The 115,343-nt window shown below is 54.8% G+C and carries 95 protein-coding genes, 1 tRNA gene and 1 pseudogene (2 of these 97 only partly in view); 41 read left to right on the top strand and 56 right to left on the bottom strand.

Going from position 1 to position 115,343, the window contains the following annotated elements:
* Positions 1–229, bottom strand: the beginning of a protein-coding gene (locus tag J2X14_RS11425; protein WP_352411335.1) for an SGNH/GDSL hydrolase family protein. Its footprint begins 1,118 nt before the window's first position; only the first 229 of its 1,347 coding nucleotides appear in the window; its start codon is at positions 227–229; its stop codon lies beyond the left edge, outside the window.
* Positions 230–928: 699 nt separating this feature from the next.
* Between J2X14_RS11425 and J2X14_RS11420 the strand changes: the two genes are divergently transcribed.
* A complete protein-coding gene (locus J2X14_RS11420; RefSeq protein ID WP_085068825.1) occupies positions 929–1,093 on the top strand; it encodes a con-10 family general stress protein in 165 nt (54 codons plus the stop codon).
* A gap of 334 nt (positions 1,094–1,427) precedes the next feature.
* Positions 1,428–1,904, top strand: a complete 477-nt coding sequence (locus J2X14_RS11415) for a YciE/YciF ferroxidase family protein (RefSeq protein WP_352411334.1) — start codon at positions 1,428–1,430, stop codon at positions 1,902–1,904.
* A 52-nt stretch (positions 1,905–1,956) separates the two neighbouring features.
* Here J2X14_RS11415 and J2X14_RS11410 read toward each other — a convergent pair whose 3' ends face one another.
* The 3 genes from J2X14_RS11410 to azuC form a co-directional block, all read right to left on the bottom strand.
* Positions 1,957–3,348, bottom strand: coding sequence for a hypothetical protein (locus tag J2X14_RS11410; RefSeq protein WP_352411333.1), 1,392 nt, complete (start codon positions 3,346–3,348; stop codon positions 1,957–1,959).
* Positions 3,341–4,267: an alpha/beta fold hydrolase gene (locus tag J2X14_RS11405; RefSeq protein ID WP_502889994.1), complete on the bottom strand. Its 927-nt coding sequence runs from the start codon at positions 4,265–4,267 to the stop codon at positions 3,341–3,343. Before J2X14_RS11405 ends, J2X14_RS11410 begins: the two co-directional genes overlap by 8 nt.
* 365 nt (positions 4,268–4,632) lie before the next feature.
* Complete coding sequence (gene azuC, locus J2X14_RS11400) at positions 4,633–4,710, bottom strand: stress response protein AzuC (RefSeq protein ID WP_352411550.1); 78 nt, start codon at positions 4,708–4,710, stop codon at positions 4,633–4,635.
* Between the two features lie 307 nt (positions 4,711–5,017).
* Between azuC and J2X14_RS11395 the strand changes: the two genes are divergently transcribed.
* The 4 genes from J2X14_RS11395 (at position 5,018) to J2X14_RS11380 (ending at position 8,213) form a co-directional block, all read left to right on the top strand.
* Entirely contained in the window at positions 5,018–5,260 is a 243-nt protein-coding gene (locus tag J2X14_RS11395; RefSeq protein WP_352411332.1) for a DUF1158 family protein, read from the top strand.
* A gap of 153 nt (positions 5,261–5,413) precedes the next feature.
* Positions 5,414–5,809 (top strand): YgiW/YdeI family stress tolerance OB fold protein, encoded by a 396-nt coding sequence (locus tag J2X14_RS11390; protein WP_352411331.1) that lies wholly within the window; start codon positions 5,414–5,416, stop codon positions 5,807–5,809.
* 36 nt (positions 5,810–5,845) lie between these two features.
* Positions 5,846–6,241, top strand: coding sequence for a YgiW/YdeI family stress tolerance OB fold protein (locus J2X14_RS11385; protein WP_352411330.1), 396 nt, complete (start codon positions 5,846–5,848; stop codon positions 6,239–6,241).
* Positions 6,242–6,593: 352 nt separating this feature from the next.
* Positions 6,594–8,213, top strand: coding sequence for a malate:quinone oxidoreductase (locus J2X14_RS11380; protein WP_352411329.1), 1,620 nt, complete (start codon positions 6,594–6,596; stop codon positions 8,211–8,213).
* Positions 8,214–8,278: 65 nt separating this feature from the next.
* Here the strand turns inward: J2X14_RS11380 and J2X14_RS11375 are convergent, their stop codons facing one another.
* Positions 8,279–9,580 carry an SLC13 family permease gene (locus J2X14_RS11375; protein WP_352411328.1) on the bottom strand — a complete coding sequence of 434 codons (1,302 nt, stop codon included), beginning with the start codon at positions 9,578–9,580 and terminating at the stop codon, positions 8,279–8,281.
* Between the two features lie 148 nt (positions 9,581–9,728).
* Between J2X14_RS11375 and J2X14_RS11370 the strand changes: the two genes are divergently transcribed.
* The gene (locus J2X14_RS11370; protein WP_352411327.1) at positions 9,729–12,119 is read left to right on the top strand and encodes a phosphoketolase family protein; all 2,391 of its coding nucleotides are present in this window, start codon (positions 9,729–9,731) and stop codon (positions 12,117–12,119) included.
* 35 nt (positions 12,120–12,154) lie between these two features.
* Here the strand turns inward: J2X14_RS11370 and J2X14_RS11365 are convergent, their stop codons facing one another.
* On the bottom strand, positions 12,155–12,736 hold the full coding sequence (locus tag J2X14_RS11365) for a LysE family translocator (protein ID WP_352411326.1): 582 nt from the start codon (positions 12,734–12,736) through the stop codon (positions 12,155–12,157).
* A 133-nt stretch (positions 12,737–12,869) separates the two neighbouring features.
* Here J2X14_RS11365 and J2X14_RS11360 point away from each other — a divergent pair, with 133 nt between their 5' ends.
* Positions 12,870–14,339: an aminotransferase-like domain-containing protein gene (locus J2X14_RS11360; RefSeq protein ID WP_352411325.1), complete on the top strand. Its 1,470-nt coding sequence runs from the start codon at positions 12,870–12,872 to the stop codon at positions 14,337–14,339.
* 9 nt (positions 14,340–14,348) lie between these two features.
* On the opposite strand, the gene J2X14_RS11355 is transcribed toward J2X14_RS11360, so the two are convergent.
* Positions 14,349–14,972 carry a glutathione S-transferase family protein gene (locus J2X14_RS11355; protein WP_352411324.1) on the bottom strand — a complete coding sequence of 208 codons (624 nt, stop codon included), beginning with the start codon at positions 14,970–14,972 and terminating at the stop codon, positions 14,349–14,351.
* A gap of 578 nt (positions 14,973–15,550) precedes the next feature.
* Here J2X14_RS11355 and J2X14_RS21015 point away from each other — a divergent pair.
* Together J2X14_RS21015 and J2X14_RS11350 are read left to right on the top strand one after the other, a co-directional pair.
* The gene (locus tag J2X14_RS21015) at positions 15,551–15,709 is read left to right on the top strand and encodes a hypothetical protein (RefSeq protein ID WP_502889993.1); all 159 of its coding nucleotides are present in this window, start codon (positions 15,551–15,553) and stop codon (positions 15,707–15,709) included.
* 243 nt (positions 15,710–15,952) lie between these two features.
* Entirely contained in the window at positions 15,953–16,804 is an 852-nt protein-coding gene (locus J2X14_RS11350; RefSeq protein ID WP_352411323.1) for a PhzF family phenazine biosynthesis protein, read from the top strand.
* Between the two features lie 75 nt (positions 16,805–16,879).
* Here J2X14_RS11350 and J2X14_RS11345 read toward each other — a convergent pair whose 3' ends face one another.
* Complete coding sequence (locus J2X14_RS11345; protein ID WP_352411322.1) at positions 16,880–17,638, bottom strand: SDR family NAD(P)-dependent oxidoreductase; 759 nt, start codon at positions 17,636–17,638, stop codon at positions 16,880–16,882.
* Positions 17,639–17,753: 115 nt separating this feature from the next.
* On the opposite strand from J2X14_RS11345, the gene J2X14_RS11340 reads away from it, so the two are divergent.
* The 3 genes from J2X14_RS11340 to J2X14_RS11330 all read left to right on the top strand — a co-directional run bounded on the left by J2X14_RS11340 (position 17,754) and on the right by J2X14_RS11330 (position 21,326).
* Entirely contained in the window at positions 17,754–18,653 is a 900-nt protein-coding gene (locus J2X14_RS11340) for a LysR family transcriptional regulator (RefSeq protein WP_352411321.1), read from the top strand.
* A gap of 54 nt (positions 18,654–18,707) precedes the next feature.
* Entirely contained in the window at positions 18,708–19,712 is a 1,005-nt protein-coding gene (gene yhjD / locus J2X14_RS11335; protein ID WP_352411320.1) for an inner membrane protein YhjD, read from the top strand.
* A gap of 282 nt (positions 19,713–19,994) precedes the next feature.
* Positions 19,995–21,326: an MFS transporter gene (locus J2X14_RS11330; RefSeq protein ID WP_352411319.1), complete on the top strand. Its 1,332-nt coding sequence runs from the start codon at positions 19,995–19,997 to the stop codon at positions 21,324–21,326.
* A 136-nt stretch (positions 21,327–21,462) separates the two neighbouring features.
* On the opposite strand, the gene J2X14_RS11325 is transcribed toward J2X14_RS11330, so the two are convergent.
* Both J2X14_RS11325 and pdeH read right to left on the bottom strand, forming a co-directional pair.
* Positions 21,463–23,523: an AsmA family protein gene (locus J2X14_RS11325; protein WP_352411318.1), complete on the bottom strand. Its 2,061-nt coding sequence runs from the start codon at positions 23,521–23,523 to the stop codon at positions 21,463–21,465.
* Positions 23,524–23,576: 53 nt separating this feature from the next.
* The gene (gene pdeH, locus J2X14_RS11320; RefSeq protein WP_352411317.1) at positions 23,577–24,356 is read right to left on the bottom strand and encodes a cyclic-guanylate-specific phosphodiesterase; all 780 of its coding nucleotides are present in this window, start codon (positions 24,354–24,356) and stop codon (positions 23,577–23,579) included.
* A gap of 265 nt (positions 24,357–24,621) precedes the next feature.
* Here pdeH and kdgK point away from each other — a divergent pair, with 265 nt between their 5' ends.
* Positions 24,622–25,554: a 2-dehydro-3-deoxygluconokinase gene (gene kdgK / locus J2X14_RS11315; protein WP_352411549.1), complete on the top strand. Its 933-nt coding sequence runs from the start codon at positions 24,622–24,624 to the stop codon at positions 25,552–25,554.
* A 48-nt stretch (positions 25,555–25,602) separates the two neighbouring features.
* Positions 25,603–26,244, top strand: a complete 642-nt coding sequence (locus J2X14_RS11310) for a glutathione S-transferase family protein (protein WP_352411316.1) — start codon at positions 25,603–25,605, stop codon at positions 26,242–26,244.
* A 105-nt stretch (positions 26,245–26,349) separates the two neighbouring features.
* Here the strand turns inward: J2X14_RS11310 and J2X14_RS11305 are convergent, their stop codons facing one another.
* Together J2X14_RS11305 and J2X14_RS11300 are read right to left on the bottom strand one after the other, a co-directional pair.
* Entirely contained in the window at positions 26,350–26,592 is a 243-nt protein-coding gene (locus J2X14_RS11305; protein WP_352411315.1) for a hypothetical protein, read from the bottom strand.
* Entirely contained in the window at positions 26,592–27,074 is a 483-nt protein-coding gene (locus J2X14_RS11300) for a DUF2778 domain-containing protein (protein ID WP_352411314.1), read from the bottom strand. The genes J2X14_RS11305 and J2X14_RS11300 overlap by 1 nt, the downstream gene beginning before the upstream one ends.
* A 365-nt stretch (positions 27,075–27,439) precedes the next feature.
* Here J2X14_RS11300 and J2X14_RS11295 point away from each other — a divergent pair, with 365 nt between their 5' ends.
* Positions 27,440–28,330, top strand: coding sequence for an alpha/beta hydrolase (locus J2X14_RS11295; protein WP_352411313.1), 891 nt, complete (start codon positions 27,440–27,442; stop codon positions 28,328–28,330).
* 44 nt (positions 28,331–28,374) lie between these two features.
* Here J2X14_RS11295 and J2X14_RS11290 read toward each other — a convergent pair whose 3' ends face one another.
* The 9 genes from J2X14_RS11290 to bcsR form a co-directional block, all read right to left on the bottom strand.
* Entirely contained in the window at positions 28,375–29,868 is a 1,494-nt protein-coding gene (locus tag J2X14_RS11290; RefSeq protein WP_352411312.1) for a M16 family metallopeptidase, read from the bottom strand.
* A 421-nt stretch (positions 29,869–30,289) separates the two neighbouring features.
* Positions 30,290–31,576 carry a dicarboxylate/amino acid:cation symporter gene (locus tag J2X14_RS11285; RefSeq protein WP_352411311.1) on the bottom strand — a complete coding sequence of 429 codons (1,287 nt, stop codon included), beginning with the start codon at positions 31,574–31,576 and terminating at the stop codon, positions 30,290–30,292.
* Positions 31,577–31,875: 299 nt separating this feature from the next.
* Positions 31,876–33,885 (bottom strand): biofilm formation regulator HmsP, encoded by a 2,010-nt coding sequence (gene hmsP / locus J2X14_RS11280; protein WP_352411310.1) that lies wholly within the window; start codon positions 33,883–33,885, stop codon positions 31,876–31,878.
* Between the two features lie 130 nt (positions 33,886–34,015).
* A complete protein-coding gene (gene bcsC, locus J2X14_RS11275; RefSeq protein WP_352411309.1) occupies positions 34,016–37,510 on the bottom strand; it encodes a cellulose synthase complex outer membrane protein BcsC in 3,495 nt (1,164 codons plus the stop codon).
* On the bottom strand, positions 37,492–38,583 hold the full coding sequence (bcsZ, locus tag J2X14_RS11270) for a cellulose synthase complex periplasmic endoglucanase BcsZ (protein ID WP_502890002.1): 1,092 nt from the start codon (positions 38,581–38,583) through the stop codon (positions 37,492–37,494). Before bcsZ ends, bcsC begins: the two co-directional genes overlap by 19 nt.
* A 23-nt stretch (positions 38,584–38,606) precedes the next feature.
* On the bottom strand, positions 38,607–40,973 hold the full coding sequence (gene bcsB, locus J2X14_RS11265) for a cellulose biosynthesis cyclic di-GMP-binding regulatory protein BcsB (protein WP_352411307.1): 2,367 nt from the start codon (positions 40,971–40,973) through the stop codon (positions 38,607–38,609).
* Positions 40,974–40,992: 19 nt separating this feature from the next.
* The gene (gene bcsA / locus J2X14_RS11260; RefSeq protein WP_352411306.1) at positions 40,993–43,599 is read right to left on the bottom strand and encodes a UDP-forming cellulose synthase catalytic subunit; all 2,607 of its coding nucleotides are present in this window, start codon (positions 43,597–43,599) and stop codon (positions 40,993–40,995) included.
* Positions 43,596–44,327, bottom strand: a complete 732-nt coding sequence (gene bcsQ, locus J2X14_RS11255; RefSeq protein WP_352411305.1) for a cellulose biosynthesis protein BcsQ — start codon at positions 44,325–44,327, stop codon at positions 43,596–43,598. Before bcsQ ends, bcsA begins: the two co-directional genes overlap by 4 nt.
* Positions 44,315–44,491 carry a cellulose biosynthesis protein BcsR gene (gene bcsR, locus J2X14_RS11250; RefSeq protein WP_502890001.1) on the bottom strand — a complete coding sequence of 59 codons (177 nt, stop codon included), beginning with the start codon at positions 44,489–44,491 and terminating at the stop codon, positions 44,315–44,317. The genes bcsQ and bcsR overlap by 13 nt, the downstream gene beginning before the upstream one ends.
* 200 nt (positions 44,492–44,691) lie before the next feature.
* Between bcsR and bcsE the strand changes: the two genes are divergently transcribed.
* Genes bcsE through bcsG form a run of 3 tightly spaced genes read left to right on the top strand, consistent with a single transcriptional unit; the run spans position 44,692 to position 48,088 of the window.
* Complete coding sequence (bcsE, locus tag J2X14_RS11245) at positions 44,692–46,242, top strand: cellulose biosynthesis protein BcsE (RefSeq protein WP_352411303.1); 1,551 nt, start codon at positions 44,692–44,694, stop codon at positions 46,240–46,242.
* Positions 46,239–46,427 carry a cellulose biosynthesis protein BcsF gene (gene bcsF, locus J2X14_RS11240; protein ID WP_352411302.1) on the top strand — a complete coding sequence of 63 codons (189 nt, stop codon included), beginning with the start codon at positions 46,239–46,241 and terminating at the stop codon, positions 46,425–46,427. The genes bcsE and bcsF overlap by 4 nt, the downstream gene beginning before the upstream one ends.
* On the top strand, positions 46,427–48,088 hold the full coding sequence (gene bcsG, locus J2X14_RS11235; protein WP_352411301.1) for a cellulose biosynthesis protein BcsG: 1,662 nt from the start codon (positions 46,427–46,429) through the stop codon (positions 48,086–48,088). Before bcsF ends, bcsG begins: the two co-directional genes overlap by 1 nt.
* A gap of 152 nt (positions 48,089–48,240) precedes the next feature.
* Here the strand turns inward: bcsG and J2X14_RS11230 are convergent, their stop codons facing one another.
* The 12 genes from J2X14_RS11230 to J2X14_RS11175 all read right to left on the bottom strand — a co-directional run bounded on the left by J2X14_RS11230 (position 48,241) and on the right by J2X14_RS11175 (position 60,971).
* Positions 48,241–49,284 (bottom strand): methyl-accepting chemotaxis protein, encoded by a 1,044-nt coding sequence (locus J2X14_RS11230; RefSeq protein WP_352411300.1) that lies wholly within the window; start codon positions 49,282–49,284, stop codon positions 48,241–48,243.
* Positions 49,285–49,657: 373 nt separating this feature from the next.
* A complete protein-coding gene (dppF, locus tag J2X14_RS11225; protein WP_352411299.1) occupies positions 49,658–50,662 on the bottom strand; it encodes a dipeptide ABC transporter ATP-binding subunit DppF in 1,005 nt (334 codons plus the stop codon).
* Positions 50,652–51,638: a dipeptide ABC transporter ATP-binding protein gene (gene dppD / locus J2X14_RS11220; protein ID WP_352411298.1), complete on the bottom strand. Its 987-nt coding sequence runs from the start codon at positions 51,636–51,638 to the stop codon at positions 50,652–50,654. Before dppD ends, dppF begins: the two co-directional genes overlap by 11 nt.
* A 12-nt stretch (positions 51,639–51,650) precedes the next feature.
* A complete protein-coding gene (gene dppC / locus J2X14_RS11215; RefSeq protein WP_352411297.1) occupies positions 51,651–52,553 on the bottom strand; it encodes a dipeptide ABC transporter permease DppC in 903 nt (300 codons plus the stop codon).
* Between the two features lie 9 nt (positions 52,554–52,562).
* The gene (gene dppB / locus J2X14_RS11210; protein WP_352411296.1) at positions 52,563–53,582 is read right to left on the bottom strand and encodes a dipeptide ABC transporter permease DppB; all 1,020 of its coding nucleotides are present in this window, start codon (positions 53,580–53,582) and stop codon (positions 52,563–52,565) included.
* A 233-nt stretch (positions 53,583–53,815) separates the two neighbouring features.
* Positions 53,816–55,426 carry a dipeptide ABC transporter periplasmic-binding protein DppA gene (dppA, locus tag J2X14_RS11205; protein ID WP_352411295.1) on the bottom strand — a complete coding sequence of 537 codons (1,611 nt, stop codon included), beginning with the start codon at positions 55,424–55,426 and terminating at the stop codon, positions 53,816–53,818.
* Between the two features lie 797 nt (positions 55,427–56,223).
* Positions 56,224–56,685, bottom strand: a complete 462-nt coding sequence (locus tag J2X14_RS11200; RefSeq protein ID WP_352411294.1) for a lysozyme inhibitor LprI family protein — start codon at positions 56,683–56,685, stop codon at positions 56,224–56,226.
* A complete protein-coding gene (locus J2X14_RS11195; RefSeq protein ID WP_352411293.1) occupies positions 56,682–57,611 on the bottom strand; it encodes a DUF8812 domain-containing protein in 930 nt (309 codons plus the stop codon). Before J2X14_RS11195 ends, J2X14_RS11200 begins: the two co-directional genes overlap by 4 nt.
* Positions 57,612–57,805: 194 nt before the next feature.
* A tRNA-Pro gene (locus J2X14_RS11190) sits at positions 57,806–57,882 on the bottom strand.
* Between the two features lie 106 nt (positions 57,883–57,988).
* Positions 57,989–59,680, bottom strand: coding sequence for a kdo(2)-lipid A phosphoethanolamine 7''-transferase (gene eptB / locus J2X14_RS11185; protein ID WP_352411292.1), 1,692 nt, complete (start codon positions 59,678–59,680; stop codon positions 57,989–57,991).
* A gap of 289 nt (positions 59,681–59,969) precedes the next feature.
* Positions 59,970–60,398 (bottom strand): organic hydroperoxide resistance protein, encoded by a 429-nt coding sequence (locus tag J2X14_RS11180; protein ID WP_352411291.1) that lies wholly within the window; start codon positions 60,396–60,398, stop codon positions 59,970–59,972.
* Between the two features lie 114 nt (positions 60,399–60,512).
* The gene (locus J2X14_RS11175; RefSeq protein ID WP_352411290.1) at positions 60,513–60,971 is read right to left on the bottom strand and encodes a MarR family winged helix-turn-helix transcriptional regulator; all 459 of its coding nucleotides are present in this window, start codon (positions 60,969–60,971) and stop codon (positions 60,513–60,515) included.
* 67 nt (positions 60,972–61,038) lie between these two features.
* Between J2X14_RS11175 and J2X14_RS11170 the strand changes: the two genes are divergently transcribed.
* Both J2X14_RS11170 and J2X14_RS11165 read left to right on the top strand, forming a co-directional pair.
* On the top strand, positions 61,039–61,623 hold the full coding sequence (locus J2X14_RS11170; RefSeq protein WP_352411289.1) for an HD domain-containing protein: 585 nt from the start codon (positions 61,039–61,041) through the stop codon (positions 61,621–61,623).
* A gap of 276 nt (positions 61,624–61,899) precedes the next feature.
* On the top strand, positions 61,900–65,055 hold the full coding sequence (locus J2X14_RS11165; RefSeq protein ID WP_352411288.1) for a hypothetical protein: 3,156 nt from the start codon (positions 61,900–61,902) through the stop codon (positions 65,053–65,055).
* A 54-nt stretch (positions 65,056–65,109) separates the two neighbouring features.
* Here the strand turns inward: J2X14_RS11165 and J2X14_RS11160 are convergent, their stop codons facing one another.
* A complete protein-coding gene (locus tag J2X14_RS11160) occupies positions 65,110–65,406 on the bottom strand; it encodes an HTH-type transcriptional regulator (protein ID WP_352411287.1) in 297 nt (98 codons plus the stop codon).
* A 414-nt stretch (positions 65,407–65,820) separates the two neighbouring features.
* Between J2X14_RS11160 and J2X14_RS11155 the strand changes: the two genes are divergently transcribed.
* The 5 genes from J2X14_RS11155 (at position 65,821) to J2X14_RS11135 (ending at position 71,122) form a co-directional block, all read left to right on the top strand.
* Complete coding sequence (locus J2X14_RS11155; protein WP_352411286.1) at positions 65,821–66,537, top strand: DUF3053 domain-containing protein; 717 nt, start codon at positions 65,821–65,823, stop codon at positions 66,535–66,537.
* A 408-nt stretch (positions 66,538–66,945) separates the two neighbouring features.
* Positions 66,946–68,865, top strand: a complete 1,920-nt coding sequence (locus tag J2X14_RS11150) for a PTS mannitol transporter subunit IICBA (RefSeq protein WP_352411285.1) — start codon at positions 66,946–66,948, stop codon at positions 68,863–68,865.
* Between the two features lie 70 nt (positions 68,866–68,935).
* The gene (mtlD, locus tag J2X14_RS11145) at positions 68,936–70,084 is read left to right on the top strand and encodes a mannitol-1-phosphate 5-dehydrogenase (RefSeq protein ID WP_352411284.1); all 1,149 of its coding nucleotides are present in this window, start codon (positions 68,936–68,938) and stop codon (positions 70,082–70,084) included.
* A gap of 68 nt (positions 70,085–70,152) precedes the next feature.
* The gene (mtlR, locus tag J2X14_RS11140) at positions 70,153–70,698 is read left to right on the top strand and encodes a mannitol operon repressor MtlR (RefSeq protein ID WP_502890000.1); all 546 of its coding nucleotides are present in this window, start codon (positions 70,153–70,155) and stop codon (positions 70,696–70,698) included.
* Positions 70,699–70,759: 61 nt separating this feature from the next.
* Entirely contained in the window at positions 70,760–71,122 is a 363-nt protein-coding gene (locus J2X14_RS11135) for a YibL family ribosome-associated protein (protein WP_352411283.1), read from the top strand.
* A gap of 18 nt (positions 71,123–71,140) precedes the next feature.
* On the opposite strand, the gene J2X14_RS11130 is transcribed toward J2X14_RS11135, so the two are convergent.
* The 5 genes from J2X14_RS11130 to fdhD form a co-directional block, all read right to left on the bottom strand.
* Positions 71,141–72,094 carry a VirK/YbjX family protein gene (locus J2X14_RS11130; RefSeq protein WP_352411282.1) on the bottom strand — a complete coding sequence of 318 codons (954 nt, stop codon included), beginning with the start codon at positions 72,092–72,094 and terminating at the stop codon, positions 71,141–71,143.
* Between the two features lie 236 nt (positions 72,095–72,330).
* Positions 72,331–72,948: a superoxide dismutase [Mn] gene (gene sodA, locus J2X14_RS11125; RefSeq protein ID WP_352411281.1), complete on the bottom strand. Its 618-nt coding sequence runs from the start codon at positions 72,946–72,948 to the stop codon at positions 72,331–72,333.
* A gap of 400 nt (positions 72,949–73,348) precedes the next feature.
* Entirely contained in the window at positions 73,349–73,732 is a 384-nt protein-coding gene (locus J2X14_RS11120) for a hypothetical protein (protein WP_352411280.1), read from the bottom strand.
* A gap of 1 nt (position 73,733) precedes the next feature.
* Complete coding sequence (locus tag J2X14_RS11115; protein WP_352411279.1) at positions 73,734–74,738, bottom strand: hypothetical protein; 1,005 nt, start codon at positions 74,736–74,738, stop codon at positions 73,734–73,736.
* A 272-nt stretch (positions 74,739–75,010) separates the two neighbouring features.
* On the bottom strand, positions 75,011–75,814 hold the full coding sequence (fdhD, locus tag J2X14_RS11110) for a formate dehydrogenase accessory sulfurtransferase FdhD (protein ID WP_502889999.1): 804 nt from the start codon (positions 75,812–75,814) through the stop codon (positions 75,011–75,013).
* A 416-nt stretch (positions 75,815–76,230) separates the two neighbouring features.
* On the opposite strand from fdhD, the gene fdnG reads away from it, so the two are divergent.
* From fdnG to J2X14_RS11085, 5 genes are all read left to right on the top strand, one after another.
* Positions 76,231–79,281: a formate dehydrogenase-N subunit alpha gene (gene fdnG / locus J2X14_RS11105; protein WP_352411277.1), complete on the top strand. Its 3,051-nt coding sequence runs from the start codon at positions 76,231–76,233 to the stop codon at positions 79,279–79,281.
* A gap of 12 nt (positions 79,282–79,293) precedes the next feature.
* Positions 79,294–80,196: a formate dehydrogenase subunit beta gene (fdxH, locus tag J2X14_RS11100; RefSeq protein ID WP_352411276.1), complete on the top strand. Its 903-nt coding sequence runs from the start codon at positions 79,294–79,296 to the stop codon at positions 80,194–80,196.
* A complete protein-coding gene (gene fdoI, locus J2X14_RS11095; protein ID WP_352411275.1) occupies positions 80,193–80,843 on the top strand; it encodes a formate dehydrogenase cytochrome b556 subunit in 651 nt (216 codons plus the stop codon). The genes fdxH and fdoI overlap by 4 nt, the downstream gene beginning before the upstream one ends.
* Positions 80,843–81,772, top strand: a complete 930-nt coding sequence (gene fdhE, locus J2X14_RS11090) for a formate dehydrogenase accessory protein FdhE (protein ID WP_352411274.1) — start codon at positions 80,843–80,845, stop codon at positions 81,770–81,772. Before fdoI ends, fdhE begins: the two co-directional genes overlap by 1 nt.
* Positions 81,773–81,842: 70 nt before the next feature.
* Entirely contained in the window at positions 81,843–82,454 is a 612-nt protein-coding gene (locus tag J2X14_RS11085) for a glutathione S-transferase (protein WP_352411273.1), read from the top strand.
* A gap of 345 nt (positions 82,455–82,799) precedes the next feature.
* On the opposite strand, the gene yicI is transcribed toward J2X14_RS11085, so the two are convergent.
* Positions 82,800–85,124 carry an alpha-xylosidase gene (gene yicI / locus J2X14_RS11080; protein ID WP_352411272.1) on the bottom strand — a complete coding sequence of 775 codons (2,325 nt, stop codon included), beginning with the start codon at positions 85,122–85,124 and terminating at the stop codon, positions 82,800–82,802.
* 24 nt (positions 85,125–85,148) lie between these two features.
* On the bottom strand, positions 85,149–86,552 hold the full coding sequence (locus J2X14_RS11075; RefSeq protein ID WP_352411271.1) for a glycoside-pentoside-hexuronide family transporter: 1,404 nt from the start codon (positions 86,550–86,552) through the stop codon (positions 85,149–85,151).
* 354 nt (positions 86,553–86,906) lie between these two features.
* Here J2X14_RS11075 and J2X14_RS11070 point away from each other — a divergent pair, with 354 nt between their 5' ends.
* Positions 86,907–87,608 (top strand): hypothetical protein, encoded by a 702-nt coding sequence (locus tag J2X14_RS11070; RefSeq protein ID WP_352411270.1) that lies wholly within the window; start codon positions 86,907–86,909, stop codon positions 87,606–87,608.
* 358 nt (positions 87,609–87,966) lie between these two features.
* Here the strand turns inward: J2X14_RS11070 and yfaU are convergent, their stop codons facing one another.
* The 6 genes from yfaU to glyQ form a co-directional block, all read right to left on the bottom strand.
* Positions 87,967–88,773, bottom strand: coding sequence for a 2-keto-3-deoxy-L-rhamnonate aldolase (gene yfaU, locus J2X14_RS11065; protein WP_352411269.1), 807 nt, complete (start codon positions 88,771–88,773; stop codon positions 87,967–87,969).
* A gap of 18 nt (positions 88,774–88,791) precedes the next feature.
* Positions 88,792–90,081, bottom strand: a complete 1,290-nt coding sequence (locus tag J2X14_RS11060; protein WP_352411268.1) for an MFS transporter — start codon at positions 90,079–90,081, stop codon at positions 88,792–88,794.
* 52 nt (positions 90,082–90,133) lie between these two features.
* A complete protein-coding gene (rhmD, locus tag J2X14_RS11055; protein ID WP_352411267.1) occupies positions 90,134–91,339 on the bottom strand; it encodes an L-rhamnonate dehydratase in 1,206 nt (401 codons plus the stop codon).
* 14 nt (positions 91,340–91,353) lie between these two features.
* Positions 91,354–92,136, bottom strand: a complete 783-nt coding sequence (locus J2X14_RS11050; RefSeq protein ID WP_352411266.1) for an IclR family transcriptional regulator — start codon at positions 92,134–92,136, stop codon at positions 91,354–91,356.
* A 225-nt stretch (positions 92,137–92,361) separates the two neighbouring features.
* Positions 92,362–94,431 carry a glycine--tRNA ligase subunit beta gene (gene glyS, locus J2X14_RS11045; RefSeq protein ID WP_352411265.1) on the bottom strand — a complete coding sequence of 690 codons (2,070 nt, stop codon included), beginning with the start codon at positions 94,429–94,431 and terminating at the stop codon, positions 92,362–92,364.
* 9 nt (positions 94,432–94,440) lie between these two features.
* Entirely contained in the window at positions 94,441–95,352 is a 912-nt protein-coding gene (gene glyQ, locus J2X14_RS11040) for a glycine--tRNA ligase subunit alpha (RefSeq protein WP_352411264.1), read from the bottom strand.
* 224 nt (positions 95,353–95,576) lie between these two features.
* Here glyQ and J2X14_RS11035 point away from each other — a divergent pair, with 224 nt between their 5' ends.
* Positions 95,577–96,572: an acyltransferase gene (locus J2X14_RS11035; protein ID WP_352411263.1), complete on the top strand. Its 996-nt coding sequence runs from the start codon at positions 95,577–95,579 to the stop codon at positions 96,570–96,572.
* A 3-nt stretch (positions 96,573–96,575) separates the two neighbouring features.
* Here the strand turns inward: J2X14_RS11035 and xylB are convergent, their stop codons facing one another.
* Together xylB and xylA are read right to left on the bottom strand one after the other, a co-directional pair.
* Positions 96,576–98,045, bottom strand: coding sequence for a xylulokinase (gene xylB / locus J2X14_RS11030; RefSeq protein ID WP_352411262.1), 1,470 nt, complete (start codon positions 98,043–98,045; stop codon positions 96,576–96,578).
* A gap of 21 nt (positions 98,046–98,066) precedes the next feature.
* The gene (gene xylA, locus J2X14_RS11025) at positions 98,067–99,386 is read right to left on the bottom strand and encodes a xylose isomerase (RefSeq protein WP_352411261.1); all 1,320 of its coding nucleotides are present in this window, start codon (positions 99,384–99,386) and stop codon (positions 98,067–98,069) included.
* A gap of 362 nt (positions 99,387–99,748) precedes the next feature.
* Here xylA and xylF point away from each other — a divergent pair, with 362 nt between their 5' ends.
* From xylF to J2X14_RS10995, 6 genes are all read left to right on the top strand, one after another.
* Positions 99,749–100,741, top strand: a complete 993-nt coding sequence (gene xylF / locus J2X14_RS11020) for a D-xylose ABC transporter substrate-binding protein (protein WP_352411260.1) — start codon at positions 99,749–99,751, stop codon at positions 100,739–100,741.
* 45 nt (positions 100,742–100,786) lie between these two features.
* Positions 100,787–102,319, top strand: coding sequence for a xylose ABC transporter ATP-binding protein (locus tag J2X14_RS11015; RefSeq protein WP_352411259.1), 1,533 nt, complete (start codon positions 100,787–100,789; stop codon positions 102,317–102,319).
* Positions 102,320–102,332: 13 nt separating this feature from the next.
* Positions 102,333–103,487 (top strand): xylose ABC transporter permease XylH, encoded by a 1,155-nt coding sequence (gene xylH / locus J2X14_RS11010; RefSeq protein ID WP_502889998.1) that lies wholly within the window; start codon positions 102,333–102,335, stop codon positions 103,485–103,487.
* 91 nt (positions 103,488–103,578) lie between these two features.
* On the top strand, positions 103,579–104,757 hold the full coding sequence (gene xylR / locus J2X14_RS11005) for a D-xylose utilization transcriptional activator XylR (RefSeq protein WP_352411257.1): 1,179 nt from the start codon (positions 103,579–103,581) through the stop codon (positions 104,755–104,757).
* A 346-nt stretch (positions 104,758–105,103) separates the two neighbouring features.
* Positions 105,104–105,967 carry a GNAT family N-acetyltransferase gene (locus tag J2X14_RS11000; protein WP_352411256.1) on the top strand — a complete coding sequence of 288 codons (864 nt, stop codon included), beginning with the start codon at positions 105,104–105,106 and terminating at the stop codon, positions 105,965–105,967.
* Positions 105,968–106,113: 146 nt separating this feature from the next.
* A complete protein-coding gene (locus J2X14_RS10995) occupies positions 106,114–107,196 on the top strand; it encodes a LacI family DNA-binding transcriptional regulator (protein WP_352411255.1) in 1,083 nt (360 codons plus the stop codon).
* 170 nt (positions 107,197–107,366) lie between these two features.
* On the opposite strand, the pseudogene J2X14_RS21010 reads toward J2X14_RS10995, so the two are convergent.
* Positions 107,367–107,441 (bottom strand): annotated as a pseudogene (locus J2X14_RS21010) (DNA-binding protein); the annotation flags it as partial.
* 112 nt (positions 107,442–107,553) lie between these two features.
* Between J2X14_RS21010 and J2X14_RS10990 the strand changes: the two are divergent.
* Positions 107,554–110,652 (top strand): beta-galactosidase, encoded by a 3,099-nt coding sequence (locus tag J2X14_RS10990; protein WP_352411254.1) that lies wholly within the window; start codon positions 107,554–107,556, stop codon positions 110,650–110,652.
* A 67-nt stretch (positions 110,653–110,719) separates the two neighbouring features.
* Entirely contained in the window at positions 110,720–111,982 is a 1,263-nt protein-coding gene (locus J2X14_RS10985; protein ID WP_352411253.1) for an MFS transporter, read from the top strand.
* Between the two features lie 65 nt (positions 111,983–112,047).
* Here J2X14_RS10985 and fliR read toward each other — a convergent pair whose 3' ends face one another.
* The 6 genes in view from fliR to fliM are tightly spaced (at most 25 nt apart) and all read right to left on the bottom strand, a layout consistent with a single transcriptional unit that may run on beyond the window.
* Positions 112,048–112,833: a flagellar biosynthetic protein FliR gene (fliR, locus tag J2X14_RS10980; RefSeq protein WP_352411252.1), complete on the bottom strand. Its 786-nt coding sequence runs from the start codon at positions 112,831–112,833 to the stop codon at positions 112,048–112,050.
* 1 nt (position 112,834) lies between these two features.
* A complete protein-coding gene (fliQ, locus tag J2X14_RS10975; RefSeq protein WP_352411251.1) occupies positions 112,835–113,104 on the bottom strand; it encodes a flagellar biosynthesis protein FliQ in 270 nt (89 codons plus the stop codon).
* 11 nt (positions 113,105–113,115) lie between these two features.
* Positions 113,116–113,874 (bottom strand): flagellar type III secretion system pore protein FliP, encoded by a 759-nt coding sequence (fliP, locus tag J2X14_RS10970; protein ID WP_502889992.1) that lies wholly within the window; start codon positions 113,872–113,874, stop codon positions 113,116–113,118.
* Entirely contained in the window at positions 113,871–114,227 is a 357-nt protein-coding gene (gene fliO / locus J2X14_RS10965) for a flagellar biosynthetic protein FliO (RefSeq protein ID WP_352411249.1), read from the bottom strand. The genes fliP and fliO overlap by 4 nt, the downstream gene beginning before the upstream one ends.
* A 25-nt stretch (positions 114,228–114,252) precedes the next feature.
* The gene (gene fliN / locus J2X14_RS10960) at positions 114,253–114,657 is read right to left on the bottom strand and encodes a flagellar motor switch protein FliN (protein WP_352411248.1); all 405 of its coding nucleotides are present in this window, start codon (positions 114,655–114,657) and stop codon (positions 114,253–114,255) included.
* Positions 114,650–115,343: the 3' portion of a flagellar motor switch protein FliM gene (gene fliM / locus J2X14_RS10955; RefSeq protein ID WP_352411247.1), read on the bottom strand. Its footprint extends 320 nt past the window's final position; only the last 694 of its 1,014 coding nucleotides appear in the window; its start codon lies off the right edge, out of view; it ends in the stop codon at positions 114,650–114,652. Before fliM ends, fliN begins: the two co-directional genes overlap by 8 nt.

Here is a 115,343-nt window from a genome sequence, read left to right as displayed (position 1 = left end):
CTTTATCAATCTTATAAGTACATTTTATATAGGTGCTGGTATTGGAGGCCAGAAGTGTATTGCGGTATGCCTGTGGCGTATTAATGCTGTTTTGCGTGACAGGCTTAGCAGAGGTTCCGGAAATCGCGCCGCCAGGGATTACATTAGCGCTGGCAGGAAGGGAGTGATTGGCGGCATAGCTGTTTATTGACAGCAGGCCTAAAAAAACTGTAGCTGCTATTCTTTCCATAAAAATTCCTTTTATTTTTCCCTGGTAATAAAGTCGTCAACCATAAACTCAGCGAATCATTCCTTTGATCGTTGCTGTATACCTCAAATTAATAATTAATTAAAAGAACAAGCCGCCGGGACCAGTATTATTAACTTTTATGAAAATAACAATATTCAACACGCCATGAATAACTAATGATAATAAAGCTAATTAAGCGAATCATTTATTCCCGTTTATCAGGCTATTAGTTTAAATAATTCATCTGCTAACTTATGCGGTTATTATATTTCTCCATGCAGGCAATAAAAATCAATCCAGCGTGATCCATAAGCGCGCTGTTATAACGCAGACTGGCAGCACCACAACTAAACGAAACGCCGCCGTTTGTTTACCGCTTGCGCCTGAAGAGAGTAGAACCACAACTTATACCAGGAATAATCTGTAGTCAGCGTCAAACATGGCTTTCCAATCGTTTCCGCTGTTAACAAGCGAAACGCAAATTTATATACACGCCGCCATTCATAAAATATAACATTTTCATTTATCCGTTATGGAACGGTAACTTATGGACTATTACGCGCCATAAGAAAAACTTTTAACGGCGGTTAACTTGCAATATTATCCTCAGGCGCTAGATTTAGAACCGTTGGATGCGCATATATTTATCGCCCACAGATAAATATATGCATTCTGTAAATACGTATGAGGAGAAATAATATGACTCAGCATCGTGGTGGTTCAGGTAACTTTGCAGAAGATCGTGAAAAAGCCTCTGAAGCCGGTAAGAAAGGCGGACAACAAAGCGGCGGTAATTTTAAAAATGACCGCGAAAAAGCCTCTGAAGCAGGCAAAAAAGGCGGGCAGAACAGCCGCCGTAGCTAATTAATCTCAGGTAAGTACCTGTAAAAATTAGTTAAACCCGCAGTGCGCCTTTGCGTACTGCGGGTAGCATGGTTTATAGCCATCCTGTTTTCTGCCGCGCTTTTTATAGCGTAGCGCTGTTCCATTTCCATTTATATCTTAGCGCCCGTTCTTTTCTGTGACTTATTTATCACCCTGCCATTGTGGTATTTAAAACAAGCGCAGCGGTAATGCACGGACGAATCCTAATCTGATTTTCCTGCCGTTGCATTTGTTTATTTTTGACTATACTGAAATTAACAGGGCACGTTACCCTGACTTTATCAATTATTATCCTTTGGTTATGGAGATTACGATGAGTATTAAAACGCTGGAAGACCTGTTTATTCACGATCTGTCCGATGTTTACAGTGCGGAAAAGCAAATTAGCCGTGCCCTGCCGAAAATGGCACGTGCCGCTAGCGATGAGAAACTTATCGAAGCGTTCAAAACTCATTTGGAAGAAACTCAGGGCCAAATCGAGCGTCTCGACCAGCTGGTTGAAGCGACCCCGGAAGTGCGTATTAAACGTATGAAATGCCATGCGCTGGAAGGTCTGGTAGAAGAAGCCCAGGAAATCATCGATTCCGTAGAGAAAGGCGTGGTGCGTGATGCTGGCCTGATCGGCGCAGCGCAGAAAGTTGAGCACTACGAAATTGCCGCCTACGGCACGCTGCGCGCGCTGGCGCTGAAGCTGGGCTATAAAGAAGCGGCTCGCCTGCTGGAAGAGACCCTGCAGGAAGAGAAAGCTACCGATGAGAAACTGACTCTTATCGCTGAAAAAACGCAGTAAGCAGTTAGTCAGCAGTCAGGTCACCGGGCCTGACTGCCCACCTTTCGCCGCCTTAATTATGCAGCAAACACTCCACCTGAAACTTATCCCCATAGCGCTGTACGCCCGCTAAAAATTTCTCTGTGGTTAGCGGCTCAGGCGGCGGCAACAGCGGCGCGCGCTGCTTCAGCTCCTCATCAAAACGCGTCAGCGTAGCGAAATCGCGCGGGAAGCGTTCGGTATCAACCCCCACAAACGCGCCCTCATCTTTGGCATAATCCAGTAGCTGCTGCCAGCGCTCAATCGGCGCCATGCCAATACTTTCCGTGCCGTGAGAAAATAGCATCAGGTCGATATTGCGGAACGGCGGCTGACGGTCGAGATAGCGCTGCAAGGCATCGGCCGATGGCTCGGTGCAGAAGGTCAGCCAGAAGGGAATGGCGTACTGTTGCATGGTGGTCCAGGGATCCATCAACAGGAAGTTGTCCACCACCAGCCGCGAAGCAATTACGCCCGCCGACAGATACCAGTCACGGTAAATTTCTGCCGTCACAAAGCTTAGGGCTTCTGGGTTTTCATAGCGCAGCTCTACCAGCTTCCAGTTCTGGCTGTTAGCCAGCTTTTTCAGCTCGGCCATCAGGTGCGCGTCGAAGCCCCATTCCGCTTCCGGTACGGTGGCATCCGCTAGCGGCGGCTCCCATTTTTCCCGTTCCAGACCGCAACGCGCCAGATACTCCATTACCCGCGGCCCGCCGGAGAAGTATTCCTGCTCCGTTGCGCCGCCCAGCGCGCCAAACTGATAAAACGAACGCTCGCTGGTACGCGTGGCAGGCCACTGTTGCGTACAGTGGTTGATCACCAGCGTACTGCCCGGCGGCAGCGAACTGAGTAAAAATTCATGATACTCCAGCGGCAGTTTACGGTGCTTCAGGCGGAAATAGGCGATCTGCTCCAGCATCAGCCGATCCTGATTCGGATCCTGCATATGATGTACCGCCAGATGCGGCGAGGCCGCCAGCAACGCGTCGGTTATTGGTTTGCCATGCGCCATGCCTTTTTGCGCATCGTCTGGATCGTTATGCTGCGAACGCACCGGGCACAGAAAGGTTTGCGGCAGCCAGGGCACGCCCATCGCCGCCGCCAAATGCACCATCGCGCCGTTAGAAGAGCCAACAAACGCCGCCTGATACTGCTGCTGCGGATATTGATTCGCCACCCAGCGCGCAATGGCTTCGATATCCAGCTGCTGCGCCTGACTCAGCGACAGGCCTTCGGCCATGCCGCCCAGCGCATAGCCCCATTCACGCACGCGCTCAGGCAGTAAATTCAGCGCGGGCAGTACGCGATCCAGCGTTGGCGACTGGCTTGGGCTGCTAAAAGGACGCTGGTGCAGCGCATTGCTGAGCGCCATGACCATTGCGGCAGAGGAGTCAAAGCGGGCGATGCCCTTGGGAGGTTTACTCATGATTTTCCTGCTCCTTCTGCACGCGATCGATAAAGGGTCGGATAGCGCGACCGTAGCTCCACGGATAAACGTAGTGCAACGTGTGGGTGCCTTGTGCAATGGTCATCAGTTCGCCACGCGGCAACAGCGCGACCACTTCTGCCACCCAGCGGGCAGGCGAAACCACATCGTAGGAGCCGCGCACCACCAGCGTCGGCGCGTTGATATGCGGCAGGCGCTGCTCGATGCGGTCATGCATCATAGCGCGTAGCGTGCCGATGGCGCGCCAGACACCAGCTTTGGCGTAATCGACGCGACTAAGCGCCGCAGGCGAGCGGTGCGCTTCCCGCCGATGATTGCGCCAGTCGCGCCAGAGCTGGCGCGGCAGCGTACGGTTATGACGATCCACGGTGGGGCCTTGCAGCACCAGCCCGGCGACCGCCTCAGGATGCGCAACCGCCAACGCGGCCAGCACCTGGCAACCCATCGAGCTGCCGACGAAAATAGCGCGCGACAGCTGATTCTGCTGCATCCACATCCACAGCGCTTCTGCCAGCCGATCGATATTTAATACCGGCTGTGAAACCGGCAGCGAACTGCCGCCGAAACCCGGCAGGTCAGGCACCAGGACGCGATATTCCCAGCCTAACGCCAGCGCCAGATCTTCCATCGCGCGCCCGGAGAGAACCATGCCGTGCAGTAGAACCACCGGCAGACCGGGGCGGCTTTCCGGCGTGGTGCGGGTGAACATGCGCCACGGCCCGACCTGTTGATAATAACCTGCCAGACCCGCCTGATGACTATGAATACCCACCGGCGGCGTCTGTTGCCATTTACGCCATTGCTTAATAAACAGCGCCGTACCGGCCACGGTTACTGCGGCCATACCGAGAAGAAGTGTGCGGTTAGTCGGCCCGCGTCTCCGGGTTGCTCTCTTCATCAGCTGCTCTCAGGTTAGGGATACCCGCTAAGTTTAGGCGCTAAATAGCGCTTCGCCTTGTTTGCAGGCCGCCTGATGACAGCGGTTGATAAAAGTGTGCGGCAGTTATCAACAACGGCTATTTAAGAAAATAGCTGTAGATTTGCGCCAGATACAGAACGCGTGAGACGGAAAAGGCATGAAGCGTGAGCGACGGGGGGTTAAGACAAGTACCAGAGGCTTTAGCAAGAGAAAATGTTTTAGCAAGAGAAAATGCTGTGGAAAAAGTCGCTGCTTTGGAAAGAGAAGAGGCGTTGTAAGAAAGGTTTGATAACCACCGGTCGTTCCCTGGCCGCGGTTATCGAGGGTTTCGTGCGGCGTCGCCGTTAGTTCAGCGCGCCTGGCGGTACATGCTTAAAGGTTTCAACGTAAGCGCGAAACACATACCGGAAGAACTTTTTCATGACTGATGACCTGCTTAACTTTTGTTGAAAAAAACAACGAAATTATAACAACGGCACCTTTTAGCGGCAAATTTTTTTGAAGCAGATCACAAAATTCGCGGCGATTATGCAAAGCCGAACGTAAACAAAAGCTAAACAAGGTCGGCATTATTAACATCTTCGCTATAAATACGGAGAGTAAGCGGTTGATTTTTTTAAGCTTCAGGCTTGCCTCGCTCCCTTTTGCCGGGTCAAACTGCTAAACGTTGAACCCATCCGCTGATTCACGGACAATAATCCTCTCGTTTCCTTCATTATCCTGAACCTTATGAAATCCACGTTTGAAAACTGGCTTGCGCCGATGAGCATCCTGCTGCTGGGCTTTTTATCTGCGCTACTGCTGCCCGCGCCCGCGCCTGGCCCGGCGCTTACGGCCCGTTTGATGTCGCTGTTTCATTTCAGCGATCTTAATCAGTTCTATACCTTTGTGCTGTGCCTGTGGTTTCTGGTGCTGGGGACGATAGAGTTTTTCGTGCTGCGTTTTCTCTGGCGTCGCTTTGGCAAGGTTTAAATTTGCTCACCTGATTCACCTCTTGTCCTAAAGTTGTGCGTTATCAACGCGTCTGTCGCCGTTTTTCTCCCGACTTCACCAGACTGTGCCAGGCTTATATTCTGCAAAGGCGTTTTTCGCCTGGCCCGAACGGACAGTTATTAAGGAGAATGTATGGCTAAAAAATTGACTATTGCAGCCCTGATCGCCCTTTTCGCGCTGCCGGTCTTTGCCGAAGAGAGCGGCGGCTATAAAGGCGGTGAGAAACCGCCTGAGAATCAGGACAGCGGCTATAAAGGCACGGAAGACACCACTTCAGCGCCTCTGGAACTGGTAAAAACCATGCGTGACGGCGCCTGGGTAACGGTTGAAGGCTATATCGTGAAGCAGAAAGGCGATAACCGCTATCAGCTACGCGGTCATGGCGACCAGACAATTGACCTGGTTATCCCGAAAAAAGTCTGGGACGGCGAAACCTATGATGCCAAAGATCAGGTGCGGCTGAATGGTCGGGTACGTCAGGATGGCGCGCGCCACTGGATCGATGTGCAGCAGCTGGGCGAGCCGTAATAACGCAGCAGCGCTGGCCGACGTCAGGAGAAAGCGATGAATAAAATAGCGACGCTATGCCTGGCGGTAGTGCTGGCCGCCCCGGCGCTGGCTGCCGACGGCGGCTTTAACCCCGACGGCAAAGCGCCGCCGCCGGAAGATCAGAAAGATGGCTACCGCGCGGTAACGGATAATCAGCAGCTGACCGCCACGCATCAGCTGGCGCAGCTTTCTACCGGCACCTGGGTAACGTTGCAGGGCAATATTATTCGGCAAACCGGTAAAAAAACCTGGGAGCTGCGCGATCGCACCGGCACCGTACAGCTACAAATCGACGACGAGGTGTGGCAGGGCCAGGAAGTGAAACCGGACGATCTGATTTCGGTCAATGGCACCCTGTTGCATCATGGCAAAAGCCTGCTGGTCGACGTAAAAAAATTACATCTGCTTTAATTCCTTCCCGACTCTCCCGTTCCCTTGCGAAAAAGTAAGGGAACGCTTACCTGTCACTCCTTTTCACAAGCGGCTTCTGGCTGCTTCAACTATTTGTCGCATAAAAGTGTGAGACTAATCGCTTCAGCGTGGTCAAAATTCAAACAACTTTTAAAGTTTAAACAAATTATTCAATTTTATTGCGAGAATGTTATATTTCTAGCGCACCGATAACGTGTGGTTAACGCCCACCCGGTGCGGGGTTATTTTATTCGCCTGTTAGTTATGGAAAGAGAGCAACCCGCCCGCCAGAAGCTGGACGCTTTCACCTGCAATGATCTGTTGAGCTATCAACAGACGGAGATGCCGCCTCATGCGTAAAACAGCATTACTTCTAAAGCTGTGTATGAATGCTTTCGGCCTAAGCAAGCATGCAGTCGCAGAAGATAAAGAGGACGTCGATGTACTACTCATCGGCGGAGGGATTATGAGCGCCACGCTGGGTGCTTACCTTCAGGAGCTGGAACCAGACTGGTCTGTCACCATGGTAGAGCGTCTGGATAAGGTCGCGGAAGAGAGTTCAAACGGCTGGAATAATGCCGGTACCGGCCATTCCGCGCTGGCAGAATTGAACTATACGCCAGAGAAAGCGGACGGTTCGGTCGATATCAGTAAAGCCATCGACATTAACGAGTCCTTCCAGGTGTCCCGTCAGTTTTGGGCTGCGCTGGTACAGAAAGGCGTTTTGCACCATCCGCGCAGTTTTATCAATACCACCCCGCATATGAGCCTTGTTTTCGGCGACGATAACGTTAATTTCCTGCGTAAACGTTACGAGGCATTGCAGAAAAGCACGCTGTTTCGCGGCATGGAATATTCAGAAGACGCCGCGCAGATCGCACAATGGGTGCCGCTGATGATGCAGGGCCGCGATCCGCAGCAAAAAGTAGCGGCCACGCGCACGCCTATCGGCACTGACGTTAACTTCGGCGAAATCACGCGCCAGCTGATCGCTTCCCTGACTAAAAGCCCGAACTTTAACCTGAAGACCCGTCATGAAGTGCGTGATATTACGCGTAATGCTGACGGCAGCTGGCAGGTCACCCTCGCCGATCTCAACAATAACGGCGCGAAAAAGCTGATCAGGGCGAAGCGTCTGTTTATCGGCGCGGGCGGCGCGGCGCTGCCGCTGCTGCAAAAAACCGGTATTCCGGAAGCGAAAAACTATGCGGGTTTCCCGGTGGGCGGCTCTTTCCTGGTAACGGAAAATCAGGCGGTCGTAAAACAGCATCTGGCGAAAGTGTATGGTAAAGCCTCAGTGGGCGCGCCGCCGATGTCGGTACCGCATATGGATACGCGTATGCTGGATGGCAAGCAGGTGCTGCTGTTTGGCCCCTTCGCCACCTTTTCGACCCGTTTTCTGAAAACCGGCTCGCTGTGGGATATGTTCGGTTCCGTGACCGCCAGCAATCTGCTGCCGATGGTGCGCGTGGGCCTGGATAACTTCAACCTGGTAAAATATCTGGTCAGCCAGCTGCTGCTGAGCGACGACGATCGCCACACGGCGCTGAAAGCCTATTTCCCGCAGGCGAAAAAAGAGGACTGGCACCTGGTTCAGGCCGGTCAGCGCGTGCAGATCATCAAAAAGGATGCGAAAAAAGGCGGCGTGCTACGCCTGGGCACCGAAGTGGTGACCTCGCAGGACGGCACCGTTTCCGCTCTGTTGGGCGCGTCGCCGGGCGCTTCTACCGCCGCACCGATTATGCTGAACCTGATGCAGCAGGTGTTTAAGGAGCAATTCGCTACGCCGGAATGGCAGGCGAAGCTGAAAGCGATGATTCCCTGTTACGGCCAAAAGCTGAACGGCAATATCAGTGCCACCGAGCAGGAGCTGGCGGAAACCAGCCGCATCCTGCAACTGGATTACGCGCCGATGACGCCGGCCGCCGCTAACGATGAAGCCTCGCTTTCCACCGCAGTGGCAGGCAAGTAGGCTGGCGCCATAGCGCAAGCGGCCAAAGCAACGGGCAACAGTGATGTCGCCCGTTTTTTATGCCGTTATAAATAGCCCAACAGCAAGAACCAGCCGTAGTAGAGCGGCGGCAGCAGAACCAGGCTGACTAAAGCCACCAGCAGGCAGAGTTTAAGGCCGTCTCGCGCCGATACGTTGCCCAGTCCCATCGCCAGCACAATCGGCGAGGCCTGATAGGGCAACAGCGGCGTCGCGTACGCCAACACCTGCAACATAATCACGCTGCCTAACGGGAAACCGGAGGCAGCGGCAAAACTTTGTGCCATCGGCGTAAACATCGCCGGTACACCGTTGGCGGTCACCACAAAATTCAGCGCGCTGGTCAACGCGCTCAGCGAGATAAAATTAACAAAAGGCGTGGCGGGATCGAGCGGCGTGATGCGCAGCAGTCCCTGAGCAATAAGCGCGCCGAGCCCGGAATCAACCACCACCGCCGTCACGCCCAGAATCGCCGCCACATACAAACAGGTGCGGAAATTTACGCCACTGGCGAACGCCTCGCTGGAGACAAAGCCCACGCGCGGCAACAAGCAGAAGCAGGCGGCGCACAGGCCAACCCAGGCGGGCGAGATGCCATGCTGGCTGTCGGTCATCCACAGCGCCAGCGTCAGCAGCAACAGGATCATCAGCCGCCACTCTTCCCGACTCAGCGCGGGCAGCCGCGCAGCACGCGCAACCGCCTGTGGACGCGCCGGAAACAGCCAGCAAATGCACAAGGTTAACAGCACGCCTTTCAGTAATCCCACCACCGGCGCCTGTAAAAATAGCCACGGCATATAGCCCAGATGCAGATGATAAGCGGTTTCCGCCGCCCCGCTCATCACCAGGTTCGGCACGTTGGCGGGCAGAATGCTGGCGGAAAGCTGAAAAGTGCCAAACCCTACCGCCAGCGCCAGCCCCACCCAGCCGCGACTGCCCTCTTTGATGCCCGCCTGCTGCGCCAGCGCCCCGATGACCGGCATCAGTAGCGCGATGCGTCCCATATTCGAAGGCATGATAAACGCCAGCAGATAGCTGATAAGGATGGTGCCGCCCACCATGCGCGGCCAGCTGAGGCTTAAGCGTGGCGCCAGCGCATGGGCCAGCCGATCGGCCAGCCCGACCTTACGGATCGCCACGCCCAAAATAAAACCGCTCAGCACCAGCCAGAACGCGGAAGAGGCGAAGCCGCCAAACACGCTGGCCGCAGGGGCGATATGCAGCAGCATCGCGGCAGCGAAAAACAGCAGGGCGGTAATAAATTCCGGCAGCCGCGCGCTGGCCCACAGCAGAATGGTGACCATGACCACCAGCGCGGTCAGCCACAGATGAACATCAGAGGTAAACACAGCACAGCTCCTTGCCAGCCTGCTTAAAACGCCTGTTTTTTGGCTGATTAAGTTTTCTTCTATTAGGGTTAAAGAGTATTGAGTTTCATTTCGCCCGGGTAAAGCGCTCCCTGCCCGAATTTGTGATTGACGTCACCGGAGGAAAAGCATGACGAATGCACCAGAAATCCAGGAAGAACTCAAACAGCTCGATCGCTACTGGCGCGCCGCGAACTATTTATCAGTGGGTCAGATCTATTTAATGAATAATCCCCTGCTGCGCGAGCCGTTACAGCCTGAACATATTAAACCGCGCCTGCTGGGACACTGGGGCACCACGCCTGGTCTTAACTTTATCTATGCGCACCTGAACCGCATCATCCGCCACCGCGATCTGGATATGATTTACATCTGCGGGCCAGGCCACGGCGGGCCGGGCATGGTGGCCAACACCTGGCTGGAAGGCAGCTACAGCGAAATCTACCCGGAGATCAGCGAAGACGCGACCGGTATGCAGCGGCTGTTTAAGCAGTTTTCTTTTCCCGGCGGCATTCCCAGCCACGCCGCGCCGGAAACCCCTGGTTCAATCAATGAAGGCGGCGAGCTGGGTTACTCCTTATCGCACGCCTTTGGCGCGGTATTCGACTATCCCGATCTGATTGCCACCTGCGTGATTGGCGACGGTGAAGCGGAAACCGGCCCGCTTTCTTCCAGCTGGCACGGCATTAAATTCCTCAACGCCGCCCGCGACGGGGCGGTGCTGCCAATTTTGCATCTCAATGGCTACAAAATAGCCAACCCAACGCTGCTTGGCCGCAGCAGCGATGAGGATCTGCATCAGCTGTTCAGCGGCTACGGCTATGAACCGCTGTTTGTCTGCGGCGACGAACCCGAAAAAATGCACCGGCAGATGGCGGACGTGCTGGATAACGCCTTCGATAAGATTCGTGATTATCAGCGCCGCGCCCGCAACGGCGACGCGTCGGCAGCGATTCCGCGCTGGCCAATGATTATTCTGCGCAGCCCGAAAGGCTGGACCGGGCCGAAAACGGTCGACGGTAAAAAAGTCGAAGGTTTCTGGCGCGCGCATCAGGTGCCGGTCTCTTCCTGCCGTGAGAATGATGAGCACCGCCAAATCCTTGAACAATGGATGCGTAGCTATCAGCCGGACGACCTGTTTGATGAGCAAGGCAAGCTGAAGCCGGAGCTGCGTGCGCTGGCGCCGCAGGGCGAAAAACGCATGGGCGCGCAGCCCTACGCCAACGGCGGACGGTTGCGTCGCGAGCTGAACACCCCTGATATCCGCGAGTTCGCGGTGAATGTCACCACGCCTGGCGAAAAGCAGGTGCAATCCACGGAAATTTTGGGGCAATATCTGCGCGCGATTTTCCAGCGTAATAAAGATAACTTCCGCCTGTTCGGCCCGGATGAAACCGCCTCTAACCGCCTGAGCGACGTGTTCGACGTCACCAACCGCACCTGGATGGAAGAGATACGGTCATACGATGAGCAGCTGGCGCACGATGGTCGGGTGATGGAAATCCTGAGTGAACATCAGTGTCAGGGCTGGCTGGAGGGTTACCTGCTTACCGGTCGCCACGGCCTGTTTAACTGTTATGAAGCCTTTATCCACATCATCGATTCGATGTTTAACCAGCACGCGAAATGGCTGAAGGTCACGCGTAAGCTGCCGTGGCGCAAGCCGGTTTCCTCACTTAACTATCTGCTCTCTTCTCACGTCTGGCGGCAGGATCACAATGGCTACAGCCATCAGGATCCCGGCTTTATGGATCACGTCGCCAACAAAAAGGCCGATATTGTGCGTATCTATCTGCCGCCTGACGCCAATACGCTGCTGTGGGTGGGCGATCACTGCCTGAAAACCTGGGATCGGATTAACGTTATCGTGGCGGGTAAACAGCCGGAGCCGCAATGGCTGACCATGGATCAGGCCATTCAGCACTGCGAAGCGGGCCTGGGGATTTGGTCATGGGCAGGCACCGAGCAGCCGGGCGATGAGCCAGATATCGTGATGGCCTGCGCAGGCGATGTGCCCACCATGGAAACGCTGGCGGCGGTGGATCTGCTGAAAACTTACCTGCCGCAGCTGAAAATACGCGTGGTCAACGTGGTGGATTTGATGGCGCTGCAAACCAAAGAGCAGCATCCGCACGGCATGGAAGAGGCGGCGTTTGATCAAATCTTTACCCAGGAGAAACCGGTGGTGTTCGCTTTCCACGGCTATCCCAGCCTGGTTCACCGCCTGACTTACCAACGCAATAACCATCGTAATTTCCACGTGCATGGCTTTATGGAAGAAGGCACCACCACCACGCCGTTTGATATGACGGTAATGAATGAGCTGGATCGTTTTCATCTGGCGCAGGAGGCGATACAGCGTATTCCATCGCTGGCGGGCAAAGCGGACGCTATCCTTGACGATTTGGCGGAAAAAATCGCTGAACATCATCGTTATGTGCGTGAATATGGTGAAGATTTACCGGAAGTGCAAAACTGGAAATGGCCATCGCAGCAGGGCAGCGGCGACGCGCCGGAGTAACCTGATGGCGGCCTCCGCGCGGGGCCGCCGCAGATTTACCCCCACACCTCATACAGCATCCACAACGCCGTCAGCGCCAGCGAAACGGCCATCACGCTGTTAAACAGGCGGCGCTTCCACTCCACCGCCAGCAGCACGCTTAAACGCTCGCCAAGAAACGCCCAAAGTAAAATGCAGGGCAAATTCAGCAAGGCATAGCCCGTCAGTACGGTAACAATGCCGTTATCAGCGATATAGATTAGCGCCACGTTACTCACCATCAGCCAGGCTTTTGGGTTCACCGCCTGAAACAGCGCGCCGCCCAGCGTGGTCATCGGCCGGACGTTTGCCTGTAACGTGGGTGCCGCCGAGCGCCAGATTTTCCATGACAACCACAGCATCCAGCCGCAGCCCAGCAGCGTCAGCGGCTTGCGGATCGCGTCCATCCAGCCCAGCAGCAGATCCAACGCCAGCGCCAACAGCAGCAGCTGAACCAGACAGCCCAATAAAAAACCGCCGATCATCGGCAGTGTGCGCCGTAAACCAAAATTCACGCCGGAGGTTGCCAGCAGCAGGTTATTAGGCCCCGGCGTTATCGACATCACGGTGACATAGCTGAAAAAAGAGGGATCGATCATGGCAGGCTCCAGGATATGAACAGAGCTTTATGTTATGCGGCGTTGGGCAATGGTAACAGAGACAGCAAATGCGTATTGTAATGGGTACAAAAGCGCTTTTATAACACTGTATCCACGCCTTCGGGAGGCAACTGTGTCCATCGATCTCAGCGAAAACCGGCGTTATCAGCAGCTGGCGGATAATTTTGCCAGCGCCATCCATGACGGCACCTGGCTGCCGGGCAGCCGTTTACCGGCGATCCGCCGCGTGGCGGTGGCGCAGCAAGTCAGCATTAATACCGTGCTGAGCGCCTGGCGCGTGCTGGAAGATCGCGGGCTGATTGAATCACGTCCGCAGTCCGGTTATTACGTGCGCAGCAGGCTACCCGCGCCGGAAAAAAGCCCAGGCTATCAGGCCACCGTCAGCACGCCAGGGCAGGCGAAACTGGATCTGATCGATACGGTGTTTGCCGCGCAAAACCATCCCGACTATATCAATATCTCGCTGGCCTGCCCGCGCGACGGTGATTTCTACCCCACCGCGAAGCTGGCGCGTATTACCGCCTCGCTGTTGCGCCGTCATCCGCAAATTATCGGGCGCTATGCGCTGCCGCCGGGTAGCGAGAACCTGCGCAAAGAGATTGCGCGCCGCGCCAGCTATATGGGCATGAAGCTCACCGCCGAAAACATTACGCTAACCCACGGCTGCATGGAGGCGTTGCAGCTGGCGCTGCGCGCTACCACGCGTCCAGGGGATTGCGTCGGCCTGGAAACGCCAACCTATTTTTTCCTGTTTCCGCTGCTTGCCAGTCTTGGCCTGAAGACGCTGGAAATCCCTACCGATCCGCAAACCGGCCTGTCGCTGGATGCGCTGGAGATGGTGCTACAGGAAGGCCGAATTCAGGCGCTAATCGCCATGCCGGGCCTGCAAAATCCTTTAGGCTGCAGCATGACGCCGGAAAATAAAAAGCGGCTGGCGGCACTGATGAACCGCTGGCAGGTTCCGCTGATTGAGGATGGCTTATACGATGAGCTACAGTTCCGCGAGCCGCAGCGGCCAACGGTGAAAGCGTTCGATCGCGACGGCTGGGTGATTTACTGCACCAGCTTTACCAAAACCATCGCGCCCGATTTTCGTATTGGCTGGATGGCGGCCGGTCGCTACAGCCAGGCGATCGCCCGACTAAAGGCATTTTCCTCTATGACGGAATCGACGCTGCTGTGCGAGACGCTGGCGCAGTTTCTGGCTAGCGGCGGCTACGATCGTCATCTGCATGCACTGCGGCGTCGCTATGCGGCCAATCTGGATGAAGCACGTGGGTTAATCGCTCAGCATTTTCCGGTCGGCACCCGCGCCACGCTGCCGCAGGGCGGCTTTGTGTTCTGGATAACGCTGCCGGATAGCGTCGATAGCGAGGCGCTGTTTCATCAGCTGCTACAGGAGAAAATTTGCCTGACGCCGGGCGCGCTCTATACCCTGAGCGATCGCGCTAATCATGCGCTGCGGCTTTCCTGCTGCTATCCCTTTGATGAGCGCTATCGCTACGCCATCAGCCGCGCGGGCACGCTGGCCTGTGAAATGAGCGGACTGCCTGCCGGTGCGGTGGCGTTGCCGCAGGCGTAAGCCGGTGCATTATGGCATGCCGTTGCGGCCCCATTTTACGTAGCCTTCTCTGGCGGTAAGGCGTTCATAGTAGGCGCGAATGGCGGGATAGTTTTTATGCTCCAGCGGCGTTTCATACCAGCGGTTAACCGACAGGCCGATGGGAATATCCGCCAGGCTGAAATGCTCGCCTGCCACATAGCGTCCGGTTTTTTCCAGCTGCTGATTTAAGATGCCCATGGTGTAGGTCCAGCCTTTGCAGGCGGCAGCCAGCAGCCGTTCGTTTTGATGAGAAGGCGACTGGCGCACCAGCGCCATAAACGCGTAGCGCCAGGCGGTATTAAGTTCGGTGGCCTGCCAGTCAATCCAGCGATCTACCAGCGCACGCGGGCGCGGCGCAACGGGATAAAGCCACTCGCCCTGGTAGGCGTTTGCCAGGTAGCGAATAATGGTGTTGGATTCCCACAGCACAAAGCCTTCATCGTTGATCACCGGTATCATCGCATTCGGGTTCAGCGCCAGAAACCGGGCCTCATGCGTCGATCTGAATCCATCGCCCCACTCTTCCCGCTGGTAAGGCAGAGCAAGCTCATCGCACAGCCACAGCACTTTGCGCACATTAATCGAAGAGGCACGGCCTAAAATTGTCAGCATCAATTCAGCCCTGAATTTTTATACGGTTACTCTTATTCATAGTTGTCGTCATTGACGTTCGCAACGTAAACAGGCTAGTAATCAGCTTTCTGCAACCCTTATGCCGTAGCGGTTGGCAAAATCTGGATAACAGGTTGGCTTCTGGTGGCTGGCACGTTCAGCATGGTGCCAGCACAAGCGCACAGATCCTTAAACTGAACGAACACAGCGTAAGTTAAAAAATGATGTCCAAAATCTTCATTGCCTCTATATATAAGCGAGCTTTATCTTTTAGCGCAAGACAACCATGACACTCACGAAATGAAATTGATATTTTTGATTACCTGATAAGGTTAACCTCAAATGCCTGGTTAATTGACGCTATAAAATTTATACCACTCAATAATTAACTATTGGGGAAATCATGGAAAAATTAAAAAAAAGCGCAATCTCTAATATAACAGGATTATGCTTCAGCATATTGTTGGCTCATCTTTCTTCACTAAGAATAATGTACGATGGTAGTCAGCAACATCTATGGGACGTTATTATCATCATGATGACTTTTTTCGGCATCAAGTACATAACCATCTTAATTATTGATTTTTTATACCCATAACATTGGCGCATCCATAATTACCGGCGCTTTAGCTGGCATATATTTTGGCCCGTGGGGAATGGTAAGCGGTGCCGCTTTAGCCGGAATTTATACAGGTATCGGTATGATTAACAGTAATGGGCCTTTATTTAGATTTTAATGAATAATTCCCTGCCTTCAGGCGATACGATTTAAGCGGCGAAAATAACTTTGCCGCTTAATAATATAGTTAACTTCCGCAAGTAAAATCCCACGCGTTGATAGATTCTTTATCGGACAAACCTAAATAACCTACAAGAAAAGCCAAAAGGGATCCGAAACAAGCTTCAAAGCGATCTAACCATTGACGTTCGCAACGTAAACAGGCTAGTAATCAGCTTTCTGGATCAACACTGGAATGGTTATGACCAACAAACTTCCCTTTAAGCAGGTCGATGTGTTCAGCAACACGGCTTTTTGCGGTAATCCTCTGGCGGTGATCCTGGCTGCCAGCGAGCTGAGCGACGCGCAAATGCAAAGCATCGCCCGCTGGACTAACCTCTCTGAAACCACCTTTGTATTGCCGCCGCAGCATCCTGACGCAGATTACCGGGTACGCATTTTTACCATTGAAGGCGAGCTGCCGTTTGCCGGTCACCCTACCCTTGGCACGGCGCATGCGCTGCTGGAGGCGGGCCATCAGGTTAAAACGCCGGGCCGCATGGTGCAGGAGTGCGGCGTGGGGCTGGTGCCGATAACCATCGCCGCCGATGGTGATTTAGCCTTTGCCGCCCCGGAGGCAACGCTCACCGGCTGGGAGCATCCCGGCATCGCCGCCGCGCTTAACAGCGAAGCGTTTGATATGCAGCAGGCGGTGACAATCGTCGATATGGGGATTCGCTGGCTATTGGTGCCGATGGCGTCAGCGCAGGCGGTGCTGGATATTGCGCCCGACGTACCGCGTCTGGCGCAGCTGTTGCAGGATGCCAACGTCACCGGCGTGATGCCGTTTGGCCCGACCAGCGACGGCGAGGTGCAATATGAGGTGCGCGGACTGCTGGTGGAACAGGGCGCCTTAACGGAAGATCCGGTTACCGGCAGCGCCAACGCCTGCCTGGCGCGTTACCTGGCGCTACAGGGCCGTCCGCATGATTATCTGGCGCGTCAGGGCACCGCGATTCAGCGTAACGGCCTGATCGCCGTCCAGTATCGTGATGATGGCATCTGGATCGGCGGGAAAGCCGTTACCCTGATTGACGGCACGATAACGGTTTAACGCCCTGCGGCTGGCGCGCTGCTCCTCTGCCTGCCCTTGCCTGTCAGATTAGGGTAAAGTGCAGCGCGCCCAGCCTTACAGATACATCCCGCCCGATGCTTCGATACGTTGGCCGGTGATCCAGCCGGTATCCTCGCTGAGCAGCGCGGCGACGGCACGACCGATATCATTCGGCTGACCGGCGCGTCCCATCGCGGTTTGCGCAGCGACCCAGGCATTCACCTCTGGATTATCACGCACCGTGCCGCCGCCAAAATCGGTTTCAATCGCGCCGGGCGCCAGAATATTCACCGCAATGCCGCGCGGGCCAAGTTCATGCGCCTGGTAGCGTGTTAGCACTTCCATCGCGCCTTTCATTGAGGCATAGGCCGCATAGCCGGGTGGGCTAAAGCGCGCCAGGCCGCTGGAAACATTCAGAATGCGACCGCCGTCATTGATCAATGGCAGCAGGCGCTGCGTCAGGAAAAAAGGGCCCTTGAAGTGAGTCAGCATCAGCGTATCGAATTGCTGCTCGCTGGTTTCTGCAAACGCGTTATACAGGCCAACGCCTGCATTGTTAAACAGGTAGTCAATGCGTTCACGCTGCCAGTGGGTGCGCAGCGTCTGTTGCAGGCGTGCAATAAAATCCGCAAAGCTGGATACCTCGGCCACATCCAGCTGTAGCGCGGCGGCACGCTGGCCCAAAGCGCGAATTTCCTCCACCACGTTTTCCGCTTCCTGCTGCTGCTGACGCCAGGTAATGATCACATCAACGCCTTTTTCCGCCAGTTTCAGCGCTGCATTACGCCCTAAACCCCGGCTGCCGCCGGTGATCAACACTAATTTTCCACTCATGTTGCCTCTCTTGCGCTTTTGTCGCTTAAAAATTCAGCATATTGAAAATAAAGTGCGCGATAAACTATGCTGATAACAGTTCACTGTTTCACTTTGAGCAACAAACGGTGCATAAATGGATAAAATTCATGCAATGAGAGTGTTTGTTACGGTCGCGGAGATGGAAAGTTTTACCCGCGCGGCGGAAAGTCTCGGTCAGCCGAAAGGCAGCCTGTCGCGCCAGGTGCAGGCGTTGGAAGATCAACTGGGCACACGTCTGCTGCATCGCACCACCCGACGCGTACAGCTTACGCAGGACGGGCTGGCCTATTACGAGCGCTGCCGCGATGTGTTGGCGACGCTGGATGAAATGGATGCCCTGTTCCAGAACGAACCGGCCACATTAAGTGGACGCCTGCGGGTTGATATGCCGGTGGCGCTGGCGACCGATATCGTTATTCCGCAACTGCCGCAGTTTCTACAGCACTATCCCGGCCTGGAGCTGGAACTCAGCAGCAGCGATCGGCAGGTGGATGTGATCCGCGAAGGCTTCGACTGCGTGGTGCGCGTGGGCCAGCTCCAGGATTCTGGCCTGATGAGCCGCACGCTGGGCCTGCTGCCGATGGTGAACTGCGCCAGCCCCGGCTATTTGATGCGTTTTGGCATGCCGCTGCGGCTGGAGGAGCTTTCGCAACATGCGATGGTGCATTACAGCCAACAGTTTGGCGGCGCGCCCGCAGGCTTTGAGTTTTATGATGGCCAGCGCAGCCACTTTATCCACACCGGCGGCGCGCTGACGGTGAACTCGACGCAGGCGTATCGTCATGCCTGCGTTGCCGGATTAGGCATTATTCAGGCACCGCGCCACGGCGTGCAGCCGCTGCTGGAGAATCAACAGCTGGTTGAGGTGCTGCCCGGCTTCCGCGCTCGTCCGATGCCGATCTCGCTGCTGTGGCCGCACCGTCGTAATCTGGCTCAGCGGGTAAGAGTATTTATGGAATGGCTAACGCAGCTGCTGAAAGGCTACGTTGCGTAACAGCGCGGCTATAATGACAAGCTAAAGCCCTAAACAAAAGGATGATTCCGGTTGATGACGGACAAAAACCCCCAGCCTCCTGCTGAGCAGGAAGAAGAAAAGCCACTGATTAACATTAAAACGGGCAACGCTAAAGTTGATCGCTCGATTACTCGCGTCTCACGCTTCGTTAGCTGGTTCCAGGCGATTCCGGCCGTCGCGCATTTTATTCGCGCCGGAGAACGCTTTACCGATCGCCTTGGCAGCCAGTTCGGCGCGGCAATTACCTATTTCTCGTTTTTATCGCTGATACCAATTCTGATGGTTTCGTTCGCGGCGGTAGGCTTTGTGCTGGCGTCGCATCCGACGCTGCTGAATGAGCTGATTGACCGCATTGTTAGCAGCATCAGCGATCCCACGTTAGCCAGTACGTTAAAAAACACCGTACAAACCGCCGTTCAGCAGCGTACCACCGTGGGCATCACCGGCCTGCTGGTGGCGCTCTATTCAGGTCTCAGCTGGATGGGCAACCTACGCGAAGCGATTCGCGCCCAGTCGCGTGACGTTTTTGAGCGCGGCAAGCAGGACAAGGAGAAAATCTATTTTAAATATACTCGCGACTTTATCTCCCTGACCGGGCTGGTGCTGGCGCTGATTATTACCCTGTCGTTAACCTCTATTGCGGGTTCAGCGCAGGATGCGATTGTGCACGCGCTGGGGCTACAGGATATTGAGTGGCTGCGCCCGGCGATGACGCTGATTGCGCTGTCGATTTCTATCCTTGCCAACTATTTGCTGTTTCTGTGGATTTTCTGGATCCTGCCGCGTCATCGTCCTCATAAAAAAGCGCTGTTTCGCGGCACGCTGCTGGCAGCGATCGGCTTTGAGGTGATTAAATTTATTATGACGATGACGCTACCGAAACTGGCGGCATCCCCTTCCGGCGCGGCCTTTGGCTCGGTGCTGGGCCTGATGGCGTTTTTCTATTTCTTTGCGCGCCTGACGCTGTTTTGCGCCGCCTGGATTGCTACCGCCAACTATAAAAACGATCCGAAGCTGGATCTACGCAGGAAAAAATAGCCTCTGCGCAACGCGGCATCTCAGACGAAAATGCCGCGTTGCGTGCAATATTTAACCAACAACCAGCATGAATAACTAACCCCTCACTTTTATTTCCCTGTTTTGCAGTGATTCCCGCCAGAAAAATCGCCGTTCGCCCTGCCATTCGCCGGTAAAGCTTTATTGTTAAAAATTATCCACTTTTCACCCCGGCAAGCCAGCCGCGACGCGGCTTTTCACCATTGAACGCGCCAGAGGCAGTGCGTAAGATTCCTGGACACGTTTTACAAATAAGAAACAATTATGCAAGCATCCATCGCTCCAACACTTGATACTGAAAACGACAACGCTCAGGTTAACTCGCGCAGTAAAGTGGTTATTGCGTCGCTGGTGGGCACTGCAATCGAATTCTTCGATTTCTATATTTATGCCACCGCCGCAGTGATTGTTTTCCCGCACATTTTCTTCCCGCAGGGCGATGCCACCGTCGCCACGCTCCAGTCGCTGGCGACCTTCGCCATCGCGTTTGTCGCACGGCCTATCGGCTCGGCGCTCTTTGGTCATTTCGGCGATCGCGTTGGTCGTAAGGCAACGCTGGTCGCTTCGCTGCTGACGATGGGCATTTCTACGGTAGTGATTGGTCTGCTGCCCGGCTACGCCACAATTGGCGTGTTTGCGCCGCTGCTGCTGGCGCTGGCGCGCTTCGGTCAGGGTTTGGGACTGGGCGGTGAATGGGGCGGCGCGGCGCTGCTGGCGACGGAAAACGCCCCGGCGAAAAAGCGTGCGCTGTATGGCTCTTTTCCGCAGCTCGGCGCGCCGATTGGCTTCTTCTTTGCCAACGGTACCTTCCTGCTGCTCTCCTGGCTGCTGACCGACGAACAGTTTATGAGCTGGGGCTGGCGCGTGCCGTTCATACTGTCCGCGGTGCTGGTAATTATCGGCCTGTACGTGCGCGTTTCGCTGCATGAAAGCCCGGTGTTCGCGAAAGTGCAAAAAGAGAAAAAGCAGGTACGTATCCCGATTGGAACGCTGTTAAGCAAGCATCTCGGTGCGACGATCCTCGGCACCTTTATCATGCTGGCGACCTACACGCTGTTTTACATTATGACGGTTTATTCCATGAGCTACGGCACCGCGCCGGTTCCTGCTGGCCTTGGCTTCTCGCGCAATAGCCTGCTGTGGATGCTGATGGTGGCGGTCATTGGTTTTGGCGTGATGGTGCCGATTGCCGGTCTGCTGGCTGACCGCTTTGGTCGGCGTAAGACCATGATTTTGATTACGCTGGGAATTCTGGTGTTTGCGCTGCTGTTTCCGTCGCTGATGGCGTCCGGCAGCCAAACCATGATGATGGTGTTTCTGCTGCTTGGCCTGAGCATTATGGGGCTGACCTTCGGCCCGATGGGCGCACTGCTGCCGGAGCTGTTCCCGACAGAAGTGCGTTATACCGGCGCCTCCTTTTCCTACAATTTGTCGTCTATTCTCGGCGCGTCGGTAGCGCCTTATATTGCCGCCTGGCTTAACGCGCATTATGGCCTGTTTGCCGTTGGTCTCTATTTGGCAGCGATGGCGTTGTTAACGCTGTTTGCGCTGATCGCCTGCAAAGAGACGCGTCATCAAACGCTGTATGAGGCGTAACCTCCTGCCAGCGGTAAAAAAGGCGTCTTAATGACGCCTTTTATCTGCTATTCATCATCTCAGCATAAAAAACCCCGCCATCCTGTCGGATTGCGGGGTTTGATTATTTTTCATCCATGCGCCGATAATGAACGCGTTATTTCTGGCTCTTCATCTGCTGCAGGACATTTACGCACTGATTATCTTCATTATCGCTGGGCGAAATCAGCGCCAGTAACGCCGCCGCTGGCGTTAACACCGTTCCCAGGGCGACGGCCGCCGCGCCGCGCGCTAACAGCGGCCCGGTTTTCACCCCGGCATCTGGATTTTTAAAGGTGCCGCGTACGTAAAGCGGGGAACGCAGGGTAACAATGCGCATGCCTTTGCTTTCCGGATTAATCGACAGATCCATGCGCTCATTGGCGAAGTTAACATTACCGGAAAGGTTAACCACCGCATTGCTGGTATCAAACACAAACAGCCGCGACGATGCCACGCCGTTACGCACGTCCAGATTGGCCGCCGCACAGTTGATGCGCACTTCGTCATCGCCGAACAGCTTGCCTACCACATAATTACCCACGTTCAGGCCGACAATTTCCATCAGGCTTCGGCTGATAACGCCATCGTTCATCAGCAGCTTCATATCGCCGTTGCTGGTCGCCAGCAAATCCGCCACTGAATTCCCGGTGCCGCTCAGCTTCGCATCGCCGTTGAGCTGGCCCATGCTGCTACGCATCGCCTCGACATTGGGGAAAAGCTGGCGCAGATGCAGTTGACGCGCGTGCAGGTCAGCACGGCCGCGCATCGGCGTTTTGCTGCCTTCGAGACGAATCGTTGAGTTGATATTGCCGCCCGCCATGCCGAAACGCAGCGGATCCAGCAGCAGGTCGCCATCTTTCAGCTCCAGATGGGTATAAAGGTCGCTTAACGGCAACGAATCGCTGTGTTCAATACGCTTGCCGCTAAACTTCACGTCGGCATCCATGACGTCCCAGTTTTTGGTATCAAAGCGGTCGTGCGGCAGAACGCGATCGGCGGGTTGACGGCTCGTTTCGCCGCGCTGCGCTTCGGCACGCTTGCTCTTCTCGCTATCTTTACCGGAATCGACGCCGATCAGCGGTCCTAAATCCGCCATACGCAGCTGACGGGACACCACTTCACCGCTCAGCTTCGGTCGCGGCTTGCCCTGCGTATAGGACAGCGTGCCGTGAATATCGCTATCGCCGATATGACCATTAAACTTCTCATAGCGGTAAACGGCATCGCCTTTTTCACCGAATTTCACCGTCAGATGGCCGTCAGTTTCATACGGCGGCGTATCCGGCAGCAGAACGCCGGTCAAATCGTACAGGTTAGCCAGCGTATCGCCGGAGAAACGCACGCGCAGATCCAGTCCGCCCAGATTCAGCGGGTCCTGCAGGCTGCCGGTAATCCCCACGCGCGTGCTGCCGTTGCGCACTTCAGCCTGGATCGGGAAAGGGGTATTTTTACTGCGTAGCGAAAGCATGCCGCCCAGCTTGCCACTGCCATCCAGCTGCTGATCGTTATACGTGCCGCTGGCACGCCAGCCAAAGATGAAATCCGCCGCGCCCTTCTGCCGATCATCGCCACCGGCAACCTGACCATACGGCACCGGTTTGCCCAGCGGATCCACTTCCATTTTGACATTGGCTTTATTGACCGCATCGCGATAAGCGATATGCGCGCGATCAAACTGAATATTATCCAGACGGAAGGACCAGGCGGAAGGCTGCTGCTCGGTTTGCGGCTGCTCGCTGCTGGCGAGATCGAACGTCCAGTTATTCTTTTTGTCGGCGGTCTGAATCAGCCTGGCGTCCGGCTGCTGGAGTTTGATCCATGGGATGAAAATCTCTTTATGCAGCAGCGCCAGCGGGGAAATCGTGGCGTCGGCGCGCTGTAAATGCACCATCGTCACCTCAGGAATGTTGGGCGGGTTGCCCAGAACAATATCCTGCGCATGGATCTGCGGCCAGGGCACCCAACGGCGCCAGCCCTGCTCATCGTGGTTGCGCGCCCAGTTAACGCCCAGATCGCCGCGAATAGCGAAAGGCCGGTTTAACTCCGTTGAGACTTTCTGGTTGATGGTTGGTTTCAGGCGATTCCAGTCAAAGGTTGCGATAACCACTACCAGCACCACAACCAACAAACAAAAAATCCCAAGCACCCAACGGGTGATTTTTCCTGCGCGTGACATCTCCGTCTCCTTACCTGCAATCTATTTGGTAAAGATAGTAGAGAGCGGCGAAATCAGCATCCGGCAAGCTGAAACGGCAGGTTAATCAATGCTTCAAAAGGCTGCGGCCGCGCGAAAAAATAGCCCTGGGCGGCGCAAGCAGGCGAACTGCGCACCTGCTCCCACTCTTCAGCGGTTTCCACGCCTTCGACAATCACCCCTTTGCAGTAGCGATTAATCAGCGCCAGCAGCGTGGTAAACAAACTGCGGCCCTCTTCGCTGTTACGCAACAGCATAAACAGCTCGCGCGCCAGCTTGATGTAATCGTAACTGAGTTCCGTCAGCGCGGAGAAGTTGGCCATTCCGGCACCGAAATCATCCAGCCACAGCGCGCCCAGCTCCGGCATCTGCGCCACCATCTCTTCCTGCGGCAAAACCTGATGCTCAACCAGCTCGAAGCGCACCCAGGAGAGACGAGCGATCAACGCGCGCAGCGGCGCATGATGCTGAATCGCCATCAGCGCCGGTCCATCGATATTGACCGATGCCATACAGCCGGTTCCGGCAAAAAAGTGTTCCCAGCGGCTGAGTAATTCCAGCTGTTCCTGAATGACATGTAGACGTTGGGGAATATCCAGTGCAGCAAAATAGCGTTCCGGCGACAGTTTCTGACCCGGCGCGGACGGATGCGATACCGCGGTCAGTAGCTCAATTGCCATCAGGCGGCCTGTAACCTGATAAATCGGTTGAAAGGTATAAAAACGCTGGCATTTCAGCCAGTAGTTCCGCTGATTTTGATGTTGTTGCATGACAATTGAGGAAGGAAGCCGATGACTAATTTTATTCATCATCATGATTTTAATCCTGCCAGGTTTGGCTCTGTTCCTCAGCCAATCGCGAGGTGTCGACAAGGTCTCTTGCGCGCACGCTGCGTTGAGGAGTGCTACTTTATCAGCGGGTAATCTTTTCAATCGTGACAATAACGCCGTGATTTATTGCTTTATCGCCGCTTATCTCGACAAATTAGTGACTTAAGTTAAATTAAAACACTGTTTTAAAATATTGACTCACCGCCACGCTCGGTGGAGACTAAAAGCCTTTCATTACGGGGTGATTATGATGGCAGAGAAAAAAATAGCGGTAATCGGCGAGTGCATGATCGAACTTTCATCGCAGGGAGAGAGGCTAAAACGCGGCTTTGGCGGTGATACGCTTAACACCGCCGTTTATATTGCACGCCAGACGCCAGCTGACCAGCTAACGGTGGAATATGTGACCGCGCTGGGCAACGATAACTTTAGCAGCGAAATGCTTGCCGCCTGGCAGCAGGAAGGCGTGCGAACCGATCTGGTGCAGCGCCTGGAAAACCGCTTGCCGGGCCTGTACGTGATTGAAACCGACGCCGCTGGCGAGCGCACCTTTAGCTACTGGCGTAACGAAGCCGCCGCACGTTTTTGGCTGCAAAGCCCGCAGGCAGAGGCGATTTGTCAGCAGCTGGCACAGTTTGATTACCTCTATCTCAGCGGCATTAGTCTGGCGATCCTGACGGCGGAAGATCGGCAACGGCTAATGACACTGCTCGCTGCCTGTCGCGCCAACGGCGGCAAAGTGATTTTTGATAACAACTATCGCCCGCGCCTTTGGGCAAGCCGTGAAGATGCGCAGCAGGCGTATCAGGCGATGCTCGAGCGCACCGATATCGCCTTCCTGACGCTGGATGATGAGACCTTACTGTGGGATGAAGCGCCGGTGGAACAGGTGATCGCCCGCACGCGCGCCGCTGGCGTTAGCGAAATCGTGATCAAACGCGGCGCGGATGCCTGCCTGGTGGCGCTGGATGCGCAGCCGCTGTTGGAAGTTCCGGCGATGCGGCTGGAAAAAGAGAAGATTATCGATACCACGGCGGCGGGCGACTCCTTTAGCGCAGGTTATCTGGCGGTGCGGCTGTGTGGCGGCAGCGCTCAGGAAGCGGCGCAGCGCGGACACCTGACCGCCAGTACAGTCATTCAGCATCGCGGTGCGATTATTCCGCTTAATGCTATGCCGCGTTAACAGCTGCGCTTATGCTGTACTTTCCGTTATCGCTCAGGAGAGTAAGCAATGCTTAAGGTTTGGGGACGTAAAACTTCATCAAATGTACAGGCTGTTATGTGGTGTATCGGCGAGCTGGGGCTGCCTTACCAGCGCATCGACATCGGACACAAATATGGCGGAAATCATACGCCAGAATTTTTGGCGATGAACCCCAACGGCCTGGTGCCGGTGCTACGCGATGATAACAGCCCCCCGCTGTTTGAATCTGCCGCCATTGTTCGCTATCTGGCCGGTCGCTATGGCGATGACGCCTTCTGGCCGCAAGAGGCGCTGGCGCGCGCAGCGGTTGATGTCTGGGCGGAGTGGGCGAAAGCAAGCGTTTACGTCAGTTTTATTCGTCCGATATTCTGGCCGCTGTTTGTGGGCGCGCCGGAAGATCGCGATGAGCAGGCCATTAGCGCTGCACTGGATAATCTGACGATGCTGCTGAAAATTGCCGACCAGCAACTGGCACAGCACGACTATCTGGCGGGCGATCGGCTGACGGTGGCGGATATTATGTTTGGCACGCTGCTTTATCGCTATTACACCCTGGAAATTACGCGTCCCGCTTTACCTGCGCTGGAAAAATATTATCAGCGTTTAACGCAGCGTCCGGCTTATCAGGAGCACGTAATGGTGCCCTATGGCGAACTGCGCAGCTGGTAACACCAGATAAGCGCCTTTGCATCCTCAACCGCTTCTTTTCACTGGAGCGGTTGCTGATAGCCGGTTAACAGCCCCTTGCCAGTTATGGCGCTTTTTTCCGGCAGCTTAACGTTTTCTGCTACGCGTTAGCGTCACTGCAAGCGCCAAAATAATAACAGCAAGAATCAGAGAGATAATAAAGGTTATATTTACCAGCATATTACCAATCTGCTCTGCGCCAGCCACACCAGCTATATCTGCTATTAGATACTGAAAATCAACGGAAATAAACTGTGGCACAATAAGATTGAGCATCAGCAGTAAAATGATAAAACCCAAGATCCACGCTATCCACTTAACAATTTTCATTAATTGACCTGCACTGTGCCAAAAGCTTTCATACTCGTTCCTGGAATACTAAATGTAGTAGTTTGCAAAAGACTAGCACGTAAATAATGAAAATCAGGAATGTGATTAACTGTTATACATCCTTCACTTAAGCCTCTTGGTCCGACCGGATGTAACCGGAACCGTCCGCGCCTGATGCCATCCTCAAAAGTAAAATCATCTATTTGCCCGTCATCACGGTATAATGCAAACCATTCATTACGGTCAGTTCCGTAGCCATAGCGCAAAGCCATATCGTATAAAAATCCCATTCGTCCGCCTGATTGACGATTGAGAATATAGTATCGTCCTTTTGGAATCGGACCAATGTTCTCCCGCCCTGTCATTGTAGGATTATTTCGGCCATATTGCTGTCCAGAGAACGCAGGGAATTTCCCCACATCTTTACATTCTAATATTGATAAAGGCATACCATTGAGCGTGAAAATGCATTCTATAGCCATAACTATTCCTTGTTATTAATAAAAGCTTTTTGATTAAACCATGTTTACTATCCCATATAATGATAACGCCATCTAATTTTAGAGATCTTATGTTCACTAATACCCTTGCTGCATTCCCCCAGAAAAACCAATAATCTTCTCGTTACATTCTTCTGTAGACCAAAATTATTAATAAACCTCACTATTTCGCCATAAGTTAAATTCAACTTTCCCGCGCCAGGCTAATTCTGATTCTGTGGTTCGGCGCACAGTAAATGCTGGACGCGAATGCCCGACAACGCCAATGATTAATAGGCCCCGCCTGAATTTTATCCGCTGCGAATTATGGCTCCGGCACTTAAACATCACGCTACTCAGGACAGGTTATGAAAGCAGAAATTTTCAATCTCTGGCCACACGGCGACGCGCCCGGAGCCAGTCAGTCAACCGCTAAGCCGCAGATCATCGATTTAGCCAAAGAATTCGAACCCTATAATCGGGCGGCCTCAGGCGTTCGCTGCCCTGAGCTGGCTGTCTGGTATCCCGAAGATTCCAACGGCACCACGCTGCTGGTGGCGCCTGGCGGTAGCTTTGCACGTATTATGATCGATAGCGAAGGCAGTTCGCTGGCGACATTCTTTACCGCCATGGGCTATACGCTGGCGGTGATGACCTATCGCCTGCCGCAGGATGGTCATCACGAAGGGGCGGATGCACCGCTGGCGGATGCCCAGCGTGCGGTGCGTGTGCTGCGCGATCGTGCCGCACGCGGCCTTAACGGCAAACACGTGGTTATGATCGGTTTTTCCGCCGGAGGCTACGTCACCGCCAGCGTCGGTACGCGCTTTAGTGAAAAACTCTATCCGCCGCAGGATAACGCAGACAAACTCTCGGCGCGCCCCGATGCGCTGGTGCTGGTCTATCCGGTGATCTCTATGCGTGAAGGTCTGGCGCAGACTGAATCGCGTCAGCGTCTGCTTGGCGCATGGCCGGATGATAAAACGCTGGAGGCCTATTCGCTGGAAACGCGCGTAACGCGTGAAACGCCGCCGGTGCTGCTGATCCACGCCGTAGACGATGAAAGCGTGCCGGTTACCCACAGCATGGCTTTTTTCAGCGCGCTACGCGAGCAGAAGGTGCCGGTCGAACTGCATTTCTATGAGCGCGGCGGCCACGGTTTTGGCATGCGCAATCTGGCCGATTCGCCGTTAGCCAGCTGGCCGATGTTGGTCACCGAATGGCTGCGGGCGAAGAAAACCACCATCACCACCGCCTGAAGTGGATAAAAAAACGCCGGTGGGATCACCTCACCGGCGTTAAATTATGACTGCGGTGCCGGAATATCTGACACTTCCGTTTTTTCCTCTTGCGGCGTGGCAACAACCGGCGCCGGTGGCGGCGTCATGATTTTCTGCCAGCTCTCCTGCAATGCTTTGATATTGGCTTCCGGCTCGCCCTGCGGCTGCATCAGCGACATCGTCAGCTCCTGCGACAGCTGCTGGCGCAGCTCCTGATTCAGTGCGGTCAGCGTCAGGTTATTAAGGAAGTCCTGGCGATATTTTTGATACTGCTCCGGCGCGATATCCACCACCGCGTTTTGCTGCGAGCGTAAACGCTGGCTCATCAGTACATCGGTATTGGTACGCGCATAGGTAGCAAATAGCTTATTCAGCTCGCTGGTTTTCTGCGCCATCAGCGCGTCGAACTCCGACTGCGGCAGGCCGTTATCCCGTACGTTTGCCAGTTCATGAGCAATCAGGTTCATGTTCTTTTCCAGCGTTTCCGCGCCGGAATCCATGCTGATGGCGCACTGCGCTCGCTGATACAGCACGCGGCAGTCAAAGCCAACCTGTACGCCCTGCGCTTTGCTGTCGCTCAATACGCGCTGAACGTGCCAGAACAGCGCCTCACGCGCCAAATCGCTCTGCCAGTAGCGGATAAGGTTTTGTGAGTCGCGAATAGGCTGCCACGGCATATCCCAAATCAGTGACAGGCGATCCTGCTTCAGGCTGGGGTTAACCAGTACCACCGGCTGCGACGGCAGCGGAGAGAGTGTCGGCACCGGTGCCGGCATGTCACGCTTGCCGGTTAACGGTGAGAACGCTTTATTGATTTGCTCGCTCAGAGAACGGCTGTCAACATTACCCACCACAAACAGCGTCATCGCATCGGGCGTATACCACTGCTGATAGAAGCTGTTGAGCTGTTTGATATCAATCGGTGATTTAGGCTGTTCCGCGGGATCATGCCCCAACAGCGCCGAGCCTTTCAGCCGGTAACGCCACCAGACGTCACGCGGGTTAAGCGGCCAGCTGGCAATGGGATCGTCAGCGTTCAGCGCAGTGCTGACCACCTGCTCGTTAATCGACATTTTGCCTGCCGTGGCGGCGAGCCAGCTCAAGGCATCCTTTAACAGTTCGGGACGGTTATTCGGCAGGCTGAGATTGTACAAGGTGAATTCATAAGATGTGACGGCCGGTGGCAGTGGACGATCGGGATCCATGCCCTGCTGCCACAGCGAGCGCTGCTGCGCCGGATCGAGCGCGGTGTTATGAACCATCGCCAGGCGAGGGAGCAGATGGCTAAAGCCGGTTTGCTGGGCATTCTCCGTCAACGATCCGGTATTCACCATCAGGCGAACTTCCACGCGATCGTTGGGACGCTGCGGCGTACTCAGCAGCTGCCACTTCAGGCCGTTATCTAATTTGCCCTGCTGCCAGGCGGGATCGGGTTGTAGTGTTTCAGCCTGCAATGTGCCGCTGACGGCCGCCAGCAACAACCCACCAACCATAAGACGCATTCTGGTGCCCTGCATGTGAACCCCTACTCAATTACCAACTTAATCTTATTGATGACGCACGATAGTCTGACGCGATCGGACTGTTGATAACGCACAGCGGGCGCACCGGCAGTTAGACCACGGCAAAACGAGGTTGTCACACAAAGACGTAAAATAAATCAACGTTAACCGTGCCCGGTAAAACCAGATGCAATGCGCTTACACAGTCTGTGTGGGCTTTATTATGCAAATGCCCGCTGTGAGGGCAAGTCGCAGCGGGCACAGATAAAGGTTTTTTATGGATATTTATAGATTTAGCGCGTTGAACCGCCGAAAGCGCTCATAAGGTGTACAACCCGCGCAGACGGAGCCTGCCGACAACGCAAGAAAAAGGACGCGGCCTGATTGCCAGGCGGCGTCCTTTTCTTGCGCGTCAGGGATGGCGCGTTTTCAGTGATTACAGCGAAGCGCCCGGCAGATTTTTCGCTTTTTTCGAGGAGGAAAGCGCATTATGCAGCTGCTTTTCATCCAGCTGATCGACCCACTTCGCTACGACAATCGTCGCCACGCCATTACCAACGAGGTTGGTTAACGCACGTGCTTCGGACATAAAGCGGTCGATACCCAGAATCAGCGCCAGCCCGGCGACCGGCAAATGCCCGACCGCAGAGAGCGTTGCGGCCAGCACGATAAAACCGCTGCCGGTCACGCCCGCCGCTCCCTTTGACGAGAGCAGCAGCACTACCAGCAAGGTGATCTGATGGAAAATATCCATATGGCTGTTGGTGGCCTGCGCGATAAACACCGCCGCCATCGTCAGGTAAATCGAGGTGCCATCAAGGTTAAACGAGTAGCCGGTAGGGATCACCAGCCCCACCACCGATTTTTTACAGCCCAGCTTCTCCATCTTATCCAGCATGCGCGGCAGCGCCGATTCCGAGGAGGAGGTGCCCAGCACAATCAGCAGCTCTTCTTTGATGTAGCCGATGAATTTAAAGATATTAAAACCGGTGACGCGGGCGATGGTGCCGAGTACAAAGACCACAAACAGAATGCAGGTGATGTAGAAGCAAATAATCAGCTGGCCCAGCTGCACCAGCGAGCCGACGCCATACTTACCGATAGTAAACGCCATCGCGCCAAACGCGCCAATAGGTGCAAGGCGCATGATCATATTAATCACGCCAAAAATGACTTTTGAGAAGCTGTCGATCACGTTAAAAATCAGCGTGCCCTTATCGCCCAGACGATGCAGCGCAAAGCCAAACAGAATGGCGAACAGCAGCACCTGCAGGATATTGCCGCTGGCGAAAGCGCCGATCACGCTACCGGGAATAATATCCAGCAGGAAGGCGACAATCCCCTGTTGCTCTGCCTGTTGGGCGTAAACGGCGACCGCTTTGGCATCCAGCGTGGCGGGATCGACATTCATGCCTGCGCCCGGCTGGATCACATTCACCACCACCAGGCCAATAATCAGCGCGATAGTACTCACTATTTCAAAATAGAGCAGCGCCACCGCACCGGTGCGGCCTACCGCTTTCATGCTTTCCATCCCGGCGATACCGGTCACGACCGTACAGAAAATCACCGGCGCGATAATCATTTTGATCAGTTTTACAAAAGCATCGCCCAGAGGTTTCATCTGCGCGCCCAGTTCAGGATAGAAATGGCCGAGCAGAATACCGATGACGATAGCGGTGAGCACCTGGAAATACAGGCTTTTAAACAGAGAAGTTTTCATAAAAGCGTATCCGTTGACGGCGTGGCAGACGAGGCGTTAGCTGTTTTTATCATCAAGCTATAGCGCGCAAAAAATAACACCGCGTTAACAAGATTGATATCTTCTGTCACCACCCGAACGGGTCATAATCAAAATTTATGAACTGAAACGCTTCAGCAGGAATTTCTATAACCAGATATTCAGAATTAAATGCTGGGTACTTTGCCTCTGCATGGATCTGGGTAGCGAGAGCGGGTGGAATGGCGCGGCGGAATATTGGTTTTATCTAAGCAAAGGGCCGCGTCACGGCCCTGGGATAGTCAGTTCTGCGGCGTAAGCGTCGCCAGCCACTTCTCAAAATCATGCAGCGAAAGCGGGCCGTCAAACAGGTAGCCCTGCCCGATGGTAATGCCACGCGCCAGCAGCCAGTCGCGTTGCGCCACCGTTTCAATACCCTCAGCCACCACATCCAGCGCGGTAATGTCGGAAATGGCCGCCATAATCCTGACCATGGTATCGTCATCGGGCAGCGCGGAAACAAAGCTGCGATCCATTTTTAATTTGCTGATCGGCAACGATCGGAACTGATGCAGATAACTCAGGTTGGCGTAGCCGGTGCCGAAATCATCCAGCGCCACCGCCACGCCAGCCTCCCGCAACGCGCCCAACAGGCTTTTGGCCTGCGCAGGATCGCCAATCTGCGCCGTTTCCGTCAGCTCCAGTACCAGACTGCCGTGCTGAATACGATGCCGCTCTAACAGCTCCTGCAGATGCCAAACGGTGCCCGGTTCGCGGAGCTGTATCGCCGAAATATTCACGCTCAGCGGCAGCTGAATACCGCGCTTCTGCCAGGCCGCCAGCACGCGGCACGCCTCTTCCAGCGCCCAGCGCCCGAGCGCACCGATAACGCCAATTTCCTCAGCGTTGGTGATCAGCTCTTCCGGCAGGCTATAGCTGCCGTCCGGCTGGCGCATACGCAGCAACGCCTCCGCGCCCACCAGCTCGCCGTTGCTCATATTGATCTGCGGCTGTAAAAACAGTGCGAACTGCTCCTGCTCCAGCCCCTGCAAAATATCGTGCTCCTGCGTCAGCCGCCGCTGCGCCCGCTCGGTTAGCAACGGATCGAAAAACAGCACCTGATTTTTGCCCTGATGTCGGGCGGACATCATGGCGGAAACCGCACGCCCCAGCAGCTCTGGTGCGCTGATATTGTCGGTGTCGCGCTGCGCAATACCAATGCTCAACGTAGGACGGAGCTGCACCTCGTGTAAGGTCACTGGCTGATGCAGACGATTCATCAGGTTACGCGCCAGGCGCCAGGCGCGGAATGGATTGTTAGCCTTTTTCACCAGCAAGGCAAAATCGCTGACGCCAAGCTGGCCCAGCACGGTACGCTCTTCAATCACGCCGCGGATTTTTTCCAGCAGCGTTAAGGTCAGCGTATCGCGCTGCTCCTCAGTTAATACGCCATTGGCTTCCAGCAGTGTCTCAATACGCACCACCATCACGGTAAAAGGCCCGCTATAGGTGGCGGCTTTCAGGTGCTGCTCCAGCAGCGCCAGAAACAGCGTGCGATTGGGCAGATCGGTTAAGCCATAATGCGTAGTCAGGCGGCTCATCTCATCATGCACCGACTCCAGCACCTGCAAATTGCGGTTATAGCTGCGGATAAGCATGCCGATTTCATCGTCATGATGCAGCTTTGGCAGCGGCAGCTTGTGAGTCAAAATATCCTGCGGCGGCAGATCCTGTAGCACATGGGCGACGTCGCGCAGCGGATGAATCACCAGCCGATTAATGCACCAGCTGATGGCAATCGACAAAATCAGCGCCAGCAGAAAATAGGTCGTCAGCATCGTGGCGATGGTGCTGAGAATAAATTGATACACGCGCCAGGAATCAGCCTGCAACACCAGATAAGCCAGCGGCTTTGGCGAAGCGGCGCTCTCTACCGAATAGAGCGGCACGGTGATCTGCACCGGCAGCTCAAACAGCCGGGCAATCAGGCGCGGCACCGCCTTTTCGTTTTCAAAATCGGTGTGCAAGGCCTGAAAAGCGTTGGGCAGCACCACTTCGGCACGAGAAAGAATGCCAGCGGGTTTTAACGATTGCAGAATGCGTTCAGCCTGTGGAATATCAGCGCGCAGCACCGCCTCGGAGAGCGGCTGACGCACGGTATGGGCGATATTTTCCATTTGCTGGGCGTAATCTATCCTGCGCTGCTGCACAAAATGGAAAAGCTGAATAACGATAAAAATACAGATAGTCACTACCGCAACGCCAGAAACCGTTGCCATCTGCTTGATCGTAAGTGACCGACTAACGCGCAAAGCTATTCTCCAGGCCCTGAGAAGCGGGCAATAACGATAAAAGCAACCAGGAGTATATCTCATGGTTGCTGTTTTTTAAGCAATGATGGTGACGGCAGGAAACCGTTTTCGGTTTTTTCCAGGCAGGAGGCTATTTAAAGTCAGCGTAAGGCGCTAAAGGCTGCGGCGGCAGATCAAGATCGCCTTCCCAGCCGCTCATTGAATAACGGGCGTAAATCAAACCGTGGCTGGGCGTATAGTCTTTCGCCTGCTGAATATCCACCGCCGCGCCTAACGTCCAGTGCGCCGTCAGACGCCGCTCCACTGCCGCACGTAACGTATAGCCGAAGCCGCTGCCGGAACTGCCTGCCGGACTATCATTCGCCGTGGTGGCAAACCCCGGATAAACCGGATAGCGCTGCTGCGCGCTGGTTGTTGAGCGCGACCAGGAGACCGAGCCGCCAAGGTCAAAAGACCAGTTTTCCGTGCGCTGTCGCCAGGTTATCGGTACCGCCAGGGAAAAATATTGCTGCGGGCTGTAATAGCCGCCCTGCCCGAAAGCGTAATCGCTAAGATCCTTTTGGTAGTGCCACAGCATGCTGTTCAGGCCGATAGTGGCGCGCCGGTTGTCTTCGTTGATCAACTTATAATAATAGCCCGCCATCAGGCGCTCGCGGCTGTTGTCGGCCACGTTTTTCCCGGTGATTTGATGCGCGCTCAGATCGGCCCATACGCCGTGCGATCCGCCCTGATCGTAGCTCAATCCCACCGAGCCGCCGGTTGCCACCACGCCGCCCCAGCTTTTGCCGCCCTGCGGGCTGGGATCGCGCGCGCCCGCATAGGCCAGCAGCGAGCTGGAAATAGGACGCCGCGAGGCGGTAAAGGTCAGGCCGACATCTTTCACGTCAGTGTTCCAACTGACGCCGCCCACCCAGTTGACCACTTCAAAGCCCATCGGCGAGGTGCCCAGATCCGCCGACCAGCGATCGTTCTGCCAGCCTGCGCCCAGCGCTATCCCTTCCGCACGCTGTTTCAGATCGCTGCTACAGCCTGCGGTGCCGTTATCGGCACAGGTGCCGAACACTTCGCTATGACGTCCGTTTTCAGTGGCAAAGGTCCCTGCGGAAACCTCAACGCGATCGACGCGCACAAAGCTTCTCCCGGCGGCCAGCGGCGTCTCCAGCTGCAACATGGTGGTATGCGCGGTGAGATCGGAGATCCCGCCGGTGCCTTTATTGCGTGAATAATCCTGCTCCAGCTTCAGCGTGGTGTCCTGTCGCTGGTAAAGATCGGCGGCATCGCTGCGAATACCGCGCTTCAGCCAGTCATCGTCCGGCTGATTGCGCATCAGGCGAGTGAAAGCGGCGTTCTCTTGCGGCACCGTTGGCGTGATGCCGCTGGCGACCATCGCCTGGCGGTAATCCAGCAACGCCAGCTCAGGCTGCTGCTGCTGCGCCTCCAACTGGGCCGCATCGCGGAACACCAGCGCGCTGCTCTGCGAAGGCGCTTCCTGTTGCGCACGCGGTTTCAGCTGCTGATACAGATCGCGTGCGCGTGCGGTATCGTCCACGCTTTGCCAGGCGTTAGCCAGACGGCGACCAACATTGATGCTCGCCTCCGCCGCTCCGGCTGGCATGGCGTTCAGCGCATTACGCGCTTCCGCTTTGCGATTCAATGCTACCAGCGCCTCAATTTCGCCCAGCGCGGCGTCCTGATTGTTTTTATCCTGCGCCAGCACCTGTTGGTAACCCGTCAGCGCCTGCTGCGGGTAACCATCCGCCAGCGCCCAGTCGGCCAGCGTAATGTCGCGCCGTGGCGAAGCGGGCTGCGCGTTAAGCAGCGCTACCGCCGCGCCGCTGTTGCCCGCCTGACGCTGCGCGTCCGCCTGCGCATACACTTTGTTCTGTTGCAGACGATCCGCCAGTTCGCGCATATTGGCGTCCCAGCGCGCCTGCGGCAGGCGGTTAAGTTGCATCAGCGCTTCCTCATCCCGATCGCTGCCGGAAAGGTAGAGACTGTGCGCATAAACCTGGGTGGCATCGTCGGGCAGACGCTGCGCCATGGTGTTCATCAGGCTGTCGGCCTGGCGGGCATCGCCGCTATTCAGCAGCGCGCCAGCCAGCCGATAGTTAAGCCAGACATCATCCGGCGCGTTTTGCTGCGCCTGACGATATTTCTCTGCTGCCTGCGCCCAATTGCCCTGCTGAGCCAGCGTATCCGCCTCGGCGCGCAGCACATCGCTACGCAGGCTGTTCAGCGTGCTGCCGAGCGCGCGCTGCTGCTCGCCGCTCAACCCGTTGATAAAGGCGATCGCTTTTTGCGGCGACTGCTGCTGATAAAGCCCTGCCAGCCGCCGTACCGCCGTGCTGTTGGTGCGATCCATCTGCCAGGCCTGACGGAACAGCCGCTCCGCGTCCGGCTGATTTTTGCGCGCCAGCGCCACGTCGCCCAAACCGATAAGCGCATAGCTGTCGCTGTTATCCAGCGTGCGCGCCTGCTGATATTGACGCTCGGCGCTAGCGATATCTCCCTGCGCCAGTGCTTTGTCGCCGTTTTCGATTGTCAGCCAGTAGCGGTTGGTTTGCAGCAGGCTCTGCCACATGCCAACGTTGGTGCTTTGCTGCCCCGCTTTGATCGCCTGCTCAAAATAACCGGCGGCGGCGGCGCGATTATTGGCACGCGCCTGCGCCTGGCCCATTGCACCCAGCAGATCGGCATCGTCGGGATTCAGCTTCAGCGCCGCCTGTAGCGTTGGGATCGCCTCCGCGCCTGCGCCATTATCCACCAGCGCCAGCGCGCGCGAACGCTGCTGGAAGGCGGGATCGGCCAGCATTTTTTGCTGACGCGCCAGCTCCTGCTCGCCGTTGCTGCGCGCATCGCCGCTGGTGAAGGTCGCCAGATATTGTTGCAGCTGCGCCACGCTTTGCGTCGTCACCGGCTGCGCCTGAATATTGCTTAGCCACAGCTCAGCCGCCTGATCGCGCCCGGCAGGATTTCCCGCCAGCGTTTTCAGTTCTTCGGTGGCCTGCGCGGCGTTATCGTTCTGGTACTGTAACCGCGCCAGCTGCATACGCACGCCGACGTTGCCCGGATAGCGCCGATCCAGCGCCTGCAGGTTAGCCAGGGCAACCGGCCGCTGACCGTCAATACGCGCCACCAGGCTCCAGTACTCCAGCGCCAGATCAACGCCGGGAAAGGTGCCGTTAAATAGCGTGTCCCAGGCCGCCCGCGCCTCCGGTAAATGACCCGACGTCGCCAGCAAACGCGCCTGCTGCAACTGCTGCCGACCTTCAGCGCTAATCAGCAGCATGCTGGCCTGCGCCTCTTTTGTCGCCTGCGCGTCGGGCGCCGTCTGCTTCAGCTGCGCCATATACTGCTGCGCCTTCACCTGATCGCCCTGATGCAGCGCCAGCCTGAGGCGGGCGGCAATCACTTCCGGGTTATCAGGATCGATTTTCTCCAGACGATAGAGCGCCTGGGTGACTAAATCATATTTGTTGGTTGCCTCGCCGGTGCGTACCTGCTCCAGCAGCCATGCAACCGGCGACACCTCGCGCGCCGTCTCGGCGGCCAGCGCAGGCAGGGAACTGATGCCGATCACGCCCGGCAGCAAAAGGCTCAGACAGCTTAATCTGACGTTACGCATTGTGGATCCCATGCCGGTAACAGGTCGCCCTGCGCATTAAAACGGTAGCGGTTATCACTCCAGCCGCCGCCAAACAGATTGAGTACGCTGCTGTAGTAGGCATCGCTGCCGGGCGGCTGTTGCTGTACGCGCTGTTGCTGCGCCGTTAGCGCATGCGACTCCTGCAAAAACGGCAGCAGCGCCGCTGAAAAGCCTACGTTGCCGTGATTGGTCATCTCGCCGGTCAGCACGTTGACGCGCTCCGGCGGATTGCCCGCGGTTTCCGTCAGGCGCGCCATCGGCGCGAAATGCGCCATCAGCGTCGCTTTACGCGGATCCTCATCGCTCAGCATACCGGCCCAAAGATAGACGCGAATGGCATCATAACCGCCCGTCGGCCCTTTGCTGTTATCAGGCCGCCAGCCGCTGCCGCTCTGCCAGACATACCAGTCAGGCGCGAAGCCTTTCGGCGCGGTTTCCTGCAACAGGCGCAGCGCGTTACGATTAATTTCCGGCCACGGCCCTTTTAACGCGCTCAGGCGGGTTAACAGCTGCAACGGCAGATAGCTGGGATTAATCATCCAACTATCCGGCTGAATAAAACCGGCTTTGCCCGGCATCAGCATCAGGCCAAACCCTTTCAGATCGGCCACTTCCTCTTTTGCCACCCGGTTTAACAGCAGCGTGCCGGTCACCTGATAGCTGCGGCTGTGCCATAAATGGCTGGCCTGTAGCAGCGTCCAGCCGATCCAGAGATCGGCATCGGAAGCGGGATTATCGTCCAGCACCTGCCATTTACCGCTTTTACTCTCTTGCCCCCACAGCCAGGCGGGCAAACGCTGCGTCAGATCGCCCGCCGCCAGGTTGTTTTCCGTCCAGCTCAGCAGCAGATCGAAGGCAGGCCGATCGTTCGCCACCAGCGCGAAAAACAGCGCATAGCTTTGGCCTTCAGAGGTGGTGATATTTTTCCCTTCATAAGGATCGATCACCCGCCCCTGATCGCTGATGTAGTCACGTTTAAACTGCTCCCAGTCCGGCCAGGCAGCGCAGTCAGCGCTGGCGCGCCCTGCTACCAGCAGCATCAACGCCAGCATGACGCAACGCAAAGTCAGCGCGATCACTCGTCGTCCTCATTACCAAGGCGACGACGCGTTACCAACCGCATCAGGCGCCAAACCATCAGGGCAACCAACAGCACCACCACCACGGCAAACAGCGCCATCAGCAACGGATGAGACGCCAGCGCATGCCACAAACGTTCCCACCACGGCAGGTGACCAACAAAATAGCGGTCGCCTACGCGCAGGCTGTTCACGCCGGATTCACGAATAATGGCGGCGGTGCCGTAGATCGCGGTGCGTTTACCGCTGTCGAGCAAGGCATTATTTAACAGCTGGTAAGCGCGCGGGCTGTCCGCCAGCAGGGCAACTACGCTGCGCTGTTCATGGAACGGCGACTGAAAGCCGATAATCGCCGCCATTGGGCCGTCAGAAACAATGGTGGTCTGGCTGGCGGCCGTGCGATCGCTCGCTGGCGTATCGACATCATCCAGTACCGGCTGACGTACCGGTTTATTCACCCAGCTTTTCGCCCGCTCTACCAGCAGATTAATGCGGCTATCTTCGTGTAAATCAGCAGGAATAGTGCCGATCATTAGCAAATCAGCATCCGCCGCTTTGGCTTTTGACCAGTCATCGCTGATCTGAACGTTAAGCGCCGGGAAACCAGTTTGTGCGCCGATATTGCCCACCGCATTGAGCAGCGCGCTAACCTGATCGGCCTGCGGCTGCGGGTTTACCAGCACCAGCGTTTGCGCCAGATCGGCCATGCGGCTGAACGGGAAGCCTGCGTTGGCGAACGCGCGCAGCGACGGCATTTCGATATAGTGGCGGTAGCCAGAGAGATCGATAGTGGAGTTGCCATCGACAACAACATGGTGCGCCACCGGCGACACCGTTTCACAGCGGCCGTCGCTGCTGCCGCCGATCACGGTGGTGGCATAATCGAAATCGAAGCGCAGCTGGTTAACCACGCCAAGACGCAGCGCCGGAATGGTCAGCGAGGTACCGGTATCCTGCAATCCCTGAATCAGCGGAATATGCAGCAGCTGTTTACCGTTGTCGTCTTTTACCTGCAACGGATAATCCTGCATAAACTGGTTATTCAGGTTAACCGCCAGCCGCGAGCCATCATTTTGCATCGGCGAGGTGTAACGGTAGGCGAGGTCCATTTTGATGCCGCGCGCACGCACCAGGAACAGATCCGGCGGCAGGTTCAGCGTCAGGCTTACCGGAGAAGGCTGAATACCATCCGCCTGCAGCTGATTTTCATACTGTTGCAGCTCAGAGAATTTCGTCGCGCGATCGGTCCGCACCCAGTTTGGCGCATCGTAAGGCTGACGCGCCACCAGCTGTTTCACCTGTTCAACGCTGGCGGACTGGCCGCGCAGCAGTACATCGCCCTGGGCAATGCCTTTTACCGCGGTGAGCAGATCACTGTCGTTGCGTCCCAGCACCAGCAACATCTTCTGATACGGATTGTCAGGCTGGCTGATGATTTCCACGGTGGGTTTGTCTACCGCCGGATAATCCTTCAGGAAGTCGGGACGTCGATCGTTGGTCGCAAACACCACCGCATGCTGCTGTTGCGGCAATTGGTTATAAAGCACCGGGAACGACTGGCCGCGCCACTGCGCCTGTACGCCAAACCAGGAGGCAAGCAGCGCCGCCGCATGCTGTTGGTCAGGATTCGGCGCGCTGGCGAAGATCATGGGCAGCTGTAACGGACGATTATCGCGGCTGTCGAAGAAAGGTTCCGGGAAGTCGGACAGGTCATTTTTCAGCGGCAGTTTTTGCAGCGTTAAATCGAGCCGACTCTCTTTGCCGATATCCAGCCAGATCGAACTGTTGGCGGGGTTTTCGCAGATATTGGTGTAATGACCCACCAGCTCAAAGCGCACGCGGTTAAAATCGCTGATAAAACGCGGATCGATAGTGACCGTCGCCTGATTCTCTTTGCCCAGCTGCTCTGGCGTGATGGTAACCAGCCCGACCAGCTCATCATTCAGGTAGATCTTGAAATGCGACAGCGTTGGCAGCAGCGCCGGGGAAGGACGGTAATTCAGATGCAGCACCGCCTGCGTGACCAGCTCATCGCTACGTACGCCAAACTCGATCTGCCCATCCGGGCGCGTGCCCTGAAGCTTGAAGCTGCCTGGCGCTGGCGCAACGTTAGTGAACGTTAACTCACTGTTTCGTACCGGCGCGCCGCCGCTGGCGGACGTTTCCGCTGCGGCCGCAGGTTGCGCTTGTGCAGGTTGGCTCGCGCCAGGCTGGGCCTGAGCGGGCGCATCAACCGGCACGGCGGCCTCAGCGGACTGGGCAATGCCCATCGCCTGACCGGCCGGGTTAGGTTCGGGTGCGGCATGCGCTAATGGCAACAGCCCCATCAGCATTGCGGTAAACCAGCTTATTTTTCTCGTCATTGTCGCATCATCAGTTGAGTCATTGTTTTACACCGGCAACGCCTGCCGCTGCGCTTCCCACGCCTTTGGGAAAAAACGACGCCAGCCAGGAGAGGAAGGCGGTCAGCATTAAGAACAGCTGGCGTAATCGCGCTGGCCCATACTCAGCCAGGCGAATGTAGCCTTTAAAGCCCAGGATCATAATGTCGGTCAGGCTTTGGATCGGTTTATCTTCCGGGAAGCCGTCCTGCCACAGCGCCCAGGTATCGGCGCGGGCGAACGTACATTGAATAAATTCAATATGTTCCGCAGTGGAAAGGTTATTCAGGCGGATACCGGCCCGGCGGCCGAAGACGCGCTGCACCTTCGCCGGGAAGCTGAACTCCTGCTGGCCGCGGCGCAGCAGCAGGTGAATCTCTTCGCCATCTTTCAGCGCATCGGTTTCACGCAGTTCAACGCCCACGCCGCCGTCGGAGTAGTCGCGCAGCGTGCAGGGCAGCATATGACCATCTTTGCGCGCAATCGCCGCAGGCATCGCCATCTCAACGCGATGCGCTTCACGAATCTGCCGTGCTTCGACCGAAACCGCCACCGCGCCGCCAAGAATGATCATGTTGTAGAACACCCACAGCAGGCTGACCAGCACCGTCAGCACCTCGTTTTGCGGCCCGTAAGCGATACGCCAGCCCGCCATAAACACGCCCGCCAGGTTGAGCAACACCAGCGCCATATAAGGCTTGGTGATCACCCAGTCGAGATGTTGCTCCTCGACCAGGCCGCCCTTCGCCGTCACGTTAAACTTACCTTTGTGCGGATTGAACAGCGCCACGGTGGTCGGCCTTGCGATATACCAGGCCAACACCGTTTCATAGACCTCGCTCCAGAATGAGTGCCGGTAGCGGCCCTGAATACGCGAGTTGGTCAGGCTGGTATGCAGCATATGCGGCAACACGTAGATGGCGATCGCCAGCGCAGGCGCGAAAATGATGTAGGCGTGCGTGAGCAGGAAAGCGAGCGGCGCCAGTAAAAAGATCAGGCGCGGAATGCCGGAGAGAAAGTGCAGCATGGCGTTGGCGTAGCAGAGCCGCTGCACCAGCTTCAGGCCGCGCCCCATCAACGGGTTATCGAGACGGAAAATTTGCACCATGCCGCGCGCCCAGCGAATACGCTGGCCGATATGCGCCGAAAGGCTTTCCGTCGCCAGACCAGCCGCCTGCGGGATACGAATATAGGCGGAAGTATGGCCGCGCCGATGCAAACGCAGCGAGGTGTGCGCATCTTCGGTAACGGTTTCCACCGCAATGCCGCCGATCTCATCCAGCGCGCTGCGGCGCAGCACCGCACAGGAGCCGCAGAAAAAGGTGGCGTCCCAGGTATCGTTGCCATCCTGCACCAGGCCATAAAACAGCGTGCCCTCGTTTGGCGTGCGGCGGAAACGGCCCAGGTTGCGCTCAAAAGGATCGGGCGAGAAGAAGTGATGCGGCGTTTGCAGCATCGCCAGCTTTTTATCTTTCACGAACCAGCCCAGCGTCATTTGCAGGAAAGAGCGCGTCGGCACGTGGTCACAGTCAAAAATCGTGACAAACTCGCTCTGGCATTCGGTACGCAGGGCGTTATTGATATTACCCGCCTTGGCATGTTCATGGGTCGGGCGCGCCACATAACGGACGCCGACGCTGGCAGCAAAGTCGCGAAACTCCTGGCGGTTGCCGTCATCAAGAATGTAGATAGTAAGCTTGTCCTTCGGCCAGTCGATGCCCAGCGCAGCGTAAATCGTGGGTTTTACCACGCTCATCGGCTCGTTATAGGTCGGCACCAGCAGATCCACCGATGGCCACAAGCGGGTATCTTCCGGCAGCGAGACCGGTTGACGATGCAACGGCCACAGCGTCTGGAAATAACCCAGCACCAGCACCACCCAGGCGTAGGTTTCCGCGCCGATCAGCAGCAGGCCGAAGGTCAGGCTGAGCGGATCGTCCCAGTTCAGGGTGGAGGTGTAGCGCCACCACAGATAGCGGCAAGAAACGGTCAGCGACAGCACAATCAGCATCATGGTCGCCAGCCTGCCCGGTACGCGGCGCACCACCATCGCCAGCCCCCACAGGATCACCACAAAGATAAATTGCGTAAAAAGATCAAAGGGTTGAGAAATACAGAGCAGCGCCAGCAGGGCGGCGGCGATGCTGCACGAAATAAACACCAGTTTGCGCAGCGCGGGCGACAGGCGGCTGACCCGCTGTTCCAGCTGCTCGCCATGCTGAATGCGCTGCGGCAGGCCATCCAGCCACAGGTAAAAACGTTGTCGCCAGCTGAACAGATGACGAAACGCGCTAAAGCGTTTGCGCTGGCTAACGGCGCTGCCATCCTGCGGCAGGAAAAGCAGCAGCCACAGGCTTTGCGAGAAAAAGCGCACGATATCCAGCGGACGCGGATGCTCCGGCGAAATATGCGGATACAGCGTCCGACGCTGCGCAATAATGCGCTGCCAGCCCGACGTTTCAAAACGCAGCAGCGACCAGCCCAGCGCCAGCCAGAAACAGTGGATCGCGGCCGCCATTTTTGTGGTGCCAGCCTGCCGATAGCCGTCATAGCGCGCGTTCAGCGCCTGCCAGGCCGGTGCCGCAATCAGCCAGCGTAACGGATTCATACGCTCTCCTCGCGGATATGCATCATCAGCCAGTTGGCCAGCGTGGTGATCTCTTCGCTGGCCAACGCCAGCGGCCGATATTCCCCCAACGGCTGCTTGTTCAGCAGTGCCTCAAACAACGCCTCGTCGCGGTGAATCATCAGCGGAATCAGATTACGCAGCGTGCTAATCCACAGCTGATGCAGATCCTGCTGCACCTTGCTGTTGGCGTTAAACAGGTTAAGCAGATAGAGCGGCTGAATATCGCCCGTGGGCTGATGCAGACGCAGATGGCAGTTCGCGTCGGCCACCAGCAGCTGAATCAACCGGTTAACCTGCGCATATACCGGCTGCAGCCAGGGCTGCTCGCCGCCCGGCAGGTCAAGTAATACCCAGCGGTACTGCGCTTTTAATGCGTCAAGGTAAGGCAGCCATGCCTGCGCAAACCCCGCCGGATCGGCGTAAAAACGGGTACGCTCAGCCCAGGTTAGCTGACCGAACGGGATAAAATCGGGGCCGTCAGGGTAGCGTAACGCCACATGCTGCGGATCTTCGCCGTCCAGCATGGCGCGCATCCAGCCGCGCGCCTCGCCCTGCGGCGTATTAAAATGTTGACGCAGCTGATTGCTGGGCGACCAGTCCATTACGATGGTCGGCTCGCCCAGCTGCTGTAAAGCCCAGGCCAGAGCCGCTGTTACCGAGGTGGTGCCCGCCCCGCCCCGCACGCCCTGCAGCGCTAAGACCGGCATGCATTTTCCTTTTGTTGTGCGGATAGCTCATTCAGCAACGGCCAGCGCGTTAGAATCGCTGCTAACCGTTCTTCCCGCGCAATATCGACATAGCGAAATGCAGAAAAAGAAAAAGCTTCGCCAAGCGCGCTAATGTCATCATGTAGCCCGTTATCATCAGGCATAGCAGAAATTTCTTGCGGTTGTTTCATTTACCTTGCCATTAAAAAAGACATTGAATAGCGTTCATTTTTCCTTACTGAAAGTAAGGACACAGGCTAAGCATATGGCCTGGCGTTTTATTATATTTGTTTAAATTATCCAGGCGAAATAAATCACTGTCTATAATAAAATAGCTTCGGTTGAACCAATTTGCGAAACTTCTATGGCACTCTCTTTTACGCTCGGCATTGAGCAGGTTCAAAATGAATTAATTGAAATGCAGCCGCCGGGCTGCTACTGGCTTACCGTGAACCGGCCAGATGACGCCCACAGGCTGGCGCGTCAGGTTATTGGCGCGCAACAGGCGCTGACGCTTATTAGCGCCGGTGCGCCGCCACAATCGTTACTGGAACCTGCGCTGCCTAATGGGCCGGCGCGTATTCCCTTTTATTCTTTATCGGAAAAACGTCGGGCGCTGCTTGATTTACCGGAAGATTTAGCACGCACGCTTTCAGCGAAGCCGCGGTTGATATTATTTTTCAATAATTTTTCTTTCATAGAAAAACTATCACCTGTGGAATTAATCGCCTGGATAAAAAAAATCAACCGTACTTTGGTCGCGCGTCATTGCTGCCTGTTAATTATTACTTCCGGTTCCGGTGTAAATAATTTACGTCAAAACTTACTGAGTTCTTTCCGGCAATTGAACGGTCTTGCGCATCTGGAATATCAGCAGGACAGCTGGAATTATCGTGTCAGCTGGTGGTGTCACGATCAACGTTTGATGGCCGATCGCGCGCTGCGCTTAACCTTACAAGAATCCGGTTTCGCGGTGCTGCGTGAAGATGACCAGAACACGCCGCTGACGCTGAATGATGAAGCGATCTGCATTGCGGAACAGCAGGTGCTGGAAGGCGCGCCGCCGCTCTCCAGCCACTGGCAGCTTTTTGACAGCAACGAGCTGGTTGCTTCGCGCGCGCAGCAGGCGGATTCCGCCACGGTAATTTTCAGCCTGAAAAATAATGAAGAAATTCATACGCTCTCTCGTCAGATCCATACGTTGCGTCGGGCACGCGGCGCGGGGCTGAAGATCATGGTGCGCGAGATGCAAACCAGTCTGCGCTATAGCGATGAGCGCCTGCTGCTGGCCTGCGGGGTCAACGCCATCGTGCCTTTTGGCGCGCCGATGTCGCGCTTTTTAACCACGCTAGAAAGCCTGCAGGGACAGCGTTATAACCGCCATGTGCCCGCGAATCTGGATGCGCTGTTGCTGTCGCTTCAGCCGCTGCAAGAGAAAGGCTTTTTGCCGCTGGATAATTTCTGTCAGTCGGTAACGCGGCTGGTCAGCAATACGCTGCTGCCGGAAAATGGTAAAGGTTTGCTGGTGGCGTTGCGCCCGGTTCCTGAGCTAAAACCGGAGCAAGCACTCACATTATGTAAGCCGCGTCGTTACGGCGACCTGGTGACGGTGCGCGGCGATCGGCTCTATCTGTTTCTCTCATCATGCCGCTATAACGATCTCGATACCGCGCTGAAATTTATTTTCCGCCTGCCGCACGACGAGATCTTTTCCAACCGTCTGGTCTGGTTTGAGGATTTACAAATTCTTTCGGAAGTCCGGCAGATGAAAACGCTGGTGCCGGAAGCGTGGAAAGATGTGCCGCCAGCCATGACCGTTGCGCAACCGGCCGTTAAGCCGCCGCAGCCAACCGAGCGTCAAACACCGCAGCCGGTGGTGCTCAGCTTTACTAAACAGGGGGTGGTGCGCAAATGACACTGACTGATGGCGTGCAGATTTTGATTCTGCTGGCGTTGATCGCGCTGCTGACGAAACCGCTCTATACCCGCTGGCTGCCCGCCCGCTGGCGCGGCATGACGCAACGGCTGTTGCCGCCACGATCGTTAAAATATGAAGGGACCTGGCAACGCCAGTCCAACAAAACGGATAAAGATAAATAATGACTGATGGTAAAAAGACGCAGCCTGCCACAGCTGCTTTCTGGCGCAGCTGGCGCGGGCTGGGCGGCTGGAACTTCTATTTTTTAATTAAGTTTGCCCTGCTGTGGTTCGGCTACCTTAATTTTCATGCGCTGGCAAACCTGGTGTTTCTTGCCTGGCTGCTGTTCCCGCTGCCTTCGTTGCGGCTGCATCGCCTGCGCAGCTGGATCTCTGTCCCGATCGGTTTTGCGCTGTTCTGGCACGATACCTGGCTGCCTGGCCCGGAAAGTATTATGAGCCAGGGCGGGCAGCTGGCCGGTTTCTCCAGCGCCTATCTGCTTGATCTGGTAAACCGTTTTATTAACTGGCAGATGGTGGGCGCCGCTTTTGTGATGCTGGTGCTGTATATGTTTATCTCTCAGTGGGTACGCATTACGGTGCTGGTATCGCTGATGCTGATTTGGATAAACGTCATCAACCTCGCCGGGCCCACGTTTTCACTGCTGCCGACTAAATCAGCCACGCCGGAAGTGGTGCTGAATAAAACGACGCCCGCGAATAACGCCGCCGCCGATAAAAATGCGCTGGATGAATCCGCGCCGCCAACCAGCGCCAACCTGACCGCTTATCTCAACCGTTTTTATCAAACGGAAAAACAGCGCGTGACCACCTTCCCGGCCACGCTGTCGCCCGACTCGCAGCCATTTGACGTGCTGATTATCAATATCTGTTCGCTCGCCTGGTCAGATATCGATGCGGTGCAGCTGCGCGATCATCCGCTGTGGAAGCATTTTGATATTCTGCTTAGCAACTATAACTCGGCCACCGGCTACAGCGGCCCGGCGGGGATCCGCCTGCTGCGCGCCAGCTGCGGCCAGACCTCGCATAGCGATCTCTATAAACCGGCTGAGCAACAATGCTATCTGTTTGATAACCTGGCGAAGCTGGGCTTTAAAGAGCAGCTGATGATGGATCACACCGGCGTGTTTGGTAACTACCTGAAAGAACTGCGTGAAGATGGCGACCTTCAGGCACCGCTGATGTCGCAGGCTGGCATTGCGCCGGAACTGACCTCATTTGACGGCTCACCGGTTTATAACGATGCGCAGCTGATGCAGCGCTGGCTGGACGATCGGATGAAAAGCAACGACGCGCGTACCGCCACGTTCTATAACCTGATCCCGCTGCATGACGGCACGCGTGAGCTGGGCAGTACCGGCACCGCGCCGTATAAACCGCGCGCGCAGTTGCTGTTCGATCAGCTGGATACTTTTCTGACTAACCTGGAAAAATCGGGACGTCAGGTGCTGGTGATGGTGGTACCGGAACATGGTGCCGCCGTGGTGGGCGATAAGATGCAGATGTCTGGCCTGCGTGATATTCCCAGCCCAAGCATTACCCACGTTCCGGTAGGCATTCGTTTTGTTGGCATGAAGTCGCCGCATCAGGGGCAGCCGTTAAGCGTCGATACGCCAACCAGCCTGCAGGCCGTTTCCGAGCTGGTTTCACGCGTGGTGGATGGGCAAGTGTTTAATGCGCCGAACGTGAATATGTCGGTGCTGACAGAGAACCTGCCGCAGACGCCGGTGGTATCGGAAAACGATAACGCGATAGTGATGATGTATCAGGGCAAGCCCTGGATACGTCTGAACGGCGGCGATTGGGTACCCTATCCACAATAATCTTTGCCTGGCGGCGGCATAACATTCGCATCCGCCAGGCGAGGCCTTCCCCACCGCAGGATAGCAAAAGCCCGTATTGTTGCCTCACCGACTCTGCCTGATAACAGGTGAGCGGCGGCGAACAGTACGGGCTTTTTTAATGGCCGTCAGGCTCAGGTAATCTGCTCGGGTGTCATATGTTCAATCAGGCAATCAATAATGACGATAACCTGTGAGCTGGCCTCTTCCATTTTCCCCAGGAAGTTGGACATGGCTTTGATATCGTTCTGGCAAAAGGCCGTCAGCGCCGCGCGTCCGCTGTTATGCACCTCAGCATGCGGCCGTTCCAGCTGGCGAAACTTTTCGTTGCCGGCAAATAGCGCATGGCCTTCCCCTTCGTAATACCATTTGCCCAAACGACATTCATGGTGGGTGTTTACTTTGCCTTTTTTATCTTTATTGAACAGCAGGGAGTAGACCTGATGCTTCCAGACGATGTGATCGAGTTTGACCGTATTGAGAAACTGCTGCTGGGAAATAAAGCGGATAATGGATTGCATACGCGCGGAACGTTTGATCACCTCTTCTAACGCTGCGCAGGCTTCGTCAACCTCTTTTCTGACAATCACATGGGACTTAATCACGGTGGTGCAATTATCGGAAACCTGATCGGCTGAGCTTTTTATATTATTGGTGATTTTTTCAATCTTGGCTGACTGGCTTTTTACCTCTTCAGCCAGGCATTTCACCTCTTTTGACAGCACGGTAAAACCACGTCCCATGGTACCGACTCTGGCGGCCTCTATTGCGGAATTAATGGCCAGCAGATCGGTTTGGTTCGCCAGGCGATCAATATCGTTTACGCACTCTTTGATATCGTCTACCGATGCCTGCAGCGCCAGGCTGACGCCTTGGCCATTTTCCGCATGCTTTTCAAACTCACATAATTTCTGCATCAGCGCATGAATACAACTCTGGACGTACAGGTTCCTTTCATTAAGACGATCAATAATTTCCTGTTCTTTTTTCAGCTGCTCACTGGAATTAAGCAATGAGTTGCGAATAATTTCAATATTACTGCTGCCTGAAAGGAGGTTTTGGCAAATTTCTCTCTCATAAATGAAATTTGTATGGGTGGCGATAACGTCCTGCAATACCTCATTATGTTCTTTTACCGGCTTTCCCTTGCTTTTAAATAATCCAAACGCATAGTCCATGTTAAGCTCGCTTATCCATCCATTGATTTTTTAGCTATTACGCTTCATACCTTAACGGCCTTTTTATGAAATCTTAAGCTTAGATGTGGTAACACCTTGTTATCTATGATGCGCTGGCTCGAGCAAGTATAGGAGCTGATTTGTATAAAAAAGTAATTAAATCTAAAGAAGTTATTTTGAGAGGTTTCTCGCGCTGGTAAACAAAATAAATAGTAGCTGAAAATTATTAACCGGATAAATAGCGAAGCCAACCAGCATGAAAGCGTAAAAAACCAGGTTAATAACACATAATGTCATTTATGCGCGGTAAAAAAGCGTGGGTTATATAATAGAAAAACCCTGCAACGTGATATTGCAGGGTTTAATGCGGGTTTTAACCTACCTTTTGCTGCTCATCCTGATCGACGGCGAAGCAGGCAATCTGCTGGTCGCCATACTGTTTCAGCTGCGGCTGTAGCTGTACGCAGGTGCCGAAGCGACGACGACAGCGCGCGTTAAAGGCGCAGCCTGGCGGCGGATTAAGCGGGCTGGGCAGCTCGCCGGTCAGCTTGATACGTTCGCGACGATCGTCCGGGTTGAGACGCGGCGTAGCGGAAAGCAGTGCCTGGGTATAAGGATGGCGCGGATTAGAGAAAATCGCCTCTTTAGAGCCTCTCTCCACGCAGCGCCCCAGATACATCACCATCACCTCATCGGCAATATGCTCCACCACCGACAAATCATGCGAGATAAAGACATAGGAAAGCCCCATCTCCTGCTGCAAATCCATCATCAGGTTCAACACCTGAGCGCGCACCGATACATCCAGCGCCGAAACCGGTTCATCGGCAATCAACACATCAGGATCCAGCATCAGGCCGCGCGCGATGGCGATACGCTGCCGCTGCCCGCCGGAAAACATATGCGGATAGCGATCGTAATGCTCGGTCTTCAGTCCGACTTTTGCCATCATCTCCAGCGTTTTTTCCCGGCGCTCCGCTTTGCTGAGCGAGGTATTGATCAGCAGCGGCTCTTCAAGGATTTGGCTGACTTTTTTACGCGGATTCAGCGAGCCGTACGGGTTTTGAAACACGATTTGGATTTTCTGCCGACGCAGCGACTGCGCGTCGCGGTCGTGCTTCAGCAGATCCTGACCGTGCCAGAACAGCTGTCCTTCGGTTGGCGTTTCAATCATCGTTAACAGGCGGCCAAGCGTGGATTTCCCGCAGCCCGACTCGCCGACGACCGCCAGCGTTTTCCCGCGTTCAAGGTTAAATGAGACGCCGTCCAGCGCCTTCACCAGCCGCGGCTGGCCGAAAAGTCCCTTCTTCACCGGATAGTGCTTTTTCAGGTCGATAGCCTGCAGCAAATATTGCTGTTCTTGAGTTTCAGGACGCATAAGTTGGTCTCCCGGCATCATCCAGCGGATAGTGACATTTGGACTGACGCCCCGGAATATCACGGAGTTCAGGTTCTTCCACCCGGCAATGGTCGGTGGCATAGGGGCAGCGCGGATTCAGCAGGCAGCCGCTGGGACGGTCATATTTCCCCGGTACCACGCCGGGCAGCGAAGCCAGACGCGCTTTATCTACGGCAAATTCCGGCAGCGCGCGCAGCAGCGCCTGGGTATAAGGATGGCGCGGCGCTTTGAATATATCGCTCGCCTTACCCGTTTCCACCACCTGTCCGGCATACATCACGATGATGTGCTGCGCCGCTTCCGCCACCAGCGCCAGATCGTGCGTAATCAGGATCAGCGCCATGTTCTCTTGCTTTTGCAGCTCAAGCAGCAGCTCGATAATCTGCGCCTGGATAGTCACGTCCAGCGCGGTGGTCGGCTCATCGGCAATCAGCAGGCGAGGACGACAGGCGATCGCCATGGCGATCATCACGCGCTGGCTCATGCCGCCGGAAAGCTGGTGCGGATAGACATCAAGCCGTGATTCGGGATCGGGAATTCCCACCTGGTTCAACAAATCGATGGCGCGCTGGCGTCGGGTACGGCGGTTGCCGCCCTGATGCACCTTAATCGCTTCCATAATCTGATAACCCACGGTGTAGCACGGGTTCAGGCTGGTCATGGGATCCTGGAAAATCATCGCCACTTCCGAGCCGACCAGCTGACGCCGCTCTTTCTCAGAGATGCGTTTCAGATCGCGCTGGTTGAACTCCAGCTTGTCCGCCATGACGCGGCCGGGATAATCAATCAGACCCATAATCGCCAGTGAACTCACCGACTTGCCCGAGCCGGATTCACCCACGATACCGACAACCTGCCCCTGTTCGACCTGGTAACTAATGCGGTCAACCGCACGGAAAGGTGCTTTTTCTTCGCCGAAATGCACCGACAGTTTTTCTATATTTAATAACGCCATCTCGGTGCCTCTTTACTGCTTGAGTTTCGGGTCGAGCGCATCACGCAAGCCATCGCCCATCAGGTTAAATGCCAGAACCGTCAACAGGATCACCAGCCCCGGGAAAGTAACCACCCACCAGGCGCTTTGCGCATACTGCAGAACATCGGAAAGCATGGTGCCCCACTCCGGCGTTGGCGGCTGCGCGCCCATACCGAGAAAGCCCAACGCCGCCATATCCAGAATCGCGTTGGAAAAGCCCAGCGACGCCTGCACGATCAGCGGAGCCAGACAGTTAGGCAGGATGTTGATAAACATCTGACGCAGGGTGCCCGCACCCGCCACGCGCGAAGCGGTCACGTAATCGCGGTTGATCTCCACCATCACCGCGGCGCGGGTCAGACGGATATAGTGCGGCAAGGCTACGAAGGTCAGCGCCAGCGAGGCGTTAACAATCGATGGACCAAAAATCGCCACCAGCACCAGCGCCAGCAGCAGGCTCGGCAGCGCCAGCATAATATCCACCAGACGCATAATGGTGGCGTCCACCGCGCCGCCCACGTAGCCCGCCAGCAGGCCGAGGATGACGCCGAGGATCAGCGACAGCAGCACCACCAGACAGCCAACCAGCAGCGACAGCCGTGCGCCGTACATCAGACGCGACAGCACATCGCGGCCGACGTCGTCAGTACCGAGGATATACTGCCAACTGCCGCCTTCCTGCCATACCGGCGGATGCAGCAGCGCATCGCGGAACTGCTCAGCCGGGCCGTGCGGCGCCAGCAAGCCAGCGAAAATCGCCAGCGTCACCATAATCACGATATAGACCAGGCCAACCACCGCGCCTTTGTTGCGTTTAAAGTAGTGCCAGAACTCCTGAAACGGGGTCATTGGCTTGGGTGCAGCGCTTACGCCGCCCGGATTAATAACAGACATAGCGCCCCCTTATTTTTTGTGTCGGATGCGTGGATTCACCACGCCATAAAGCAGATCAACCAGCAGGTTAACCAGAATGATCAGTGTGGCGACCATCAGCACCCCACCCTGCACCACCGGATAATCGCGACGCTGCAAGGCTTCAATCAGCCAGCGTCCCAGGCCCGGCCAGGAGAAGATCGTTTCGGTAAGAATCGCACCGGCCAGCAGCGTACCGATTTGCAGGCCAATAACGGTCACCACCGGCAGCATCGCGTTACGCAGCGCATGGACGATAATCACGCGCATCCGCGTCAGGCCTTTGGCGCGCGCGGTGCGAATATAGTCTTCGCCCAGCACTTCCAGCATGGACGAGCGCGTCATACGCACAATCACCGCCAGTGGAATGGTGCCCAGCACGATAGCAGGCAGAATCATATGCATGACCGCATCGTGGAAATCGCCCGGTTCACCCCAAATCAGCGTGTCGATCAGCATAAAACCGGTCAACGGCTGGGTATCATCAAGGAACACCGCATCGCCTAATCGTCCCGATACCGGCGTCAGGTTAAGCTGCACCGAAACCAGCATGATCAGCATAATGCCCCACCAGAAAATCGGCATTGAGTAGCCGGTCAGGGAGATGCCTACTGCGGTATGGTCGAAAATGGAGCCGCGTTTTACCGCCGCCAGCACGCCAACCGGGATGCCAATCGCAACGGCAAACAGCATGGCGCAGATGCCCAGCTCCAGCGTGGCCTTAAAGCGCGGCACAAATTCATCCCATACCGGCGTACGGCTTTTCAGGGAAATGCCGAGGTCGCCATGCAGCACGCCATTAATGTAGGTGAGATATTGTTTCCACAGCGGCTGATCCAGCCCCAGCTGGGCCATAAGCTGTGCGTGACGTTCGGGAGAGATCCCGCGCTCGCCTGCCATGATCAACACCGGATCGCCAGGGATCAGGTGCACGAAGGCGAACGTTAACAAGGTAATACCGATAAACGTTGGGATCACCAGACCCAAACGTCGGAATATGAACTGCAGCATAATCCGGTTTCTCTATTTTTATCCCACCACTCAGGGCGGGTTTTGCTCACATCCTGCGCTGGCGTAAAGCCAGCCGCGACGCAAGAAATTGCGCCTTAGCCATTTTTTCGTCCGGGAAAGGGGATGAAAACGCTTCAGCCCACAGATATCGCCGTCGGGCTGTCGCTGCCTGTGGCATCACAGACAGCGACAGCGACGTGATTTATCAGGCCAGACGCTGCTGGCCCGGTAGATTATTCAGCGATATCGACGTTAACGAAGTAGTGACCACCCAACGGATCGACTACGTAGTTAGAGACTTTTTTACTTACCGGCTCATAAACCGTGGAGTGCGCGATAATCAGCGCGGGCGCCTGATCGTGCATCACTACCTGAGCCTGTTTGTAAAGCTGAATACGTTTTTCATGATCGTCGGTGGCACGCGCCGGTTGAATCAAATCTTCAAACGACTTATCGCACCAGCGCGAGTAGTTAGAGCCATCTTTCGCCGCCGCACAGCTAAACAGGGTGGCGAAGAAGTTATCCGGATCCCCGTTGTCGCCGGTCCAGCCCATCATTACCGTCTGATGTTCGCCATCTTTGGCGCGCTTCAGATATTCGCCCCACTCATAGGTTACGATCTTGGCTTTCACGCCGATTTTCGCCCAGTCCGCCTGAATCATCTCCGCCATACGGCGCGCGTTCGGGTTATAAGGACGCTGTACCGGCATTGCCCACAGGTCGATAGCGAAGCCATCAGCCATGCCCGCTTCTTTCAGCAGTTCTTTGGCTTTAGCCGGATCGTAAGGGTAATCCTGCACCGCATCGTTATAGCCCCACATAGTTGGCGGGATCAGGTTTTTAGCGGACTGACCGGCGCCCTGGTAAACGGCATCGATAATGGCATTTTTGTTGACCGCCATGGTCAGCGCCTGGCGCACTTTCAGGTTATCCAGCGGCTTTTTCTCGACGTTAAACGAGAGATAGCCGACGTTCAGGCCAGGCTGCTCCATCAGGTTGATGTTTTTGTCCTGCTTCATGCGGGCAATATCTGCCGGGTTTGGATACGGCATCACCTGACATTCGCCTTTTTGCAGCTTGGCGTAACGCACCGAGGCATCCGGCGTGATAGAGAACACTAACCGATCGATTTTTGGCTTGGTGCCCCAGTATTCGGCGTTGGCTTTATACAGGATGCGGGAATCTTTTTGGTACTGCAGCAGCTGGAACGGGCCGGTGCCAACCGGATTAAGATCCACTTTTTCCGGTGTCCCCGCCTGCAGCATTTTATCGGCATATTCCGCAGAGAGAATCGATGCGAAATCCATGCCCAGGTCAGCCAGGAATGGGGCTTCCTGACGCGTCAGGGTAAAGCGCACGGTATAGTCATCCACCTTCTCGATTTTGCTGATCAGGTTGGGCATATCCATGCCTTCGAAATATTCGTAGTTACCGCCGGAAACGCCGTGGTATTTGTTGTTTTTATCGAGCTGACGCTCAAAGGTAAACACCACATCATCCGCATTAAAATCGCGGGTGGGTTTGAAATCTTTGGTGGTGTGCCACTTCACGCCTTTACGCAGGTGGAAAGTGTAGGTTTTGCCATCTTCGCTGACATCCCACTTCTCAGCCAGCGCCGGATGCAGTTCGGTCGTACCGATAGTGAACTCAACCAGACGGTTATACACCTGGCGGGAGCTGGCATCGTAAGTGGTACCGGAGGTAAACAGCTGCGGGTTAAACCCTTCTGGCGATCCTTCTGAACAATAAACCAGAGTTTTTGCCTGAACGCTAACGGCAACGGTCATCGCTATCAGGCTCAGGCCGACCTTTAGCACCCCTGATTTAGCCAAGGAAATACTCATGCTTATGCTCCAATCTGTGATGTGTGTTATGCGCGTATGCCCGGCCTGTGTTTTTTTTGTGCAGCCGGTGCGGGCTGGGAGATAAGTGGTGGCGGGTGGTTCTGACAGTGCAAAAGCTATCAGAAGAATCTGCTTCCCTTACTCCGGTGAAACATCAATTTGTCAACAGAATGAAAGAACGTCAATACAGATATGAGGTATTTACACAGAGTGTGAGAAACAGCAAGCAAACATAAAAAAAACCATTCGATAACAAAACCAGTTGGAAAATTTGTAGCAAGCGGCTTTAACCTTATAAATATCGGGTGATAAACGCGCAGGCCAGCAGGTTTAACCGCAAAAAAACGATTAAAATTTATCGTTGAACGCTGCATAACTGAACGATTAGCGAGCTGTTCAGGCAAAGAGCTAGCTAAAAATGCTGCGATATCGGCATAAGAAAACGGCAATATGCACTATTCGGTCATAAGTTATGCGTCGAGCGAATTAAGCGAACAGGCCAGATTTGACGCTGAGCACCAGCGTAAAAGCGCGGTTAATGCCGCTTTTCTGTCGCAGACAGAGCCTGAAGGGCAAAAGATGATGTTATGGCTTGAGCGCGGGTCATAACTTTAGGTGATAGGCACAGCTGTTATAAATGGGGTGAGTGGCGTTCTTTTTCAGGACTGTTTTGGCCATCATCTTCTGAAAGATAAAACATTTTTATTTCATCAATTCGGCGCTGATTCATATTAATATGGCAGCGCGCTTGTACTTCACCATAAGCATGCGTATTTTCTTCAGGAGCGGCTTATATACTAGTTATTACCTGTTAAAAAGTAGCTCTCCAGCTCATCAATCCTGCTTTTATTGAGATTGATAATACACTGGCTCATGGCAACGTTCCGGCTACTTGCCCATTCTCCCATCAAACTAACCGCTGCCAGACATAGATCGTCCCTGGATTTTATCCAGGCGTTCTGGGAAGCGCTTAGATGCTGTAAAAAAACCCGAGCGATAGTTTCGCCATCTTCATCATTAAGATGGTAAGGATCGTCGAAATTTTTCCTGATATGTTCTTTTAGCTTATTTAACTGAGACTGCATCGCCTTTTCAGCGGCTTCACGTTTAGCCTCCATACAACCTGCAGGCGTAACAGAATTTTCTGCCCTTTTACTGCCATCATAACAAAACTGAATTTCTTCACCTGTATCAGGACTTTCAGCTAACGACACAAATGAAACGAGACACAGGGAAAAGATAAAATATATTTTTTTCATAAATAACCTATTCTTTTTCTTTCCTTTTCAAACTGCATATAACGCGGTGTATTCTTTATAAGCTTTTTCAATTCATCTTTATCATTACTGGCAACAGCTTTTACCAGCTGCGTAATATCATCAACACCCTGATAAACGATATCAATATAAACATCTTTTATTTTTGAATCGATTGCCTCCCAGCTAACAGCATCCGGGATAATCTGGAGCTTCTTTGTATGTCTAAAGTAGTAACCTTTAGCCAGGCTAACATACTGGGGATAAATCACGTCAAACAGCCGTATCTGCTGCTGATGGGTAATCTCGCCAATCATCGGACCAAACACCGTGACAAACTGCTCTGCTGTCCTGCCGCTCAGGCCCGTTGCGCGGGAGCAGATCACCGCCTTATGCTCTTCCAGGCCAGCCTGACGCAGCGTGCTGTAGATTTCTCCGGCGCTGCGCATTTTCATATCAAAGCCGCGTCCTAACGTCACGCCAGAATGGCCCCCAGGCCAGTGCAGCACGCGGGAAAACCAGGGCGTTGGCCCGGCGCGAAAAGGCACCACAACGGTGCGGTAGTCCCGCCCTTCGTTATCAAAAGTGAACTGCCCCTGACTTACTCGCAACAAACCGCCGGCCTCATGCAACTGGTTATCAGGCGACATCGCAGTTAACGCATCCATAAAGTAAACGGAAAGCGGCGTAACCAGTCCGGAAGGTGAAAGGTTAAGCAGGCGCTGATACCAGCGTATCGCTTCTACCGTCTGCTGACCGCAGATGCCATCGACAGAAAGCTGGCGTCCGGTAGCCAGCCGGTAACCGGCATTCATCACCATCCGCTGTAGCTTTTTCACTTCGCTGGCCTGATTGGTGCCGCAGGTTCCCACCGATGTAAACAGACGGTCAGGATGCAGCACCATGGGATCATGGTATTTTCTGCGCATGGAAATCCTTTTCTGTGCCGTTCGCCGTTGATAAAAATGGTGAACGCAGCGGGGCAGAAAGGCGTTATCGCAGAGAGCGGAAATCTGAAACGTGACGGAAGAGAAAAAGCAGAGGTTTTGAGCCAGGTCTTATAAAGATTGCTGCGGGCCTGAAACGCAAAAACCCCAGTCATTGCTGACTGGGGCTGGGGATTTGGTCGGCGAGAGAGGATTTGAACCTCCGACCCACACGTCCCGAACGTGTTGCGCTACCAGGCTGCGCTACTCGCCGATGGGGGCGCATCTTACTGAGGTCGCCATCAGGCGTCAATGACTTTTTTATACAGCGCGCATTAACTGTATGAAAAGCATTCACTCAGGCGGGATGCGCCTGCCGGTTAACTTTTGCTGGTTGCGGCCGCCGCAGGTGCCTGACACCAGTTGTTAGCCGCCTTGATACCGCCATCCGGCGAGGTATAGCCCAGACAGCCAAGAATAGTATCGAAGAACTCGACATGGCGATGGGTTTTCCCGATACGCTGCTGCGCCTGCAAACGCTCAAAAGCCTGCTTGTTGTGCGGGTCCGCCAGATATTGGTCGGATGCCCAGACGATCATCGGCACGCGGAACTGTTCCGGCGGCGCCATTTCGCGCGGCGTACCGTGCAGATGCATGTTATCGCTGATTGATTCCCCGTGATCGGAGGCGTAGAACACAATCGCTTTCTTATCGCGTAGTTGGTCGTACACGCTGTCTAATACGGTATCGGTATAAAGTACTGAGTTATCAAATGCATTAATCAGCTGAGCTTTGCTGCACTCATTGTCCACACCCATACACTCCGGCGTATAGCGCGCATAGCTGCGCGGATAACGCTGGGAATAAAGGTAATGTGACCCTTTAGTATGCAGCACCACCAAGTGTTTGCCGTTCGGATGGCGATCGAGAGAGGCTTTCAGCTCCGGGATCAGCAGCATGTCATCCACCGGTTTGCCCTGGTTACGCGGCTCTGAACCAATCTGCTCACGGAAGGCAAAGTTGTCGGCATGGGTGTTATCGTAAAACCACACTTCGCTCTGCATCGCGAACAGCTCTGAGCTAAAGCCCAGCGATTTCAATACCGCGAAGATGTTCTCTTCTTTCAGCGTGCGGCCAGGGTTATCCATGGTGCCGCCTTCGCGCACAAACATACAGCGCAGCGAGAGCTTCGTGGCGGTATCGCAGGACTCGCCGCGGAAAGCCACGACGTTCTTTTCATGGGAGAGTTTGGGCGTGGTGTCGCGCTCGTAGCCCAGCAGCCCCATATGATCCCAACGGGTGGTTTCGCCAATCACAAACACCACGTAGGTATCATCAATGCCTGCTGGCGCAACATAGGTGAATTTTTTCGCCGGATCGAATAGCTCTTGCCCGTCAACGGTCTCATCGATACGCGTCCAGGCAAACAGCCCCAGCGCCGACAGCCAGTTAGACGGCAAATAGGAGTGCGCGACCACGCCGCCGTAGCTGGGCAAATCAATATTCGTGATCTCTTCGTTCGCTTTTTGCAGCTTGTCGAAATAGCGAATCGGCAGCCAGACCAGCGCGACGGCCAGCAACATAATGACAACGGGTTTAAGCCGCTGGCCTGGCGTTTTGAGCTGTTCGATTAACGTCAGGCTCAGGCGGTTACGCCAAATCATCAACAGTGGCAGCGCGCTAACCAGCACCATCCATACGATAAACCGGTAACCCACCACCTCTTTAGAGAGATCGATATCGGTGGTCATGACTGAAGCGACAATGCCGTAGCCAATGACCACATTAAAAAAGGCCATGTAGTAGCCAGCGGCCACGGAAATCAGCACCAGCATAGTAGCCAGAATGCGGTAAAACAGCTTTCCGCCCAGCGACAACAAACGCATCAGGAAAAAAGTCAGCAGCACAATAGCGACGACTTCTGCTACCGCGGAAAGCCAGTCAGAAAAAGTAGATTTGCTGAGAAAAGGATCAAAGCGACGATAAAATATGGGGAGATTCAGCAAAATGCCAATGTAGAGCGACAGCAAAAGAGAGAGTTTTTGCTGAGTAAGCGATTTTATATAATTCATTCGACCTTCTATATTCCTGGCGACACAGTTACTTTACGAGCCTTTTTCAGACCGCTTCGATGCGCCAGAGTTCTTACCGGTAATCGCATTATTCATTTTGAGTGATGAACAAGAAGTTTCTGAGCGGAAAACGGAGCCTTTTCCGGTGAAGCGCGCGTAGTTAAGCACAATTAGCCGACTGGATCAGCGAAATTTCGCCATCGTGACGAGAAAGCGCACCGTTAGTGAATCTGCAGAAAGGGAATATAAAAGGGCGAACGCGCAAAAAGGCGCGTTCGCAAAGCCGTAATCAGTTGATGATGTTCAGCGTAACATCAATATTATCGCGGGTAGCATTGGAGTAAGGACAAACGATATGCGCCGCGTCGACCAGCTTCTGCGCTTCCGCCTGATCCATCTCCGGCAGATGGATATTCAATGTCGCTTCAATACCGAAACCGGTCGGCAACGGACCGATGCCCACTTCGCCTTCGATAAAAGCCTCTTTCGGCATCGCGATTTTATCGCGCGCGGCCACAAACTTCATGGCGCCCAGGAAACAGGCTGAGTAACCGGCGGCAAACAGCTGCTCCGGGTTAGTCGCTTCACCGCCTGCGCCGCCCATCTCTTTCGGTACGCCCAGTTTCACGTCCAGCACGCCGTCAGAAGAGGTAGCGCGACCATCACGTCCGCCCGTGGCTTTTGCTTTTGCCCGATAGATGACTTTTTCTAATGACATAGGTGACCCCTTTAGTTGGTTTATTCGCGATTAAATCGCGGGCTATTTAATTAACCCGGCATGATAGATCTTAGTTGCTTCAGCCGCCTTTGCCAGCCACTGAAGCGTGCAACGCTAACGGATAAGGTTATCGCGTAACCTGTTCAGCTGCGTTTTCATATCCTGTAGCGTGGCGACATCGCACTCCGCAGCACAGAACACCGCCTCAGGAATGCTCAGGGCTTTTTCCCGTAGCGCCCGTCCCTGCTCGGTGAGCGTCACCACTACCTGCCGTTCATCCTGACGCGAGCGCTGGCGCAAAACCAGTCCGGCCGCTTCCAGCCGTTTTAGCAACGGCGTCAATGTCGCGGAATCGAGAAACAGACGTTCGCCGATATCGGACACCGTCACATCATCGCGTTCCCACAGCACCAGCATCACCAGATATTGTGGATAGGTGATATCGAGCTGCGTCAGCAGCTGTCGGTAAAGCTTGTGCATCGCCAGATTCGCGGAATAGAGCGCGAAACAGAGTTGGCTATCCAACGACAGTGGCGCACTCAAAGCTTTTTTGTCATCTTGATGTGTACTCATGCGTGACAATTTAAATTGCGCGCTACATAATTGCAAGCGATATTTAAATCCGCCAGGGGAGGTAAACATGCAATCACTGGAAGAACAGGCAAGGCGCTATGCCACCGAGGTTCATGCTGCTGCCGGGCAACGGCGCAAATATACCGATGAGCCTTATATTGTTCATCCTGCCGCGGTCGTGGAGCTGGTACGCAGCGTGACAGGTAATGAACATATGCTGGCCGCCGCCTGGCTGCATGACACCGTGGAAGATACCGGCACCACGCTGGAAGATATCAGGCAGCAGTTTGGGCCTGACGTTGCCGAACTGGTCGCCATGCTAACCGATAAAAAGCAGCCGCAGGCCAAAAACCGCACGGCGCGTAAAGTGGCGCATTTTCGTCATACCGCCTCTGCCGCGCCGGACGCGCAGACCATTAAGCTGGCGGATATTATCGATAATACGCGCGCCATCGTGCAGTACGACCCGCATTTCGCCCGCATCTATCTGGTGGAAAAGCAGGTGCAGATTGGCCTGTTACAGCAGGGCGACGCCACGCTTTGGCAGCAGGCGCAAACCACTATTGCGCAGGGCATGGCGCAACTGCGCGCAAAGCCCTACAACGTGCCGGAAGCCTGGTTTATGCGTCAGGCGGCAAAATATGCGTTATAAGCGAGCCGCTACGCTGGCATAAGCCATAATCCAGCTAAGGCAATTCTGATAATCACGCTGCGTTATTGATGCCAGGGAAAAATAGAGCACCTCCCTTTTTCTGGCGATAAAACAATCAATGACGCAGGTGACATCCGATTATTCACGGAATTATTTTTTGACTTAAGCCCATATATCAGCCGCTTATGCCACTAAAAATAGCGTGCTTGCCGCAAAGCGCTTGATTATATCTGGTATCGCTCGTCCAACCTCAACCCTGCATACGAGACGATAATCATGAGCAAAAAAGCTTCCGCTAGTGACTATGGCTACGAACCCTCTGACACTAAACCCCCTTCTCTCACGGTTAATCCGCTGTTCGGCGATGGCTTTACCGCCGACACGCCCGCTTATTATTACGCCGCCGTTACGCTTTCTGGCACCGCGCGCAATGTAGAGAGCGGCAATTATGTCCAGGTTACCCTTAACGGCCAGTCCTGGCAGGGGCTGGTAGACAGAAACGGCGAATGGAGCATCCCGCTGCCGCCATCAACCATTACCCGTATGGCGAGTGATACCGGTGACGCGCATGACCTGGTGGTCAGCGTCACCAATAACCAGGGCCAGTCCAGCGAGGAAATCCGTCAGGTTACCGTTTTTGATATGTTCGACGGGCGCTCGGCGGGCATCGGTATTAACCCTATTGCTGGCAACGATGAAATTATTGGCCGGGAAAAAATGAACGGCCAGGTGATCTCTGGTCTGGTGGACAATGCGCCAGATGGCGCGCTGGTTACCGTCACGCTGGAGGGGAAAAGCTGGCAGGTGCCGGTGGATGCCAACGGCACCTGGAGCGTAACCCTGACCTCGGAGGAGATAAAGGCGCTGACGCCCGGCGAGCACACGATTAACGTTCAGGTGCCCGGCGAATACGATGGCTCGATAACCTCCGTTGACCGCACCTTTAACGTCACGAAAGATAAAGGCACCGCTTATGCGGCCGAAATCGCTATCAACAGCATTTCTGGTGATGATTTACTGACGGCGACGGAGCAGCAAAGCAGCCTGATGGTCAGCGGCACCACCGCCAACGTGGCCAGCGGTAAAGAGATCTGGGTGCAGCTGGGCGACGATATCTATGCGGCTACGGTAAAAAACAACCGCTGGCAGGTAGAGATCCCGGCAGAAGATCTGGCCCCGCTGCAAAACGGCTCCGCCACACTGCTCGCCTCGGTAAGAGATTTACATGAAACCGCCACCGCGGTGCGTGAGTTTACCGTTGGTGAATCCCTAACCATGCCCTATATCACCCTGGATGCGCCTTACGATAATTACAGCGCGGTAGATCTTGAGTGGAGCATGTTAACGGCGGTGTTGTCCGGGAAAGTCACCAACGTGGCGGCAGGCAGCTACCTGAACGTCACGTTTGGCGATCTGCATTATCAGGCGCGCGTGGATGAAAACGGAGAATGGCGACTGCCTGTCGCGCCGAACGATCTGCTGACGCAAACGCCCGGTGCGGTGCCGCTGGTGTTAAGCATCACCAATGAGCGGGGCGAGACCGGTGAACTCAGCAAAACCGTCTATTACAGCGGTATCGACACCGGCAATGATACCCAGGTGGTGATTAATCCCGTTTCAGGCGATGACATTATTGGCGCGCGTGAAAAACAGACGGATCTGATTATTACCGGCGATAGCCTGAATGTGCCGGACGGGCAAAGCATTGAGCTGCGCTTTCCCGATGCGCTACCGGGCTTTGTCTTTATCGGTCATATCGATCAAAACGGTGAGTGGCGCGCCGCCATCCCCGCCGATCAGCTCAACGCGTTACCGGCGGGCGAGGTGCGTATAGAAGTCACGCTTCCAGGCGACGATCAGTGGAGCAACCCCGGTAGCCCGCCGCTTCCCGACGGTTACTGGATTACCATTGGCGCGGGCAGCGACACGGAAAATGTCGCTGCCCTGACCATCGATTCGCTGGAGGATTATGGCCGCCTGACGCTGGATCAGCTCAATGGCCTGACGGTCAGCGGTAGCGCAACCAACGTGGCCGATGGCAGCGAAGTCTGGCTGCAGGCGGGCGACTGGGCCTGGACCGGCGAAGTGCATCAGGGCCAGTGGCAGGTCACCATTCCGGCCGATAACGTGCCTGACCTCAGCGTCGGCGGCGTGATTTTTGAAGCTTCGGTGCGCAACCATGCCAACGGCGACGGTGCCAGCGATACGGTACTGATTAACCTTGACCCGGCGGTGCCGCCGGAGGGCAATTACGTGAGGCTCGATCCGGTCTGGGGCGATGATGTCATTACCCGCTCTGATGCCCTTGGGCCTGACTATCTGGTTACCGGTACCTTTACCGGCAACGATGTGAGCAATATTAGCGTGACGCTAAACGGCAAAAGCTGGAACGCGCAGGTGACCAACGGCAGCTGGATGGTCTGGATACCGGATCAGGCGATCCGCGAACTGCCGGAAGGCCAGATACCGTTGCAGGTACGCTGGGGCGAGCTAAGCGACAGCACCACCTTAACGGTCAATAACGCTCCAGAAGCGCCGTTATTTGGCGCCACGCTGGATGTGGTGGACGGTCAAAACCTGATTAATTCTTTCGTGGCGTTCGATGATGGGCTTAACCTCAGCGGCGGCGTGCTGGACGCCAGCATCACGCCGTTGGGCACGCGCGTAGACGTTGAATTTCACAACAAACATTATCAAACGGAACTGACCGGCGAGGCGGGCAATCCGCGCTGGAGTCTGACGATTCCTGCTGAAGATATGCGCCAGCTGAACAGTTATGACACACAAATCGTCAAGGTCACGCTGGGTGAGCCAGGCCAGCATAATGTGGTTACCGCCCGGGAACTGGAATTCACTGAAGATGACGGCAGCAGCGCCTATACGCCGCAGATGGTGATCAATCCGCTGGATGACAACGTTATCGACCAAAACGAAGTGGACGATACGCTGGTGATCAGCGGCACCACCCGCTATTTCTGGACCGATCAGCAGGTGGTAGTCACGCTGGACGATCTGCGTTGGGAAACCACCACCGACAGCAGCGGTCACTGGAAAATCGCCGTTCCCGCCGGGGAGCTGGCGGATATCGCCGACGGCGATCACCTGTTACAGGCGGGCATCTATTTTAACGATCCCGACGCCGGGGAATGGTCGATTGCCAATGAAACGGTGGTGACGTTCGCTACCGGACAAGCTGACGACGCGTGGGACGCGTTGGGATTAAGCGGCGGGCAGGAGTCGATCGCCGCGTTGCTGGAGGCCACAGAAAATAACGAGAGCCCGGCGCTGGAAACAGCAACGGCAACGGCGGCCTTACCGGCGGCAGCCGACAATCTTTGGGCAACGGCTGCGCGTAGCGATTTGGATATTGCGCCGTATACGCCGCCCGCCGCGCCTCATCTGGAAGCGTTGCTGCTGCAGCATCCCGCTTAACCACACGCATAAAAAAACCCGCCAACCGGCGGGTTTTCTTTCATGCTGTGTCAATCAGTCGAGCAGCTGTCGGCCCAGATAAGGGTTCGAATGCAGCAGCTGCATCAGCTTTTGGGCGCTGCCTGACGGGCGGGTGCGTCTCGCTTCCCAACTTTTTACTGAAGAGACGCTCACGCCCATCACGCGGGCAAATTCATCAATTTTCATACCGGTCAATTCGCGCAGGCGTTGTGGTTCTGGCACTGAAACCGTTTCTTGTTGCTGCGCTAAAGAAGCACTGACGACATTCCGTGTTAATACAATTTGTTCAAGACTGCTAAGTAACTCAACCATGGGGTCTTTTACTTCCATAGCAAACTCCTAAAACTCACTTTGAACAACGTGAAGGAAGACAGAGATAAGAGCCTAAAGCCCAGGCTCAGAATGCCGGTTTGTTGCATTATGAAAGGGGCAGAACTGTGCAACGTAAATCGGGAATTTAATTATTAGACGATTGTGGGCGTTTTGCCGCCCAATTTTTGAAAATATTTCGATCTTGCTTCCAGGCCTTAACCTTGCTGCCAACGGGCGCGTGACCTGGCCTGGATCCTGCTTAAAATAGCCCGGCACTGATAAAAAACGGCTAACTTCACGATAATTCGCGATTAATTTATTCCTGCCCATATTCAGCTTAATCGCATTGATCTATGCTTTAGACACCTTAAAAAGGCAGCGCAACGCGGCCTTATTAAACAGCAAGTTTCTTAATTTACAGGAGTAAACGCTATGACGACCGGAGTTTCCCGCGTCTGGACGCGTCTGTGGCTGCCGTTGGCAGCGATGCTGATCATTCTGCAGCTTACCGGCTGCGGTGATAAAGAAGGTGAACAGCGTAAGGCCTTTAGTGACTTTTTACAGAATACCGTTATGCGCAGCGGTGAACATTTGCCTGCGCTGAGTGAAGACCAAAAACAACGCTTTGGCGACTATGCCAGCGATTACGCCATTATTTATGGTTTTTCGCAGCAGGTAAATAAAGCGGTAGATCAAGGCCTGCGCCCGGTGGTGGATGAGCTTTCCGCGCTGCGCGTTCCACAAGATTATCTGACGCGTCGCGATGCGCTGCGTCAGACCAGCGGTACGCTGAGCGTGCTGACGCAGCAGCTGCAAAATGCGAAAAGCCAGGCGGACAGCAGTAAAGCGGCGCTGAAACAGCCGGACGATCTGAAATCCGTTTACGATCGGGCTTATACGCAGGTGGTAACACAGCCAGCGGCTACGCTGCTGCCGCTGCTGCCCGCGCTGCAATCCCTGAGTCAGGATGTGGTGCAAACAGGCGATTATCTGCAACAGCAGGGCACCCGCGTTTCTTTCAATGACAACGGCGTGCAGTTCCCTACTCAGGAGCAGGCCAGCCAGTACAATACGTTAATGAGTAATGTATCGTCGAAAGCGCAGGCGTTAACGCAGGCGCAAAGCGCAGTACAGGGCGGCCTACAATAATCTCGTCGCGGGCGTCGGATAAATTGCGATGCCCGCGTTTCGGTCCAGATCAAAGTGTGATCTGCCGCATTTTCATACAAAAGTTTATTGTGATCTTCATCACATTTTAGAAACAAACCCGCAGCGATAAAGTGTGATATTCATCACAAAAAGCAGCCTGGCCATGGCGATAATTTCAGCACTGCCGTTTTCCATAAGCGCTTTTATGTGATCTTACTCACGAAAAAGCACCTTCCCCCTCCCTAAAAAGCGTGATCTTTCTCACTTCAGGTGGCTCACTACGCAGCGTCATAAACGCGTGCTAGAGTCCGCCTGCATACAGTAATTCGACGGCTCCCCGCCGAAGCGTCTTAACAAAATCACGCGCTCTCTTATTTGTCAGCGCGTAACAATAAGGGGTGTGTTTTTATGTCCTCATCAGTCAAGGTCAAGGTTCAAAGCTTTGGTCGCTTTCTGAGCAACATGGTGATGCCCAACATCGGCGCGTTTATCGCCTGGGGTATCATCACCGCGCTATTTATCCCCACCGGTTGGATGCCTAACGAAACGTTAGCCAAACTGGTTGGCCCAATGATTACCTATCTGCTGCCGTTGCTGATTGGTTACACCGGCGGCCGTCTGGTCGGTGGCGACCGCGGCGGCGTGGTCGGTGCCATTACTACCATGGGCGTAATCGTCGGCGCAGATATGCCGATGTTTCTGGGTTCCATGATTGCGGGTCCGCTGGGCGGCTGGGCAATTAAAACCTTTGACCGCGCGGTAGACGGTAAAATCAAAAGCGGCTTCGAGATGTTGGTTAACAACTTCTCTGCCGGCATTATCGGTATGCTGCTGGCGATTCTGGCCTTCCTCGCCATCGGCCCGCTGGTACAGGGTCTCTCGCATATTCTTGCCGCTGGCGTGAATATCATGGTGCAGAACAACCTGCTGCCGCTGACCTCTATCTTTGTTGAACCGGCGAAAATCCTGTTCCTGAATAACGCCATCAACCACGGCATCTTCTCGCCGCTGGGTATTCAGCAGGCCAGCGAAGCCGGAAAATCAATTTTCTTCCTGATTGAAGCGAACCCGGGTCCAGGCATGGGTGTGCTGGTTGCCTATATGTTCTTTGGCCGTGGCAATGCGAAACAGTCCGCAGGCGGCGCAGCCATTATTCACTTCCTTGGCGGCATCCATGAAATCTACTTCCCGTATGTGCTGATGGCGCCTCGCCTGCTGCTGGCGGTGATCCTCGGCGGCATGACCGGCGTCTTTACGCTGACGCTGCTGAACGGCGGCCTGGTCTCCCCTGCTTCACCGGGTTCGATTCTCGCCGTGCTGGCGATGACGCCGAAAGGGGCTTACTTCGCCAATATCGCCGCCATTGTGGCTGCTTTCGCCGTCTCCTTCGTGGTTTCCGCCATTCTGCTGAAAACCAGCAAAGTCAAAGACGAAGACGATATCGAAGCGGCAACGCGCCGTATGCAGGATATGAAAGCGCAGTCTAAGGGCCAGGCGGGCGCGCCTGCTGCTGCCGCGATGAACGGCGATCTGAGCCACGTACGTAAAATCATTGTGGCCTGCGATGCCGGAATGGGTTCCAGCGCCATGGGTGCGGGCGTGCTGCGTAAGAAAGTGCAGGATGCCGGTCTGACGCAGATTTCCGTTACCAATACCGCGATCAATGCCCTGCCGGGCGACGTCGACCTGGTGATTACTCACCGCGACCTGACCGAGCGCGCCATGCGCCAGGCACCGCACGCGCAGCATATTTCCCTGAACAACTTCCTCGATAGCGGCCTGTATAGCGATTTAACCGCGCGTCTGGCAGAAGCACAGCGCAGCGCCAGCCATCGCGAAAAGGTCAGCGCGACCCTGAGCGACAGCTACGACAGCAGCAACGAGCATCTGTTTAAGCTGGGTGCCAGCAACGTCTTCCTCGGCCAGCACGCCGCCAGCAAAGAAGAGGCGATCCGCTTTGCCGGTGAGCAGCTGGTGAAAGGCGGTTATGTTGAGCCAGAATATGTCGAGGCGATGCTGGAACGTGAGAAACTGACGCCAACCTATCTGGGCGAATCCATTGCGGTGCCGCACGGAACGGTAGAAGCGAAAGATCGCGTGCTGAAAACCGGCGTGGTGTTCTGCCAGTATCCGCAGGGCGTACGCTTCGGTGAAGAAGAAGATGATATTGCCCGCCTGGTGATTGGTATCGCCGCCCGTAACAACGAGCATATTCAGGTGATTACCAGCCTGACCAATGCGCTGGATGATGACAGCGTGATTGAACGTCTGGCGAATACCACCAGCGTGCAGGAAGTGCTGGACCTACTGACCGGGCAGCCCGCCTGATCTGTCACTTATGTTGAGGGGCCTGCGCAATCGGCCCCTTACTCTTTTCTCTTTTGAAGGTTGAGCAACGATGAAAGCATTACATTTCGGTGCCGGTAATATTGGTCGTGGTTTTATCGGCAAACTGCTGGCGGATGCAGGTATTGAACTGGTTTTCGCCGATGTGAATCAGGCGGTGCTGGATGCGCTGAATGCGCGCCATCAATATCCGGTGCATGTGGTTGGCGAGCAGGCGCAGGTGGAAACGGTCACTGGCGTCAGCGCGGTGAACAGCACCAGCGATGACATCATCGATCTGATTGCCGAGGTTGATATCGTTACCACGGCGGTTGGCCCGCAAATTCTGGAACGCATCGCAGGCAGCATCGCGCGCGGCCTGGCCAAACGCAGTGATAGCGCTAATTCCCGCCCGTTAAATATTATCGCCTGTGAAAATATGGTGCGCGGCACCAGCCAGCTGAAACAGCATGTGCTGGCCGCCCTGCCGGAAAACCTGCACGCCTGGGTGGAAGAGCATGTCGGGTTTGTTGATTCCGCCGTGGATCGTATCGTGCCACCGAGCGAAGCGGGCAGTAACGATCCGCTGGAAGTCACCGTCGAAACCTTCAGCGAGTGGATTGTGGATAAAACCCAGTTCAAAGGCACGCTGCCGACGATTCCAGGTATGGAGCTCACCGATAATCTGATGGCGTTTGTTGAGCGTAAACTCTTTACCCTGAACACCGGCCACGCCATTACTGCTTATTTAGGCCAGTTGGCCGGGCATCAAACCATTCGCGACGCCATCCTTGATCCGGCCGTGCGCGCGGTGGTAAAAGGCGCGATGCAGGAGAGCGGCGCCGTGCTGATCAAGCGCTACGATTTCGATGAGGAAAAACATGCTGCCTATATCGAAAAAATCCTCGGCCGCTTTGAGAATCCTTATCTGAAAGATGACGTAGAGCGCGTTGGTCGTCAGCCGCTGCGTAAGCTCAGCGCCGGTGACCGTTTGATCAAACCCACGCTGGGCACGCTGGAGTATCAGCTGCCGCACGATAATCTGGTTAAAGGCATCGCCGCCGCTATGCATTATCGCAGCGCGCAGGATCCGCAGGCGCAGGAGCTGGAAGCGCTGTTGAACGCGGTGGGGCCGCAGGCCGCGCTGGCACAGGTTTCTGGTCTTGATGCCAATAGCGAAGTGGTTGCCGCTGTGGTTAAGGCCTATGCTGCAATGCCATAATGCGCACGCTGCCGATGCGGTATAACGGCGAGCAACAAGGGCACAGCCAGGCTGTGCCCGTGCGCAGAATGATAAATGTACAGGCAACAATGGAAGAGAAGCAGGCTTTTGAAAATCGGGTGCTGGAGCGCCTGAATGCCGGACGCTCGGTAAGAAGCTTCCTGATTGCCGCCGTCGAGCTGTTGACCGAAGCGGTCAATCTGCTGGTGCTTCAGGTGTTTCGCAAGGATGACTATGCGGTGAAATATGCCGTTGAGCCGCTGCTATTGGGCAATGGCCCGCTGGGTGAGATGTCCGTCAGGCTGAAGCTGATATACGGTCTTGGTGTGATTAGCCGCCATGAATATGAAGATTGCGAGCTGCTGATGGCGCTGCGTGAAGAGTTAAACCATGACGGCAGTGAATACCGTTTCAGCGATGATGAGATCTTAGGGCCTTTCAGCGAGCTGCACTGCGTTAACGCCTGGCCGCCCCGCCCTGACTTTTCTGATGATGATGAACAGCTGCGCGCCATGCAGCAGCAGCGTTATCAACAGGTGCTGCGCTCAACGATGGTGCTTTCGCTAACCGAACTGATTTCCCGCATCAGCATGAAGCAGGCCTTTAAAAAGTAGCCCCGCGTTCTGCACGCTTTTCGTGTATCCTATCGGTTATTCATCAGTACAGGTAATCGTCATGAAAGAGCAGGAAAAAGCCGAAATCAAGCGCCTCAGCGATCTGCTGGATGCGCTCAATCGTAAAGAGCCGATGTTACTGGAATCGGGCGATGCGGAGAAACTCGGCACGCTGCTGAAAGAAAAAGAAGCGCTGGTCAATGAGATCGAACGTCTGCGCGACGTGCGTGACCAGAAGCTGAGCAAAGAAGCACAGAAGCTGCAAAAATTGCCTTTCAGCCGCGCCATCACCAAGAAAGAGCAGGCGAATATGGGCGCGCTGAAAAAAAGCGTGCGCGGCCTGGTAGTGGTACACCCCATGACCGCGCTGGGTAAAGAAATGGGTCTGAAAGAGATGACCGGCTTCGCGCCTGGCGCTTTCTGAGCCGCAGGGCCGGGCGCGTTAAGCCCGGCCAGATGCGTTTCCCGCCACCACATCTGCCAGCTGCTGCTCCAGCGTATCCATAAACTCATAGCGACGGCGATATTCCGCACGTTTTTTACTGGCAATATCTTCCAGCGGTTTACGCGGCATCGCCAGCGGCAGCTGATATAACCCCTTCGGCAATGCATGGCCATTTAACGACAGCCAAAACTCACTGTAGCTGGCGTGAAACACTTCTTTTTTGCTGTGGCGATAGCGCAGGCTACGGAAAACGTGCGTATCGTCCCCTACCGCCTGAATGTGTTTAACCTGACAACGCGCAGCCAGAGTGAACAGCGTTTCCATCAATATACGTTTCGGAAACAGCCCGTGGCCCGCTTTCGTCGCCTCGCGGATCATATCGGCATTAACCGTTTTACGCGGCCCCTGCAAACCGCCAATTAATATTGCGCGCTGACCATTCTGTTCAATAAAAGAAAACGAGAGCGAAGCCAGCGTAACGGCGTTATAGAGCAGCACCAGCGTGATTTCGCCCTCACGATCGTAACGGCCGGTACTGCAAACAATATCAAACTGCTCATGGTTTTTACCCTGCAGGCTCGCCAGATTGTGATCGAGCGGCGACAGAAACAGTTGATACAGCGTGTGCGGCAGCTGCTGTAGGGTGCCGTAATGCGCCAGCAGCGCCTCTGCCCGTTGCTTAACGCTAAACAGGGAGCAGAGATAGGGACGATGAATCTTCGCTGGCAGCAGACCCTGAATAAGCAGCGCCTGACGCATCGCCGGTAGTTCAGACATCTTTTCCATATAGGAAAAAGTAGTCATTGGATAAGCCAGCGAGCGCAGCATGAACTTCAGCCGGAAACGGCGGGATTGCCAAAGTTTATTTGGCTTAAATTTGCCGCTGCTTAACTGGAAAAACAGCGAACCCATCGACACCTCAGGTGTCGGGTTTTCAGTAATCGTTGACATAATAGTTATCAGAATGGATGAATCATATGCCAATATTACGGGAGCAAATATAAACAGGACGTTAATATTGCACTAATAGCGTCAACAAGAGAGGCGTTATTTATTAATAGCCGCCAGGCATATAATTATTAAACAACAGCTCAATGAAACGTTATTTAAAATAAAAACCGGCGGGCTGTTGCCCACCGGTTTATTAACTGCTTTCAGCCTGCGCTGAATGCGCTTTCTGTCTGCGCTTATTTTGCGTTAGCAAAACGCGCGGCAGCTTCGTCCCAGTTCACTACGTTCCAGAACGCTTTGATGTAATCAGGGCGTTTGTTCTGAAATTTCAGGTAATAGGCGTGTTCCCATACGTCCAGGCCCAGGATTGGGTAGCCGGAAGCGCCGGAAATGGCTTCGCCCATCAGCGGGCTGTCCTGGTTAGCGGTAGAGACCACTGCCAGCTGATCGCCTTTTTTCACCAGCCATGCCCAGCCGGAGCCAAAGCGGGTAGCCGCTGCTTTTTCAAACTCTTCCTGGAATTTCTCAACGCTGCCGAAATCTTTTTCGATAGCCGCTTTCAGCTCACCCTGCAGGGTGGTGCCGGTTTTCAGACCTTTCCAGAACAGGCTGTGGTTGTAGTGGCCGCCTGCGTTGTTACGCAGTACGGTTTTTTTCTCTGCCGGAACCTGATCCAGTTTGGTGATCAGCTCGTCAACCGGCAGGTCAGCGAATTCGGTGCCTTCCAGCGCTGCGTTAGCATTGTTAACGTAGGTCTGGTGATGTTTAGTGTGATGGATTTCCATCGTCTGCTTGTCGAAATGCGGTTCCAGTGCGTCGTATGCGTAAGGCAAGGATGGCAGTGAATAACTCATGTTCATCATCTCCATTTATTGTAGGAGCGGCACTTTCAGTTGTAAGCACCGCGTAAGCAGTCGGATCATTATAGTTAAATTAATGATCGGGAAAAGGATTATCAATGCCCCTCTCTTTATAAGGTTATAACAGATATTGCTAACGGGTGCGCGGTTTGCTGAAGCCAGGGAAGGCGTATTGAGCGGAGGGAAAACGGTCAGGCCCCGGTATGGCCGATTGCAAAGCGGGCGACGAGGTTTTATATCAGCAGAAGTATCAGAATTGCCGTAAAGAAATGTGGCGTAACAACAAGCGTAGTTACAAATCGAGATGAGCCAGTTGTTACAAACTCGTGAGGAATACACCACGCGCCCAGGCGGCAGGCAGTACGCGCATAATGTTCTGTGAAATCATTTTACGTTATAAGAAAAAAACCACGAGGCACGGCGACGCCACCAGTAAAAGCGCTGTTGTCCATAACCAATAGAACCTGCTCATCCATTTTAAATCAGCATGATAATGCTGTTTGAAAAAATCATAAGCATTGCTATTTTCTGCTAAAAAAAAGATCTTTTTCCCTTTTTTTAAACTCAGGAAAAACTGAGATACTGGCCAGGCACCAAAAAAACCCATCATTGACTGAAATGAGTAAGGCATTGGAAAATCTAACTGACTACGTCTGTATAAATCCAGCAAGCCATAATATTTTTTTCTATTAAAGGCATAGGTAATAAAACTGCACGCCATTAATATGATGCCAATAGCACATGATGTCAGTAACAAGTATCCCACAAAAACACGCATTTTAATTACCCACCATTTCAACGAGTTTTTCGCCAGCAATTTCGCCGAACTGGCTTCCTGCATATCCACCAGCGAGCGAGCCTACAACTGCACATGCCACGCCACCCGCTCCAGCTGTTACGATACCGATAGCTGCACATGCGCCAATTCCCAGAGAAGAACCAGCGGCTCCGCCCCACAGCCCTAAGATAGTTCCTGCACCAAATTTCATATACTCTTTAAACGCAAATGTCCCGCACTCCTGTTCTCTGCCGCTGGTACAGGCAGCAACAATATCATTAGTCTTACCAGCAAAAGAAAATCCGATGCCAATATAGCCCCCTAACTTTAGATATCGCGCGGCCTTCGCCGCATTGCCAACAAACGTAGCATAGCCGGGAATGCCACTCATCCCTACCGTAGACCATTCATGAACAATCGAACGGCTGGAGAGTTTCAATGCCTTGCGCATATCGTCGTAAGGTGCAAATTTTATGGCGTGACGGGCAACCGATTTCAATAAAGGTTTATTGACCAGTTCCTTCAACTCTTCCAGCAGCTGATTACGTTCAATAAAAAACTGCTGACCAATAAGCGTACCCTGGGTGCGGAACTGGTTTTGATAGCTGACCTCGATTTTTTTCAATGTCCGCTCGATTGCAGAAAAATATTTCTCTCCTGTATCCCCTACTGTACCAAAAATTTTCCCTCCCGCCTGAGTAAGCCCTGCGATCATACCGTAGTGCTTTTGCAGAAAACTCGCTTCCCCCGTACTGACACCAATAAATGCCGCATTGGTACGCTGCTTTGCCTCTCGCAAGGTATACAACATTTGCCTGGTTAAAGGTGCCTCTGCATCGGCAACAATAACTATCTGCCCAGGCTTTAGCCACTGAGTATCAGCGTTAAGTTTTATAAATAAATTAGCTGAAGGGCTGCGAACATCGTGGAACAGTTGCCGGGCCTGAAAATCCAAAGTACCGGCTTGTTCTATAATACAATATCCAGGAACAACATTACGTGTCATAGCGCCATCCTCCATGAATGTTATGCGAATCACGTAATATTAATAATACTTAGGAAAAATTATCGCAATAAATGATTATCTCATTATCACGACTTAATGGTAATTATTTCGCAACCAACTCACCTGCGGAAAATTAAATAAACGCCGTAATTAAGTTATTGAATAAAATAACCTCGTTAAACGAATCACTATATTAACCCCATAAAAAAATAAAGCTGCCCTGTATATTACGGGCAGCTTTATTTTAATTTCAGCAGCATAAATGGGGGAACTTAACCCTGCGACCATCTCAGCCTTTGAGGATGCGTATATACCGTTGCGCGGCCTGGTTTGCTGAAACCCACCAGCGTCAGGTTGCTGCGTTCCGCCACTTCTACCGCCAGTTTGGTAGCGGCTGACACGGCAAACAAAATTTCTACGCCGCACATGGCCGATTTTTGCACCATTTCATAACTGGCGCGACTGGAAACCAGCGCCGCGCCGCGCGCCCATCCGCGACGGCTGCGATAACCCAGCAGCTTGTCCAGCGCCACGTGACGGCCAACATCTTCACAACCGCCCGTGAGTTCGCCCGTTTCCGCTATCCACGCCGCGGCATGGGTACAGCCGGTCAGTTGCCCGACGGGTTGATACTCTTTCAGCTGACGCAGCGCGTTGTCCAACTGACGTAAGTCGAATGTCTGAGTGAACGGCAGCGGCTGAATCGGCTTACCGATTTCATTGAGCTGTTCAACGCCGCATACGCCGCAGCCGGTGCGTCCAGCCATGGCCCGGCGCTGTTCTTTCAGCGCCATAAAACGGCGGCTGGAAAGCTCAATCTGCACCTCAATGCCATTACAGCCCGGCACTACATCCATGCCGTAAATCTCTTCTGGCGCAACGATAATTCCTTCTGAGAGCGAAAAGCCGAGCGCAAACGCTTCAAGATCTTTCGGCGTACTCATCATCACGACATGCGAAATACCGTTATAGACCAGCGCCACCGGCACTTCATCCGCCAGCCAGTCCTGGCAGGCATCCGCCAGCGCATCGCGCTGCCATACTTTTACTTCGCTGACGCCAGCAGGAGGCGCTATCGTCCCGGCGTTGTGTTGGGTTTCTGATTTCAATTTACGTCTACCTGGTTATAACAGCCACACGTTAAGCGGATATCTTCGGTCGCGATAAATGTGGGATTTGCACCGCAATTCTGAACCTGTGGCCCGCGTATGGCAAAAAAATCGCTACACATAAAATGCGAAAGGCTGAAACGCACTTTTTAAATGAAATATTTAAACCGAAACGCGCGCAATAAAAACTCAGAAAATTCGCCCTAATGGCAATTTATTTAATGAAACCACTAAATCAATCAATTTAGTGCATATACCTCTTTATAATTAATCGTTTAAAAAACAATAACAAAATAATTACTTATTGATGGTTGTCAAAAAAAATAGTCGTAAGAGTGTTATTTTTTGTCGTTCTGGCAATGTTTTGAGCAAAAAATAATACTATGCATATAAATAGACGCAGTTTTTTTAAAATCTGTGCGGGCGGCATGGCAGGGACAACTCTAACATTATTAGGCTTTACGCCCTCCACTGCTCTCGCAAACGTTCGCGAATATAAATTGCTTCGGGCAAAGGAAACCCGAAATAACTGTACTTACTGCTCCGTAGGCTGCGGCATGCTGATTTACAGCCGAGGCGACGGCGCGAAGAATGCCATTTCCTCTATTTATCATATTGAAGGCGATCCCGATCATCCGGTAAGCCGGGGTTCGCTTTGCCCGAAAGGGGCTGGCGTTCTCGATTATATCCACAGCGAAAAGCGCCTTAAATACCCTGAATATCGCGCGCCAGGCAGCGATAAGTGGCAGCGTATCAGTTGGGATGAAGCGTTCGATCGCATCGCCCGACTGATGAAGGCCGACCGCGATGCTAACTTCCAACAAAAGAATGCGCAAGGCACAACGGTCAATCGCTGGACAACAACCGGCATGCTTTGTTCTTCCGCAGCCAGTAATGAAACCGGCCTGCTCGATCACAAGTTTGCCCGCGCGTTAGGCATCCTGCCGCTGGAAAACCAGGCGCGTCTCTGCCACGGCCCAACGGTATCCGCGCTGGCGCCCAGCTTTGGTCGTGGCGCGATGACCAATAACTGGAACGATATCAAAAACGCCGATGTGGTTATGATCATGGGCGGCAACCCGGCGGAAGCGCATCCGGTAGGATTTAAATGGGTTATTGAAGCGAAAACCCATAATAAAGCCAAAGTTATCGTAGTCGATCCACGTTTTAACCGTTCGGCTGCGGTAGCGGATATTTTTGCGCCGCTGCGCGCCGGTAGCGACGTCGCTTTCCTGATGGGCGTGGTTAACTATCTGCTGGAGCACAACCAGATCCAGCATGAATATGTGAAAGCCTACACCAATGCCGCAATGATTGTCAGCAAAGGCTACCGCTTCGAAGAGGGTCTGTTCAGCGGCTACGACGACGCGACACGCCAGTATGATAAAAGCAGCTGGCATTATGAGCTGGACGAAAACGGCGAGGCGAAGCGCGATAACACCTTAACGCACCCGCGCTGCGTGCTGAACCTGCTGAAAAAACATGCCAGCCGCTATACGCCGAAAATGGTCAGCCGATTGTGCGGCACGTCGCAGGAGGAGTTTCTCACCATCTGCCAGACGCTGGCCAGCACCAGCGTCCCCAACCGCACCACCACCTTCCTGTATGCGCTGGGCTGGACGCATCACACCAATGGCGCGCAAATTATCCGTACCGCAGCGATTATTCAGCTGCTGTTGGGCAATATCGGTATGCCTGGCGGCGGTATTAACGCGCTGCGCGGTCACTCCAACGTTCAGGGCTATACCGACCTCGGCCTGCTGGCGCAAAGCTTGCCTGGCTATCTGCCGCTGCCTTCGGAAAAGCAAACCACGCTCGCGCAATATCTGCAACAGGCGACGCCTACCTCCCCGCTGCCTGGTCAGGTCAATTACTGGCAGAACACCGATAAGTTTTTTGTCAGCCTGATGAAAAGCTTTTACGGCGACAATGCCACGGCGGATAACCAGTGGGGCTACGACTGGCTGCCGAAGTGGGACAAAAGCTATGACTGCATGGCGCAGGCAGAGATGATGGAAGAGGGGAAATTTAACGGCTATATCATCCAGGGCTTTAACCCGCTGGCCGCCTTCCCGAATAAAAACAAAGCATTCCGCGCTTTTTCTCGTTTGAAATATATGGTGGTTATCGATCCGCTCAGCACCGAAACGGCCAGCTTCTGGCAGCACCACGGTGAATTTAACGCGGCCGATCCCGCTAATATCCAGACGGAAGTGTTTCGCCTGCCCTCCTCCTGTTTTGCCGAGGAAAACGGTTCGGTAGCGAACTCTTCCCGCTGGCTGCAATGGCACTGGGCAGCCGCCGAACCACCGGCAGAGGCGCTGCACGACGGGAAAATCCTTGGCAATATTTTCCTGCGCCTGCGCGAACTCTATCGCCAGCAGGGCGGCATCGCGCCGGAACCGCTGATGGCGATGAACTGGAACTACACCGATCCCTCGAACCCAGAGCCGGAAGAGGTGGCGCGCGAAAGCAACGGTCAGGCGTTGGCCGATATTTATGATGATAACGGCAAGCTGCTGTTGAAAAAGGGCCAGCAGCTTAACTCCTTCGCTGAATTGCGTAATGACGGCACCACCGCCAGCGCCTGCTGGATCTACGCCGGTAGCTGGACGCCGGAAGGCAACCAGATGGCGCGCCGTGACAATGCCGATCCTTCTGGCCTGGGAGCGATATCAGGCTGGGCGTGGGCGTGGCCGGCTAACCGCCGCATCCTCTATAACCGCGCATCCGCCGATCCGCGCGGCAAAGCCTGGGACCCGAAACGCAAGCTGATCGAATGGGATGGTAAGCGCTGGCAGGGCTACGATGTGCCAGATTATCCCGTCACCGCCGCGCCGGAAAAACAGGTTGGGCCTTTTATTATGCTGCCGGACGGCATGGGACATCTGTTTGCGCTGGATAAGTTAAAGGATGGTCCGTTCCCTGAACATTATGAACCGATGGAAAGCCCTGCCGGTACCAATCTGCTGCATCCTACGCAGGTTCATAGCCCGGTGGTGCGTATTTTCTCACGCGATGCCGAGACGCTGGGTCAGGCGGATAAATTCCCTTACGTCGCCACCACCTACTCGATTACCGAACTGTTCCGCCACTGGACCAAACATGCGCTACTGAACGCTATCGCTCAGCCTGAACAGTTTGTGGAGATTGGCGTGGAGTTGGCGGCAGATAAAGGTATTAAGGCGGGAGATGAGATCAAAATCAGCTCACAGCGTGGCTATATCAAAGCGAAAGCGGTGGTCACCAAACGTCTGCGCCGCCTGACCATTAACGATAAGCCGGTGGATACCGTTGGTATTCCGTGTCACTGGGGTTTTGAAGGCGCGACGAAAAAAGGCTTTTTGGCCAATACGCTGACCCCATCGGTGGGCGATGCCAACTCTCAGACGCCTGAATACAAAGGCTTTTTGGTTAACGTGGAAAAGGTGTAACGGAGAACGATTATGGCTTACCAATCACAAGACATTATTCGCCGCTCCGCGACCAACGGGTTAACGCCGCCGCCGCAGGCGCGTGACCATCAACAGGAAGTGGCGAAGCTTATTGACGTAACGACCTGTATTGGCTGCAAGGGCTGCCAGGTCGCCTGTTCGGAGTGGAACGATATTCGTGATGAACCGGGGATTAACGTCGGCGTCTACGATAACCCGATCGATATGACTGCAAAATCCTGGACGGTGATGCGCTTCTCGGAAGTGGAAGAGAACGGCAGGCTGGAGTGGCTCATTCGTAAGGATGGCTGCATGCACTGCGCCGATCCGGGCTGCCTGAAGGCGTGTCCGGCGGAAGGCGCGATTATCCAGTACGCTAACGGCATCGTCGATTTTCAGTCTGAGCATTGTATTGGCTGCGGCTACTGCATCGCGGGCTGTCCTTTCAACGTGCCGCGCCTCAACAAAGAGGATAACCGCGTTTATAAATGCACCCTGTGCGTCGATCGCGTGAGCGCAGGTCAGGAACCCGCCTGCGTGAAAACCTGCCCTACCGGCGCTATCCATTTTGGCACGAAAGCGGATATGCATCAGTTGGCGGCAGAGCGCGTCAAAGAGCTAAAAACGCGCGGTTATCAAAATGCCGGTCTTTACGATCCGGCAGGCGTTGGTGGTACGCATGTCATGTACGTACTGCATCATGCCGACAAACCGCAGCTTTATCACGGCCTGCCGGAGAATCCCGCCATCAGCCCGACGGTCACCTTCTGGAAAGGAATTTGGAAACCACTGGCGGCCATCGGCTTCGCGGCGACCTTTGCCGGTTCGCTCTTCCATTATGTGGGGATTGGCCCGAACCGCGTGCACGAGGAAGAGGACAACGCACAGCAAGAAAACGAGGAGGGTAAATCATGAAAAAACGCGACCTGATCGTGCGCTACAGCGCGCCGGAACGCATCAACCACTGGATTGTGGCGTTCTGCTTTATATTCGCCGCCTTTAGTGGATTGGGCTTTCTTTTCCCTTCGTTTAACTGGCTGTTAAACCTGCTGGGCACGCCGCAGCTGGCGCGCATTCTGCATCCGTTTATCGGGGTGGCGATGTTCCTGGCCTTTCTGCTGATGTTTTTCCGCTACTGGAAGCACAACCTGGTTAACCGTGACGACCTGGAGTGGGCAAAAAACATCCATAAAATTGCCATGAATGAGGAGGTCGGCGATACCGGCCGCTATAATTTCGGACAGAAGTGTGTATTCTGGGCTGCTATCATCAGTCTGCTGCTGCTGCTGGCGAGTGGTATTGTCATCTGGCGTCCTTACTTTGCCGCTGCCTTTCCCATTCCGCTGATCAGGCTGGCCTTACTGGTGCATTCGCTGGCGGCGGTGGGCCTGATCGTGGTGATTATGGTGCATATTTACGCCGCGCTGTGGATAAAAGGCACCATCACCGCCATGGTGGAAGGCTGGGTTACGCCGTTATGGGCAAAGCAGCACCATCCGCGCTGGTATCGCGCTGTTCGTGAGCAGCAGAACCAACTGAGAAAACAGGAAAAACGTCCCTGATGACTATTCGCATTATCCCGCAAGAACAGCTGGAGAAAAGCGACAAAACAACGGCGGATATGATTCCGCCGTTACTTTTCCCCAGGCTGAAGAATTTATACAGCCGCCGCGCCGCACGTCTGCGCCAGCTGGCGGAAAAAAATCCGCTGGGCGACTATCTGCGCTTTGCCGCTTTTATTGCCGAAGCGCAGGAAATCGTGCTTTACGATCATCCGTTGCATATGGATCTCCATGCGCGTCTGGTAGAGACTGCCGCCAGCGGCAAGCCGCCGCTGGATATTCATACTTTACCGCGCGATCCTCACTGGCAGCGCCTGCTGCATTCGCTGATTGCCGAACTCAAGCCGGAGATGACCGGTCAGGCGCTGGCGGTGCTGGAGAACCTGGAAAAAACCTCGGCTCCGGAGCTGGATGCGCTGGCCTCGGCCCTGCTTGAGCATGATTTTGCTCAGGTCAGCAGCGACAAAGCCCCCTTTATCTGGGCGGCGCTGTCGATTTACTGGGCGCAGATGGCCGCGTTAATTCCCGGCAAGGCGCGCGCCAAATATGGCGAGCAGCGGCAATTCTGCCCGGTTTGCAACAGCGTGCCGGTCTCCAGCGTGGTTCATATGGGCTCTCAGGGCGGCGGCCTGCGTTATCTGCACTGTAATTTGTGTGAAAGCGAATGGTATGTGCTGCGCGCCAAATGCACCAACTGCGAACAGACGCGCGATTTGCATTACTGGTCGCTGGAAGATGAACAAGCGTCGATAAAAGCGGAAAGCTGCGGCGACTGCGGCACCTACCTTAAAATGCTATGGCAGGAGAAAGATCCGGCGGTTGAACCGGTGGCAGACGATCTCGCCTCGCTGATTCTGGATGCGCGCATGGAGCAAGAGGGTTTTGCCCGCAGCAGCCTGAATCCGTTCCTGTTTCCCGGCACCGACTAACCGTGCGCGGCCAGGCCCATGCAGCAATGGCCTGGCCATTCCACCCCTTCACTCGTAGGGAATCACCGTAATGAAGCTTATCGGCAACTATACCAGCCCTTATGTACGTAAGATTTCCGTTCTGATGCTGGAAAAAGGCCTCCCCTTTGAGTTTGTTAACGAATCGCCCTGGATCGAAGAGAGTCCCGTTCCGCAATATAATCCGTTAGGCAAGGTTCCGGCGCTGGTCGATGACAACGATGAGTGCTGGTATGACTCGTCGATTATCGCCGCGTGGCTGGAAACCCAACCGCAGACGCCAAAATTTCTACCGGAAGCGCCTTTTGCGGCGGTAAAAATCAGGCAGTTGGAAACGCTGGCCGACGGCATCTGCGATGCGGCGTTGATTATCGTGCGTGAGCAATTGCGCCCGATCGAGCAGCAATCGCCGGAAAATATGCTGCGTCAACGCCAAAAAATTCAGCGTGGTTTGGATGCGCTGGAGCGCGAAGCGGCCAGTCAAAAATGGCTGAACACCGAACAGCTCAACCTGGCTGATATCGCTGCCGCCTGTGCCATTGGCTATCTTAATTTTCGCCATCTGGCGCCGAACTGGTGCGTTGACCGCCCGGCGCTGGTGAAGCTGGTGGAAAAAATGTTTCAGCGCGAAAGCTTTGCCCGAACGGTACCACCAGCCGCCTGATAACAACCCTGCCGGAAGCTGGTTTAACAGCGGGCTTCCGGTGATGCATTGCCTGTCCGTTCCTGCCTGCCGTTATTCATACCATTATTATTCCTGGTTATTGGCTCTGCTGTTTTCTTCTGTAATGAAGATTTAGCTTGTAACTTCCTGAAAGATAAAGCCAGGCATTACTTCTTAGCCAGAAAGAAAGCAGATAGGCTGATAAATAAGGCCGCTGGAGGGGACTGGCGTTAACCTTCTTTTAGATCGAACAATTGCAATAAACGATCGGATCCTCAAAAAAAGCCGGGTTCGATCCTGAGGATCCTCCCGGCCTTTCATCCCAAATGAAATAAACGTTTCAACTCACAATCTAATCACCAGCGTGGATTCTGCGCTGGCGGGTGTAATCACCACGCCCTGTTCTCCTGTAGCGTAGTGCCCCTGCTGCACCTCTTTCACCTCGTTAATATTACGCAGGCAAAGCGTCCAGCCCGTTGCGCAGCCTTCGCCCTGCACCGTTAGCGTTTCCCCTTCCCGCCGCGCCTTCAACGTAAACAACGTCGCGCCATCGGCGGCAGGAACCTCACATTGCGCTTCGCATCCATCCTCAAGGCTAAACAGCTGGAAAGCGGTGCCGGTATGCCACTCATAGTCCGGCTGGCGATCGTTATTGCCCAGCGCCAGCAGCGTATTGCCACGGACATAAAGCGGCAGGCTTAAGAAGCCGTGTTGTTGTTTATGCCAGCGGCCGCCCTGCGTCTCATGATTATTGAGCAGATGCGTCCAGCGCCCTTCCGGCAGCCAGAACGCGACGTCGCCCGCATCGCTGAATACCGGCGCCACCAGTAGCGAATCGCCTAACATATACTGGCGGTCCAGATAGTCACAGCCGGGATCGTCAGGGAACTCCAGCATCATGGCGCGCATCATCGGCGTTCCGGTCTCATGCGCCAGCGCCGCCTGACGATAAAGATAAGGCATCAGCCGACACTTCAGTTGAGTGAAATGGCGTACTACATCGCAGGCTTCGTCATCGTAAGCCCAGGGCACGCGATAGGATTTACTGCCGTGCAAACGGCTGTGGCTCGACAGCAGGCCGAACGCGCACCAGCGTTTATATACTTCAGCCGGAGCGGTATTTTCAAAGCCACCAATATCGTGGCTCCAGAAGCCGAAGCCCGACATGCCCAGTGATAAGCCGCCGCGCAAGCTTTCCGCCATTGATTCGTAATTGGCATAGCAGTCGCCGCCCCAGTGTACCGGGAACTGCTGCGCGCCAACGGAAGCGGTACGGGCAAACAGCACCGCTTCTTCTTCTCCCAGCTCCTCTTTCAGTACGTTCCACACCAGCTGGTTATAGATAAAGGCATAGTGGTTGTGCATTTTCTGCGGATCGGAGCCGTCATGCCACAGCACATCGACAGGGATGCGTTCGCCAAAGTCGGTTTTGAAACAGTCCACGCCCATCCGCACCAGGCGCCTTAAATGCCCGGCGTACCATTCGCAGGCCTCAGGGTTGGTAAAATCAACAATCCCCTGGCCGGGCTGCCATTTATCCCACTGCCAGACCGCGCCGTCAGGCCGCTTCAGCAAATAGCCCTGTTGGCGTCCTTCCTGAAACAGCGGCGATTTCTGGCCGATATAGGGATTGATCCATACGCAAATTTTCAGGCCGCGCGCCTTTAGCCGTCGCAGCATGCCTTGCGGGTCGGGAAAGGTGGCGGGATCCCATTCAAAATCGCACCACTGAAAAGCTTTCATCCAGAAACAGTCAAAGTGGAAAACGTGCAGCGGAAGCTGCCGCTCCGCCATGCCGTCGATAAAACGGTTAACCGTTTCCTCGTCATAATTGGTGGTAAAGGAAGTGGTCAGCCACAGGCCGAATGACCAGGCGGGCGGCAATGCCGGACGTCCGCTCAGGCGCGTGTAACGATCCAGCACCGCTTTGGGCGTCGGGCCGTCAATCACAAAGTATTCGAGATATTCTCCGGCGACGCTGAACTGCACTTTTGATACTTTCTCTGAGCCCACCTCAAAGGAAACACATTCCGGATGGTTAACCAGCACGCCATAACCGCGGTTAGTCAGGTAAAACGGAATGTTTTTATACGCCTGCTCAGTGCTGGTGCCGCCGTCGCGGTTCCAGGTCTCTACTGTCTGGCCGTTTTTTACCAGCGCGGTGAAGCGTTCGCCGAGGCCATAAACCGTTTCGCCTACGCTCAGATCGAGCCGCTCAAACACATGGGTGGAGCGCGTATTATTATCCTGCACATAGCCGCTGTTTTTATACGCGCTGCCGGTGATGCGTACGCCATCGCGTAGGAAATCCAGCGCCCAGCCGTCGCCTTTGATGACTCTGACGCTCAGGCTGCCGCTGGTCAGGCTGGCGTATTGCGCATTGTTTTCCTGCACGGTAGCCACATCGCTACGCAGGTTCAGCGGATAGTGCGGCCCTTTATCCACCCCGCCCTGAAAATGCTCAAGCCGCACGCCGATAATCCCCTCCTGCGGCGAGAAAAAGCGCAGCGTAAACAGCGGCGTATCCAGCTGTCCGGCGCGTTCGCTGACATCTTTTGTCCCGGCGTACAGCACCATCTCGTTCCCCTGCTGCTCAACGTCGAATACCTGCAGCGGATGAATCAGAGAAAGGCCCGGCTGGATCAGCCAGTTACCGTCGCTAATTTTCATTTTTTTATCCTCTAAAAGCTTGAATCATTTAGAAACCGGCGCGTTGTCGAAGCGCTCCTGGCACGCAGGCGCATCCTGCGGCTCGGATGACGACTTTTGCGCCAGCGCAGCCAGAATCGTTTTTAGCAAGGGTGTTTTCAGGGTGTAGTAGCGTTTCGCCACCAGCGCGCTGATCAGGTAGCAGAGGCCTGGAATCAGGGTAAACAGCGCAATAATAATGCTGATGGTGGTGCTGTTTTGCGCCGCGGCCCCAGCCTGATAGCCGCCGCCCGCCAGCATCCAGCCGATAAGCGCGCCGCCAACCGCCAGACCAAGCTTCAACACAAACAGCGTGCCAGCAAAGCTGATGCCGGTGAGGCGCTTGCCGTTGCGCCATTCGCCATAATCCACGGTATCGGACATCATCACCCACTGAATCGGCGTCACCAGCTGGTGCAGCACGCCAATCACAAAGATGAAAATAAACATAGTGGTGCTGGCCTGTATCGGCACAAAGAACATCGCTGCGCTCAGCACCGCCAGCGCCGCGTTGGCCCACCAGAAAATAGTGACTTTGCATTTCCAGTCGGTCAGCGGTTTCGCTAATGCGCTGCCGATCAGATTGCCAACGCAATAGGTGGTCAGGAAAAGGGTAAACAGCGCGGGTGATCGCATAATCCAGGTAACGTAATACATCATCGCGCCGCCGCGAATTGAGACCGCCATAATATTCAGCAACGTCAGTACGCCCACCACGCGCCATTGATCGTTTTGCCAGATATCGCGCAGGTCTTCACGAATCGGCGTGGTATTTGGTGGCGCCTGTACGCGCTCTTTAGTGGTCGCAAAGCAGATCGCCAGCATAATAAACGCCACGCCAGCCAACAGCGCGATGCCCCACTGAAAGCCAAAGGCTTTATCGTCGCCGCCGATTAACGTCACCAGCGGCATCATCAGTACGGTTGACAGCATTCCGCCCGCCGTCGCCAGCACAAAGCGCCAGGATTGCAGCGAAATACGCTGTTCGGGATTATTGGTGATGACGCCGCCCAACGCGCAGTAGGGAATATTCACCACGGTATACATCAGGGTCAGGAGCGTATAGGTCACCGCAGCGTAAATCATTTTGCCATTAAGGCTGAGATCGGGCGTGCTATAGGCAAACACGCAGGTAATGCCGAACGGGATCGCGCCAAACAAAATCCAGGGACGAAATTTGCCCCAGCGGCTGCGGGTGCGGTCAGCGATGAGTCCCATACAGGGATCGGAAACGGCATCCAGCACACGCGCCAGCAGAAACAGCGTGCCGACAAATCCGGCGGGAATGCCAAAGATATCGGTATAGAAAAACATCATATAGAGCATAACGTTATCAAACACGATGTGGCTGGCGGCATCCCCAAGGCCATAGCCAATTTTTTCCTTAACGGAGAGGTTCCCTTCACGCATCACAGTTATCCTTCGCCTTACGGCGGTAACGGGTTGGTACCGATCTTGTAAGCGATTGGCGCAGCAGGTTGTATTCTGTTTTCTGGTTATCAAATTACGTTTCTTGATAACTGTGATCGGGGTAGCTTTACGAGTTAATGAGGGAATTATTTTTAATATTCTCATAAAAATAATTTTACTTTTTTATTTACCGTTATCAGTTAATTAATGAATTTAGTTAATCCCTTATTATTTCTCTCAATAGACCCTACTCTTGCTATATTTCATCACGTACTTTTTGTATGGAACTTGCATCTCGATACAAACAATTGTATAAGTGCCTGCTGGTGCTTTTTTAATCAGGGAGATGACGTTATGAACAGGGAGTTCTTAAGAAGGATTGAATCTGACAGAGTGCTTGCAGGATATCTTGAAAGGGGATATGACGCTTTTAATAACAAATCTAAAGATACAATAAATAATCTACACGCTGGTTTGCAACGAATGATATGGTATACCTCCTGTACACTGGACGATTATAAAGATGTATGTTCTGAGTTAACACACGAGGATATCAGAGCCTTCAAAAACATTAGTTATCATTTTAACCACCGCGACGCTTATATAAAAACTATCGAGATATTCTTTGATTTTTTAATCAAAGATTTATCTCCCCCACAGCTCAAGGTATTAAAAAGTAAACTTAAAACCGGGGCCATCAAGGCACTTACCGGCCTGGCGGGTAACTATGCATCTACGGGCGCGACAAACCGAGCGCTGGTATATGGTTTAGCCAGCGCAGCGTCTGTGAGCAGAAATTTTAGTGCTCATATTACCCCTTCTCTTAGAAGTATCAACTTGTTAAGCTTAGTTGAACACTATGGCCTGTTACAAAAGCGACTTCAGGCTGCTCATCGTTTAGAAAAATTGGATCCGGCTTTCTATAAAGTATTGTATTATTACAAATTAGAAGGGTTATATTATTATGCAGAACCAAAAATAAAAAAATATTTAGGCGCTGGCAGACCACGCTCTGAGCAAGAAGTATATCAGGCAATAAAAGAGATTTTATCATGAAATTGTTGAAGAGAATGTTAAAAGATATATGGGCTGATTTATCTGTCTATATAATGATAGGGTTAATCGCGCTGGCCGCATGGATTGCAGGAATATTTTTCCCAAACTATGTAGGCATCGTAATCTTGATATCTATTATTGTAGTGATATTTGTTTTTTATAAATACTTAATTAAATAAGGTAATCTTACGCATAATGGAAATCTGGCGTTAACAGAATAGCTTTTTCTTTTTAAGCTATTCGCTAACGCATAGGTAGCTTAACGGCCCGACGTCAGACATTGTTGCTAAAAAAGCGCCAATGGGACGTCGGCGCGAATGGGTTAGCCGCCATCCGTTATTTTACCGATGGCGTGTAGTTAATAGCTTCCCTGCTGCTTTTGCGCTGCTGCCGCGCCCGGTTTGAACATCGCCAGCCGACGATCCAGCGCGTCGCTGTAAAGCATGGTATCCACGCCGACCGCAACAAAATTCGCCCCCCACTGCAAACATTTTTGCGCCATTGTCGGATCGACGGCGAGGAAACCGGCGGCCTTGCCCGCTGCGCGGATGCGTTCAATGCTCTCTTTAATAATCCGCTGCACTTCAGGGTGCCCGGCGTTATCGGGGTAGCCCAGCGAGGCGGAGAGATCCGCAGGCCCGATAAACACGCCATCGATCCCGTCAACATCCAGAATGGCATCCAGATTTTCCAGCGCGGTTTTACTTTCCACCTGTACCAGCAGACAAAGCGACGCATTGGCCTGCGCCATATAGTTTTCCACTCTTCCCCAACGCGCAGCGCGGGCCACGCTGGCACCTACGCCACGCTCGCCCACCGGCGGATAGCGCATCGCGGAAACCACCTGACGCGCCTGCTCCGCGGTATCCACCATCGGGATCAGCAGCGTTTGAGCGCCAATATCCAGCGTCTGCTTAATTAAACTTTTGCTGCCCTCAATTGGCCGGATAACCGGATGGCTGGCGTAAGGCGCCACCGCCTGCAGCTGGTGATAGAGATCCTGTACGGTGTTCGGCGCATGTTCGCCATCAAGCAACAGCCAGTCATAGCCTGCCGTTGCCGCAATCTCAGCCATATAAGAGGTGGTAGAGCTTAGCCACAGGCCGATCTGCACTTCTCCCTGGCGTAACTTTTCTTTAAAAGGGTTGGATAATACGGTTTTCATAGTGATCCTTATGACGAATTAATGATGCGCTGCGCCCACCGCTGACGGAGGCCGCTGGATATTTAGCGTCAAGATAATGCCGGTGCCGATAATGGCGATACCGGCCAGCGTCAGTAAGCCTGCGGCACCGCTGGCAAACAACGTTTCTGCCTGGACGCGCAGTATCGGCGCGACAAAACCGCCGATGGCGCCAAAGAGATTGATAAAGCCGATGCCCGCCGCCAGCGCCCGACCCGATAACAGCTGCCCCGGCATCGTCCAGAACACCGGCTGAACGGCGATCAGGCCTGCGGCAGCGACGCACAGCGCCATCATCGCCAGCACCGGTGACACCAGCCCGGAAAGGCCTACGCCAATCGCCGCGGCCAGTAAGGTCAGGGCGGCAATGTTGCGGCGCTCGCCCGTGCGATCGGAATAACGGGGAATAAGCCAGGTCGCCAGCAGCGCCGCAATCCACGGAATGGCGGTCACGACCGATGCGGTAAAACCCACTTTGGTGCCCAGCAGCGCGGCGACCTGGGTCGGCAAAAAGAAAATCAGGCCATACACGGCGATCTGGATTGTCAGGTAGATGATGCCCAGCTGCCAGACATGGCCATTGCGCAGGGCTTCAGAGAGGCGCGATGTCGCCTTCTGCTGCTCTTCGCTCGCCAGCTGTTTCACCAGCACGGCCTTCTCTTCAGCGCTGAGAAAACGCGCCTGCTGCGGCGTATTGTCCAGCCAGAAAAAGGTGAATATCCCGGCGGCGATCGCCAGCAGCCCTTCAATAATGAACATCCAGAACCATCCTGGATGACCGAGAAAGCCGTGCATTTCCAGCAGCGCGCCTGAAAGCGGCGAACCCAGCGTTAAAGCCAGCGGCGCGCCCATGTAGAACAGTCCCATAATGCTGGCGCGCGTACGCTGCGGGAACCACTGCGAAGTAAGGTAAATCATACCGGGAAAGAATCCGGCCTCAGCGGCGCCCAACAGCGTGCGAACCATCAGGAACTTCGCTTCGGTATCCGCCCACGCCATAGCGGCAGAGAGGCCGCCCCACAGCAGCGTCGTCACGCCAATCCAGTTCTTTGCGCCAAACCGACGCATCAGCAGGTTGGCCGGGACGCCGAGAAAGGCATAGACCACAAAGAAAATACCTGCCCCCAGCGCGTAGGCCTCATTACTGAGGCCGGTATCAAGTTGATACGTCTCTTTGGCAAAGCCGATATTAGAGCGATCGAGAAAAGCCAGGATATAGAGCGCCAGCATAAAAGGGATCAGGCGCGCACGGTTCTTTTTCACTACCACATCAAGCAAAGTCATATTCATTGCAGGATCCTCACGAGATGAGGGCGCCGCCGTAAAAGCAGCGCACGGGCCGTTAGTGGCAATAAGGACGTTTCAGATGGCAATCGCGGTTCAGCTCCACGCCAAAGCCGGGCTTATCCAGCGCGCTTTTGTGAATGCGTCCCGCCTGCGGAACCGGCTCATCAAGCAGAATGGGATCAAACTGCGGGCGCAGCGATGCGCAGTCCGGGCTGGTCATTAAAAATTCGCTGAACGGTGTGTTGGTGAAAGTAATCACCGCATGGTGCGAATAAACGGAAGAGCCGTGCGGCACCACCAGTTGTCCACGCGCTTTGGCGATGGCGGCGATTTCCACCAGCGTTGTTAAGCCGCCGCACCAGCCCACGTCGGGCTGCATAATATCGATGCCGGTCTCCGCCAGGGTGCGGAAGGATTGCAGCGTGCCGTGATGCTCGCCGCTGGTGACCATCATGCCCGGCGGCACGCTGCGCTTCAGCTCCCTGTAGCCTTCATATTGTTGCGGAGGCAGGCACTCTTCGATCCATTTGAGGTTAAACGGCGCGCAGGCGTGAGCCAGCTTTGTGGCGTAATTAACATCCTGGCTCATCCAGCAGTCGAGCATCAGCCAGAAATCGGGGCCGCATTTTTCACGGAATTCCGCCACCATCGCCGCATCTTTACGGATGCCCGCGTCACCATCGTGCGGCCCCCAGTGGGTAGGCATTTTTCCGCCGATAAACCCCATCTCTTTCGCCAGATCGGGGCGCGCGCCGGTGGCATAAAACTGGATTTCATCACGTACCGCGCCGCCCAGCAGCTTATAAACCGGTAAGCCCACCACTTTGCCGAACAGATCCCACAGCGCCAGGTCAACGCAGGAAATCGTATTCATCACCACGCCGCCGGAGCCGGAATAGTACATGGTTGCGCCCAGCATCTGATCGTGTATCAGTTTGATATCGCTAACGCATTTCCCTTCGATAAAGCGGCTCAGGTGTTTTTCCACCATAAAACAGCCCATTTCGCCCGCGGTTGAAACGGCAAAACCGGTCTGGCCGTTATCCGCTTCGATTTCAACCACTAACGTGCCCAGCACATTAATGCCAAAGGACTGGCGCGACTGCTCATAGGCGCGGTATTTGCTCATCGGCGTAGCGATATGATCGTCAATCCAGTGATTGTTGCCCTGATCGTGATAATCGCCGCCGCCTGCGCCTTTATCTGCCGTTGCGCCGCCGGTGAACCAGGCGCGGATATGTTTGATTTTAGGTAGGGTCATGATGTTCTCCTTGATTATGAGGCGAGTCGATCGAAGGGGCTTTTCCATCCCAGCAGCCGAGAAATATCTTTGGCGCAGGCAATCGCCTTACCGGCCAGATAATCGCGGTTCTCTTCGTTGATTTGTAAACGGGTGCCGACCACGGAAATCGCTGCCGTCAGCTTGTTATTGGCATCGAATACCGGCGCGGCGACGCAGCGCACGTCGGGGTAATCTTCCCCGTTATCAAAGCTCCAGCCGCGCTGACGAATCCGCTCAAGCTCCATATGTAGCTGTTGCGGGTGACGCAGGGTGGTGGCGGTGGCGGGTTGCCAGACCAGCTGATCAATAATGGCTTCACGGAGGGTGGCAGGCTGCCAGGCCAGCAGGCACTTGCCGATACCGGAGCGATAAAGCGACAGGCTTTTTCCCTCATGGGAGCGCACGCTAATGGTGGAGGGAGATTCCACCTTCAATATGTAATAGGCATTCTCATGATCGAGAATGCCGAGATGGCATAAAAAACCGGTCTCATCCATCAGCTGCGTCAGACGCGGCCGCGCCAGCTCGCGCAGATCCAGTTTGCTTAACGCATGTTCCGCCAGCTCAACCAGCTTCATCCACAGGCAATAGTTTTCCTGCTGGTCGGTGCTGATAAGCCGTTGCTTTTTTAACTCGTTCAGCAACAGATAGGCGGTGCTTTTCGGGATGCCCAGCGTTTCAATAATGGTGGTTGCGCTGCACGGCCCGATACGCGCAATAAGGTTAATAATTTCGATCGCCCTGCTCAGAGCGGGTACTTTGCTTGATTCCGGCATACTGGACTCCAGTCTGAAATACTGGAATCAGTGTCATCATTCACGGCGGCAGGAAGTGTGAAGGGCGTCAAATCCCGGCGGGCTTCCAGCGGAGTGGAAAAGAAACGGCCAGGAATGTGAGAAGTCGCACAGATTTTTTTGGTACGAGTACAACCGGCTGGACAAAAACAACAACGCCGGGCAACCCGTAAGGATAACCCGGCGTAAATGATGACAACGCAGCGATTACTGCAGCAGGGAAATATCCGCTACCTGCAGGAACAGCTGACGCAGTTTCGCCAGCAGCGTCAGGCGATTAATTCGCACCGCCGGATCTTCAGCGTTAACCATCACCTTGTCGAAGAAGTTATCAACCGCTTCACGCAGTTGCGCCAGCTCGATCAGCGCATCCTGATAACGCCCTTCAGCGAACCACGGCTGCAGCTTGCTTTCCAGCGCGGTGACAAAGGTCGCCAGTTTGATCTCTTCATTCTCTTTCAGCAGCGAAGCCTGCACGCTCTCGTTCAGCGGCTCGGTGGCTTTGGCCAGAATATTAGAGACGCGCTTGTTAGCAGCGGCCAGCGTTGCGGCATCGGCCAGCGTGCGGAAGTGCGACACCGCCTTCATGCGCGCATCGAAATCAGCCGGACGGGTTGGACGACGCGCCAGCACCGCCTGAATCGTATCCACGCTGTGGCCCTCTTCCTGATACCAGGTGCGGAAGCGACCCAGCATAAAGTCGATGACCTCATCCACTACCTTCTGGTTGCTCAGCTTGCTGCCATACAGGCGCACCGCTTCTTCGGTCAGGGTTTGCAGATCCAGCGGCAGATGCTTCTCAACGATAATGCGCAGCACGCCCAGCGCGGCACGACGCAGCGCAAACGGGTCTTTATCGCCTTTCGGATGCTGTCCAATGCCGAAAATCCCGGCCAGCGTATCCATCTTATCGGCAATCGCCAGCGCGCAGGCGACCGGGCTGGAAGGCAGATCGTCACCGGCGAAACGCGGCTGATACTGCTCATTCAGCGCGACGGCCACTTCTTCCGCTTCGCCGTCATGACGCGCATAGTGCATGCCCATCACGCCCTGCGTGTCGGTAAACTCAAACACCATGTTGGTCATCAGGTCGCATTTGGAAAGCAGGCCTGCGCGCGTCGCCATATTCACATCCGCGCCGATCTGTGCGGCAATCCAGCCCGCCAGCGCCTGAATACGATCGGTTTTGTCGCGCAGCGTGCCCAGCTGCTGCTGGAACAGCACGGTTTCCAGACGCGGCAGCTGATCTTCCAGACGTTTTTTCCGGTCGGTATTAAAGAAGAATTCGGCATCGGCCAGACGCGGACGCACCACTTTCTCGTTACCGGCGATAATCTGCTGCGGATCGCTCGATTCAACGTTCGCGACAAAGATAAAGTGCGGCAGCAGTTTGCCGTCGTTGTCGTAAACCGGGAAATATTTCTGATCGCCTTTCATGGTATAGACCAGCGCTTCCGCAGGCACCGCGAGGAATTTCTCCTCGAAGGTCGCGGTCAGCACCACCGGCCACTCCACCAGCGAGTTCACCTCTTCCAGCAGGCTGTCGCTCAGATCCGGGTTGCCGCCGATCTGACGCGCCGCCGCTTCGGCGTCCGCTTTGATTTTGGCTTTACGCGCGTCGTAATCCGCCAGCACTTTGCCACGCGTTTCCAGAATCTCCGGATATTGGTCAGCGTGATCGATGGTGAACTCTGGCTCGCCCATAAAGCGATGTCCGCGCAGCGTGCGGCCTGATTCAATGCCCAGAATGGTGGCCGGAATCAGCTCGTCGCCCAGCAGCAGCGTCACGGTATGCACCGGACGCACAAACTGCACGTCGCTCGCGCCCCAGCGCATCAGCTTCGGCACCGGCAGCTTCGCCAGCGCCGTGGCGATCATGCCCGGCAGCAGTTTCTGCGCGCTCTCGCCCTGCACATGGGCGCGATACATCAGCCATTCACCCTTGTCGGTTTTCAGGCGTTCGGCCTGATCGACGGTAATCCCGCAGCCGCGCGCCCAGCCTTCTGCGGCTTTGGTCGGCGCGCCGCTGGCGTCGAAGGCGGCGGCAATTGCCGGGCCGCGTTTTTCAACTTCGCGATCCGGTTGCGCCGCGCTCAGGTTAGCGACTTTCAGCGCCAGACGACGCGGCGCGGCATACCACTTCACGTCGCCGTGAGCGAGGCCCGCGCTGTCCAGTTCAGCGGTCAGCTGAGCGGCAAAAGATTCCGCCAGGTTGCGTAGCGCTTTTGGTGGCAGCTCTTCGGTGCCGATTTCCACCAGAAAAGTTTTGTCAGTCATGGCTGCCTCTTATTTGTTGTTATTGCACATCGGGAAGCCCAGCGCCTCGCGGGAGGCGTAGTAGGCTTCTGCCACGGCTTTGGTCAGGGTGCGAATACGCAGAATATAGCGCTGACGTTCGGTAACCGAGATCGCTTTGCGGGCGTCCAGCAGGTTAAAGCTGTGCGCCGCTTTCAGAATGCGCTCGTAGGCAGGCAGCGGCAGCGGTTTTTCCAGCGCCAGCAGCATCTGCGCTTCTTTTTCATACTGCTCAAAGCAGGTGAAAAGGAAATCCACGTCGGCGTATTCAAAGTTATAGGTGGATTGCTCGACTTCGTTCTGATGGAACACGTCGCCGTAGGTGGTTTTACCTAGCGGGCCGTCGCTCCAGACCAGATCGTAAACGCTGTCGACGCCCTGGATATACATCGCCAGACGCTCCAGGCCGTAAGTGATTTCGCCGGTAACCGGTTTGCACTCCAGGCCGCCGACCTGCTGGAAATAGGTGAACTGCGTCACTTCCATGCCGTTCAGCCACACTTCCCAGCCGAGACCCCAGGCGCCCAGCGTCGGGTTTTCCCAGTTATCTTCCACAAAGCGGATATCGTGAATGCCAGGATCGAGGCCCAGCTCTTTCAGCGAGCCAAGGTAGAGCTCCTGAATATTGTCCGGCGACGGCTTAATGATCACCTGGAACTGGTAATAGTGCTGCAGACGGTTCGGGTTTTCCCCGTAGCGCCCGTCGGTAGGACGGCGGGAAGGCTGCACATAGGCAACGGCGATCGGCTCCGGGCCCAGCGCTCGCAGGCTGGTCATCGGGTGAGAAGTGCCAGCGCCAACTTCCATGTCCAGTGGTTGAACAATGGTGCAGCCCTGACGCGCCCAGTAATCCTGCAAGGTCAGGATCAGGCCCTGAAAGGTCTTGGTATCAAACTTTTGCATGTTGAATTCGCACGCGATACGGGTGAGTTAAAAAAGTGTGCGTCAGTATACCCTTTGACCGGGCGTTATGCAGCCTGTGATCTCGTCTGGCTGCCGCTTTGTTTCATTGCGGTTCAAGGGCGGCTGGCTGCGGGTGGAAATCTGAATCCTGACGGCGAAAAGTTGTTGAAGCGTGGTGGCCTGGCTACCCTCATAAACGTAAGTGCTCGCTTTATGAGGAAAAAATGTCGGCGCAAAAGATTGGCTGGATAGATAATTTACGTGCGGTGGCCTGCATGATGGTCATCATGATTCATACCACCACCTGGTATATCACCAACAGCGATCGGGTCGCGGAATCCGCCTGGGACGGAGCAAATCTGTTGAATTCCGCTTCCCGCGTCTGCGTTCCGCTGTTCTTTATGATTTCCGGCTACCTGTTTTTTGGCGAACGCAGCGCGCAGCCGCGTCATTTTCTGCGTATCGTGCTCTGTTTGCTGTTTTACAGCGCCGTTGCGCTGGTCTACATCAGCGTGCTGACGCCGATTAACGAGAAACTTTCGCTGCTGCATCTGTTACAGAAGCCGGTGTTTTATCACCTGTGGTTTTTCTTTGCGATTATCACCATCTATCTGTTTTCACCGCTGATTCAGGTGAAACCCACCACGGCGCGCTACGTTATGGCGCTGGTACTGGTGGTGGCCGTGCTGGCAAACCCGAACACCGCCGACCAGACGATCGACCGTTTTCAATGGCTGCCGGTTAACCTCTATATCAGCGGGAACAGCATCTATTATCTGCTCTATGCTCTGCTGGGCCGCGCCCTTGGCACCATGCAGACGGAACGGCGCGGCATCAACTGGCTGGCGGCGCTGCTGTTTATCGCCTGCGTGGCGGGCATTGCGGTCGGCACCAAAAATGAGCTACACATTAACGGCGCGTTTTCCGATCTCTGGTATCTCTACTGTGGGCCGCTGGTGTTTATCGGCGCGCTGAGCCTGTTCGTGCTGTTTAAAAACGCCCTTAACCGACCGTTGCCGATTCTGGCGCTGATCTCGCGTAATTCTTTACCAATTTACGGCTTTCACGCGTTGATCATCCATTTTATGCGCACCCATTATCTGGACCATAAACAGTGGCCGCTGCTGGATATCACGCTGGTGTTCACCGTGACGCTGGCGGGCAGCCTGCTGTTGGCGCTGGCGCTGCGCCGCCTCGACAAACGGCATCTGGTCAGTTAAGCGCTACCTGAGCGATTCAGTCTCCATCAGCGGCGCAAGCTGCTGATAAAGTTTAGCGAAATGCGCGCGCCGCGCCTGATAGCGCTGATGGCGTTGCGCATCAGGCTGATGGCGCTGCGCTAAAGGCAGCGCAGGCAACAACGTTTCCGGCGGCTGTGCCGGATGCAGCGCCAGCTGTGCCAGACGCGCAGCGCCCAAAGCAGGACCGACGTCGCCGCCGTGACAGTAATCCAGCGTCTGTCCGCTGATATCCGCCAGCAGCTGCCGCCAGTAAGCGCTGCGTGCGCCACCACCGATCAGCGTAATACTTGTTGGCCTGATACCGCAGGCGTGAACCGCATCCATGCCCTCAGCCAGCGCATAACCGACGCCTTCCAGCACCGCCTGCGCCAGTTCCGGCCTGCCGTGCTGATGCGTCAGCCCAAAGAACACCCCTTTCGCCTGCGGGTTATTATGCGGCGTGCGTTCGCCGGAAAGATAAGGCAGGAAAAACAGCGGCGGCACATCCATGCGCGCCCGTTCAGCCTCTGCCAGCAACGCCGGTACATCGGCACAGCCGGTGAGCGCGGCGGCCCAGTCCAGACAGGCGGCGGCGCTGAGCATCACCGACATCAGATGCCAGCGATCCGGCAGCGCATGACAAAAGCTGTGAACCGCACTTTCCGGGTTGGCCAGAAAACCGTCGCTGACCATAAAGTAAACGCCGGAGGTGCCCAGCGACAGCATGGCCTGCCCGGCGTTGATCATGCCGGTGCCGACGGCGCCTGCGGCATTGTCGCCCCCGCCCGCCACCACCGGCACGCTTTCCATTCCCCAACGCTGCGCCAGCTGCGGTTGCAGGTAACCGGTAATCTGGTTGCCTTCAAACAGCGCAGGCATCTGCGCCAACGTCAGCCCGCAGGCTTTCAGCAGCGTTTCGCTCCAGCGGCGCTGCGCCACATCCAGCCACATAGTGCCCGCCGCATCCGACATATCGCTGGCGAAATCGCCGGTCAGCTGCCAGCGCAGGTAATCCTTTGGCAACAGCACTTTAGCGATACGCGCAAATATTTCCGGTTCATGCTGTTTTACCCACAGCAGCTTGGGCGCGGTGAAGCCCGGCATCATCAGGTTGCCGGTAATGCGGCGAGCGTCGGGCACCGCTTCTTCCAGCTGCTGACACTGGGCCAGGCTGCGGCCGTCGTTCCATAAAATGGCCGGTCGCAGCGGCTGATATTGCGCATCCAGCAGCGTCGCGCCATGCATTTGTCCGCTCAGGCCAATGGCCTGCACCTGGCTCAGCGCGTGCTGCTGACGCAGCGCCTGCAGCGCCTTATCGGTCGCCTGCCACCAGCTATCAGCATCCTGCTCGCTCCACAGCGGCTGCGGACGGGAAACCGTTAGCTTTTCCGTCTGACTCGCCACCACCTCGCCTTCGCTATTCAGCAACACCACCTTCACGCCGGAGGTGCCTAAATCGATGCCGATAACCATGCTGCGCTTCCCTTTAATGAATTAACGATAGAGCCAGCTGTTCACCAGGTTTTCTAACTGCTCCTGGCGTCCACTCTGATGCTGTGGATTAAACTGATGCTGCGCCGCATGTGAGGCCAGCGCCGCCAGCGACATTTCGCCCTGCAAAATCTGCTGGCCCAGTTCACCGTTCCAGCCGCTGTAGCGCTGCGCGACGCGACGATCCAGTTCACCGGCTTCAATCATGCGCGCCGCTACCTTCAGCGCCAGCGCCATAGTATCCATCGCGCCGATATGCCCATAAAACAGATCGTATTTATCGGTGCTTTGACGTCGTACTTTGGCATCAAAGTTCAGCCCGCCGGTAGAGAAGCCGCCCGCTTTGATAATTTCATACATCACCAGCGCGTTTTCCTCGACGCTGTTCGGGAACTGATCGGTATCCCAGCCCAGCTGCGGATCGCCACGGTTGGCGTCTACCGAGCCAAAAATGCCCAGCGCAATGGCGGTAGCAATTTCATGATGGAAGCTGTGACCCGCCAGCGTGGCATGGTTCGCTTCCACGTTAACTTTGATCTCTTTTTCCAGGCCAAACTGCTTCAGGAAACCGTAAACCGTGCCGACATCGTAATCGTACTGATGCTTGGTTGGCTCCTGCGGTTTCGGCTCGATCAACAGCGTGCCCTGAAAACCGGTTTTATGTTTATGCTCTACCACCATTTGCATAAAGCGGCCCAGCTGCTCACGCTCCTGGCGCAGATCGGTATTCAATAGGGTTTCATAGCCTTCGCGCCCGCCCCACAGCACATAGTTTTCTCCGCCAAGCTGGTGCGTCGCCTGCATGGCGCTGCATACCTGGCTGGCGGCCCAGGCGAACACTTCCGGATCGGGGCTGGAGGCCGCGCCTGCGCCGTAACGTGGATGGGTAAAGCAGTTCGCGGTGCCCCACAGCAGCTTAACGCCGGTCTGCTGCTGCTTCTGCTGTAGCACCTCGGTCATCAGCGCCAGATTGTGCTGATAGCTTTTCAGCGAATCGCCTTCCGGCGAGACGTCAACATCGTGAAAGCAGTAGAACGGCACGTTCAGCTTATAGAAAAATTCAAACGCGACATCCGCTTTGCGCTTTGCCATCTCCAACGCATCGCCCGATTTTTGCCAGGGGCGATCGAACGCGCCAACGCCGAACATATCGACGCCGGTCCAACAGAAGGTGTGCCAGTAGCAGGCAGCGAAGCGCAGATGATCCGCCATGGTTTTGCCCAGCAGAACTTCATCGGGATTATAGTGACGAAACGCCAGCGGATCGCTGCTCTCCGGCCCCTGATAGCTAATGCGTTCAATCTGATCAAAATAAGCCTGCATCGTTTACTCCTTAACAAGTTGACCGGAAATGGTCAGCGAAGATGACTTCATTCTGATCAGCCGCCGCCTCACGCTCAATTACGTTATTTCACACCACAATTAAGATAATTATTAAATGTGCGTCAGGTCGCAAAATAGGGCGATTTATTGCTTTTTCTCCGTATCAACACGCAAAAAATAATCTTGCTCAATTTTTATTTCATTAAAAAACCGATCGCCATCATAAAACCAGCAATAAACCAAAAAACGTAACGCCGGGATAAAAATCTGTAATTGAAGAAAGCCCGCGCTCAGGTCAAGAATCCAACAGCCCGTTCAGGAACGTTCCGATAAAAAACACCTCAACCTACAGGGTAATGATGATGAAAATGAAACAGACGTTATTGGCCGTTTGCGCTGCGCTGGCGCTGTTTAGCCACGCTGGCCACGCTAAAGAGGTCAAGATCGGCATGGCCATTGACGATCTGCGCCTTGAGCGCTGGCAAAAAGATCGCGATATTTTCGTCAAAAAGGCCGAAGCGCTGGGCGCCAGCGTGTTTGTCCAGTCTGCCAACGGCAACGAAGAAACCCAGATGGCGCAAATCGAAAATATGATCAATCGCGGCGTCGATGTGCTGGTGATTATTCCTTACAACGGGCAGGTATTAAGTAATGTGATTGCCGAAGCAAAGCAAGAAGGCATTAAAGTACTGGCTTACGATCGCATGATTAATAATGCCGATATCGATTTCTATATCTCTTTTGATAATGAAAAAGTTGGCGAACTTCAGGCGCAAAGTATTGTTAAGCAGGTGCCGCAGGGGAATTATTTTCTGATGGGTGGCTCGCCGGTGGATAATAACGCCCGTCTGTTCCGCGCCGGACAGATGAAAGTACTCAAGCCGTTGATTGATGACGGGAAGATTAAAGTCGTCGGCGATCAATGGGTGGATGCCTGGCTGCCGGAAAACGCGCTGAAAATAATGGAAAACGCCCTGACCGCGAATAATAACCATATTGACGCGGTGGTGGCGTCTAACGACGCTACCGCTGGCGGCGCGATTCAGGCGCTTTCCGCGCAGGGACTGGCGGGCAAAGTGGCTATTTCCGGGCAAGATGCGGATTTGGCCGCGATCAAACGCATTATGAGTGGTACGCAAACCATGACGGTATATAAACCGATCAGCAAACTGGCCGACGATGCGGCAAAAATTGCCGTGGAGTTAGGCAACGATAAACAGCCGCAGACCAACGCGACGCTGAATAACGGCAAAAAAGAGGTTCCCGCCTGGCTGTTAACCCCGGTTCCGGTTGATAAAAGCAATATCGACAGCACCGTTGTCGCCGACGGCTTTCATAAAAAGAGTGAGCTTTAAGCCCTTTGCCGCCGTCCGGCGGCAATTCCATCGCTGGAGAATGTCATGACCACGCTACTGGAAATGAAAAACATTACCAAGCGCTTCGGTACCGTAAAGGCCGTGGACGATATCTCTTTGCGCCTTGAGGCGGGCGAAGTGGTGTCGCTATGTGGTGAAAACGGCTCCGGTAAATCGACGCTGATGAAAGTGCTGTGCGGCCTCTATCCAGCGGGCGACTATCAGGGCGAAATTCTGTTTTCCGGCGAGCCGCTGCGGCCCATCACGATTCGTGATACCGAGCGCAAGGGCATCGTGATTATTCATCAGGAATTGGCGCTGGTGCGGCAGCTGACGGTGCTGGAGAACATCTTTCTCGGCAGTGAGATCAGTCGGGGCGGCGTGGTGGATGACGACACCATGGCGCTGCGCTGTCAGCGGCTATTGAAGCAGGTGAAGCTGGATATCTCGCCGCATACGCGCGTGGGCGAGCTGGGCATTGGTCAGCAGCAGTTAGTGGAAATTGCCCGCGCGCTGAACAAGCAGGTACGCCTGCTGATTCTGGATGAGCCTACCTCTTCCCTCACCGAACAGGAAACCGGCGTGCTGCTGGAGATCGTCAAGGATCTGCGCGATCACGGCATCGCCTGCGTTTATATCTCGCACAAGCTCAATGAAGTGAAAGCCATTTCCGACACCATCTGCGTGATCCGCGACGGCAAGCATATCGCGACCTGCCCGGCCGATGGGCTGAGCGAGGACGACATTATTACCATGATGGTTGGGCGTGAACTGACCGCGCTCTATCCGCGTGAGCCGCATCAACAGGGCGAAGAGATTCTGCGCGTAGAAAACCTTACCGCCTGGCATCCGGTTAACCGTCATTTGCGGCGGGTAAATAATGTCTCCTTTACGCTGCGGCGCGGGGAAATACTCGGAATTGCCGGGCTGGTCGGCGCCGGGCGTACCGAAACCGTGCAATGCCTTACCGGCGTGTGGCCCGGACGCTGGGAAGGTCAGGTGACGATCAAAGCGCACCGGGTTAATCCTACGCGCTGGAGCTGTCAGCAGGCGATTCGTCACGGTATCGCCATGGTGCCGGAAGATCGTAAAAAGGATGGCATCGTGCCGCTGCTCGGCGTGGGGAAAAATATTACCCTGGCGGCGCTTAGCCAGTTTAGCAGTGCGTTTTCCGTGCTGGATGAAGCGCGTGAACAGGTGGCAATCAATCAGTCTATTCATCAGCTGCGGGTAAAAACCTCCTCTGCGGAGCTGGCGGTGGGCCGTTTGAGCGGCGGCAACCAGCAAAAGGCGGTTATTGCGAAATGTCTGTTGCTGAACCCAGAAATTCTGATCCTTGACGAGCCTACGCGCGGCATCGATATCGGCGCGCGCGTCGAAATTTACAAGCTGATCCACCAGCTGGTGCAACAGGGCATCGCCATTATTGTGATCTCATCTGAGCTGCCGGAGGTGCTGGGGCTGAGCGACCGCGTACTGGTGATGCACGAAGGACAAATCAAAGCTGACTTGCCGAACCACAACCTGACGCAGGAACAGGTGATGGAAGCGGCCCTGCGGAGTGAACATTATGCTTAAAACCAATACTGCGATGTTGCCCGCCAGCGGCGGCGGCGCACCGGGCAAGCTGCGCCTGCTTAATTTACAGGTACTGGTGATGCTGGCGGCGATTGTATTGATAATGCTGTTTTTTACCTGGATGACCGACGGCGCTTATCTCAGCGCGCGCAATGTCTCTAACCTGCTGCGCCAGACGGCGATCACCGGCATTCTGGCGGTAGGCATGGTGTTTGTGATTATCTCTGCCGAGATTGATCTGTCGGTTGGCTCCATGATGGGTCTGCTGGGCGGCGCGGCGGCGATTTTTGACGTCTGGCTGGGCTGGCCGCTGCCGCTGACGATTGTGGTTACGCTGGCGCTCGGCCTGCTGCTGGGTGCCTGGAACGGCTGGTGGGTCGCCTATCGGAAAGTCCCCTCTTTTATCGTGACCCTGGCCGGGATGTTGGCGTTTCGCGGCGTGCTGGTGGGCATCACCAACGGCACCACCGTCGCGCCCACCAATCCGGCGATGTCGCAAATCGGTCAAAGCTATCTGCCGGACGGCATCGGCTTCGGGTTTGGCGTTATCGGGCTTGGCCTGTTTATCGTCTGGCAATGGCGGCTGCGGCTGCGACGTCAACAAATGGGACTGGAGCAGCCGCCTGCGCGCAGCGCGGTATCGCGTCAGACCATTACCGCGCTGCTGGTGCTGGGCGCAATCTGGCTGCTGAACGACTATCGCGGCGTCCCCACGCCGGTGCTGCTGCTGGCGTTGTTGATGCTGGCCGGGATGTTTATGGCAACCCGCACCGCCTTCGGCCGCCGTATTTACGCGATTGGCGGCAATGTTGATGCGGCCCGCCTTTCCGGCATCAACGTCGCGCGCAACAAAATGGCGGTGTTTGCGATTAACGGTCTGCTGGTGGCGGTGGCGGGTTTGATTCTGAGTTCACGTCTGGGTGCCGGATCGCCTTCCGCCGGTAATATCGCAGAGCTGGATGCCATCGCCGCCTGCGTGATTGGCGGCACCAGCCTGGCGGGCGGTATCGGCTCGGTGGCGGGCGCGGTAATGGGCGCGTTTATTATGGCCTCGCTGGATAACGGCATGAGCATGATGGATGTGCCCACCTTCTGGCAGTACATCGTGAAGGGTGCCATTCTGCTGTTGGCGGTATGGATGGATACCGCAACCCGCAGGCGGGTGTAATCGTCGAAGCAGATCACAAGGCTCGCCAATTTTTTTCTGCAACTGGTTTCCCTGTGGTAATCAAGATGCAGAATAAAAACCAGGAGTGATCATGTTTGAGAAACGTTTTCGCATCAGCCTGCTGTTTAATGCCAATAAAATCTATGATCGTCAGGTAGTGGAAGGTGTCGGCGAATATTTGCAGGCATCGCAAACCGACTGGGATATTTTCATTGAGGAGGATTTTCGCTGTCGTATCGATAACATGCGCGAATGCCTCGGCGATGGCGTGATCGCTGACTTTGACGATAAAGATATCGAAGCGCTGTTACAGAATGTGGATGTGCCGATTGTCGGCGTGGGCGGCTCTTATCACCAGCCAGAAGATTATCCGCCTGTCCACTATATCGCTACCGACAACGCCGCCCTGGTAGAGAGCGCGTTTTTGCATTTGAAAGAGAAAGGCATTAACCGCTTTGCTTTTTACGGCCTGCCCGCCTCCTGCGGCAAGCGCTGGGCGCAGGAGCGCGAGCATGCGTTTCGCCGTCTGGTGGCGCAAGAGCGCTACCAGGGGGTGGTTTATCAGGGCATGGAGACCGCACCGGCCTATTGGCAACATGCGCAAAACCGGCTTGCCGACTGGTTGCAAACTTTGCCGCAGCAAACCGGCATCATTGCCGTTACCGATGCGCGCGCACGTCATCTGTTGCAGGTGTGCGAGCATCTGAAAATTCCGGTTCCTGAGAAGCTGTGCGTCATCGGCATTGATAACGAAGAGCTGACGCGCTATTTGTCGCGCGTGGCGCTTTCATCGGTGGCGCAGGGGACCCGACAGATGGGCTATCAGGCAGCCAAGCTGCTGCATCGTCTGCTGGATCAACAAACGCTGCCGTTGCAGCGTATTCTGGTGCCGCCGGTAAAGGTAATCGCCCGCCGCTCCACTGATTTTCGTTCGCTGCACGATCCGGCGGTGATTCAGGCGATGCACTATATCCGCTTTAATGCCTGTAAAGGGATCAAGGTCGAGCAGGTGCTGGACGCGGTAGGCATGTCGCGTTCCAATCTGGAAAAGCGCTTTAAGGATGAAACCGGCGAGACCATTCACACCATTATTCACAGCGAAAAGCTGGAGCGGGCGCGGGCGCTGCTGATCTCCTCCTCTATGCCAATTAATGAGATTTCACAAATGTGCGGCTACCCTTCGCTGCAATATTTCTATTCAGTGTTTAAGAAAAGCTACGCCAGCACGCCGAAGGAGTATCGGCAGCAAAATGCGGAGATAATGAGTTAGCGCAACAGACAGGTTTTGCGGGAGCCTACCGCTTGCCGGCTCATGTCACGATCGGCCTAATTATCAGCCGTACGCGCTTCCCCGACGGCTGATAACCCCACGCTTTTGCCGCAACCTGCTCACCTTTGGCGGCTGGCAAATGCGCACCCTGCGACACCATCAGTTCAACACACGCCAAATCATTAACCCCATTAATGTTAAGTTTTTACCGAAATGCCAGTTTCACAATGAAAACGGCGTCTCAATCACACTTTATGACTTTTTGATGAAAACATTGTTTAGATAAACTTATTGATCAATACTTGTTGCAGGTGTTTGTTAACCCCTACAGCGAGGAAAACTCATCGTGTTATATCCAGTCGTTAAGTCCGCCGATCAACTGAACGGTGTGGTCGGGTTACACCGCACGCTGCGTTTTAATAAGCGAAGCTTATGCGAAGATGTCGAGATTTGTCAGGTCACGACCCTGCAGGAGTTTTATACCAGTATGCAAAAGCTCCATACTGAATATCTGCGCCTTGGACTGGTTAAACGGCAGCAGGGGGATATGCTGTTTTCACCCTGGTTTTTTTCGCCGGGGAATAGCCTGTTTATCGCGCGGATTGCGGATGATGTGATCGGCACGATCGGCTTTATCAAACAAAGCGAGCAGGGATTACCAGCGGAAAAAATCTTTGCCGATGTCATATCGGATACCCGTTGCCGCCCGGAAAAAACCGGTGAAATCGGCTCGCTCTGTATCGACGCGCGTTACCGCAACACCGGGATGTTAAGAACGCTCTATGCCTGGATGATGCTGTACGCCATTTTCGATCGGCGCATCGAAACGCTGTTTATTCAGGTGGAAAAACGTAAGGCGCGCTTTTATCAGGATCTGCTGTTTTTTAAACAGCTGGGGGAGAGCCGCATGCATCCCGACTATGAAGGGCATGAAGTTGCGCTGCTGCATGCGGATGTCACCACGGTAAGCCAGATCCTTTCCCACCAGCTGACCTCTGGGAAAGGTAGCGGCGTACGTCAGCTGCTCGCCGCCTTTGAAATAGAAGACATATTCCGCCAGCTGCGTCAGCAAATGCGACAAAAGCGCGGGTTTTGCTGGAGCGCGAAAACCGTACGTCACTATTGTGATCTTTGCGGCGTCAATGAAACGCGTCTAAACGTTTCACAGCGGGCATTATTGCAGGCATTGCTGAACCGTTCCGATGGCTAAATACGCCCGCGCTGTCGCAGAGGCAACCGGCTAATTCTGTGTTGCCTCTGCTTTCTGGTCCCCGCTTTTTACTTTACTCGCCGCCCGACATACTATTCCGCCATTAGCAGCAGATCGCTGTGCGGGAATGCTTTAAGGAAGGCGGGATGAAAGCGAAGTCAACAACCCTTTATGATGTGGCGCAGTATGCCGGTGTCTCCTACCAAACCGTTTCACGGGTAATAAACCAGGCGGAAAACGTATCAGAAAAGACCCGACAAAAAGTTGAGCTGGCGATGACGGCGCTGAACTACGTGCCTAACCGCGTAGCACAGCAGCTGGCGGGAAAAATGGGTTATACCATCGGGCTCGCTACGTCTAACCTCTCTTTGCATGCGCCTTCACAAATTGCTGCGGCCATTAAATCCCGCGCCGGTGAAAAAGGCTTTAATGTCGTGATCTCAATGACCGAGCAGAGCGGCGCGGCAGCGGCCAAAGCGGCAATTAACAATCTGCTGGCGCAGCGCGTGGACGGGCTGATCGTAAATATTCCCCTGCAGGACGAAGAAGCGCAAAACCTGGTTGCGCTCTGTCAGGCGCTGCCGGTGCTGTTTCTTGACGTTTCGCCGCAGCTGGCCGCGAATAGCGTTATTTTTGATCCTGCTGAAGGCGCGCGTTTAGGCGTTGCGCACCTGCTGGCGCTTGGTCATCGTGATATCGCGCTGCTGGCGGGGCCGCAGGATTCGGTTTCGGCGCGGCTGCGCTTTGAAGGCTGGCAGCAAACGCTGGCGCAACATCAGCTACGGCCAACGGCAGTTATGGAAGGAGACTGGAGCGCGATGTCTGGTTATCAGCAGGTTACACGGCTGTTGAATGAGGGCGCGCACCCGAGTGCGATTCTGGTGGCGAACGATCAGATGGCGTTAGGCGCGCTTCGGGCCATTGCTGAAGCTGGCCTGAAAGTACCGCAGGACATATCGATTATCGGTTATGACGATACCGCTGACAGCGCCTGTTTTATTCCGCCGCTGACGACCATCAAGCAGGATTTCAAAGCGTTAGGTAAAAACAGCGTAGAACGCCTGGTGGAGCTGATCGGACAACCTGACGCGCCGGTGCGTTCCGAGCTGCTGCCGGTTAGCCTGGTGACGCGTAAAACCACCGCTTCTCCACAGCAAGAAGCGCTTTCGCCACAGGCGCTGGCGGATGCGTTAATGCAGCTGGCACGCCAGGCGGCGCGGCTGCGATAGGGCATCAGGAAGCGCTTTGTTCATCAGTGTTTCTATACGTTTAACCTTTTCCGGCGTTATTGCTGGCATATTCTTAATGAAGTTTCTTTGCCATTCATCATGGATAGTAGTGGTCCATTTTGGCTGGTACAGACCACTTAATCCAAGCCGCATAAGAAGGTCACGCAGCATAAAAGTTTCACCATATGGGGACGTGAAACATTCAAAATGTTGGCAGCTTCTTGTGTCGTTAATCGCCTTTGCACAATTATTTGTGAATCCCATCACCGATTGCGGCCACGCGCCTTTACATCCCCGCCAGTCAAAACCATATTGCTTATAAATGTGAGCGCATCACAAATGCATAAGGAAAAGGACATGATCGTAAAAGCAGGTACTTCTGCCGCCACCTTAAGCGCCATTCTGGCGCGCCGTGACTGGGAAAATCCGGCGGTAACCCAAATTAACCAGCTTCCCGCTCATCCGCCATTTTGCAGCTGGCGTACGCCTGCGGCGGCGCGCGAGGATATGCCCTCCACCAGCCTGCAAACCCTGAACGGGCGCTGGTCGTTCAGCTATTTTCCTCAGCCGGAAGCCGTGCCGGAAAGCTGGGTAGAACAGGATCTGCCTGGCGCTGACGAAGCGCAAGTGCCCTCAAACTGGCAGATGTCAGGCTTTGATGCGCCCATTTATACCAACGTTAATTACCCGATTCCGGTTAACCCACCTTTTGTACCAGCAGAAAACCCCACCGGTTGTTACTCGCTCACATTCGATGTTAATGAAGCGTGGCTCGCCTCTGGGCAGACGCGTATCGTTTTTGACGGCGTGAATTCGGCTTTCCATCTGTGGTGCAACGGTCACTGGATTGGTTATGCCCAGGATAGTCGCCTGCCGTCCGAGTTTGACCTGAGCACGGTGTTGAAGCCGGGCGCTAACCGCCTGGCGGTGATGGTGCTGCGCTGGAGCGACGGTAGCTATCTGGAAGACCAGGACATGTGGCGTATGAGCGGTATTTTCCGCGATGTTTCACTGCTGCATAAGCCGCACACCCATATCAGCGATCTGCAGGTGGTGACCCAGCTGAATGAAGAGTTCAGCCATGCCGAACTGAAGGCGCTGGTCGTCGCGAACGGCGAATCGCTGCAGGATGTGCAGGCGACGGTGCAGCTCTGGTTTGGTGAGGAGATGCTGGGCGAACGCCAGCAACCGCTTGGCAGCGAAATCATCGATGAGCGCGGCGCATGGAAAGATCGCACTACCCTGCGTCTGCCGGTTACCGCGCCGCAGCTCTGGAGCGCCGAAACGCCAACGCTTTATCGTCTGGTGGTGCTGCTGCACGACGCTAACGGCACGCTGCTGGAGGCGGAAGCCTGCGACATCGGCTTCCGTAAAGTAGAGATTTCGCAGGGGCAGTTAAAACTAAACGGCAAACCGCTGCTGATCCGCGGCACCAATCGCCATGAACATCATCCTGAGAATGGCCAGGTGATGGATGAAGAGACCATGCGCCGCGATATCCTGCTGATGAAACAGCATAATTTTAACGCGGTGCGCTGCTCGCATTACCCGAATCATCCGCTCTGGTATCGTCTGTGCGATCGCTACGGCCTGTACGTGGTCGACGAAGCCAATATCGAAACACACGGTATGGAGCCGATGAATCGCCTCTCCAGCGATCCGGTCTGGCTGCCCGCGATGAGCGAGCGCGTCACGCGCATGGTGCAGCGCGACCGCAACCATCCGTCGATCATTATCTGGTCTTTAGGCAATGAGTCGGGGCATGGCGTCAATCATGATGCCCTTTATCGCTGGATTAAATCGAACGACCCTACCCGGCCGGTGCAGTATGAAGGCGGCGGCGCTAACAGCACCGCCACCGATATTATCTGTCCGATGTATGCGCGCGTCGATCAGGATCAGCCCTTCCCGCAGGTGCCGAAATGGTCGATTAAAAAATGGATCGGTATGCCGGATGAGCATCGGCCGCTTATCCTCTGCGAGTACGCCCATGCCATGGGTAACAGCTTCGGCGGCTTCCATAAATACTGGCAGGCGTTTCGCCAGCATCCCCGTCTGCAAGGCGGCTTTGTCTGGGACTGGGTCGATCAGTCGCTGACCCGTTATGACGATGAGGGCAAGCCTTATGCCGCTTACGGCGGCGACTTTGGCGATAAGCCAAACGATCGCCAGTTCTGCATGAATGGCCTGGTCTTTGCCGATCGCACGCCGCATCCGGCGTTATTTGAAGCGCAGCAGGCGCAGCAGTTTTTTCAGTTTGCCCTGAAAAGCACCACGCCAGTACAGCTGGAAATCACCAGCGAATACCTGTTCCGTCACAGCGATAACGAACAGCTGATCTGGACGCTGGCGCAGAAAGGTCGCACTTTAGCCAGCGGCACGGTGAAGCTGGATATCGCGCCTGAAGGTCGCCAGCTGATAACGCTTAACGAGCTACCCGCTATTACCGCCAGCGGCCAGGTGTGGCTGACGGTGCAGGTGCAGCAACCCAACGCGACCGCCTGGTCTGAAGCGGGTCATATCTGCGCCTGGCAACAGTGGCAGCTGGCCTCGCCATTAACCTTACCTGTAGCGCCGCACGGTGCGGGCGAAGCACCAACGCTGCGCGTTAGCGAACATGCCTTCGATATTCAGCTCGGCGAGCAGCATTGGCAGTTCAGTCGTGAAAATGGCCTGTTGACTCAGTGGTGGAAAGCGGGCGAAGCCGCGCTGCTACAGCCGTTGCAGGATCAATTTACGCGTGCGCCGCTGGATAATGATATCGGCGTGAGCGAGGCTGCGCGCATCGATCCCAACGCCTGGGTCGAGCGCTGGAAAGCCGCTGGTTTTTATCAGATGGAGCCGCAGCTGGAACTATGCGAAGCAGAACGCCTCAGCGGTGAAGTCGCGCTGCGTACGGTGCACAGCTGGCGTTACCAGAACCAGATCCTGTTTATCAGCCGTAAAAGCTACCGCATCGACCACCGTGGTGAACTGCATATCAGCGTCGATGTGGATATCGCCGCCGGTATTCCGGCACCGGCGCGCATCGGCCTTACCTGCCAGCTGGCGCAGGTAGCGCCGCAGGTGAGTTGGCTCGGCCTCGGCCCGCATGAGAACTACCCGGATCGTAAACAGTCTGCCCGCTACGATCGCTGGCAGCAGCCATTAGAGGCGCTCTATACGCCATACGTTTTCCCCAGCGAAAATGGGCTGCGCTGCGATAGTGAATGGTTGCAGTATGGCGACAACGAATGGCGCGGGCGTTTCCACTTTAATCTCAGCCGCTACAGCCAGGCGCAGCTGCGCGACGTTACGCACCGCCATCTGTTGCAAGAGGAACCGGGAAGCTGGCTGAATCTGGATGGATATCATATGGGCGTTGGCGGCGATGATTCATGGAGCCCTAGCGTCTCGCCGGAATATTTACTGCAGGATCATCATTATCACTATGAAGTGAGCTGGGCTCGTGGTTAACACGCGCTGAGCGTTAGCCGGGGCAGAGCTGGCCAGTCTGCCCCGCGATAACCTTAAGGAAAACATTATGTACTACTTAAAAAATACTAATTTCTGGATGTTCGGGCTGTTTTTCTTTTTTTACTTTTTCATCATGGGAGCCTACTTCCCGTTTTTTCCGATCTGGTTGCATGACATCAACCATCTCAGTAAAAGCGACACCGGCATCGTTTTCGCCTCGATTTCGCTGTTTTCACTGGTGTTTCAGCCCGTTTTCGGTCTGCTTTCCGATAAGCTGGGATTAAAGAAACATTTGCTGTGGATTATTACCGGCATGCTGGTGATGTTCGCGCCCTTCTTTATTTATGTCCTCGGCCCGCTGTTACAAGCCAATATTTACCTCGGCGCCATTGTTGGCGGCATCTATCTCGGCTTTATTTATAACGGCGGCGCACCGGCCATTGAAGCCTATATCGAGAAAGTCAGCCGACGGAGCCAGTTCGAGTTTGGTCGCGCGCGCATGTTCGGCTGCGTGGGCTGGGCGCTGTGCGCCTCGATTGTCGGCATCATGTTCACCATTAATAACCAGTTTGTCTTCTGGCTCGGCTCTGGCTGTGCGGTGATTCTGGCGATCCTGCTGTTTATTGCGAAACCACAGGCACAGCCCTCCGCAGAAGTGGCCAATTCGCTGGGCGCCAACCACTCGCCCTTTAATTTGCGCCTGGCGCTGGAGCTGTTTAAAGATCGTAAGCTCTGGTTCCTGTCGCTGTATGTGGTGGGCGTTTCCTGTACCTATGATGTGTTCGACCAGCAGTTCGCTAACTTCTTTACCTCGTTTTTCGCCTCCGGCGAACAGGGAACGCGCGTCTTCGGCTACGTCACAACCATGGGCGAGCTGCTGAACGCCAGCATCATGTTCTTTGCGCCATTGATTGTGAACCGTATCGGTGGGAAGAACGCGTTACTGCTGGCGGGCCTGATTATGTCGGTGCGCATTATTGGCTCTTCTTTCGCCACCTCGGCGCTGGAAGTGGTGGTGCTGAAAACGCTGCATATGTTTGAAGTGCCGTTCCTGATTGTTGGCTGTTTTAAATATATCACCAGCCAGTTTGAGGTGCGTTTCTCCGCTACTATTTATCTGGTTTGCTTCTGCTTCTTTAAACAGCTGTCGATGATTTTCATGTCGCTGTTTGCCGGCTTTATGTATGACAGCATGGGCTTCCACGGCGCTTATCTGGTGCTGGGTATGATAGCGCTCTGCTTTACGCTGATATCTGTCTTTACCCTTAGCGGCGAAGGGCCGCTGACGGCGCTACGGGCACGTGGCAAGAAAGAGGTGAAGGCGGCCTGAACCGGCTGAAACAAAAGCATTAAGCCAAACACCGACGCCGCAACGGATAACGTTGCGGCGTTTTTTTAGCTCTGGCTGAACAGCAGCATAATTTGTGAAAGGCGGGTAAAAACCATCTCCATTACCCGATAAAAGAAAGGCGCAAAATTGTTCATTACCAACAGGATTGCCAGCATGCCAACGCTAAGCGTTAGCGGAAAGCCCACCACAAAAATAGAGAGCTGCGGCGTCAGACGGTTCAGTATCCCAAGCGTCATATTGATCGCCAGCAGCAGCGTAACCACCGGCAAACCCAACGCGATGCCGAACTGAAAAACCAGGCTACCGGTATTAGCGATCGCATTAAATACATCACGGTTCAGCGGCGCGGTGCTGATCGGCACCAGCTGAAAACTCTCCGCCAGCACTTCCAGCATCAGCAAGTGGCCGTTAAACAGTAGAAACAGCAGAATCGCCAGCAGGTTAAGAATACGCGCAAGAACCGGCATATTGCCGCCGCCGGCAGGATCGTAAAACGTTGCGAACGAAAGGCCCATCTGCAGACCGATAATTTCACCGGCGTAACGCACGGCCACAAACAAAAGCTGAATAGTCAGCCCCATCGCTACCCCGATCAACAACTGCTGACAGCCTACCCATAGGCCCATAACCGAGATCAGCGGAATGGCATTGTCAGGCAGATTCTGCCCCAGCAGCAGCGTGATAATCGCCGCCAGGCCGATCTTAACCCGGCTGGCAATGGCTTTATCGGTAAATACCGGCGCGGAGCTAAGCAGCGCCAGCACGCGAATAAGCGGCCAGAAATAGTGGCTTATCAGCAACGGTAGCGCATCCAGCGACAGACTCTGCATGTCAGCCAATCATTTGGGGCAAGTTAGTATAGAGCGCGCGCATATAGTCGAGCATCGTTGATAGCATGCTCGGCCCAAGCGCGATGGCCACCGCGACAATCATCAAGATTTTCGGGATAAAGCTCAGCGTCATTTCATTAATTTGCGTGGAGGCCTGCAAAATACTGACAACGAGGCCGGTGACCAGCGCTGCCAGCAGCAGCGGCGCGGCCAGCATTAGCCCTACCCGGATGGCCTGGAAGCCCATCGCCATTACGCTTTCTGGCGTCATCTGTTATCCCGTCAGTTGATAAAAGTCTGAGCAAGTGAACCCATGATCAGCTGCCAGCCATCCACCAGCACGAACAGGATCAGCTTGAACGGCAAAGAGATGGTCGCGGGTGGCAGCATCATCATCCCCAGCGCCATCAGTACGCTGGCGATCACCAGATCGATAATCAGAAACGGGATGAAGACCGCAAAGCCGATTTGGAAGCCGGTTTTTAGCTCGCTGGTGACAAACGCGGGCAGGAGAATACGCAGCGGCACTTCATCCTGGCTGGCGTAGTTATCGACTTTCGCCATGCGCGTATACAGTGCCAGATCGGCTTCGCGCGTATGGCTCAGCATAAATTCACGCATCGGCTTCACCGCCTGCGGCAGCGCTTCTTCCATGGTGATCTTATCCTGCGACAGCGGCACCCAGGCATTCTCATAAACCTGGTTAAACACCGGCGACATAACGTAAAAGGTAATAAACAGCGCCAGTCCCAATAGCACCTGATTAGGCGGGGTAGAAGGCGTACCTAACGCGTTACGCAGCAGGCTCAGTACGATAATAATGCGGGTGAACCCAGTCATCATCAGCAAGATGGCGGGTAAAAACGTCAGAGAGGTCAGCAGTACCAGCGTTTGGATCGGCAAAGACCAGCCTTCACCGTTGCCGCTCCGCGTCAGCAGAATATCGCCGTTAGCGGCCCAGGCCGTATGTGGCAACAGAAGTAAAGCCAGCAGCACCGGCGTCAGCCGGTAACGCTGTACAGTACGCATTAAAAAACTCATTGTTCAGGTTCCGCTTTGCCGCGTTTTAACAGGCGCTTCAGGGTAAGCTGGAAATCTGGCGCAGCGATGGGTGGCGCCTTTTCGGGTTGCGTGAGTCGTCCAAGGCGGGTGATCGCGCCAGGCGTAACGCCCAGCAGCAACCGCTGTCCCTCAACCTCAACAACAACCAGGCGTTCACGTTGGCCAAGCGAATGGCTGCTTTTCACCACGAGCGATGACCCGTGTCCGCGCGCCTGGCTGACCAGTCCCCAGCGACGTGCCAGCCAGGCGCAGGCAACGATCAACAGAATGACCATTGCCAACGCGCCACTTACCTGCGTGACCAGTGAGAAGGTGGTAGAAGCCTCATTCATAACAGGTTCGTGTTCCGGTTAACTCTCACCTGCTTAAACGCTGCATACGTTCAGAAGGGGTAATAATATCGGTGATGCGAATGCCGAATTTATCGGACACCACCACCACTTCGCCCTGTGCGATCAGATAGCCGTTAATCAGAATATCAAGCGGCTCACCAGCCAGACCGTCCAGCGTCACCACCGAGCCCTGACTCAGCCGTAGCAGCTCTTTGATGGTCATTTTGGTTCGACCCAGCTCCACGGTCATTTTTACCGGGATATCAAGAATCAGTTTGAGATCTTCGCTAAATGCGGCAACCTGGGTCTCTTTCGTAATAACCGGTGCACTGGCCTGACTTTCCGTAGTCTGTTGCTCGGCCAACGCGTCCCCCCAAAGATTGTCTGCAGACTGCTCGTCAGCCTCAGACGGTTGTTTTGCGTCACTCATGGGGATATTGCTCCTTATTTAATGACGGTATAGTCGGGTGTAATAACTTCTCGATTTTGAGAGCGTATTGACCGTTAACACAGCCATAGCTGCCCGAAAGAACCGGGAAACCGTCAACGCACGCTTCAATATTTTCCGGCTTGTCCAGCGGAATGACGTCGCCCTTTTGCAGCGCGAGAATTTTTGACAGCCGCGTTTGCATATCAGAAAAATTCGCCACCAGCTCCAGTTCGGTATCTTTTACCTGTGAAGCCAGCACCGTGCGCCACTGATCATCCTCCTGCTGCGAATTTTCCAGCGGCGGATTACTTAATAGCTCACGTAGCGGCTCAATAATGCTGAAAGGAATACAGATATCAAATTCACCGCTTTGCGATCCTATTTCCACATAAAAAGGCGTGGTGACCACAATATCGTTTGGCGATGAGGTGATATTGGTGAACTTAACCTGAATCTCGGCACGGACATATTCCATTTCTAATTTAAAAATGGAGCTCCAGGCGTAATCGTAAGCATCCAGCGCCATCGACAGCATGCGTTTAATAATGCGCTGCTCGGTAGGGGTAAATTCGCGGCCTTCCACCTTGGTCAGAAAACGCCCATCTCCGCCAAACAGGTTATCTACCGCCATAAAAACCAGACTGGGCGAGAAAGCAAACAGCGCCGTTCCGCGCAGCGGGTTCATA

It is taken from the genome of Mixta sp. BE291, assembly GCF_031457955.1.
Lineage (GTDB): Bacteria > Pseudomonadota > Gammaproteobacteria > Enterobacterales > Enterobacteriaceae > Mixta.
Note: the sequence above shows the minus strand (reverse complement) of the source record. Positions and strands in the feature narration are given on the sequence as shown.

What these genes read in the sequence shown, in the direction of transcription:
- J2X14_RS11285 (WP_352411311.1), bottom strand. Translation starts at nt 31,576, where the DNA reads ATGAAAACTTCTCTGTTTAAAAGCCTGTATTTCCAGGTGCTCACCGCT.
- J2X14_RS11035 (WP_352411263.1), top strand. Translation starts at nt 95,577, where the DNA reads ATGTCGGCGCAAAAGATTGGCTGGATAGATAATTTACGTGCGGTGGCC.
- J2X14_RS11330 (WP_352411319.1), top strand. Translation starts at nt 19,995, where the DNA reads ATGCAAGCATCCATCGCTCCAACACTTGATACTGAAAACGACAACGCT.
- xylB (WP_352411262.1), bottom strand. Translation starts at nt 98,045, where the DNA reads ATGGTTATCGGCATCGATTTAGGCACCTCCGGCGTGAAGGTGGTGTTG.
- fliP (WP_502889992.1), bottom strand. Translation starts at nt 113,874, where the DNA reads ATGAGTTTTTTAATGCGTACTGTACAGCGTTACCGGCTGACGCCGGTG.
- sodA (WP_352411281.1), bottom strand. Translation starts at nt 72,948, where the DNA reads ATGAGTTATTCACTGCCATCCTTGCCTTACGCATACGACGCACTGGAA.
- J2X14_RS11075 (WP_352411271.1), bottom strand. Translation starts at nt 86,552, where the DNA reads ATGCGTGAAGGGAACCTCTCCGTTAAGGAAAAAATTGGCTATGGCCTT.
- J2X14_RS11180 (WP_352411291.1), bottom strand. Translation starts at nt 60,398, where the DNA reads ATGTCATTAGAAAAAGTCATCTATCGGGCAAAAGCAAAAGCCACGGGC.
- yhjD (WP_352411320.1), top strand. Translation starts at nt 18,708, where the DNA reads ATGACGGACAAAAACCCCCAGCCTCCTGCTGAGCAGGAAGAAGAAAAG.
- xylH (WP_502889998.1), top strand. Translation starts at nt 102,333, where the DNA reads ATGTTGCCCGCCAGCGGCGGCGGCGCACCGGGCAAGCTGCGCCTGCTT.
- kdgK (WP_352411549.1), top strand. Translation starts at nt 24,622, where the DNA reads ATGGCAGAGAAAAAAATAGCGGTAATCGGCGAGTGCATGATCGAACTT.
- bcsE (WP_352411303.1), top strand. Translation starts at nt 44,692, where the DNA reads ATGGCACTCTCTTTTACGCTCGGCATTGAGCAGGTTCAAAATGAATTA.
- J2X14_RS11160 (WP_352411287.1), bottom strand. Translation starts at nt 65,406, where the DNA reads ATGGAAGTAAAAGACCCCATGGTTGAGTTACTTAGCAGTCTTGAACAA.
- glyQ (WP_352411264.1), bottom strand. Translation starts at nt 95,352, where the DNA reads ATGCAAAAGTTTGATACCAAGACCTTTCAGGGCCTGATCCTGACCTTG.
- bcsF (WP_352411302.1), top strand. Translation starts at nt 46,239, where the DNA reads ATGACACTGACTGATGGCGTGCAGATTTTGATTCTGCTGGCGTTGATC.
- rhmD (WP_352411267.1), bottom strand. Translation starts at nt 91,339, where the DNA reads ATGACCCTACCTAAAATCAAACATATCCGCGCCTGGTTCACCGGCGGC.
- yfaU (WP_352411269.1), bottom strand. Translation starts at nt 88,773, where the DNA reads ATGAAAACCGTATTATCCAACCCTTTTAAAGAAAAGTTACGCCAGGGA.
- dppF (WP_352411299.1), bottom strand. Translation starts at nt 50,662, where the DNA reads ATGCGTCCTGAAACTCAAGAACAGCAATATTTGCTGCAGGCTATCGAC.
- dppB (WP_352411296.1), bottom strand. Translation starts at nt 53,582, where the DNA reads ATGCTGCAGTTCATATTCCGACGTTTGGGTCTGGTGATCCCAACGTTT.
- J2X14_RS10990 (WP_352411254.1), top strand. Translation starts at nt 107,554, where the DNA reads ATGATCGTAAAAGCAGGTACTTCTGCCGCCACCTTAAGCGCCATTCTG.
- J2X14_RS11155 (WP_352411286.1), top strand. Translation starts at nt 65,821, where the DNA reads ATGACGACCGGAGTTTCCCGCGTCTGGACGCGTCTGTGGCTGCCGTTG.
- J2X14_RS11085 (WP_352411273.1), top strand. Translation starts at nt 81,843, where the DNA reads ATGAAGCTTATCGGCAACTATACCAGCCCTTATGTACGTAAGATTTCC.
- J2X14_RS11385 (WP_352411330.1), top strand. Translation starts at nt 5,846, where the DNA reads ATGAATAAAATAGCGACGCTATGCCTGGCGGTAGTGCTGGCCGCCCCG.
- bcsR (WP_502890001.1), bottom strand. Translation starts at nt 44,491, where the DNA reads ATGCCTGATGATAACGGGCTACATGATGACATTAGCGCGCTTGGCGAA.
- fdhE (WP_352411274.1), top strand. Translation starts at nt 80,843, where the DNA reads ATGACTATTCGCATTATCCCGCAAGAACAGCTGGAGAAAAGCGACAAA.
- J2X14_RS11200 (WP_352411294.1), bottom strand. Translation starts at nt 56,685, where the DNA reads ATGAAAAAAATATATTTTATCTTTTCCCTGTGTCTCGTTTCATTTGTG.
- J2X14_RS11115 (WP_352411279.1), bottom strand. Translation starts at nt 74,738, where the DNA reads ATGACACGTAATGTTGTTCCTGGATATTGTATTATAGAACAAGCCGGT.
- J2X14_RS11070 (WP_352411270.1), top strand. Translation starts at nt 86,907, where the DNA reads ATGAACAGGGAGTTCTTAAGAAGGATTGAATCTGACAGAGTGCTTGCA.
- J2X14_RS11050 (WP_352411266.1), bottom strand. Translation starts at nt 92,136, where the DNA reads ATGCCGGAATCAAGCAAAGTACCCGCTCTGAGCAGGGCGATCGAAATT.
- J2X14_RS11355 (WP_352411324.1), bottom strand. Translation starts at nt 14,972, where the DNA reads ATGCTGACAATTTTAGGCCGTGCCTCTTCGATTAATGTGCGCAAAGTG.
- fliR (WP_352411252.1), bottom strand. Translation starts at nt 112,833, where the DNA reads ATGCAGAGTCTGTCGCTGGATGCGCTACCGTTGCTGATAAGCCACTAT.
- J2X14_RS11420 (WP_085068825.1), top strand. Translation starts at nt 929, where the DNA reads ATGACTCAGCATCGTGGTGGTTCAGGTAACTTTGCAGAAGATCGTGAA.
- fdxH (WP_352411276.1), top strand. Translation starts at nt 79,294, where the DNA reads ATGGCTTACCAATCACAAGACATTATTCGCCGCTCCGCGACCAACGGG.
- yicI (WP_352411272.1), bottom strand. Translation starts at nt 85,124, where the DNA reads ATGAAAATTAGCGACGGTAACTGGCTGATCCAGCCGGGCCTTTCTCTG.
- J2X14_RS11410 (WP_352411333.1), bottom strand. Translation starts at nt 3,348, where the DNA reads ATGAGTAAACCTCCCAAGGGCATCGCCCGCTTTGACTCCTCTGCCGCA.
- J2X14_RS11325 (WP_352411318.1), bottom strand. Translation starts at nt 23,523, where the DNA reads ATGTCACGCGCAGGAAAAATCACCCGTTGGGTGCTTGGGATTTTTTGT.
- xylA (WP_352411261.1), bottom strand. Translation starts at nt 99,386, where the DNA reads ATGCAGGCTTATTTTGATCAGATTGAACGCATTAGCTATCAGGGGCCG.
- J2X14_RS11295 (WP_352411313.1), top strand. Translation starts at nt 27,440, where the DNA reads ATGAAAGCAGAAATTTTCAATCTCTGGCCACACGGCGACGCGCCCGGA.
- dppD (WP_352411298.1), bottom strand. Translation starts at nt 51,638, where the DNA reads ATGGCGTTATTAAATATAGAAAAACTGTCGGTGCATTTCGGCGAAGAA.
- J2X14_RS11380 (WP_352411329.1), top strand. Translation starts at nt 6,594, where the DNA reads ATGCGTAAAACAGCATTACTTCTAAAGCTGTGTATGAATGCTTTCGGC.
- J2X14_RS11350 (WP_352411323.1), top strand. Translation starts at nt 15,953, where the DNA reads ATGACCAACAAACTTCCCTTTAAGCAGGTCGATGTGTTCAGCAACACG.
- J2X14_RS11130 (WP_352411282.1), bottom strand. Translation starts at nt 72,094, where the DNA reads ATGTCAACGATTACTGAAAACCCGACACCTGAGGTGTCGATGGGTTCG.
- eptB (WP_352411292.1), bottom strand. Translation starts at nt 59,680, where the DNA reads ATGAATTATATAAAATCGCTTACTCAGCAAAAACTCTCTCTTTTGCTG.
- J2X14_RS11310 (WP_352411316.1), top strand. Translation starts at nt 25,603, where the DNA reads ATGCTTAAGGTTTGGGGACGTAAAACTTCATCAAATGTACAGGCTGTT.
- fdoI (WP_352411275.1), top strand. Translation starts at nt 80,193, where the DNA reads ATGAAAAAACGCGACCTGATCGTGCGCTACAGCGCGCCGGAACGCATC.
- dppA (WP_352411295.1), bottom strand. Translation starts at nt 55,426, where the DNA reads ATGAGTATTTCCTTGGCTAAATCAGGGGTGCTAAAGGTCGGCCTGAGC.
- fdnG (WP_352411277.1), top strand. Translation starts at nt 76,231, where the DNA reads ATGCATATAAATAGACGCAGTTTTTTTAAAATCTGTGCGGGCGGCATG.
- fliN (WP_352411248.1), bottom strand. Translation starts at nt 114,657, where the DNA reads ATGAGTGACGCAAAACAACCGTCTGAGGCTGACGAGCAGTCTGCAGAC.
- J2X14_RS11060 (WP_352411268.1), bottom strand. Translation starts at nt 90,081, where the DNA reads ATGAATATGACTTTGCTTGATGTGGTAGTGAAAAAGAACCGTGCGCGC.
- mtlD (WP_352411284.1), top strand. Translation starts at nt 68,936, where the DNA reads ATGAAAGCATTACATTTCGGTGCCGGTAATATTGGTCGTGGTTTTATC.
- azuC (WP_352411550.1), bottom strand. Translation starts at nt 4,710, where the DNA reads ATGAAAAAGTTCTTCCGGTATGTGTTTCGCGCTTACGTTGAAACCTTT.
- J2X14_RS11415 (WP_352411334.1), top strand. Translation starts at nt 1,428, where the DNA reads ATGAGTATTAAAACGCTGGAAGACCTGTTTATTCACGATCTGTCCGAT.
- J2X14_RS11135 (WP_352411283.1), top strand. Translation starts at nt 70,760, where the DNA reads ATGAAAGAGCAGGAAAAAGCCGAAATCAAGCGCCTCAGCGATCTGCTG.
- glyS (WP_352411265.1), bottom strand. Translation starts at nt 94,431, where the DNA reads ATGACTGACAAAACTTTTCTGGTGGAAATCGGCACCGAAGAGCTGCCA.
- J2X14_RS11230 (WP_352411300.1), bottom strand. Translation starts at nt 49,284, where the DNA reads ATGGACTATGCGTTTGGATTATTTAAAAGCAAGGGAAAGCCGGTAAAA.
- mtlR (WP_502890000.1), top strand. Translation starts at nt 70,153, where the DNA reads ATGATAAATGTACAGGCAACAATGGAAGAGAAGCAGGCTTTTGAAAAT.
- dppC (WP_352411297.1), bottom strand. Translation starts at nt 52,553, where the DNA reads ATGTCTGTTATTAATCCGGGCGGCGTAAGCGCTGCACCCAAGCCAATG.
- bcsQ (WP_352411305.1), bottom strand. Translation starts at nt 44,327, where the DNA reads ATGCCGGTCTTAGCGCTGCAGGGCGTGCGGGGCGGGGCGGGCACCACC.
- bcsG (WP_352411301.1), top strand. Translation starts at nt 46,427, where the DNA reads ATGACTGATGGTAAAAAGACGCAGCCTGCCACAGCTGCTTTCTGGCGC.
- J2X14_RS11290 (WP_352411312.1), bottom strand. Translation starts at nt 29,868, where the DNA reads ATGCAGGGCACCAGAATGCGTCTTATGGTTGGTGGGTTGTTGCTGGCG.
- J2X14_RS11300 (WP_352411314.1), bottom strand. Translation starts at nt 27,074, where the DNA reads ATGGCTATAGAATGCATTTTCACGCTCAATGGTATGCCTTTATCAATA.
- J2X14_RS11345 (WP_352411322.1), bottom strand. Translation starts at nt 17,638, where the DNA reads ATGAGTGGAAAATTAGTGTTGATCACCGGCGGCAGCCGGGGTTTAGGG.
- xylF (WP_352411260.1), top strand. Translation starts at nt 99,749, where the DNA reads ATGAAAATGAAACAGACGTTATTGGCCGTTTGCGCTGCGCTGGCGCTG.
- J2X14_RS11390 (WP_352411331.1), top strand. Translation starts at nt 5,414, where the DNA reads ATGGCTAAAAAATTGACTATTGCAGCCCTGATCGCCCTTTTCGCGCTG.
- J2X14_RS11150 (WP_352411285.1), top strand. Translation starts at nt 66,946, where the DNA reads ATGTCCTCATCAGTCAAGGTCAAGGTTCAAAGCTTTGGTCGCTTTCTG.
- pdeH (WP_352411317.1), bottom strand. Translation starts at nt 24,356, where the DNA reads ATGATGATGAATAAAATTAGTCATCGGCTTCCTTCCTCAATTGTCATG.
- J2X14_RS10995 (WP_352411255.1), top strand. Translation starts at nt 106,114, where the DNA reads ATGAAAGCGAAGTCAACAACCCTTTATGATGTGGCGCAGTATGCCGGT.
- J2X14_RS11370 (WP_352411327.1), top strand. Translation starts at nt 9,729, where the DNA reads ATGACGAATGCACCAGAAATCCAGGAAGAACTCAAACAGCTCGATCGC.
- J2X14_RS11305 (WP_352411315.1), bottom strand. Translation starts at nt 26,592, where the DNA reads ATGAAAATTGTTAAGTGGATAGCGTGGATCTTGGGTTTTATCATTTTA.
- bcsA (WP_352411306.1), bottom strand. Translation starts at nt 43,599, where the DNA reads ATGAATCCGTTACGCTGGCTGATTGCGGCACCGGCCTGGCAGGCGCTG.
- J2X14_RS11195 (WP_352411293.1), bottom strand. Translation starts at nt 57,611, where the DNA reads ATGCGCAGAAAATACCATGATCCCATGGTGCTGCATCCTGACCGTCTG.
- bcsZ (WP_502890002.1), bottom strand. Translation starts at nt 38,583, where the DNA reads ATGCTGGCGTTGATGCTGCTGGTAGCAGGGCGCGCCAGCGCTGACTGC.
- xylR (WP_352411257.1), top strand. Translation starts at nt 103,579, where the DNA reads ATGTTTGAGAAACGTTTTCGCATCAGCCTGCTGTTTAATGCCAATAAA.
- J2X14_RS11395 (WP_352411332.1), top strand. Translation starts at nt 5,018, where the DNA reads ATGAAATCCACGTTTGAAAACTGGCTTGCGCCGATGAGCATCCTGCTG.
- J2X14_RS11170 (WP_352411289.1), top strand. Translation starts at nt 61,039, where the DNA reads ATGCAATCACTGGAAGAACAGGCAAGGCGCTATGCCACCGAGGTTCAT.
- J2X14_RS11365 (WP_352411326.1), bottom strand. Translation starts at nt 12,736, where the DNA reads ATGATCGATCCCTCTTTTTTCAGCTATGTCACCGTGATGTCGATAACG.
- fliO (WP_352411249.1), bottom strand. Translation starts at nt 114,227, where the DNA reads ATGAATGAGGCTTCTACCACCTTCTCACTGGTCACGCAGGTAAGTGGC.
- J2X14_RS11015 (WP_352411259.1), top strand. Translation starts at nt 100,787, where the DNA reads ATGACCACGCTACTGGAAATGAAAAACATTACCAAGCGCTTCGGTACC.
- J2X14_RS11120 (WP_352411280.1), bottom strand. Translation starts at nt 73,732, where the DNA reads ATGCGTGTTTTTGTGGGATACTTGTTACTGACATCATGTGCTATTGGC.
- fliQ (WP_352411251.1), bottom strand. Translation starts at nt 113,104, where the DNA reads ATGACGCCAGAAAGCGTAATGGCGATGGGCTTCCAGGCCATCCGGGTA.
- bcsB (WP_352411307.1), bottom strand. Translation starts at nt 40,973, where the DNA reads ATGACGAGAAAAATAAGCTGGTTTACCGCAATGCTGATGGGGCTGTTG.
- J2X14_RS10985 (WP_352411253.1), top strand. Translation starts at nt 110,720, where the DNA reads ATGTACTACTTAAAAAATACTAATTTCTGGATGTTCGGGCTGTTTTTC.
- J2X14_RS11165 (WP_352411288.1), top strand. Translation starts at nt 61,900, where the DNA reads ATGAGCAAAAAAGCTTCCGCTAGTGACTATGGCTACGAACCCTCTGAC.
- J2X14_RS11175 (WP_352411290.1), bottom strand. Translation starts at nt 60,971, where the DNA reads ATGAGTACACATCAAGATGACAAAAAAGCTTTGAGTGCGCCACTGTCG.
- bcsC (WP_352411309.1), bottom strand. Translation starts at nt 37,510, where the DNA reads ATGCGTAACGTCAGATTAAGCTGTCTGAGCCTTTTGCTGCCGGGCGTG.
- J2X14_RS11405 (WP_502889994.1), bottom strand. Translation starts at nt 4,267, where the DNA reads ATGAAGAGAGCAACCCGGAGACGCGGGCCGACTAACCGCACACTTCTT.
- J2X14_RS11340 (WP_352411321.1), top strand. Translation starts at nt 17,754, where the DNA reads ATGGATAAAATTCATGCAATGAGAGTGTTTGTTACGGTCGCGGAGATG.